Origin of the sequence: Psychrobacter cryohalolentis K5, assembly GCF_000013905.1 — a bacterium.
GTDB lineage: Bacteria > Pseudomonadota > Gammaproteobacteria > Pseudomonadales > Moraxellaceae > Psychrobacter > Psychrobacter cryohalolentis.
Genome location: NC_007969.1, coordinates 1,326,443 through 1,441,785, shown reverse-complemented (window position 1 = coordinate 1,441,785; position 115,343 = coordinate 1,326,443). Strand labels below are relative to the sequence as shown.

Below are 115,343 nucleotides of genomic sequence, written 5' to 3'. Positions count from 1 at the left end.
ATTATCGATGACGAGGGCAACCCTGTCGGTGCCAATCAAGCAGGCGAGATGTGTGTCAAAGGACCTAACGTCACCTCAGGTTATCTAAATAGAGACAGTAGTGATGACTTTACCAAAGATGGCTACTTTCGCACTGGCGATATCGTCAGCATGGACGAGAAAGGCTACTTTAGACTATTAGACCGTAAAAAAGACATGATTTTGGTGTCAGGATTTAATGTATTTCCAAATGAGATCGAGTCGGTCATGCTTGATTGTGACGGCATTATCGATTGTGCTGTCATCGGTATCCCTGATGAGAATCAAGGTGAAGCGGTTAAAATCTATGTTGTCCCTGCTGACAACAATGTCACCAAAAACTCTATTAAAGAGTTTGCTTTAGACAATATGACTGGTTATAAATGTCCACGACATATCGAGTTTGTTACTGAGCTACCAAAAAGTAACGTCGGTAAAGTATTACGTCAAAAACTTCGCGAGAAGCATATGATAGACAATCCTCAACTATAATTAAAGCGGTCTTTTAATTGTCAAGAGCTCCTTGCATTAGATGCAAGGCGCTTTTTTATTAACCATACCATCGATCAATTTTAAAATTTATTAGCATTTTTAATATGCTATCTTATCTCTGCAATCGCTTCACTATTCTTAGTTGCAACATATATTTTTCAATATATCAAGTATAACGACAAACTCTCAAGTTCTTTTATAGCAATAACTTACTCAATTACACTTATGTTAATGTATTGCCGAAATATGTTACGCTATTGTTTATAATATTGAATCAGTAATATATTTAACTGAGGTCAATTAATTGACCTTAAACAGCAGTACATTTTTCAAAAATAATTACAAACCAGCCATTTAATCTATTCAGATGAGTTTTCTGTATGGTTAAATGAATTTTTAGTTCAATCACCTTGTATAAAGGCCGCCGTATTTTAGCAGTTTGTGAATAAATGGGATAGCACTCGACAATCCACCGCTTAACTGGCGATGACTCGTATTGTTGACATGGATGTGACTACTTTTGTATAGAGCCTTAACTGATCGCAAATTTAAGGACGCTTAGTATGACAACAGATAAACCTTGGCTTGCTCAATATCCAGCAAACGTACCCAAGACTATTAATCCTGATCAGTATGAAAGTCTCATCGAGTTGTATGAAGAGTGTTTTGACCGCTTCCGTATGCATCCTATGACCATCTGTATGGGCGTTTCTCATACTTATGGAGACGTGGACAAAGCGTCTCTTGCTGTCGCTGCTTGGTTGCAAGCACAAGATATCCCCAAAGGTAGCGTAGTGGCAGTCATGATGCCAAACGTGCCGCAATACTTACCGACGATGATCGGTATATTGCGCGCCGGCTATGTTTGCACCCCTATCAACCCACTATATACTGGTCGTGAGCTACGTCATCAACTCAATGATTCAGGCGCTCAGGTTATTTTTGTCGTCGATAACTTTGCTCAAGCACTTGAGCAAGTCATTGAAGAGACGAACATCAAACGTATTGTCCTATCGAAAATGGGCGATATGATGGGACTAAAGGGTATTTTGGTCAACACTGTTATTCGTCAGGTCAAACGCTTAGTGCCTAAGTACAACCTGAATGACCCTAAGTATAATGTTACTAAATTCCCTGATGTGCTTAAAAAAGGCAAAAATCTGCCTTTTCAAACACCAAAAACCTCACTGCAACAAAAAGCTATTTTACAATATACCGGTGGTACAACAGGCCTATCTAAAGGCGCTATCTTAACTCAGCGTAACGTTGTCGCTGCTGCCATGCAATCAGAAGCATGGTATCGCCCTGTTACCTCTGAAATTAATGAGGTGTACATTAATATGGTGATGGCATTGCCGCTATATCATATATTTGCCTTTATGCTGAGCTTGCTAGGTATGCGTTCGGGTTATACTTTTATATTAATACCTAATCCACGAGACATGCCTGGATTTGTCAAAACCTTATCAAAACAGCCCTTCCATATTTTTCCTGCCGTCAATACCTTGTTTAAAGGGCTACTTGATCAACCAACCTTTAAAAACTTAGATTTTAGCGCATTACGTATCTCACAAGCAGGCGGTATGGCAGCGACTGAGCAGACGGCAGCGCGCTGGTTAGAAGTCACTGGTTGCCCGATGGTTGAGGGTTGGGGTATGACTGAAGGGGTTGCAGCAGGTACTGCTAACGTCATTACTGATCGCAAGTTCAATGGCACTATTGGCATTCCTGTACCTAGTGTCGATGTAATTGTGGTCGATGATAATGGCGAGACCGTAGGTTTTAATCAGTCTGGTGAAATGTGCATTAAGGGACCAAATATCACCTCAGGCTATTTTAATAAAGACAACACCAACGACTTTACTAAAGAGGGTTACTTCCGTACTGGTGATATCATTAGTATGGACGAAAAAGGCTATATCACTTTACTTGATCGCAAAAAAGACATGATTTTGGTATCAGGATTTAACGTCTTTCCGAATGAGATTGAGTCAGTTATGCTAGATTGCAAAGGTATTATTGATTGCGCAGTGATTGGCATTTCTGATGAGCATCAAGGCGAAGCGGTCAAAATTTATATCGTTCCTGCTGATAACAATGTTACCAAGAGTGATATTAAAGAATTTGCCTTGGACAATTTGACTGGCTACAAATGCCCGCGTCATATTGAATTTGTGAGTGAGTTGCCAAAGAGTAATGTGGGTAAAATATTGCGTCAAAAACTGCGTGAAAAACACATGGCAGATAACCCTCATATGTTATAACTTCTAAAATCTGTACACATTAAGACCAATAAAAGAATCCCTCTATATGCTGATATAGAGGGATTCTTTTATTGGTCTTGATATTATTAATGTCGCTTGTACTAACTGACTTTATTGACCACCTGCAATGGCAAGTGCTTCATTGCTTGACCGACGATAGACCATGGTAGACTGGGTACACAAGCTTCATCAACCTCAGCTTCAATCGCTGCAACGATGGATTTGGTGCCCGTATCTGCATCTACTTCAAACGGTAATGGCTTGGCATTTTCATTGATTTCAGTACGGATATAGCCTGGATAAATAGTAGAGACTTTGATCGGCAGTTTGGTCAATAGCATATCAGCACGGATGCCCTCTGCCAAATGTGCCAAACCTGCTTTACTCGCACCATAGGCAGTCAAGTGCTTAGGTAATCCACGCATCGCTGACATACTAGATATCACGACCAAATGGCCGCTATTTTGTGCGCGAAAGATACTCATCGCTGCTTCACACTGCGCGAGCGCTGAGATAAAGTTAACTTCAACCGTACGGCGGTTGGTATCAAAGCGTCCTTTACCAATACGGCGGCTCTCGCCAATGCCTGCATTGACCACAACACGATCAATATGACCAAAGTCAGCCGTGAAGGCATCAAACACTTCAAAAATCGCATCATAATCACTAACGTCTAGCACTCGATACTCGATACGAATATCAGGATATTGTGCCATCAGCTCTATTTGTAGACTCTCTAAACGATCCGTACGACGCGCACAAATAGCAAGGTTGTATCCAAGCTTAGCAAACAATCTCGCCATGCCCTCGCCCAACCCTGAGCTGGCACCCGTGATTAAAACCGTTTTGCCACGACCAATCTGCTGTTTATTTAAACCTTTTAAATAACGTGCTGGTTGAACCGCGCCAAATAATTGATTTTTACTTTTGGTGGCTTTTTTTGCCACTAGGCTCAGTAATTTATTTTGCATGGACATTCTCTTATGTATCAATGATAACTTCAAGATAACGTAAACCCTTCCAACTGTCTATGTGGCTTTGGTGTTATCTGCGCTAGTAGCCAGCCACTACAGACTTTCTATAACAAGGTTTTAGCAACCAATCATGAATTATCGCCATGTCACAAAACGCTTACCATCAGCGAATAAATGACTATACTCATTTAATGACAGTAAACGTGAATTCTGCTCTTTTAAAGTAATAGATGTCACGCCCGTATTAACCAAGCTTTTATTGATTTGATACGCAGTCTGACTGCCTTGTTGTAATAACTGCGCGGTAATAGCCGCAATAATGCCGCCTGAAGTAAATACCAATACCGTACTATCACGATTTAAATTTAGCGTTGTCATCTGTATACGTATTTGCTCAAGCGCTTGCTTAGCTCGCTCATTAAACTGCGACCAGCTTTCTATATAATCTTGATCATAATCACCACCATGCCAGCGCTGCATCGCGTTATCGAATAACTCAGCCAAACGTGTCATCGGTACATCCGCTTTAGCAATCTCAGCTGCAATTGATGCTCGAGTGCTGAATGCTGGATCTGATTTAACAAAAACATCTTTATGATTAAATTCATCAAATTGTGGCAGTACATAGCTATCCGGCGCACTCATATCGATTGCAGGCTTGTTAGAGCTATCGGTATCAGCAAATGACTGATAACGCTGCCAAAAATGATGTGCAGAATCTTGTTGCCTGACCAAACTCCCCGTAAAAATAGCATCGATTCGGCGCTGGGTCGTTGCATAATGCTGGCCGAGCATTTGCGCTTGGATACCACCTAGCTCTGACAGCTGATCGTAATTTTCTTGTCCAAAGGATGCCTGGCCATGACGTGCCAGAAGAATGGTTGTCATAAAATACTGCCTTTTATCATAGTTTCAATATGCTGATTTCAAACATTTTACTTGCTAAAAAATTACTCAGCTGTTGATTGCGGCGACTTAGCAAAATAGCCTTTTGGTAAAATACCTTTAATAACTTTTTGTACAGGCGCTGGTAATTGCTCAATGGTGGCAGCATCGACGCCCATATCTTGCAAATGCGGCTGCACATGAGTATTAAATAACGCCTCACCTTCATACTGTGCTATCAACTTCAGAGATTTTGCATGCAATACATGAACGATAAGCCAAAAATTCTTAAATGCCGGATTGGTTGTTTGTTTATGATAGTAGCGGTAATAAATTTGCTGGACAATACCTGCTAGACGGAATAAACCAAACACCTCATAAAACGTCCAATTATCTATCTCTAAACCTGATTGTTTAAGATAGTAATCCACCACTTCATCACGGGTCATCATGCCTTCTAAATGCGTGGGCTGACGGCGTGACTGCTGCATGATGATGTTGTCATCTTCTTCAATCCAGTAAGCCAAGGCGCTACCCAAATCCATCAAAGGATCACCCAAGGTGGCCATTTCCCAATCAAGTACACCGATAACCTTAGTTGGATCTGCGGCATCTAAAATGACGTTGTCAAAACGCCAATCATTGTGAATCAGGCAAGTCTTACTATCAGCAGGCGTATGCTTGCCAAGCCATTGACGTACCAATGCAAAACTTGGGACGTTAGGTGTTTTGGCTTTGACATAACGCTTATCCCAACCTGTTACTTGGCGCTCGCAATAACCTTCGCCACGCCCAAGATTCACTAAATCAGGATGCGCTTTATAATCTACTTGGTGCAGCTCAACTAAAGCATCGATAACATTGGTACATAATGCACGCGTTTGCTCTTCGTTTAAATCAATCCCTTTTGGCAAATTGGCACGAGGAATGATACCTTCCATACGCTCCATGACATAGAAATCGGCACCGATGACGGACTCATCCGTACATAGCGCGACCATTTTAGGTACGTAAGGATAAGCATCCTTTAAGGATTTTTGGACAGTGTATTCGCGCACCATATCATGTGCTGATTTGGCTTTAGTGCCTTTTGGCGGACGGCGTAAGATTAAATCTTGGCTTTTACTTTCAGCGTTACCTTCGCCTTCATATTGCAGACGATAAGTCCAGTTTGATGCTCCGCCTGAGAATTGGGTAACCGTTGGCTCGCCTGCTACATCGATTCCTTGGGCGCGTAGCCAGTTACTAACCGCTTTGGCGTCAAGCTCTTCGCCCTCACGAACCTCGCCACCTTTATCTAAGATTTTATTAGCTACTTCTTTATCCGTATTATTGCTCTGATTAGCAGTTGCCATAAGACAGTCCTTATCGTGTGGTCAGTTATTTTTATTGATTATTTAGGGGTGAAGAATCCACTATCAAATGATTGATAGTGGATTTATAGTTATGGTCGCCATTGAGCTTGTTTTGTATTAGTTATAAATACAAATCTAAGTTACCTTAAGATTTAGCAGGTTTCGACGAACGACTAAAACCTTGACGCTTTAGCTCAAGTTTCGCAATCATGGTTTTATGCACTTCATCAGGACCATCGGCTAAGCGCAGCGCTCGTGCTTGAGCAAAGAAACTCGGCAGCATCGTATCTTGGCAAACGCCCATGCCACCATGGATTTGAATCGCCATATCGACTACTTCTTGTAGCACGGTTGGCGCAACTACTTTAATAGCAGAAATTTCAGTGAGTGCCGCTTTGGTGCCTTGCGCGTCCATTTTTTGCGCTGCATATAATGTCAATAAACGCGCTTGATCAATTTTAATACGAGCCTCAGCAATACGCTCAAAGTTACCACCTAGTTGTAGTAATGGCTTACCAAAAGCCGTACGCTCCATACCGCGTTTTACAGCCAGCTCTAGCGACTTTTCAGCAGCGCCAATACAACGCATGCAATGATGAATGCGACCTGGCCCTAAGCGACCTTGCGCAATCTCAAAGCCCATACCTGGGCCACCGATAAAGTGGCTAACGGGTACACGTACATCATTAAAGCTGACTTCACCATGACCATGCGGCGCATCATAATCGCCAAATACTTTTAGCATGCGCTCGATATTGACGCCTGCAGTTTTTGCTGGAACCAATACCATCGAATGCTGATGATGACGGTCTTTAGTTTCATCAGGGGTGTATGCCATCACAATCAAAATATCAACTGCTGGGTCACCCAGACCTGATGACCACCATTTACTGCCATTGATAATAATCTCATCGCCATTGACAACCGCAGTCGCCTGCATGTTGGTCGCATCACTGGATGCCACCTCAGGCTCAGTCATACAAAATACCGAACGCGTTTTACCTTCCAAGATTGGCGTCAGCCATTTATCTTGCTGCTCTTGTGTACCATAACGCCACAACAGCTCCATATTGCCACTATCAGGGGCATTGCAGTTAAACACGTAAGGCGCTAATAAACTGCGGCCTGTCAACTCTGCAATCGGTGCATAATCGGTAACCGAAAGGCCAGCACCTAGGATGTCATCCGGCAAAAATAAATTCCACAGGTCAGCTTCACGTGCTTGCTTACGTAAGCTCTCATACTTTTCTGGCCACTGCCAATTTTTCCAATTACCATCAGGATTTTGCTGATGACAATCTGCCCAAAACTGCGCTTCAATGGGCTCAATATGGGTTTCGATAAATGCTTGTACTTGGGCATGCATGGCTTGACCATGTTCTGTCGCTGTAAACATCAAGGCATTGCTAGACATAATGATTTCCCTATCCTTATTAATTATCTCAATCACATTTTTATAAAAAACTTCATAGTGTACGTACGTAAACTCTGTATCGTATTTACCATTTATAACACAGCGATTATTTTTAAACAGCAAAAAGGCGCGACCCGTTAGGACACGCCTTTTACAAAATACAAACAATGCACGAATTCAGGTTAGAACTTTAAAGATCAGCTATGCACTAGTCTCTTAATACTTAAAACTACTTTAAGATATTTAAACGACTATTAAGGTCAAATCGTGCTAGTGCATCTGGCAGCTTATCAACCGCCATACTGATGGTCGCCTCTGCAGCTTGTGATAGCCCTAGTTTTTCTGCCAGTGTTGGCTTTTGACGTGAATGCAGCGCATATACTTCGTTGTTTTCCATACGCTCTAACAGATAGCTGTCTGATGTCTGTAATTTATCTACCAAGTTCAAATGCAGCGCATCTTCACCATACCAATGTTCGCCTGTTGCGACTTTATCTACATCAAGCATACCGCGGTAACGATTGACAAAGTGCTTAAACAACTCATGTGTTTGCTCTAGCTCTTCTTGATATTTGGCACGATCTTCATCATCATTTTCACCAAATACAGTCACGGTACGTTTGTAATCACCAGCCGTAAACATCTCATAATCGACATCATGGTTTTTGAGCCATTTATGAAAATTGGGCAGTTGTGATACCACACCGATAGAGCCAATAATTGCAAATGGTGCAGCTACAATATTGTCCGCTACGCAGGCCATCATATAGCCACCACTGGCTGCGACCTTATCGACGCAGACGGTGAGTTTCAAACCGGCATCTTTTAGACGAGCCAATTGTGCGGCGGCTAAACCATAACCGTGTACTACGCCGCCACCAGACTCTAGACGCACCACCACTTCATCGCCTTTATTCGCCGTGCTGATAAGTGTGCTAATCTCTTCACGCAGGTGTTTAACAGCAGTGGCTTTAATATCGCCATCAAAGTCGAGTACAAAAACTTGTTGCTTGCTATCACTATTTTTTTTCTTATTTTTGGTTTTCGCTTTTAGGGCTTGTTTTGCTTTTTTAGCCAGTGTTTTTTTGAATTGTTTGAGGGCAGCTTTACCTTGAGTCGCCTCCATCAGGTCTTCACGGCGTTGCTCTTGGTTTTTATTCAGATGGATAACTCTTAGCTCAACAGGGTTTTTAGAGGGATTAAAAAGCATGAGTACGATTCCTTAAATGATTAAGACGGTCTTAGTGTAATTTTATAAGTTAGGCTGATATGCGCACGCGCGCTTATCTTTTCAAGCAGAGGAACAATATTTAACCTAATGCAATTGTTACGGCACAAATACGGCTTATAGCCATCTTTACTGAGCTTTGATTGGGCTGATTCGGTTGTATAACAAAGGCAGATTAGGCATAATATACGTTTACACCAAATTTTCTGTAGCCAACGTGATGACTATTTGTCTTAATCGCGTTGTTTGCGCTTCTTTTAACTAAACTAGTTATTATCTAAAAGAAGCGCAACGATGGCTGCATTATTGTATTTCGAATTGGGCTGACAACTGGATAATTATATTATGACGCATAGCGAATACCGAGACGAATATTGCGGAGCCGTAACCGAAAGCTTAATTGAGCAAACCATTAGTGTCGTAGGCTGGGTACATCGTCGTCGCGATCACGGTGGCGTGATTTTCTTAGACATGCGTGACCGCGCTGGTATCTTGCAGGTCGTTGTCGATCCTGATACCCCAGAAGCGTTCGCTATTGCTGATGCGGTACGTCCTGAATATGTAATAAAAATCACAGGTCGTGTCCGTCAACGCTACGCGGGCACTGAAAACGCAAATATGACCAGTGGTCATATCGAGCTGTTGGCCAAAGAAATTGAAGTGCTGGCAAAATCTGAAACCCCGCCATTCCCATTGAATGATGAGAAAAGTACGGTATCAGAAGATCTACGTCTCAAATATCGCTATCTTGATATGCGCCGTCCACAAATGCAAGATCGTATGGTATTCCGTGCTAAAGCTACCTCAGCGATTCGTCGTTATTTAGATGACCATGGCTTTTTAGATGTAGAAACCCCTATCTTGACTCGTGCAACGCCAGAAGGTGCTCGTGATTATCTTGTGCCTTCACGTACGCGTCCGGGTAACTTCTTTGCCTTACCGCAGTCGCCACAGCTGTTTAAACAGTTATTGATGGTCGCAGGTTTTGACCGCTATTATCAAATCGCTAAGTGCTTCCGTGATGAAGATTTACGTGCGGATCGTCAGCCTGAATTTACCCAAGTCGATATTGAGACTTCTTTCTTAAATGAAGAAGAAATCATGAATATCAACGAAGGTCTGATTAAGCATGTCTTTAAGACGATGATGGACGTTGAATTTGAACAGTTCCCACGTATGACTTATGCTGAAGCCATGCGTGATTATGCCTCAGACAAGCCTGACCTACGTATTCCGCTTAAATTGATTGACGTTGCAGACTTAATGAAAGACGTTGATTTTAAAGTGTTTGCCGGTCCTGCTAACGATCCTAAAGGTCGTGTTGCTGCCCTACGTATACCAGGCGGTGCTTCATTAAGCCGTAAACAAATCGATGCGTATACCAAATTCGTTAGTATCTATGGTGCACGTGGTTTGGCTTATATTAAAGTCAACGATGCCAGCAACATCAATAACGGCGTGGATAAAGAATCTGGTCTACAGTCTCCTATCATTAAGAATATGACTGATGATGTATTGGTAAGCCTGATTGAGCGTACTGGTGCAGAAAGCAACGATATTATCTTCTTTGGTGCGGATAAAGCCAGTGTGGTCAATGATGCCATCGGCGCCCTACGTCAAAAGATTGGTTTAGATTTAGAAATGACCACTTGTGAGTGGGCACCACTTTGGGTAACTGACTTTCCGATGTTTGAAGAAACTGAAGATGGTCGCTGGACCTCAATGCATCATCCATTTACTAAGCCAAAAGGTTCGGTTGAAGAATTAAAAACCAATCCTGAATCTGCCCTTTCTATCGCTTATGATATGGTATTAAACGGTACTGAAGTGGGTGGTGGTAGTTTACGTATCAATACACTTGAGATGCAAACAGCCGTATTTGAAGCATTGGGTATTGATGATCAGGAAGCAGAAGACAAATTTGGCTTCTTGCTTGATGCGTTAAAATTTGGTGCGCCGCCACATGGTGGCTTGGCATTTGGTTTGGACCGCTTAATCATGCTTATGGTAGGCGCAAGCTCTATCCGTGACGTGATTGCCTTCCCAAAAACCAAAACTGCTGAATGTCCATTGACGCAAGCACCGGCTGAGGTGAATACTAAGCAGCTACGTGAGCTTGGTATCCGTGTCCGTGAAAAAGTACAAGCTGACACCAGTAAGTCTGCTGAATAAATAGTCTGATCATGCGAAGCTATTTTTTACAGTGCCTGTTATGTGATTCATTACTGTGTGAATGGTCATGAATCCGTATCATATTTTCAAAATCGTGCCACTGTCTGTCTTGCAGATGCTGGCACGTTTTGTGGCGTGGATAATCTTAAGGATGCCAAGCGCTAGTATCATGCGCACAGTTAAAATCAATATGGCACTGATTGCCCCTACGTTATCTCACCTGCAAAAACAAGCCTTAACCAAAGAGATTATCTATCATCAATGTTTAACCAGCATTGAGTCAATCAAAAGCTGGGCGATGCCACCTGATTGGAGTATCGCTCAAATTCGTGACGTTCATAATAAAGACATCTTACTTGATGGACTTGCTAGTCCTAACGGCATGCTCGCGATCGTACCGCATTTGGGTACGTGGGAGATGATGAATGCTTGGCTCAATCAATTTGGCTCGCCAACCATCATGTATAAGCCCGTAAAAGGTGACATTACCAACAATTTTATATTGCAAGGTCGTGCCCGCCTCAATGCGACATTAGTACCGACGGATGGTAGCGGTGTAAAAGCAGTATTTAAAACACTCAAACAAGGTGGTTTTAGTATTGTCTTACCTGACCACGTTCCTGACCCATCAGGCGGTGTCATCGTGCCTTTTTTTGGCATTGAAACGTTGACCAGTACACTCGCCTCCAAACTGGCTAGTAAAACCAAATGCGCACTGGTCGGATTGGCATGTATTCGCCGCGACGATGGGCATGGCTTTGATATTTATTGCTATAAACTCGATGACCCAGCATTATATGATCGCAATACTGAAACGGCAGCTTATGCACTCAATCTAGCAATGCAACGTATGATTGAAGACAATTACAGTCATTATATGTGGGGTTATCGACGCTTTAAGCATATCCCTATGATAGACAACCCTTACAACACTAATAAAGCCAATCTAGCCGCATTTATTCGCGCACATCATCCTAGTGTCGATAATAAATAAAATCGATACAGTGAAATCCGTACGCTACTGATAGACTCTCAATTTTAGTGTTGTTTATCAATTTTTTAAAAGTTAGCCCCTTATTTATATAAATATGAGTGCACTATGGCAACTGACATGAATCAAAATTTACCAACCAATCAAACGCCAACAGATAGTAAAAACTCTGATCAGCGTTATATCATTTGTATGAAATGGGGTGATAAATATGGTGCTGAATATGTTAACCGTCTTTATAACATGGTGCATCGTAACCTAACTTTAGATTTTCAGATGGTTTGCTTAACTGATGACAGTACTGGTATCGATCCTGCTGTTATCTGCCACCCTATCCCTGAGCTCAATCTACCTGCAGGACCTGAGCGTGGCTGGAAAAAGCTCACGACTTTTAAGCCCGAGCTTTACGATTTAAAAGGCGTTGCCTTATTTTTAGATATCGATATCGTTATCGTTGATAATATTGACGGCTTTTTCACTTATAAAGCTGAGCATGAAGATAGCGTCGTCATCATTCGTGACTGGAAAAAACCTTGGCGGATGATTGGCAATAGCTCGGTATACCGCTTCAATATCGGTATGGATACTTATCCTGATTTGCTCGCAAATTTTGAACGTAATTTTGAAACTATTCGTACTCAAGTTCGTCATGAGCAAGCATATCTGTCCAATTATTTACGTGAGCATCATCATTTAGAGTATTGGGACAAAGACTGGTGTGTTAGCTTTAAATATCAGTGTATTGCACCTATTCCTTTTAATCTAGTACGGGCACCTACTCTGCCAAATGATGCTAAAATCGTTATTTTCCATGGTGAGATTAATCCACCGGATGCCATCAATGGCGGTAGCGGTAAATGGTATCGTCATGTGAAGCCGAGCCCTTGGCTCAAAGAATATTGGATATAATTTAATCATCAAACCAACATTACTTTAAAATATCTGGAGTTGAAATTGGGATTACCTCCTATGATTGAGTTTGAGGTTGGTAATCAGCCGTTCCCTATTTACGCATTTAACGCAAAAGAAAATCAACAAAACCTTGACCGACAAGCTGTCAATATCATTGCTTCAGGTCCCTCTATTGCTGAGGTAGATTTTATACCTTTACTAGATACAGCCACGATTTTTATTAATGGTAGTATTAGTCTCACCGCTCAGTATAGCTTTACCAAAGTCGTCGGTTATGTCATTAGTGATGCACGTTTTATCCTCCATCAGCCCGATATATTAAACAAATACTACACCGGTCAGCCCTTATATGCCACCTTGGCAGTATTAGAAGCATTGGTCAGTGCCCATCCTGAAATCATAAAAAAATATCATCATAAGATGCGTATTATCTATCTTGTTGACAGACCGTGGGGTGTTAAAGGAAATGATTCAGAATTTAGTCTTTTACTGCTAGGTAAGGAGTCACGACACCAAGCGCTCAATAGAAAAACACCACTATCAGCATTTGCTAAGCATGCTAAATTTGTTATCGATAGCTATCATCAGCCATCACCTATCGGGCTGTCCTTAGACATCACTTACGGCTTTGTAGAAGCTGGAACAGTGGCTTATGTAGCAACGCAGCTGGCTTTCTCCCGTGGTGCAAACGCACTGCATTTATATGGTGTTGATCTACTTAATAGTAGCGAGCCGCGTTTTTATGAAGATAGAGAGCGTAGCGCGCCCACGACGCTAAATAATGTCATCAGCAATACTATTGTACCGTCATTTAATTTATTAGCCAAAACCTATCAACAATATGGCGTGCGTGTTACCAATCACTCTCCTATCTCTCAATCACTTTCCGACTTTAGTTAATATCATTTACTATTGATAGCGAAAAATCTAAATACTGCTGTGCAATGTGTTTTGGTAATAGCTGCTGATTTAACGGCGTTATAAATTGATTCGCATCATCTAATGCCTGACTTATTAGCGTTGCCAACCCTTCGATATCATCAATAGCAACTAGGTTTTTCTGTGTTAACAGCTCTCTTGGACCAAAGGGGCAATCCGTACTGATAACAGGTACATTTAAGGCTTGCGCTTCGACGATAACATAACCAAAGCCCTCATACTTAGAGGTCATGACGAGCAGTGCGGCTCCCGCAATCAACGGATAAGGATTGGTATAAAAGTCTAAAAAATATACTTTATTCTCAATTTTTAACTCAATCGCTAATTGTTTTATTTTATCTTCAAGTCGACCTTTACCTACCAAAACCAATGGTAGTCTGCGCTCTGTTTTGGCATAGGCCTGCAGTAAATCACGATGACCCTTCATAGCGTCAAACGAAGCGACATGAATAATATAACCTTTATCAGTCAAGCCAAACTCCTCAATATGAAAATGTTCACTGGCCAATTGCTGAATTTGACTGACATCGCATGGGTTATAAATTGTCGTGGTTCTATTTAAGTTACCTATTAATGTCAATAAATCTTGGCATGCGCCTTCACTGACACAACTGCACGGATGAGCACCGTAAACCACTTTTAAATGACTTATGGTTTGAGCAGGTATGATTGCTAGCTTCTCTTGAAATTGTTTGGACACTGCGGTGTGCAATACGTTTACTATATTTGGTAGCTTACTATATGCCATAATCCAATTAACCTTGTAAATATTGGCCAAGATTAATTTAGGTGTTCCGATATTTTTTAGTACATATTCATCAATGCGCGCTGCAACCTCTTTATAAGCGGTGGCTTGCTCAGTTTCTATATTAAAAAGCGGCTGATTATAAGGAACGATGTGGTAATGCACGCGAGAATCTAAGCACATATCTGTCGTATCTTCTAGGGAAAGCACATGGACATCATAATCCATATCTATATAGGCACGCGCCAATGTCGTGACCATACGTTCTGCACCGCGCCCTTCTAACGCTTTTAATATTAGTAAAATAGTTGGTTTATTGCTAGTTATCATAGTAACCCGTCTTTCATACTTGTGATGCCTATTTTGGTATAATAAATAGCCGTAAAATAATTGTTTAATATTGCAGCGCTCTACCTTTGTATGCTAGTCTCCTCTATTTTTATATTACGAACAAGCATCTATTAAAACATTTTTTTATTCATTCGCTAATACATTTGTTATTGTCTAATTAAACTGTAGGCTACCATTTTTTAGGGTATTAGCCCTTATTTTGATGCAAATCTAAATCACTATCTACAGGAGCATATGGTGTGAATCATGTAAAAAATATTAGGTCATACCGCTTATCAGTAGTAATGATAGTTAAAAATGAAGCCAAAAACCTTGCTATTACCTTACCTTCTCTGCAAGGATTGGCTGATGAAATCATCGTATTAGACTCAGGCAGCACCGATAATAGCCGTCAGCTCGTAGAGCAATATGGCGGAACATGGTATGTGAATACAGATTGGCAAGGATTTGGCAAACAACGTCAATTGGCACAGTCATGTGCGACCGGTGATTGGATTTTTGCATTAGATGCTGATGAAGAAGTTACTCCTCAGCTTAAAGAAAGTATACTAAAGATCATCACACAAAAACCTGATAGTACAGTCTATGGTATTAAGCGTATTGATTGTATTTTTGGGCACGAAATTGACCCTAGCTATTGGGCAATAAAAGCACACTGGCGTCTATATCCCTGTCACTTTTATTATAATGAAAATCTAGTCCATGAATCTGTCGTCTTACATAATGCTATTACCAAGACATTAGATGGGTTTATGCGCCATCATACAGCCGAAACGCCACTATTTTGGCTACAAAAACGTTTAGATTATGCTAAGGCGTGGGCTGAGGATCGCCATAAAAAAGGTAGAAAAATTAGCTTTTATAAAGTTATTTTCAATCCAATTTGGGCATTTATTAAGCAGTACCTAATAGATGGACGCTTCTTAAAAGGCAAATACGGACTCATATATTCGCTGCTATTTATGCAGTATACCTTTAATAAATACGCTATTTTATATGACCTAACATACAATAAAACAGAGCAAGCATTTATAAAATCGTTGGAAATAGCTGAAAACTTACAGCCAGTAGACGTATCGAAAAAACAAAGCAGCTTGTCTTTAGTAATGATTGTAAAAAATGAAGGCAAGCATTTAGAAGCATGTTTAAAAACGGTACAAGATATTGTAGATGAAATCATTATTTTGGATTCTGGTAGCACAGATGACACTAAAGCTATTGCCCTACAGTATGGTGCTAAATGGTACGTCAATGAGCAGTGGCAAGGCTTCGGCAAACAGCGACAGTTGGCACAATCTTATGCTACTTGTGATTATGTCTTAGTACTAGATGCAGACGAACGTCTAGAGAATGATTTAAGACATTCTATTGCTATGTTGTTAAATGAGCCGCTACAGACTGATAGAGTATTTAATGTGGCTCGAGTCAATCAGTTTTGCGGCGTCGAAGTACAGAAACGAATATGGTATACGGATAAACTGGCACGATTATATGCCAATAGCTTATTTAAATATTCTAATTTAGACGTTCATGAATCGTTAGATCAAAAAGGCGTTCCAAGTGAGGTATTGAAAGGTTATCTATTGCATATTACCAATGATAATTTACACCATTTTTTGATGAAAAATGTGCGCTACAGTCATGATTGGGCAAGAGAAAAACATCATAAAGGTAAAAAGGTAACGCTTTTAGGCATGTTATTACGTTCTTGGTTTTCTTTCTTTCGTGAATACATCATGCGTGCTGACATATTAGGCGGGGCTTATGGCTATATTTTGGCTTTCGCCTCATTAGGCTACACAATGGATAAATATATAATGCTTTGGCAGATGAATCAGGAGAAATAGTTCAATTAATTATAAACTGTTGAATTTACTAAACTAGCCAGATATTTTGTTTTTTAGCTTATGAAGCCAAGTAAGTGGTTCAGGGTTAGCCACGCTATTAAAACCTATATGCTCGCAGCTTCCCTGTTGCAAATAAACTAAATGGCAATTTAATCTACGATAACTTCGTGAAATATGTCGTTCTTTTTTATATTGGGAAAACGGTTTCAACTTTTTCCAATTATCTAAAGATGCAATGTGCGGATTAAACGAATAACCATACCATTGATCATGAATATGATGAACCTCCACAGTGTCTACAAATGAAGATTGACGGTTTATTATTAGGCTATTTTGAATCTCACTGAATTCCATATCAGATATTTTGCGTAAGCATACCATCGTAATCTTTTGATCACTTTGCAAAAAGTTAATGATACCTTCTAAATTGGGAGTACTATCGAACACCCAATCATCTTCACAATGTAAAACATAAGGAGTTTCAACTCTTTCATACATATAATCTATAGCTTTGTGGTGACCTAAGTTATATCCCAAATCAATTAATTTACCATGTGGACATAGCTCATGAAAAACATTGTTAGACTCCTCATCACCAAAATCATTGATAGCAATAATATTAGGAAATTGCAACTTAGATAACAAACTTTCTAAAGTCTGGCGAAGTTCATAAGGACGTTTACCAATGGTTAAACATAAAGTAATATTTTGTAGATGACTCATATTATTTGTTCCGGATGATAAGATAAAACTTGCCAATTAATCTCCACTATATTCTTACTAATATATTTATAATCAATGCTTTTTAATAAAAATAATTACAGATAAAAAATATTAATCTTTAATTTTTCTTAATAGAATCAGATTTTTTATTAGCTGTTAAGCATAAAGATTAGTAGAAAGATTGACATCTGATAGTTAAAAATTCAATGTAATATTGAATAGCACCACTGTGATATTTTTAATTTAAATATAATTTAAGTTTATAGAAAATATAAAAAGGAACTAAATGAGTATATTCAGCCCCTTTTTATTAATTCAAACAAACTTGATGTCAGTCAATAAAACTTAACCAATCCATATACTGCTCATTGCGACCATGGACCACATCAAAGTACAAGGTTTGCAGCTTTTCAGTCAAGGGTCCGCGACCACCATTACCGATAGTACGATCATCGTATTCACGAATAGGCGTGACTTCAGCAGCGGTACCTGTCATAAATATTTCATCCGCTAAGTAAAACTCATCACGAGTGATACGGCGCTCAACAACTTTAATGCCCAAATCTTCAGCAAATTGGACAATAGTTCGACGCGTGATACCGTCAAGTGCCCCGCCTGCTAAATCAGGGGTATGCAATACACCATCTTTAACTAAAAATAAGTTCTCGCCAGCGCCTTGGCAGACATAGCCTTGTGGATCCATCAAGATGGCTTCGTCATAGCCGTTACGGGTCACTTCTTGGTTTGCCATGATAGATACAGGATAGTTACTTGAGGCTTTTGCTTTACACATGGTCACGTTTGGCAAATGATGGGTATATGATGACGTTTTTACACGAATACCGTTTTTGATACCTTCTTCACCAAGGTACGCGCCCCAATGCCAAGCAGCTACCATGGCATTAACGCTATTATCACGTGATGATAGACCCAGTTTTTCGGCACCGAACCAAATCAGCGGGCGGATATAAGCTTCTGCTAGATTGTTCTGCTTGACCACATCTTTGTGTGCTTGCTCAAGTGTTGCTGCATCAAAAGGCACATCCATTTGGAAAATCTTTGCCGAACCTAGCAGACGCTCAGTATGTTCTTTTAAGCGGAAAATCGCGGTACGGTTATCAGCGGTTTGATAGGCACGGACGCCTTCAAAGACTGCGATACCATAATGCATGCTGTGCGTAAGCACATGAATTTTGGCATCTGGCTGTTCAATCATCGTGCCATTCATCCAAAGCTTGCCTTCCTTTGTTGCCATATTCATCTAATAATCCTTATGCTAGCGCTAACGTCTAACTTTTTTTGTTGAGTGTTAAGTAAATGTTTTAATTAAAATTTTATAATGACACTGAGTGTCTGTTTTAATGCACGAATATCATGTGCAAATTTAATGCGCAAATGATTATATCACCAGCACGCCAAGCAAATGAACTATTTTAGTTCATTACTGCAGTGCCTTTATTTATATGGCGTTAAATATCAGTGCCAAGACTGTCTTAACACTGTCCTTTCATTCAGCACAGCCGTTTTAATACCGCGATTCTGTCGATTCAACACCCATCAAATGCTGCCACTGCGCCTGCACGAGTGCACGGGTTTCAGTCCAAAGCGATTCATCGACCAGTAATGACTGCTCGGATAGTGCCAATTGATGCGTTGCAGCCCTTATGCGCAAATAAGCATCCGTCAAATCTTGACAGATCTCACTCTCCCAAATACCTAGTGTCGCCATCTCTTCAAAGATACGGACGTTATCGCTCCATTTGGTCAAGGTTGGATGCTCATGCGAATAGGCCAGTACGGCAAATTGTGCCAAAAACTCGATATCAATGACACCGCCTGCATCTTGTTTAAGATGAAACTTACCCGCTTGCTGTTGCCATTGGCTCGTACCCAGATGCTTTTGCATTTTGATACGCATACTTGTCACTTCGATACGTACTTCCTCAATTGTGCGCGGTAATGCTAAGACCGTACGGCGAATATCACAAAAACGGGCTGTGACGCGTTTATCACCGCAGATTGCACGCGCCCGTACCAGCGCTTGATGCTCCCATGACCAAGCTTTTTCAAGCTGATAGGTTTCAAACGCATGACAAGACACCACCATCATGCCAGCATTGCCGGAGGGACGCAGGCGCATATCCACCTCATAAGCACGGCCATCACGGGTTTGAGTATTAAGATAGGTCATGAGCTTTTGCGCCAAGCGTGCCGCAAACTTCATGCCACTGACCGAATTTTCACCCGTGGTCATACCCTGCTCTTTTATTTTATGCAAAAACACCAAATCTAAATCTGATGAATAAGACAACTCAAGACCACCAAGCTTACCGTAGCCTATAATCGCAAAGCCGCAATCTGCTTCGGTCACCGGATCGCCATCTTGACCGATAGGATAACCATAACGTTTCACAATTTCAGCAAAAGCGCGCTCAAGCGCCGCTTCTAATACCACCTCGGCAATGTATGTTAAAGAATCCGACACCTTCATGATTGGACGTTCAGCCAACACATCACTGGCGGCAACCGCTAATACTTGATTCTTTTTAAATAATCGTAATACGCTAAGCAGCTTTTCTTCGTCATTAGGCTCTACTCTCAATAACTGCTGACGCAAGATATCACGCAGCTCAAGTTTGTCTGGCAAATGCCGATAGCGTTGCTGTAAAAATGTATCTAATAACACTGGATACTGTGCCAGCTCTTTGGCAATCCAAGGGCTAGCAGACAGCATCGGGATCAACTCAACCGTGGCGTTTGGATTCTCTGCAATCATGACTAAGTAGATAGAACGACGACAAATCGCTTCAAGCAAGGCAATCAAGCGCGGCAATGCGGTATTCGCCAGTTGCTGCTGATCTTGATGAGCAAGTAGCGCATGCACAATGACTGGATACGCTCCGTCCAAGCGTTCGCGAGCCTCATCGCTTAAATTGGCAACCATTTTTGACTGCCAAAAATTTTGTAATTGGCTATGATTCTCTTCCGTCAACACGTCATTTAAACGAGCCACTTGCTCATCCAAGTTAGCAGGTTCTAGCTCATCATCGTGATCCGGCACTTGCCTTTCAGTAACCATACGCTCAAACGGCACATTGACATGATATCGATGATAATTAAGCGTATTTAATAATGCAGCCCAGTCTTCAAACCCAAGCGTGAGCGCAAGATTGTGCTGCCAATGCACATCATGAGGAAGACGCTGGGTTTGCTGGTCATTGATTGCTTGAATACCGTGCTCAAGCCGGCGTAAAAACCGATAAGCACTCTGCAGTTCTTGATAAGTAGTTTCTTCTAAATACTTAAGCTCATACAGCGCCTGCATTGCCTTCAAACAAGATTTGACCTGTAGCTGCGGATGCCGTCCGCCATAAATCAACTGGAAAGCTTGAACGATAAACTCGATATCTCGAATACCACCAGCACCGAGTTTGATATTATCCAAATCTTCACGCTGGGCGACTTGATTTTGGATCAGAGACTTCATCTCTCGTAATGCCGAAAAAGCACTATAATCGACGTAATATCGAAAGACAAACGGCTTAATAAGTGCTTGAATGTCGTCATAGAATGGTCGCTCTATGTGTCCAACCACACGGGCTTTTAACCAAGCAAATCGTTCCCATGCCCGCCCATGCTGAGAAAAGTACTTTTGCAACGCCGATAGATGAATCGCTAAATCACTACCATCGCCCCATGGGCGCAGGCGCATATCTACCCGAAACACAAAACCATCTGCTGTATTATTATCAAGCAGCTTAATAATACCTTGACCAAGGCGCGTCATAAAACGTTTATTGTCGATACTGCGTGTGCCTTTGGTTTTATCCCCATCAGTTTCACCGCGCGCTTGATGGATAAAAATCAGGTCAATATCACTCGATAAATTCAGCTCATGAGCGCCAAGCTTGCCCATTGCCATAATCGCCATATCATCGACTTGCGCATTGCCTTTCTCATTAATAAAGGTAGGCTGACCATATTGAGTCACCAACTGCTGATAGGTATAGTTTTTCGCAAATAAAATACAACCATCAGCGAATTCGGACAACTCGTCGGTCAATTGCTCAAGCTCAATCACTGCCAACGCGTCTTGCCATACCCAACGCATCATCAGTAGCATACGCAAATTGCGTAAACCACTCATCACTTTGGTTTCATGGCCAAGCTGATAGTTTTCGTCCAAGGTATAATCTTGTATCAGGTCATCAATCTGTTGGCGCGTTAAGGTCGTGTCTAAAGGATAACTGCGTAAAAACGTCTGGCAGGCGCCCGTGCGACTTTGCCAAATTTGATAAGCAAACTCACTGGCAGTTTGCAATACTTGTAGCTGTTCTGATGTGGGCTGATAGCCGTTACCATTTGGAGTGGTAGATAGCATAATGATGTTACCTCATTGCAGCATAGAGCCATAAGCCTACGTGAACTGGGCGAATAAGTTTATTGTTTTTTCTTACGGAACGGTCACAACTACTATAGATCAGTGAAACACCATGCTTTTATAGTAACATAAATAAAGTAATGCGCTGCCAAGAGCAAGCATATAGCGAATTCAGTATTAAAGCGCTACAGTAGGACTGGGATGAATTTTACGCAGCCTCTGTCGGCGTAGGCACAGCACGCCAGAAAAATTTATACCAGTACTACGTTGGAACATAACGTATCTGTTTTATTTAGAATTGACTATACTTGCAAAAAATGAAAAAGCACTGAATGATGATACAATATACAGCCACAAGGTCTCAGTTCTTTTTCAATACTCATTTATTCAATGCTTATTAATACTATGTGATACCGCCATTATGACACTCTCAACGCCTCTACTTTTGATTACCGCTGACCCAAGCCATCCACTTGCATATATGGCATTACGCTATGCGCGCGCTTATCTACAAAACGCCTCTTTAGCCGATAATGCGCCTAATAGCGCGGATCATGAAAACTCTGTATTAAACATCTTCTTTTATGCAGATGCAGCACATACTGCCAATCGTTTAAGGTGGCAATCAGCCGATCAATCAAATATTACCCAAGAGTGGCAGGCAATGGCAGCACAGTATAATCTTGTACTGCCAGTATGCGTCAGTACGGCACTCAGTCGCGGTATTAGTGATACGGACAACAGCAGCCGCCATCAGTTAGAGACAGAAAATCTAGCGACAGGTTTTAAGCTAGTAGGTCTGAGTGAGCTTGCTATGATGATGCAAGGCGACTGTCGCTTACTACAATTCTAATAAAAATGATGGAAATAAAAATTCAGTTTGATACTAATAGGTAGCGACAAACAAGATTAGGAAAACCTCATGAAATTACTCATTCGGCTGCATACGCCCACTGAAATGGCAAGCTATGAAGGCTGTGCGCTGGCCTTGACGTTGGCAACCTTTGGGCACGAAGTGCAGCTGTATTTGGATGCGCCCGTCTTTGGATTTTTAATGCAGCCAAACTCACGCTTGCAAGGTATGATTCAAGCGCTTGAGCTTTATGACATGCCGCCAGCGTGGCTACCTGACGATGTTTTTAGTGGCTGGATAGCTGGCATGCTACCGACGGACTTGGCAACGCAGTTAGTCTTGATTCCAGAAGAAGTAAATTTACAAGTATTTGAGCAAATTCTCACTTTTTAATCTTAAAGCTATAAATAGCAAAGCTGATGTAAAATTTTATTGTTTCAAACCTATAGCAAGCAATCGGACACGAGTATGGCAACTTTATATCAATTACATAGCAGTATGGATACGCTCAGACGCACTACGGAACAAATGGCGTTGTCATGGCAGGCAGGCGATAGCATCCTTTTATTTGGTACAACCGTCGCATTTATAGATTGGTTCAATGCGTATTTGGGCGATATCGAGAATATGGAAATAGAAACCATTGCTGGTATTTACGCGCTTGCCGACGATGTGGCAAAGTTGCATGAAAACACCGCAGCGAAGCTTAATCTAGCGGCAAAGCTCACTGGTATTTTAAGCGATGCAGAATGGGTAGCAATGACCCAAGACAGCCGCTTTGATAAAGTCGTGACGATTGCCTTATGAGTATGTCTATTAACTCGTCTACATCCTCTCTGACCTCAATAAATATGGCATTAGACGATGTAGCATTAGATCAGGATGGGCATTTACGTGACCACACTATCTGGACGCCCGATATTGCACAGCAGCTAGCTAATACCTTGGATATCGTCTTAGATACTGAGCGCTTGGCAGTGTTACAGCAAGTACGAGCTTTTTTTGTAAAATTCAATCACGCACCTGCCACGCGCCCACTAATAAAATGGCTACAGCAGACTTTACCTGATGATGACATCAGCAATCAAAAGCTACAGCAGCTATTTAACACAGGTCTGGTCGCCCGCCATGTCAATCGCCTCGCTGGGCTACCCAAACCGCCGAATTGCTTATAAATGCTCATAAAAAAGACAGATAAATTCTTTATTTATCTGCCTTTTTTATGAGCATTTTTATAATAAAAGTACTACTTTGGGTCGTAGACGATGAGTGTCTCATAGCCGATACTACGACCTTCATCACCGCCAAATCCTTGTTGTCGCCATACCTCATATAAACATATTGCCACGCTGTTCGACAGATTCAAACTGCGTGAATCTGCTAGCATCGGCAATCGTAGCCAGTTATCAGCGCCAATATCTTCACGTATATCATCTGCCAGTCCCGCTGTTTCTGAGCCAAAAACCATGGCCACATTATTTCCAGAAAAATCACTGCCCGACTCTGCAGTCTCTTGTCCACCAAAATCATAATCATAAAAAGGCTTACTTAACTTGGTGGTCAATGCCGTAATGGTATGACAGTCAGCATCCTGCAATGCTTGCTTTGCTATTGACCAATTGTCGTGTACTTGCAGATGGGCATACTCATGATAATCTAATCCTGCACGGCGCAATTTTTTATCATCCAGCTCAAACCCTAATGGTTTGACTAAATGCAGCTGCGCCCCACTATTGGCACACAGACGAATGATATTGCCCGTGTTACTGGGCATTTTTGGCGCTACCAGCACGATATGAATGGTCATACTCTCTCCGTCATTAGCATTAGGGTTATTTTTCTGACTTATATGGCAAAGGTAATTAAAAGTTACAGTTTACTGCCAATAATTACATTTTGATACTGGGCACGTATTTTAACTTTGATTATGATGGCTGTAACGGACAAGGGGATAATATAAAAATATTGTCATCGTCTGTTATCATCTTGCAGTGTAACTTAGGATCAACATCAAGTTTCACTGTTACTACACTACTTATCTGTATCTGTCTTTTTTGAGGAATATACCATGAAAAAATTAGTTATCGCATCTTTGGCTGCTATGTTTGTATTAACTGGTTGTAACACTTTTAAAGGTCTAGGCCAAGACGTATCAAGCGCTGGTAGTGCTGTAAGCGGTACTGCACAAGAAGTACAAAACAAAATCTAAGCTTTAAATATTTAGGTTGTTTAAAGGGCTTATCATCTATGTGATAAGCCCTTTTTTATTAAGCTTAAGTTCTGAACACTTAACGAGCATACTTCGCTATAAAAATGCTCTTAATATTTGATTGAGATACCTTTTACCAAGTTCTGTCGGTTGCAACTGTTCCGGATGATCTATCAATAGACCTTGCTCGATTAATGTAGCAACTTGTATTGCAATGCTGTCATAACTTAGCCCCGTACGTGCTTCAAATAACGACCATGCTACGCCACCATGCAAACGTAAGGCATTAAGCATAAACTCACTAACCAACTCCTCTTCATCAATCGCTTGCCAGCCAACCATTTTTGGCGCTGATATTGATGCCCCATCTTGGACATGAGCTTCTTCATATTCTATATAACTTTTTGGCATACGGGATTTACTAAAGCGATAGATACCTGATTGAGTATTTTCGCTATCAATACTCCATATGTCAGTCGCCATCTCATTGCCGATATCTTGTCCGATCATATCTTGTCCAATAGTGACTTTTCCATGAGCACCCGCCCCAATGGCCAAATAGTCACCAAACTGCCAGTAGTTGACGTTATGTTGACAAGGCTTATCCCCTGCCCCAGACCATGCTGATACCTCATAATTGCAATAGCCTAAATTCTGTAATAATGTCTGACCAGATTCTTCTATATCTGCCAAGCGATCCTCATTGGGTAAAATTGGCTGACTGCGATAGAATACGGTATTTGGCTCAATGGTCAGCTGATACCATGAGATATGGGTCGCACCAGCATCGTGTGCCATTTGAATATCGTCTAACGCCTCGCTCATGGTTTGCTCTGGTAGTCCATGCATCAAATCCACGTTTACGCGCTCAAATCCAGCTTCTCGAGCTGCTTTAATTGCAGATAGCGCTTGAGTAGGATTATGAATACGTCCAAGCGTGGTTAATTGTTCAGCAGAAAAGCTCTGCACACCTATCGATAGGCGATTAATACCCACCTCTAAATACTCAGCAAATGGCGCATGCTCAAGGGTGCCTGGATTTGCCTCCATAGTGATTTCGATGTCGCTAGAAAATTGATAATATTTCCGTAAACCATCAAACAAGCGCTGGTATTGAGCAATGGGCAACAACGACGGCGTACCACCGCCGATAAATATGGAGCTAATCTCACGTCCTTGGGTCAATACCTGCTGCATCGCAGCATCTTGCAATAATGCATCGACATATTCATCATACATGGACAGCTGACTATCAACTGGTAGCTCATGTGAATTAAAATCACAGTAAGGGCATTTTTTGACACACCACGGGATATGGATGTATAACGCCAATGGAATGTCTGTCACTTCTACTGCATTCGAATGACCATCATGAAAAGGCTTTGCTTGCTGAAACAGTTGATTAGGTTTGATATTTGACATAAGCGGACTTATCTATAAATAGGTAACTGCCATCAATAGCAGAAAATACCGCTAGGATAACGGCTAAGCACAGTAAAAAAAAGCCCAACTTCAAGAAAATTCTATCGATAACAAAAACAATGACAAAGGCTCATGTTAAAAATTCTTAGTTATAGGCAAAATAACTAAGAATCACCATTATTATATAAAATAATTATAAATAACCAACTATATAAAAAGGATAAAAACTATGGCATATTGGCTTATAAAATCTAATCCAAGCTGTTTTAGTATAAAAGACTTAGAAGGTGCAGGAACAGAGATGTGGGATGGCGTGCGTAACTACCGAGCCCGCAATTTTATGCGTGATGATATGCAAGTAGGTGACAAGGCGTTTTTTTACCACTCTAGTGCTAAACCCTCTGGCGTTGCTGGTATCGTGACTATTAGTCAAGCTGGCTATCCTGATATTACTCAATTTCATCCTGAACACCGGCATTACGACCCGAAAGCCACCGCAGAGAATCCGCGATGGTATATGGTTGATTTGACTTTCAATCAAGCTTTTAACAATATATTACCACTGTCAGAGCTAAAGTTTCTGCCCACGCTCGAGAACTCATTATTACTGAGAAAAGGCTGTGAACAATTGACCATCATACCGCTTGAGCCTAAACACTGGTATGCAATCATGGATATTGCAGGAAATCTTAATTTACTGTCAGAAGATACCGACTCTATTGAATGAATAATTCTGGCTTACAAGCACCAAAATTGATGTTTAATTCTTCTATTAGGGGCTTAATACACCTATAAATACGACCTTCATCAAACTTTTCTAAAATATTTACATTATAGCCTGACTTCTTTACCATTCTATTAACTTATGACCTGTTACTTCATCACTTGAATTGACGGGTTATTTTTATTTTAGCATCAGTGATTCTTTTTTCACTCTGCATGCCTAGTCTTATTAAAAATGGACTTGCTCATATTATTTATCGGAGTATTATCGTCGCACACCTCCTATTTTACTGTCTCGCTATTGATTTATTGATGGCTGTGTTTATTCATTAGTAAAATTTGTTTATCAAAAATAATTATTGTAAAGAATAAAAGTTGCTCATTATGGTTTTCCCGTTGTCTTTTGTAGATTTTAAAAGTTACAGTTTACGCTTAGGTATACTCGCGCTGCCCATCTTAATCACCCAGTTTTGTCAAGCAGCGCTTGGTGTTGTCGATGCCATTATGGCAGGTCAAGTTTCGGCACTTGATTTGGCTGCTGTCGCTGTCGGCTCAGGTATTTGGCTACCATTATTTTTATTAGCAACAGGTATTTTGATTGCGACTACGCCTCTGATCGGTGAAGCCATTGGTCAAAACCAACTCGATAAAGTACCACATATCACGCAGCAGTCATTATGGACGGCTGGTGTCATTGGTATCCTTGGTTTTATCATTGTTAACCTAGCACCCAATGTGCTTGCCCTCATGGGTGTTCCTGAAAATATACAACCGATAGCAACTCAGTATTTGCATGGCGTATCATTTGGCTTCCCTGCAATTGCCGTTTATGCGGTGCTGCGTAGTTACTGTGAAGCGCTTGGTCGACCAGAGCCTGTGACAGTTATTAGTATCATAGGGCTGCTTGCAGATATCCCGCTTAACTATATTTTTATCCATGGCTTATTTGGCATGCCTGAGATGGGTGGCGCTGGTTGCGGGGTAGCAACTGCTATCGTTTTGTGGATTAACGTCTTATTATTAGCCGCTTATACCAGCTTTACTAAGCGTCAGCAATTTGCCAGTACGCGCTTTTTTTATGCCTTTGCCAGCCCAAATCGGGCACAGATAAAAAAACTTCTCAAGCTTGGTATTCCGATTGGCGTCTCTATCTTTTTTGAAGCCAGTCTATTTAGCTTAGGCGCACTGGTGATTAGTCCATTGGGTGAGCTGGCAACCGCATCGCACCAAGTCGCCTTATCAGTGACCTCGCAGTTGTTTATGATCCCAATTTCGGTCGCGATGGCACTGACCATTATGGTATCCAACCGCTTTGGTGAAAAAAACCTAATGGCACTGCGTCAAGTACAAGCAACCGGTCTTATATGGACGGTACTTATTGCATTTGCCTGTATGATTGGTGTTTGGCTATTTAGACCACAATTGGCAGCGGCATTCACTGACAATCCTGTCGTACGAGCTCAAGCCATGCATTTGCTCATCTTTGCGCTTGCTTATCAGCTATTTGATGGCTGGCAAGTTAATGTCGCGGGTATATTACGGGGCATGCAAGATACTACAATACCGATGTGGGTTACCCTATTTTGCTACTGGATAGTGGCACTACCGCTTGGTATTTATCTAGTACGCTTTACTGATATTGGGGCGCAAGGTTTTTGGATGGCTTTAATTACAGGGTTATTTTTATCGTCTATTTTACTTACCATACGTTTGCGATACCAACAAAAGAGATTGCTGGCAATGTGGGGATAACAATAAGACTAGGTTTACACAAGTTTATCTAAATGTTATCTGTAATAATCATCACTGGCGCTCGCAAGTCACATAGACTATGATAAATTCTTGAGCATTTCTTACTCAAACGAGCGCTTACGTCATAATATGTAAAAAAACTCAGTTAACAACTGTACATCGATTGCTCATTGCCGTGAATATAGGTATCATTAGCAATTATCTACACAATATTTAGTTACACTATTTTTCTCGAATTTGTTACAAGGCAAAAATACAATTATGGATATTGAAAAAATACGCACCCTCATTGCACTCATGGAAGAAAGCGAACTGGTTAATTTGGAAATCAGCTCAGATGACGAGCATATCAGTTTGACTCGTCACTATGATGCACCGGCGCCAACGATGATGGCTGCACCTACTGCTGGTGCTGCTACACCTCATACTACTGAATCGCAGCCTGCGATGAAAGCAGGTAGTGTTGAGACGTCACCTATGGTTGGCGTTTATTACTCAGCCCCTAGTCCTAATGATCCACCATTTATAAAGGTTGGACAAAAAGTGCAAGCTGGTGATACGCTCGGCATCATTGAAGCGATGAAAATTATGAATCCTCTTGAGGCGACTCAAAGTGGTGTTATTGATGAGATCTTGGTCACTAATTCTGAAGTGGTACAGTTTGGTCAGCCTATCGTACGCTATAAAGCGTAATCAGATTTGCCAACCTTTACTTCGTTCTGATGGAGAGCGTGCTATTTATCAGGCAATATCAACTTATGCTTAGGCTATTTTAGTTTAATCATATCTAAGCTTAAAGATTTTAAAGTTAGATAATCACTAGGCTTAATAATAAGTTTTGATATTGCTGAATATAGTGACTCCATTAAAAAACGCCGCTTCAATAAGGATGATCCCATGATAAAAAAACTGCTCATCGCCAATAGAGGTGAGATTGCTCTACGTATCGTTCGCGCTTGTAAAGCCCTTGGTATTCAAACCGTTGGAGTTTACTCTACGGCTGATGCCAATTTGATGCACTTACGCTTTGTTGATGAAGCCATTTGTATCGGCAAGCCTAATGCCAATCAAAGCTATCTAAATATCAATACTATCTTGACTGCTGCTGAGATTACTGGCGCTGATGCCATTCACCCCGGTTATGGTTTTTTGGCTGAAAATGCTGAATTTGCTGAACGTATTGAAGAAGCTGGATTAACCTTTGTAGGCCCTACTGCAGATCATATTCGTCTGATGGGAAACAAGGTTTCCGCGATCAATGCCATGAAAAAAGCGGGTGTGCCGACAGTACCTGGTTCAGTAGGTGCTGTGACGCTACACAATGCTGAAGAGCAAGCACGCAATATCGGTTTTCCCTTGTTGATTAAAGCGGCAGCGGGTGGCGGTGGTCGTGGTATGCGTGTGGTTGAGCGCTTTGAAGAAATTATCGGTCAAGTGCAAGCGGCTAAGCAAGAAGCTGAGCTATGGTTTGGTGATGACACGGTTTATATGGAACGTTATCTCCAAAACCCGCGACATGTAGAGATACAAGTACTTGGCGATGGTAATGGTAATGCCATTCATTTATATGACAGAGATTGCTCATTGCAGCGTCGTCATCAAAAAGTTTTAGAAGAAGCCCCTGCCCCTGATATTCCTGATGATGTACGTCAGCCTATCTTAGATGCTTGTGTAAAAGCTTGTAAGCTGGTCAAATACCGCGGTGCTGGTACTTTTGAGTTTTTATTTGAAAATAATGAATATTTCTTTATTGAGATGAACACTCGCGTACAAGTTGAGCATACTATTACTGAGATGATTACAGGCATTGATGTGGTCGTTGAACAGTTAAAAATCGCAGCAGGCTACGGTCTATCGTATCGCCAAAGTGAGATTGAAATTCAAGGTCATGCGATTGAATGTCGCATCAATGCTGAAGATCCAGTGACCTTTATGCCATCACCTGGTACGGTTACTCAGCTGTATTCACCTAGTGGGGCTGGTATCCGCTTTGACTCACATCTATATCCTGGCTATGAGATTCCAAGTTACTATGACTCTTTGATTGGTAAGCTTATCTGTCATGGTCAAACCCGTCAGCAAGCGATTTCGAAAACGCTACAGGCACTTGATGAGTTGGTTATCGAAGGTATCAAAACAAATATCCCGATGCATCGTGATGTAATTTTATCAGATGATAATTTTGTTCATGAAGCACAGAATATTCATTATCTTGAAAGAGAGTTGTTAACTGCTAATAAAGAAAAATCTAACTTGTGAACTGATTAAATATTGATATCAAATATCTTTATTATCAAGATTTTTTCTCATTAAAAAAACCGCTATCCATGCAGATAGCGGTTTTTTTATTGATGATTGTAATTAAAGCTAAAGCAAAGTCACTGAAAAACCATTACTATGGCAGAATTCTATTAAAATTCATAAAGCACTCTTTGCCATCAGGATCAGCACACCACTGCATTTGATTGCCATCATGATTTAAAAAGGCAATCAACGCCTCATTGCTCTGATCTATCTGGCTACCGGAGCAATCTACTTCATTGTTATCGTAAACGGTTTTAATAGCAATGATAGGTAGCCCCTCCTCACGGTGCGTAATCAAATAACGTCCATAAGTCCACTCTTTGCCACTGACTGACCACATTTCATTATCAGCAGCAAAATTGTAAAGCTCACGGCACTGAGCAGATTTCTTTGCTGATGCAATGAGTTTTTTGCTGGTATCAGTTTGAATATTAATAAGACGTTTTTCGTTTTGTGTCAATAGTCCTGCACCGGCGTCGACTTTAGGTTCGTTACTTTTAATCTGACTCCTGTCTTTTGACGCTGCTTGCCGCGCCTCAGCTTCTTTGGTCATCGTGATACTACTATTTAAATCAATCTCCCACTGTCCAGCAATCGCAGGACTAATATGTGTGGTAATGGTCGGCTTACTAACTGCTTCGCCATTTACTGGCAATGATGCCAAAATAGCAGCTAATGAAAATGAAGCAAATGAGAGAGGTTCCATAATTAACCTTGTTATTTATACTATTATAATAATGAATGCTATGTACATTAGCGTAAGTCTTAGTCACCGAAAACACAAGTAACATTATGCTATTAGGCTTTAACCTCTCAGTGGTAAGCACTTCAATAAGATCTCTAATTACTGAGGTTCAGACATAGTTTCAAACATAAAAAATAACGCCATGGCTCTGATTTGCTTATCGCAATGAGCCATGACGTTATACTTATAGAAATGTAAACTTATATGCCTAAATATTTAAATTCTTAAGTACTTGGTTATTAAACAGCAGCGATACTAACTGCTTGAGCAAAGGCTGACAATGCGCCCTTTAGCATGGCTGATACCGTGCTGCTACAAGTGCCGATGCCTGAATAAACTTCACCATCTACATTTAGCTGTATATAAGCAGCAGCATTGGCATTTGTCTTATTGTCTCTGTTGTTATCATCATTGATACCATCACCGCTATTATGCTGCGGATTGATTGCATGCTCAGCGTAGTTAATGACATGGATTGATTTGCCTGTATGCTGCGCCAATCCATCGATAAACGAAGATAACGGCCCATTACCATCACCATCTATAGTGATGGTATCGCCATTCATCTGAACTTGACCGTTAAAGTAGACTTCGCCGCCTTTATTATTGACCGTATAATCTAACAGCTCAAAACTGCCTTGCTGTAAATAAGTGTCTTCAAAGGTCTGTAAGATTTCATCATTCTGCAATTCACGAGCCGTGGTTTCAGCTTGTTTTTGTACCACACCACTAAAGTCAATTTGCATCCAACGTGGTAAATTGAAGCCATAGTTGCGCTGCAAGATATAAGCCACACCGCCTTTACCAGATTGGCTATTGATGCGCACCACATCCTGATAGCTGCGACCAATATGTGCAGGATCAATTGGTAAATATGCCACATCCCAAACGTTTTCTGTCTTCTCCACATGCTTCTCATTATAGTCGAGGCATTTCTTGATCGCGTCTTGGTGCGAGCCGCTAAAGGCAGTAAATACAAGCTCACCTACATAGGGATGACGTGGATGCAGAGGCAAGTTATTGCATTCGCTAACGACTTGTACAATCTCACTCATGTTACTAAAATCAAGCTCAGGATCGATACCTTGGCTAAACAGATTCATCGCCATGACCATGATATCCATATTGCCGGTACGCTCGCCATTACCAAGTAAGGTGCCCTCGATACGATCTGCGCCAGCAAGCACACCAAGCTCAGCCGCCGCCACCGCACAGCCTCGGTCATTATGCGTATGCAAGCTAATAGTCACATGCTCACGCTTGGCAAGATTACGACAAAAATACTCGACTTGATCAGCGAATACATTGGGCATTGACGCCTCAACCGTCGCAGGTAAGTTTAAGATTACCTCTTGACCGTTCTCGGGTCGCCAAACATCACAAACGGCATCACAGACTTCAACTGCATATTCAGTCTCAGTTTGGCTAAAGCTCTCAGGTGAATACTGGAATACCCATTCTGTTTCTGGATATTTAGCAGCATATTCAACCAATAATTTAGCACCAGTGACAGCTATCTCTTTGATTTCAGCTTTATCTTTAGCATATACTTTTTCGCGCTGAATACGGCAAGTTGAGTTATAAACATGAACGATGGCACGCTTTGCGCCTTTTAAGGATTCAAAAGTTCGAGCAATCAAATGCTCACGTGCCTGCACCAATACCTGCAAAGTCACGTCATCAGGCACATGATTTTCTTCAATCAATTTACGAGCAAAATCAAACTCGACTTGTGCCGCTGAGGGAAAACCTATTTCAATTTCTTTAAAACCCACATCTATCAAGGTTTCAAAAAAACGCATTTTTTGTTCAATAGTCATCGGATCAATCAATGCCTGATTGCCATCACGCAGATCCACACTTGCCCATATCGGTGATTTCTCTAGCGTTTTGCTCGGCCATGTGCGATCTGGCAACAGTGGCGCAAATGCAAAAGGGCGATATTTACGGAAATCGAAAGCGGCTTTTTTTGGTGTGCTCTTTGCAGCGGCAGGCGCTACAGGGCGTGTTGCTTGGTCAGACATAATCAATCCTTAGATGGCATTAGGTTGGTATTTTTAGTGAGGCAATCAATGCCAAAATCCTGCTTTATCATACGAGATAATACGAACTTATGCCATTATAATAACAAAGTTTATAAGGTGAATATCGGCTTTATAATAAGTATATTTACCTTATATTAGTGAAATACGATAAATAAATCGCTATAATTGGCATAATCCACTAATAAAAATACTTATTATGCAACATGCTCATTCTAATCAGCTGTTAATTGCAGATATTGATGACACAGATAAACGCTTATTGCGCTTATTACAGACCGATGCACGTATGAGCATTACTGAGCTTGCTGAGCGCGTTAATCTCTCGGCAACCCCTTGTGCGCGCCGTATTAAGCGCTTAGAAGATAGTGACGTTATCACCGGTTATCATACTCAAACCGATGCCCAAAAACTTGGCTATCCCTTGGCAGTTTTCATTGCTATCAGTATGGACCGTCACACGGCCGACCGTTTTGAGCAGTTTGAGCGCAAGGTTAAAAGCTTCGATGAAGTCATCAGCTGTAGTATCGTCACTGGTCGCTCCGAGGACTACCTGATTAAAGTACGCGTACGGGATATGGCTCACTATGAGGAATTTTTATTGCATCGGTTAAATCGTATCGAAGGCGTGGCACAAGTCCATACCAGCTTTGAGCTGCGAGAAGTATTCAGCCGCAGTATGGTTTAATCATACTAAAGTGATTCGCTTACATGATTATTTTTTGCAGTCGGTTCGTTTGACGCCAGAAAAAGAATACCAAAACCAGTCCTATCAGCAGTCCTATAGCCGCTACCAACAACCCTGCATTAAAATTATCATTCTCTCCCGCCAGCGCTACCGTTACCAATGGTCCGATGAACTGCCCTATTGCATAGGCTAATGTCGCCAGTCCTATCAGCAGATTTGAATAGATGGGATTTATGTTTTTAATAATCGTCAAGGTCATAGAGACCATACCCACAAAGGTTAATCCTAAAATCATGGCATTAGCATATAAACCAATAGCGCCATCAAACCCTATGGGCAAATACATGCCAAACGCTTGCAATAACGTCAAGCCCATTAAGGTTTTGACTTCACCAATACGCTTGGCAAGAGCACCCCAAATCGGGTTTGAGAGCATGGCAAAAATACCTACCACCAGCCAAATAGACAGTCCAGCAGAATTTTGAGTGGTCAAGCGCTGAGCTGCCATTACCGGCAAAAAAGTCGCCGATGTAATATAACCAAAGCCTGCCAGCACATAACTGGTCAACAATAACGCAATGGGCTTGCTATGACCTGCTAGCGCCTCGTATAAAGACCGCTTAAAATTAATATAGGTTTGATATAGCGAGGAATAATGATTACTCTGGGGTTTTTCTGAGCTTACTGATGTTGGATTTGATGATGTTGAACCAGATAAAGTAACCATAGCAGATGGACGTATGCCATACAGCAACCATAAAACAGGTAAGCTAATCATTCCAGCGATCAGCCAAATCACGTCGAAATGGTAGCCAAGCGTCAGTAACCACCACGTCAGTATTGCGGAGGCACTGATACCGACGCCGATACCTGCATAGTGCACTGCCGATAGCACTGAACGGCGCTCAAGACTGAAGCTTTGAATGACCAAAGATGAGCTTAAAATCATCGCCACACCACTTGCGATACCTGATATCAGCCGAATGCCATACCATAGATTTAATGACATATTTGGCACAACCAACAGCATGGTAGTAATGACACTAACTATTGTCCATAATATTAACATGTGCCATGTTAAACGCTGCGGCACAAACATCGCGATAAGCGCGCCAATAAAATAGCCAATATAGTTGATTGAAGCGAGCCAACCTGCAATGGTCGTGGATAGCGACAATTGCAGCATAATATCAGGTAAAGTGGCTGTAAATAAAAAGCGTCCAAACCCCATCACCACCGCCATACAGTACATACCAATCAACGCAACAGCTGTTTCATTGGTGATAGTAATAACAGCACGGCTTTTGAGAGCAGTCATCATGACAGGGCCATTTTGTGGCAAAAAGCACACAATCCTTTGTGTTAAAGTAGTAAACAACAATTATGAACGAGTATTAGAACAGCATTGAATATAGTATTTAATCCCACGAAACATTGAGTGTTGGACGATTTTCTTGCTCATTTTTCTCTGCTTGCCCCAACATCTGCACGCGCTGATCACTAAACATATCCATATCAGGTGCAAGCGTACGCATAAAGCGGTCAAAATAGAGCATCTGCTTGGTCAATAAAGCAAAATCACGCGGAAAATGAATACCATGACGCTTACCGACCTCAACTATCTCCAGCATCATTGTATTCAGCTCATCCGCCTGCTCTTTCGTATTAAAAGGCACACCACTGGTAAAGGCTTTGTCCTCTGCCATGATGGTCTTCATCATACGCTGCAAATCATCACCCAATGCCACCACATCAACCTGATTACCACCATGTGTCATCTCCATATCTATCATATGGCGTGCCATCGCATAATAATCATTATCCTGCATGGCTTGCATCATTCCCATGCAAGCGCGCCAGCTTTCAGCCTTCAATTTACCGACAATACCAAAATCTAAAAATCCGATACGTCCATCAGTTAATAGCATTAAATTACCCGCATGCAAATCCGCATGGAAACTATTACACAGCATCAGGCTTGCAAACCAAGTATTGAGCGTATCTGCCATCACTTGGGCAGGATCAGTACAATATTGACGCATCAAAGTTTCATCTACCATAGAGACACCGTATAAGCGGCTCATGGTCAACACACGCTTGGTAGTGTACGCCTCATAGACTTTTGGTGCCACCACGCGTGTATTGCCTGATACTGCCAAAAACTGCTGAAAGTCACGAATATTTTGTGCCTCAGCGATAAAGTCTGTCTCCGCAAGCATACGCAAACGAATCTCATCAATAATCGGCGCAATGCTGGCAAATCTCATTGAAGGCATCAACAATTCAACCAGCTTTGTCACGCCATGCAATACACCCAAATCCGTCTGCATAATGGTTTCGACGCCAGGTTTTTGCACCTTTAATACAACTTCATCACCATTATGCAAACGCGCTGCGTGGACTTGAGCGATAGAAGCGGAAGCCAGTGGTTTTGAGTCAATATAGGCAAACGTCTCTTCAAGTGTGAGTCCATTAACAGCTAGCTCTTCTGTTAATACTTGCTCGATATAAGCATAAGACAATGGCGTGGTTTGATCCAAACAGCTTTGAAAGGCTTGCACATATTCGCGCGGAAATAATGACGGCGTACTGGCAATAAACTGCCCAATTTTGATATAAGTCGTACCCAGTTGTTCAAAAGTTTCTTTTAACAGCATGGCATCAGGCTTTTCGCCCTTCGCCACTCTAAGCGCTGATAAACCAGCGACACTTGCTGTTTGACGAACACGATTAACGACATTAAAGGTATGTTTTAATAAATGCGGACGATGAATTTTCATAAAAGACAACTGTGGTCATAAGAAGGATATTTGAGAATCGGCGATTATAATTGGTAAAAAATCATTAATTAAAATTAGGAAAGGCTATTACAGACAGGACATTCTGACTCTTTTCGATATCCCATCAAGCGTTGCTGCATCCGACTACCATCCCATATCAGCAGTTTGTTTGTCAGTGGATTTTTGGTTAATCCTAGATATTGCAAAGCAGCATTGGCTTGTAGATTACCCATGATAGCTGTAGTGCTGGCAAGCACCCCAGAATTGGCACACGTACGTTCATCCGCCTCGGCATCCAGTACTACCGAACCAAACACGCAGTGATAGCAGCCGGTATTTAGATCTGGCTCAAACAGTGCCAGTTGCCCTTGCATTGCAATAGCAGATGCCGATAATAATGGAATCTGATAGCGCACACTAATACGATTTATGATGTCACGGGTAGCAAAATTATCTGTACAGTCTAACAATAGGTCTGGCGTACCGCACGCCATATCAAGTAACTCATAAGCATTGTCTTCACTCAAACGCGCTATCGTACCGCGCGCTGTGATTAAAGGATTGATACGCATCAACATTTGCGCAGCAGTTATAGCTTTAGGTTTACCAATATCCTCCGGTAAAAACAATGTTTGACGCTGTAAATTACTGGCTTCAATGTCATCGTCATCAATTAGGTGAATATGCCCAAGTCCTGCACGCACTAAGGTTTCAGAAGCTGGGCAACCTAGCCCACCTGCGCCTATCATGACGACACGTGATGATTTTAGTCGTAGCTGAGCATCAATATCCCAGCCATCAAGTAATATTTGACGCGCATAACGCAGCAGCTCATCATCTAACAATATTTCTGTTTCTACATTACTCATATGGATTACCAGTACTCAATATTGCCGCTTATTTTTATTAAACTGCCCAAGCGTCACTCTATCGTTCCCACCAAAATCTTTAATCGTTTGTATATTATCGAAGTGATTGTCCGCAAATAACTGGCGTGCAGCATGCCCTTGATCAAAGCCATGCTCAATCGCTAGTAGCCCGCCTACTTTTAGATACTGCGGCGCATGATGGACAATATGTTCGATATCAGCCAAACCATGATTAGGGGCGCTCAAAGCACTAATTGGCTCTGCTAATAAACCTGCTAAATGCTCATCCGCCTCATCAATATAGGGCGGATTTGAGACAATCACATCGAATAAATGTTCATCCTGAGTAGAGAGTGCATCATACCAGCTACTATGGACAAACTCGATATCTACAGCATTACTAACCGCATTATGCTGAGCAATTTTTAGCGCCTCTAGCGAGAAATCAACAGCAACGACTTGCCAGCTTACTGGTTCCAATTTGCGAGCCAGCTTTAACTCGTGAGCAAGACTGATGGCAATGCAACCAGAACCCGTGCCCAGATCAAGCAGACGCTTATTGTTAGCAGCATTAGGCACAAACTCTTCATTGGCAGTATTTATCCAATGTAGTACTTGCTCAACCAAAACTTCAGTATCGGGTCTGGGAATTAAGGTATGTTCATTAACGGCAAAATCAAGCGACCAAAATGCCTGTATACCCGTTAAATAAGCCAATGGTGTACCTTGCTGCATTTTGGTCACACCAACATTAAATCGCTCAACCTCAACATCACTTAGCTGATAGCTATCATCCGTTATTAAAAATAGCGCAGGTTTATCAATGATATATAACAGCCAATCTGTTATCCAAAATGGCGAAACAGATAATTCTTCCGCCATTTGTATCGCTTGCTGCTTGATTTGCCATACTGTTACGTCTGCTGCTTTTTGCGCTGTCATAAATGACTCTTAATAATTATATCTGCTTTATTTTTATAACCTCTAACCTACTCTGATGCGCGCGGTGGCTCATTAGTATTGGTTAAATTAGGATTGGCTTTGGTTAACTCAACACCTTTATTACTGCCACTATTACTATCGTCACTGCCATCGCCGTAAATATCATCATTGTCACCAATGACGATATATTTATCAACATAATAAATCAGCGCTAAAATAGGAATACCAATTAGAAAAGTAAACATAAAGAAGAAGGGATAACTGGTGCTATCAACGATAGTGCCTGAATAACCACCCACCACTTTTGGTAATAATGTCATTAGTGATGAAAATATTGAATACTGGACGGCAGTAAATCGAATAGATGTTAATGCAGATAAAAAGGCAATAAATACGGCACTAGCAAGACCAGCTGCAAGGTTATCAAGGATTACTGCCAAATACATATACGGCAAGCTCCCAGGATGGTATGTCAGCAGAATAAATAACAAGTTGGTCACGCAGGCAAGGACTGCTCCAACCATCATTGCGCGCATGATACGCATCTTTTGTGCTAATAAACCACCTAAGAAACCACCAGCAATCGCCATGACAACGCCAACCAATTTAACGGCGTTGGCAATATCAACTTTAGTGAATGCCATGTCTTGATAGAAGACGTTAGAGATAACCCCGGCAACAATATCTGAGATACGATAAAGACCAATCAGCGCCAATAACAATAACGCCTTTTTACCGTAACGGCGGAAAAAGTCAGCAATAGGCTCAATCCATGTGGTCTTAGCAAACTCTTGCTCCACAAGATTGGCTTTTACTAAGCTGTAACCGATAATCAAAGCCGCTGCCAAACTCGATACCATACGCACTACTTCGATTAAGAAGCCTGCGAACACACTTTCTGTCTCAGGTAAGACCAAGCCCGCATTAGCAAATACCAGTACAAAACCTATGACTGATATAGCGAATACTAATACTAGACGGGTATATTCTGACGTTTTACGTTCAACGACCACTTGTTGTCTAATCGGCTCATGAATCACCAAGGTGGTAATAACCCCAATGCCCATAACCGCTGCCATAATCCAGTAGGTATTGCGCCACGCCTCATAGCTATAAAAGCTCTCGGTAGAACCAAAGTAATCGGCTAAATATAATGCCCCAGCACCAGCGACAATCATCCCGATACGGTAACCGGTCACATACATGGCAGACAAGACCGCTTGTAGGCTTGGTGGTGCCAATTCGATGCGATAGGCATCAATAACAATGTCTTGTGTCGCTGATGAAAAGCCAAGTAGTACTGCACCTACTGCCATCAGGACTAGACTGCCTTCATTCGCTGGATTGACACTCGCCATAATACAAATAGCGGCAATAATCATAATCTGCGAGACCAAAATCCAGCTGCGCCTGCGACCTAAGAGCTTGGTTAATATTGGCAATGGCACCGCATCAATTAGTGGTGCCCAGATAAACTTAAAGGCATAACCAAGCGCCGCCCAGCTAAACATCGTTACTACGCTACGATCAATCCCTGCTTCACGCAGCCATAATGATAAGCTAGAGAAAATTAGTAAGATAGGAATGCCAGCGACAAAGCCCAAGAACAGCATGATAAGTGAACGCCGATCAAGATAAGCTTGCAAAGATTCGCTAAGTGACTTCTTGGCAATAGTAGAATTGGGCGGAATAGGTTGGACAGCAGACATAACGACTCACCAAAAATTTAGACAAAAAATACGACAGTGCGCTACTTTTTATCCAAAAATTTTATCTACTGGCAGTGTGACATCGAGACTATCAGGATAAAAAAGGACAAAAAATTGCCTAGCTCTGTACAAAGAAAATGATATTTGCTGCAAAATTGAATAATGGTACTTGAGAATGCTTAAATTGACTAGATGTTTTTCCACTAACTACTTGATTGAGCATATCGGATATACTCTATAGCTTGCCTTAGTAAGTACATGTATCTTAATCTTTCTTAAATATAAATTAAGCTATAATTTTTTGGTTTACTACTACTATATTTCTATCTAGCGTACTATCCAAGCGATTTTCCTATATTCCATATATGTATAAATAGATACCTATTTATTATATACAAGAATAATAGCTTTGATTTACACTACACGCTTGTTATGTTTTTTGGGCGTTTTAACTTTTATAAAGACGACTGACTCTTTATATAATGGGATTAACTTATGGCAATCGACGTAGTGGTCAATCAGCGGCATCTGCAAATTCAACTCAAACAGTTGGAGACAGTGTGGCATACCGTAATCAATGGCTATAATTTAAGTCAGGCGGCGACGGTACTGCATACCAGCCAATCAAGTCTTTCAAAGCATATCGCAGCACTTGAGAATCAGCTCAAAACCGAAGTGTTCGTGCGCCAAGGCAAACGTTTAACGGGGCTTACGACAATGGGTACGGCGCTCATGCCGCATATTGAGTCTATCTTTACCGAAATCCGTACGATTGAAAACCTCAGCCTCGACTTTAACAATCCAAATGTCGGTACATTGACAATTGCCACGACTCATACTCAGGCACGTTATGTCTTACCAGAAGTCGTGAAAGAATTTAAAGAGCGTTTTCCTAAGGTTAATCTCATTCTACAACAGGCAGATCCTGAAACCATCGCACAGATGGTGATACGTGGGCAGGCCGATATTGGTATTGCAACCGAGTCCTTGCTACATAACAACTATCTGCGCTGCTATCGTTATTACGACTGGACGCATCGTGTCATCGTGCCAAGCGATCATGAATTGGCAGGACTAGAATCTATCGATTTACCAACTCTCGCCAGCTATCCAATCGTAACTTATCACGGTGGTTTTACGGGACGCGGCGCCATTGACAAGACTTTTAGCGATGCCGGTCTTGAGCCAGATATCGTATTGGCAGCACTTGATGCTGATGTGATTAGTACCTATGTTGGACTTGGCTTAGGGATTGGTATTATTGCAGAAATGGCATTTGAGCCAAGTCATTATCAGAATCTAACCGCCATTCCAGTCGACCATTTTGGACGTTTTACCAGTTGGATGGCAGTACGTGATGATGCAGAAATCCGCCAGTATGGACGGGCGTTTATGGAGCTGTGTCAAAAACAGTTCAGTCAGTAATGACTGCTGTTTTCACTAATACGTGTAGCTATAGTCAATCCACTATCAATCAAACACAGTGCTACTGGTATAAGTTTTGCGCCGCCTCTGTCTGCGCAGGCACAGCAAGCAAGAAAAATTTATACCAGTAGCGCGTTATAATATTTGTACTTATTTTATTTAGGAGTGACTATAGTATTTGATTATTAAGTCAGTTATATAAATAGAAGATCAAAGTACTCGTAATTAAAAATACTCATAAAAGCATCATTATTTTTAGATAATGATGCTTTTTCTTGTGAACTATTCTTTTCTAGTCGACGTCTGACTAAACCAACTGCCCTTATCCTCTATATCTCATATGATTAAGATTTGTTATTGACATGAATACTGACCTTTATATCTTATTTAACCGCCCCATTATATAGAAGGTAAAGCGTTCAGGACTTGCATAGTGATACTTATATGACTAGTTGAATAATAACTACGCAAGCTGAGGCTCTTATAAATGCATAATAAATAATACTGCCATTAATCATATGGCATCTAAAAACAGGTGATTTATGAGTAACTCTATTCCCTTATCCTTCTTAGATTTAGCCCCCGTTCCTGAAGGTAAAAGCATTGCTGAAGGTGTCGCCCAAACCGTTGAAACAGCGCAGCAAGCCGAAAAATCTGGCTTAAACCGCTATTGGATGGCAGAACATCATAATATGCCCGGTATCGCTAGTGCAGCGACGTCAGTGCTATTGTCGCATATTGGTGCTCAGACCAAGCGTATACGTATTGGCGCAGGTGGTGTGATGTTGCCCAATCATGCCCCGCTCGTCATTGCTGAGCAGTTTGGTACCCTGCAAGCATTATATGGCGACCGCGTAGATTTGGGTTTGGGTCGTGCGCCCGGTACAGACGGTGCAACTTTTCAGGCATTACGTCGCCAGATGCAAGATGCTGATCGCTTTCCACAAGATGTGCAAGAGTTGATGTACTTTTTGGGGAATGGCACAGATGATAGTCCCGTACAAGCATTTCCGGGTGCAAAATCCAATATTCCTATTTGGATACTAGGTTCTTCCCTTTTTGGTGCGACCTTAGCAGCGCACTTAGGATTGCCATATGTGTTTGCTTCACACTTTGCACCGCAAATGCTTGGGCAAGCTATCAATGCTTATCGCGAGCAATTTAGACCATCAGCTTACTTAGACAAGCCTTATGTCATGCTAGCGGCAAATTTATTGCTTGCGGACGATGATGCGACCGCCCATTATCACTTTACCTCAGCACAGCAGAGCTTTGTGCGTTTACGCCGTGGTGAAACAGGTCAAATGCCAAAGCCTACTCATGATATGGATAGTATCTGGAGCGCTGCTGAGAAAATGATGGTGGATAGTGCGTTGTCGGTATCGTTTATCGGTTCTGTTAAAACTGTCAAGCCAAAGCTTGCAGCATTTCTTGCTACTCATCAGCCCGATGAGCTGATTGTGACAGCAAACATCTATGACCAAGCAGCACGTTTGCGCTCACTTGAGCTTGTCTCTGAGCTTAATTTGTTTGATTTACAACCAACAAAAGCATTTGTATAACTAAAAAAACCTCCCCTTCTTAAACGATGAGGAGGTTTTTTAAACAGGGGTTGATAACTTCTTAATAACTGTCTTTTGATTTAACCACTGTTTTATAAATATGTAGTCATCCATTAAGCAGTGGTTAAATTAGCCCCATAGCGCGTAATATTGCTGCGCCAATCGCCATTCCAAACATACCAACTACTGTCGTAAATGCCAAAATATTGGCCGCTAAAATATCATTGCCACCCATCGCTTTTGCCATCACATAGCTTGCTGCTGCTGTTGGTGATGCGACCATCAAAAACAGTACGCCCATATGTACGCCCGTTAAGCCAAAAGCAAAACCAACCGCTATAGCAACCAACGGTGCAATAACAATGCGTCCAATGCTTGCCTGCATAGAAAGTCCAGAAGGATGCAACATCGATTTCAAATTAATACTGGCACCGGCACAAATCAGTGCAAGCGGTAAAGCAACTGCTGCTAATAACCCACCGGTGATATGAATCACACCCGCTATCGGTGGTAGTGGCAATGCTTTATAAGTAAAGGCTGCAACGAGTGCAATGATGAGCGGATTGGTAAATAGCTTTTTAATAATCATGGTACTACGACTGAGCCAAGTATCCTCTATACTCTTAGACACTCGGCTGAGCGTAATCACCGCTAAGATATTAAACAGTATTGTTACCACACCCATATATACCGCGCCAATACTTAAGCCAGTCGTCCCATAGGCGTTGGCAACGGTTGCCAGTCCAATAATCGCCATATTGCTGCGAAAGATACCTTGTACAAAAACCCCTTGATTGGCAGGGTCGCTGATAAAGCGCTTGGCATAGAGCTCAGAGCCGATAAACAATATAAAGGTCACCACAATACCAGCGCCTATCAATACCACTTGCTTCGCATAATCAACGTCACTATCGACCACACTAAAAAACAGCAGACATGGCAGACAATAATTAAAAACGAAACTGGAGGCCTGATCGATAAACACTTGATCCGCCTCACCGCGTCTTTTCATAAAAAAACCTAACCACATTAAGGCAAGGTTGGGCAAGACGATGGTCATAGCAAAAATAATGGCATCAATCATAAATAGGCTCAATTTAGTGACAAGCCCATCATAATGTGGACAATAGCGAGGTAAATTAATAAAAAAGATATAAGTAATAACAATAGAGTTGGTAATTCGTAGAGCCAGTATAAAGAGAAAGCAGCAACCAAGACAAGTGAGTACACCTCTTTCTTTTAACAACGGTAGTATTTTGGCAATAAAAAAAGCCCGTAACGACTTCTCGATATGGGCTTTTTGCTTTTCTATTTTTTAAGTCATTAATACATTATTATGACGCGTTTAATGCTGCTTTCACTTTTTTCTGTTTCTTGACCGTCATTGCTAGTAGCTGGATAGCAGCCGGTGTGACACCACTGATACGTCCCGCTTGAGCCAATGTTGACGGACGGACTTGCGCAAGTTTTTGGACAATCTCATTAGACAACCCAGATACCACACTATAATCAAAATCTATTGGTAGCGCTGTATTCTCCAATCTCTTCATCTGATCAATATCTTCTTGCTGACGATCAATATAGCCTGCATATTTAACAGAAATTTCAATCTGCTCTCCCACTTGGGCATCTACTTGCGAATCAGTGATGGCAGCGATATCAGCAAAATGAATCTGCGGACGCTTGAGCAAATCAAAAGCTGTTGCCTCTTTGGATAGCACCTCGCCCGTTTGCTCTGTGACTTTTTTGCCCAATGCATTGGCAGGGGTTGCCCACATATCTTTGAGGCGTGCGGTTTCTGAAGCAATGGCTTCCATTTTTTCTTCATATGCTTGCCAGCGCACATCATCTACTAAGCCAAGCTTACGACCAGTTTCAGTCAAACGTTGGTCAGCATTGTCTTCACGTAGCAATAAGCGATACTCTGCACGACTGGTAAACATGCGGTATGGTTCAGTGGTGCCATGCGTAATCAAATCATCGACAAGCACGCCAAGATAGGCTTCATCACGGCGTGGTGTCCAGACATCAAACTCATTGTTCTCACAGGTGACTAGAGCGGCATTGGTACCAGCTAATAAACCCTGTACGCCTGCTTCTTCGTAGCCAGTTGTACCATTGATTTGACCGGCAAAGTACAAGCGGTCAATCGATTTGGTTTCAAGCGTTGGTTTTAGGTTTTGCGGATCAAAATAATCGTATTCAATCGCATAGCCTGGACGGGTAATATGAGCGTTCTCTAAGCCTTTCATACTATGAATAAATTCTAACTGTACATCAAACGGCAAGCTGGTTGAGATACCGTTTGGATATAGCTCATGAGTGGTCAGACCTTCAGGCTCAATAAAGATTTGATGACTGTCTTTATCAGCGAAGCGATGAATTTTGTCTTCAATAGATGGACAATAACGTGGACCAACACCTTCGATTTTGCCAGAGAACATCGGTGAGCGATCTAAGTTTTCACGAATAATATCATGGGTACGCGCATTGGTATGAGTTATATAACAATTAACCTGCTCAGGATGCATGGACACATCGCCCATATAACTCATGACCGGTAGCGGTGTATCACCCGGCTGTACCGTCATCACACTAAAGTCAACACTACGCGCATCAATACGGGCGGGAGTACCTGTTTTTAGGCGACCAACAGGGAGTTTCAGCTCACGTAAACGATCAGCAAGCTTGATAGAAGGTTGATCGCCTGCGCGACCACCTTTTGAGCTCTCAAGACCAATATGAATCACCCCGCCTAAAAACGTACCTGATGTTAACACGACCGTTTGCGTATTAAAAATAATACCAGTAGCAGTCACAACCGCTGTGGCACGACCGTTTTCAACTAGAATATCATCGGCTGCTTGTTGGAAGATATCAAGGTTTGGCTGATTCTCTAACGTATGACGAATGGCGGCTTTATAAAGAATACGATCTGCTTGCGCTCGAGTGGCTCGTACAGCGGCACCCTTACGACTGTTAAGTACTCGAAACTGGATGCCAGATTTGTCCGTTGCCAGTGCCATTGCGCCGCCAAGTGCATCAATCTCACGCACCAAATGCGATTTACCAATACCACCAATCGCAGGGTTACAGCTCATCTGTCCCAGCGTTTCAATATTATGCGTCAACAGCAAGGTTTGCGCGCCCATACGTGCGGCCGCCAAAGCAGCTTCTGTGCCAGCATGACCGCCACCGATCACCACCACGTCGTAATTTTTTGGGTATTGCATGTAATGCCTCACTTGACTGATCACGCTATGCTTAGCGACAGGCTATTATTTAATAACAGGAACTGGGTAGATAAGTGTCAGTCGAATTTAAAAAAGAAATAGCGACTAGAATATAGAACAAGCCACTATTAGCTGAATAGATAACCATTAATTATAACAATTTTTTATCATTTAAAAAACGTTATACGAAAAACTATTGAGATTAACGATCAAGAAATTTTGATTAACGTTGACAGCATTTACCAATGCTCATTCCCAACGTTTATTTGTCAGGACTTATTTGCCAGGACTAAGCGGCACAATACGATCCGCCTGCCCACTCGCCAGCATATGTTGGCTGCCATAGCCTTCTGGATTAATCTGTAAATAAGCATTCATCTGCCCAATCGCATCTCCATCATCACTCGCTAATATATGCTGTTTTATTGTCTCAACAGGTGGTAGTGGCAAGTTTTTAAGTAATGCCAAACGCTGAGCGTTATCACCTTTATTAACGACCAGTTCAATAAGTTGACGCGCATCAATGGGTAAATCTGGCGTATTCTGTGCCAATAACGCCAAATGATAGGCACCGGCAGCATCTTGATCCGCGACGATACGCTGTTCAATCGCAATATAAGTGGCTTCTGTTGCGCCGCCTGCCACGCTAAGCTGATGAATACATTTAAGCGCTGAATGTGGCTCATTGCCGGCGATTTCAATGATGCGCGTGGATTCATTTTTTAAGTGCTCGCGACGTTTTTCAATCGCAGCTTGCTCGGCATCTTGTATTTGAGTGGTGTGGCTATTTAATTCGTTAGTCATAGAACTCTCTTATTATTGATTCAATGTTTCTTAATGTTTCGAGGTATTGAATATCGATATTAAGAGTTATATGGGGATAAAGCTGGCAAAAACAATTGAACTTGCTGACTGTCAATATTAAAAAATCCGAGCAACCTTTAATAAGGCGACTCGGATTTGGGTACTTAGGCTCGAATATCAATTATATTAACATCTTAATGCCATTTAGATATTTAAGCATTAAACGTCGATATAAAGTGCTTTCGATATTAAGCAGCTGGGCTATTTGCTTCAACCAAAGGCTTAAGCTCGCCTGATTGATACATTTGTAAAATAATGTCTGATCCGCCCATCAATTCACCATCAATCCATAGCTGCGGAAAAGTTGGCCAATTAGCAATTTGTGGTAACGTTGCGCGGATTTCTGGATTTTCTAAGATATTGACGAAAGCAAATGGGCGACCAATTTGTGTCAAGACTTCAATCGCTTTGGCAGAGAAACCACACTGTGGGAACTGCGGTGAGCCTTTCATATATAGAATGACTTTGTTGTCTTTGATTTGGTTACGAATCAGTTGTTCAATATCGTTGGCAGCAGTATTTGGGGTTTGCTCACTCATAAAAACTCCTATTAATTAAAACTATTTATAAAAAAGACAGGTAACATTAAATTTATCATGTGGCTGCTACATGGGGCAATCTTAACCATATTGCAAGCAGTTTTGAAAGCTGACAGCCATAATCATACGCACTGATATACTATTGAGAATTAAACACCAGACGCATTCGGCACCAATAATACCACGGCATTGGCCATAATACCCTCTTGCCGACCGGTAAAGCCCAATTTTTCAGTGGTGGTTGCCTTAACACTGATATTACTCACATCGGTCTGCAAATCACTAGCGATGTTAGCGCGCATGGCTAAATTATGTGGTGCCAGTTTTGGACGCTCACACATTACGGTAATATCAGCATTACCCAATATATAACCTGCCGCTAACACTTTGCCATACACATAACGAAGTAGTACGCGTGAATCTAAACCCGCATTTGCCGCATCAGTATCTGGAAAATGTTGCCCGATATCGCCAAGTGCCAAGGCGCCAAGCAAAGCGTCAGCAAGTGCATGCAGTACTACATCACCATCAGAATGCGCAAGTAAGCTGTGCGTATGATCAATAGGCACACCTGCCAGCACCACATATTGCTGCTGTTGACCATTATTATGAAACGCATGAACATCAATACCTTGACCAATTTTTATCATTATCATTCCAAGTAAATTAATGGTGATTAGGATAATTGAAAACCATTATCTAAATTTTTAAAGCGATTTTACCGCCAGTAAGATGCCTTAGCTCGCCACCAGTTTCAATTAACTGGTATAATATGACGCTTATTTTATCATAATACCCAATCCAAAAGATAAGCCGACGTCGTTCTGCTGAGACTACGCATGGTAGTCATTGCATAATTTTGGCGTCAATATGTATTTTGGAGAACGTATAAATAGTTGAGCCGCTTTATGTCAGCCATACCAAACGCTTCTAACACATCAGCTTCTACTTCTTTTGACGCCCATCGCCCTCTAACGCTTGCCGATATCAATGATCCTAGCACTAAGCATGTGATTGTTGGCATGTCAGGCGGAGTCGACTCTTCTGTGTCTGCCGTATTGCTTCAGCAGGCAGGCTTTATGGTCGAAGGTCTGTTTATGAAGAACTGGGAAGAAGATGACGGTACCGAATATTGTACAGCGATGGATGACTTAGCAGATGCGCAAGCGGTGTGCGACAAAATTGGCATAAAACTGCATACCGCCAACTTTGCCATGGAATATTGGGATCGCGTCTTTGAGCATTTTTTAGCGGAATATAAAGCGGGTCGCACGCCAAATCCCGATATTTTATGTAATAAAGAAATCAAGTTTAAAGCATTCTTAGACTATGCCTTAACGCTTGGTGCTGATTATATCGCCACTGGTCACTATACCCGCCGCAGTGTGAACTATAAGAATAATGACGGTATTGAAGTGGCTCAATTGCTACGTGGGCTCGATAATAATAAAGACCAAAGCTACTTCTTACATGCGGTTGGCGGTGACAAGCTTGCCAAAACCCTGTTCCCAGTTGGTGAGCTCAAAAAACCAGTCGTTCGTCAAATCGCTGAAGAGCATGACCTTATTACCGCCAATAAAAAGGATTCAACTGGTATTTGTTTTATTGGCGAGCGCCGTTTTAAAGACTTTTTACAGCAGTATTTGCCGGCACAAAAAGGCGATATCGTTACTGACGATGGTATTACTATCGGTACGCATGATGGTCTTATGTACTATACATTAGGGCAGCGCGGTGGTATTGGTATTGGCGGAGTGAAAGATCGTCCCGAAGAACCATGGTTTGTACTCGCAAAAGACTTAGATAACAACCGTTTGATCGTTGGACAAGGTCACGAGCATGCCATGATGCTGAGTAATGAGCTACAAGCTTATAAGCTCGATTGGGTCGATGTTTTACCGCCTGCAGATATATTTAGCGAAGATGGCTTACGTTGTATGGCAAAATCGCGCTATCGTCAGCCTGACCAAGCTTGTACCGTATTTGCTAACAATGAAAATGGTAGTGAGGTACGAGTGGTATTTGATGAGCCACAACGTGCCGTTACTCCCGGTCAATCAGCGGTATTTTATATCGATGAAGTTTGTCTAGGCGGCGGCGTGATTGCCTCTATTGATGCGCCTTGCGGAATTTGACATCTCATTTATCCTTAATTAATAAAATGATTTGCCTTTGTTTTTAGGATATTGAATGACCGCTCGCTTTTTTGTTTTACTTACTCTTCCAACTTCTTTTTCGTTATGGGCGAAGCGAGGTCTTACGCTTACTCTTATGGCGGCGTCATTTAATTTGCAGGCTGCACCAACAAATATGGGTAGTATGACAGTTACCAGCTCTAATGCTTCGGCTGGTACTGCTTCTGGCACATATGTAGCAGCAGGTTCTGGTGCTACCGGTAGTTTTACTTTAGTTCGCAATGAAAATATTGGTTATAACAATAGCGCTGAGATAACACCAGCTAGTGGTACGCGCACCAATGGTATTGAAATCAGGAATGATTCTAATACTAGTATTGATAGAGATAAGTTCAAGTACACCTTTACTATTACTCCTGATGACAATGCTTCTATACATACCATAAAAGTTGGTCAAGCTAGCTATTCACTGGGTGGTAACTCAGAGATTGCACGTCAAACATTAAGCTTTACCCAAAATAGTCAAATTAGTACGCCTGCGCAAGCTACCATCAGAAATAATCCAAACGTCCCCTATTTTTATAATGCCATGGGTGATTATTTTATGGGTAAAAAACTGGCTGGAAATAGCTTTAGCTCTAACAATACGGTTACCTTGCCACAGCTACGCTTCGATAGCTCAAATGGTGGGGATAGCGGCTTATATTATTACGGAATCACTGCGCTTAACGGTAGTGGTAATAGTAGCTCGTTTACGCCTACTACCAATAGTAGTGGACAAGTATCTTTTGCATCTGGTCAAAAAAGAGGTACCTTGCCCCCTATGCCCACCTTTACCAATATTCTAAAAGAAACCTCTACCAGTCCCAATAATCAGACGACTTATCGGGCATTGAACGTAAACGACATCATAGCTAATAATAGCAGCTACGTCAGCTATGGTATCGCTAATACGGACAGCAACTATGTTCTTGCGGTTAAGAATGCCAAGACTGTCACCTTAACTTACGAAGGCATCATGAGAGGTAATAGTGCTATTGAAGCGGATGTGGTTGGAGAAACCTATAATGAATGGCTCAGCTTCGGGGTAGAAAGCGAACCTCTCTATTATGTTTTTTCAGGAACAGTATTTAACGATAATGGTGGTAATACCAATCCACAAATCAATAACTCTGGCTACTTTAACGGTATTTTTGATGCCGTTTCCGAAAGCGGAATTTCTAACAGTACTATTAAACTAGTCGATTGCAACAACTCAGATATAGTTTACGCTAGTGAAAATTTACCTATGACTGGTGTTGGGCAATATCAACTTAGAACGCCCATTGCCAATCTGAGCGGCAAAAACACTGTCTGTTTGATAGAAGAAAACAGTACGAATACACACCCTATTCGCACTACTAATAGTAAAAAACAAGTGGATTTAGTGACGAACAAATATTTTTATGATACCAATAATTTTGGTAGAGTCGCTGCTGAAAATGCTGCTCTAGTACTTATAAAATACCAATATGTAAATAGCTGTCCGGCGACTATTGATTACCCTACTATTAGCAATACCGCTGCTGACAACCCTAATAGTGGTTTTAGTACTAAACCTATTGACAATATTGAGCCTGGAAACTGTATTGCCTATAAAATTACGGCAACCAATCGCGCCAACCTTTCTATTGATAACTTCATAATGCAAGATATGCTTCAAAAGAAGGGAGAAAAAGGGGCCGTAGTCGACTCAAAACTGATTGCACCACTTTATAAGCCAAATGACTATGCTTCTGATAGTGTGGCTATCGGTAATAATGGTTTAATTAAAACCAAAATATTTACTCTAGCGGCAAAATCATCTTACGACTTTTACTTCAATACTAAGTACGGTACAACGCAATCTAATTAATACATGATGATTTTTCAGATTAAATCATTTTTTACATTTTTTTAACCAGCTGTAATTTCAATAACTTTTTGAGGCAATGATATGAATCTACTTACCGCACTCTCCCCAATCGATGGTCGCTATGCATCCAAAGCCGATAGCTTGCGCCCTTATTTATCAGAATTTGGTCTGATTAAAGCGCGTGTGACCGTTGAGATTCGCTGGTTACAGTCATTGGCTGATAATAGCGCGATTGGTGAGTTGGCAGAATTTGATACCAATACCAATGCGTTTTTAAATGCTATCGTAGAGAACTTTAGCGAAGCTGACGCGCAAGCGATCAAAGACATCGAAGCAACGACCAACCATGATGTAAAAGCGGTTGAATACTTTATTAAAGATAAATTCCGTGGTCAGGCAGCACTTGAAGATTCATTAGAATTTATTCATTTTGCTTGTACCAGTGAAGATATTAATAACCTATCTTACGCACTCATGCTCAAAGACAGCCGCGAAATCGTCGTTGCTAAAATGCAAGAAGTAACGGATAGCATCGTTAATCTAGCAATTATCCATGCTGATCAACCGATGCTTTCACGTACTCATGGTCAAACGGCAAGCCCGACGACTCTAGGTAAAGAGATGGCAAACGTTGCTTATCGCCTTGCTCGTCAAATTAAGCAAGTCGGTCAGGTAGAGTTACTCGGTAAAATCAATGGTGCGGTCGGTAACTATAATGCTCACTACGCCTCATATCCTGACGTTGATTGGCAGAATCATGCTGAAAAATTCATTAATGAACGTTTAGAATTGACCTTTAATCCTTATACCACGCAAATTGAGCCGCATGATTATATCGCTGAATTGTTTGACGCAGTAAAACGCTTTAATACCATTCTAATCGACTTTAACCGTGATATTTGGCAGTATATTAGCTTAGGCTATTTTAAACAGCGCCTAAAAGATGGTGAAGTGGGTTCTTCTACCATGCCGCATAAAGTCAACCCGATTGACTTTGAAAACTCTGAAGGTAATTTGGGTGTAGCTAATGCCATGCTTGCTCATTTGGGTGAAAAGCTACCGATTTCACGTATGCAGCGCGATTTGTCTGACTCTACCGTGTTGCGTAATATCGGTGTTGGTCTAGCACAAAGCATGATTGCTTATGATGCGTGCCTCAAAGGCGTCAGCAAACTTGAATTAAATGCCCAACGTTTAAATGATGACCTAGATAATGCGCAAGAAGTGTTGGCAGAGCCGATTCAAACGGTCATGCGTCGCTACCGTGTTGAAAACCCATACGAGAAGCTGAAAGCTCTTACCCGTGGTAATGCCATGACTCGTGAAGCAATGCTTACTTTTGTTGATGGCGATGAATTATCGGCAGTCAGTGAAAGCGATAAAAACAGTTTGCGCGAAATGACGCCTGCTACTTATATTGGTAATGCGGCTGAACAAGCACGCACGATTAAAGAATGGATTGCTAAAATTTAACTGGCAATCAGCTCATCTCTATCAAATGCAAAAAAGATATAAATGAGCACTCATTTATATCTTAATAAGAACCTTACTCTAAACACTATTATTTTTTAAAATACATAGTTGATGGGTGAGGTTTTTATTCTTTATCGTCTTTATCACTGCTATCGCCCGGTATGATAGCTTTACCCACAGCGACCGTACCTTTAACCACACCTTTAGTGGTTTTATAAGCGATTTTAGCAGGTACAGTAACAATTTTATGTACACAAGCTTGCAGCAAAAACATACTGGCAATAATAACGATAAAATGTAATTTTTTCATAAATGTCCTAAGAATAATTATAGGCTCTGATGACAGTCATCAGATAAGCAATAATCATAAACTAATAAATCCTGCCTATAAAGCCATCATTTCTATTAATCTTATAACCAGTTAACCATACGGATTTATCCATGACTTCTATCTCCCTTTGTTTACCGAATACCATTACTCCTGAGCAATTCTTAAGCGATTATTGGCAAAAAAAACCCCTCTTGATTAAGCAAGGCTTACCGCAATTAATTGGTATGTTTGAGCCGGAAGATATCTTAGGCTTAGCTATAGATGAAGACGCTACTGCAAGGCTACTGACTCAAGCTGCGAGCAAACAAGAAGGTCAGCCGCAATGGCAACTTAAAAAGAACCCACTAACTGAAGCCGACTTTGATAACTTACCTGAGCAATGGTCAGTACTGGTACAAAATCTTGAGCAATGGTCGCCGGAACTTGGCGCATTATGGCAGGCGCTTGATTTTATACCGCAGTGGCAGCGCGATGATATTATGGTGTCTTATGCGCCAAAAGGCGGCTCGGTTGGCAAGCATTATGATGATTACGATGTATTTCTAGCGCAAGGGTTTGGCTCTAGGCGTTGGCAGTTAGGTAAGTTTTGTGATGAGCAGACGCAATTTGTTGCCGATGAGCCGATACGTCTATTTGATGATATGGGCGAGATTATCTTTGATGAAATCTTAGAAGCCGGTGATGTGCTATACGTGCCACCAAAATTAGCACATTTTGGCGTAGCGCAAGATGATTGCCTAACCTTTTCCTTTGGCTGCCGTCGTCCAAACTTGATGCAAATCATTGACAACCTTGCCGATGTCGCGACCAATGACAGCGCTTTATTTATACCGATGTTATTACCACAAGCTATGCAAGCGTCAGGGGAGTTAAAGACTGACAGCATTGAGGCGATTAAAACTCAATTATTACAACTCCTCCAATCTGAGCGCGGTGATACGATTATTCGCCAAGCCGTGTCTGAAGTGGTCAGCAAGCGTCAATATGATGTGCTTGTCCCTGAAGAGTCGCTGACGACTGATGAGATGATAGCAGCATTGGCAACTGGCGCGACGTTGGAAGCAGATTACAGCAATCGTTTGTTATACACTCAGGCGGATAATGACATCGTTTTATATGCCAATGGGCAACGCCTAGATGATTTGCATGAAACATCGATAGCACTACTGGTACGCTTATCTAATGGCGAGCATTTAAGCCTTGACGATATGGAAGGGATTGACCCTGATGAAGTGATGGAATGGTTAGAGAATGGTTGGATATGGATGAATCATCCAGAGTAATGCCATAGTTATTAGCCAGTTTTTATAGCACATTGGCTATTAAGCATTATTTAAAAACCATCAGCGCCTATTTACTAAGATTTAAATGTCTTAATAAATAGGCGCTGATTTTTATGTAAACATTCTAACTTAAGCAAAAAAATACCTTTAATACTTCCCTTTATGCAGCAACCGCTTTTTTATAACGACTCACGCCAGCGATAATTGTTTCTTCAATCACCCTATCATCACCTAACATCATCAGCACAAATAACTGCTCATCAAGTGACTTGGTCTGTGTCATACGGCGCTCCATTAAATCAGTGCCACCCATATCTATCACCACAAAATCTGCTTCTTTATTGGGCATAAAGTTACCGATTTTATCGTCTAATAACAATGACTGCGCGTTGCCTAACGTGATTTGATATAACCCTTGATGCGCTGATAACGGATTACTCTGTAATTGCTGAACTTTATAGGCTTCTGCTAAAGTGGTCAGCATCGATAAGCTAGTACCTGCGCCCACGTCGGTTGCGATACTAACGCCGGTATAGCTTAGAGTTTTGGACAAATCAAACAGTCCACTGCCTAAAAATAAATTGGACGTCGGGCAATGGGCTATTTGGGTGCCAGTATCACGTAGCACTTCATATTCTGATGTCGAGAGATGAATGCCATGCGCCAACGTCGTACGCCTGCCAAGTAAGCCCATATCATGATAAACGTCTAAATAACCTTTATGATTGGGATAAAGCTCACGTACAAAGGCGATTTCATCAAGGTTTTCAGCCAAATGTGTTTGCAGATAAACGCTGTCATAGCTACGATATAGCTCTCCCGTCATTTGTAATTGCTTCGGCGTTGAGGTAATGGCAAACCTCGGCGTAATCGCCACATGCTGACGTCCGCGCTCATGCCATTTATCGATGATATTCTGCGTATCGCGAATCCCTTGCTCTGTTGGTACACACAAGTGCTCAGGCGCGTTTTGATCCATCAATACATTACCCGTAATCATACGCGTATTCAAACGACTACTTTCGTTAAAGAACGACTCTACTGACTGTGGATGGCTAGTAGAGAACACCAAAGCGCTGGTTGTACCGTTAGCAAGCAGCTGATTCAAAAAGAATTTTGCCGTATCGTCAGCAATCTTTGCATCGCCAAAATTGGCTTCGGTCACAAAGGTATAATTATTCAACCAATCAAGCAATTGCTCGCCAAATGCAGCAATCATATCTATTTGCGGATAATGCACATGAGTATCGATAAAACCCGGCATAATGAGCTTATCTTGATAATCATGAATTTGTACTGGCGCTTGACCCTCTTGGCGACTGTCGTTGCCGTACTGTGACATCATTGACGCACAGCTGCCATAATCCACAACGCGACCAGTCGCATCATCGACCACCAAGGCACCATTGGCGATATATTCAGGATAAACCTTGACGCCTGTAACCACTGGCAGCAAATTGACGTTTTTTTCTACCACTGTGATGCTAGGACGCTCAGCATTGGTTAAATTATCATTGGTTAAATCGGCCGTATCTAAATGGGCACGCTTGGCTCTTTCAGCCAGATTATCTTCGGTTAAATAATGCAGCAACTGTGCTTGATAAATATGTATGGTCATAAAAAAATCTCACAATAATAGATAAGTATTTTGGTTAAAAATTCATCCATATTATATGTCCATCCTAATACAATCATAGAAGTATAAGCACAAAGTTACTGAACGCAGCCTATATCGTATGATGGCTGACGAAGCTAAGAACCATGCCTTACTTTCTTAATACCTTGAGGATAAACAGATAAATAGCGAATTAAAAAACTGTCAATTAGGGTTAATATTGGTTATAAATCATTATAAAGCTGCATAACTTGTGCCGCGATAGAAATAGCGACTGCCATTGGCTCTTTTCCGCCCGTATTAAGTCCGATTGGCATGGTCAATTTATCGACTATTTGCTCATTATAATCACGCTGCAGTAGACGATCTCTAAAACGCTTAGCTTTAGTCGCTGAGCTGATACAACCAAGATAAGGTAATGAGCTGCTATCGATGCCAATTTTTACATAAGCATCGAGCGCGGCACGTACCAAATCAAAATCAAGACTGTGATCATGTGTCATGACCAAAATAAAATACTGAGTGCCTTTTTTTGTTGACGCATTCATCAAGGCACTTTCAATGCTCTTGGCAACAAACGGTTGAACAAAATCGACTGGATCTTCATCAATATGCGGGCGAATGTGAGTAGGCAACTGATAAGTCACTCGCCCCTCTACAGTATCCGGATTATGGGTTAGATAACGCTCAAACATTTCAGCTCGGCTGTCCACCCAGTCAACCTGACAAGGCAGCTCAGTAAGAATGGTCATTAGCGCAGCTGCTACATGCCCTGCGCCAAACACCAGTAATGACATGGGCGGCGTTACATTAAAGCATTCAAACATGACCGTGACGCTACCGCCGCAGCATTGAGCCAATGTAGCGCCCAATGGATAATGCTTGGTGTAAACGGCATCGCGGCGTACTGCCTGCGCCTTTTCAGACTTACCTTCTTTTAACGGTTGCGTGCTTCTTGCTTCAGTCGTATCAAGCTCGCCATTTAGCAATTGCCTAGCGGTTATCGTCACGTCATGTTCAAGGCTACCGCCGCCTAAGGTGTCACAGCATGCATCAAGCGTCACGATCATTTTTGATTGAAGATCACGAGGTGCTGAGCCATTCACCGCAACGACCGTCGCCAAAACGTGCGCAATACCTTGCTGCTGATATTGCGCCAGTCCGTTATACCACTTTGTTGGTGGCATCGGTGTGATTAGTGACTTATTCACTATGTGCCGGTCCGCGAGCCGTTGATACATTTGGGTTTTGTATCGCTTCAGGCTGATCATCCGTTAGCTTACCTTCGACTTCTGTTGGATTAATATCCTTACCATGTGCGACTTGCTGCGGCTTGACTTTATCATCATCAATACCGCAATTATCATCGGTTACTGTTAGGCTAGTAATCGTATCTGTATCCGCTTTAGAAGCGATTTCCCATTCTTGACCTTGCATACGCATGACCGATTTTAATACCGCTTCTGGCGTTGCCGGCATGGTCAGCTCAGGGTTTTTCCGGTAATCACCTAAGCTTGCAATCGCGTTGTTAATCGCGCACCAAACACTAGCGGCTAGCATAAATGGCGGTTCGCCAACGGCTTTGGAGTTATAAATAGTTTGCTCTTCGTTTTTGCGATCGAACAGTTTGACGCTCCATTGTTTTGGTAAGTCATGCGCCATTGGAATTTTATAATTGGCGGCACTGTTTGACGCAAGGTTTCCTTTTTTATCCCAAACCAGCTCTTCAGCAGTAAGCCAGCCCATACCTTGAACAAAACCGCCTTCAATCTGACCGATATCAATTGCAGGATTAATCGACTGCCCAACATCGTGTAAGATATCGCAGCGCAATACCCTATATTCACCCGTTAAAATATCAATCTCAACCTCAGAACAAGAGGCACCCAAGGCAAAGTAAAAGAATGGGCGACCCCACGCTTTTGAGCGATCATAAAATATCTTTGGTGTTTTATAGTAGCCAGTAGACGATAAGCTAACGCGGTGCTGATATGCGAGTAACACCATTTCAGCAAAGGTTAGTGTTTCTTTATCACCGATATGAACATGATTGCGCTCAAATTTGACATCTTCTGCACTTACTTCAAAATGTTCAGTAGCAAATTCAACCAAGCGATCTCTAATAGTAATACAAGCGTTTTGTGCGGCTTTGCCATTCATATCAGTACCTGACGACGCCGCTGTTGGCGAAGTATTTGGCACTTTATCGGTACGAGTTGCGGTTACTTTTACGGTATCTAAATCTACATCGAATTCATTAGCAACGATTTGGGCAATCTTAATATATAGCCCTTGCCCCATTTCAGTACCACCATGATTGATTTGAATGGTACCGTCGGTATAGATATGAACCAAAGCACCCGCTTGGTTTAGCGTCTGTACCGTAAATGAGATACCAAATTTGACCGGCGTTAGAGCCAGACCAAAACGTTTGTCACTACCTTCGGCTTCAGCTTTTCGATTAGCGACTGTGATTTGTTCACGTCGCTTAGCATAATCGTTGTCATCAGCTAACGTCTGTATGATAGTCGCCAAATCAAAATGTTCAATCGGCTGCCCATAATGGGTGCTTTGACCATTTTGATATAGATTTGCCAAACGTACCTGCAAAGGATCTTTACCCAGACTGTAGGCGATATCATCCATCATGTATTCAGCAGTTAGCAAACCTTGTGGGCCACCAAAACCTCGATAAGCGGTATTTGATACTGTATGAGTCTTGCAGCGATGACCAGCGATCTGAGCCGCTGGATAATAATAGGCGTTGTCACAATGGAACATCGCCCGATCGACAATAGCATCGGACAAATCTGGTGAATAACCGCACAATCCTGATAGCTGCATATCAACGCCAAGCACTTGACCAGCATCATTGACACCGACATCGTAGCGATTGGCAAATTCATGACGTTTACCAGTGACAACCATATCATCTTGACGGTCTAAGCGCATACTCACTGGCACATTATGGCGTTTGGCAACGATACCGCACAGACACGCCCATGCGGCAGCTTGCGTTTCTTTACCACCAAAACCACCGCCCATTCGGCGCACAACTGTCGTCACGGCATGAAAAGGTAAATCGACCACTTCGGCGACCAGCTGCTGCACTTCACTCGGATGCTGTGAGGAAGTATAGACTTCAAGCCCACCATCATCGCAAGGAATAACATAAGATACTTGCCCTTCCAAATAAAAATGCTCTTGCCCCAACATATGAATATGCCCTGCAATACGAGTAGGTGCACTCTCAAGCTCAGCCTGAGCATCACCGCGCGTCATAAAGTGACTTGGACGTACAAACTGCTCTTGCTTTAGCGCCTCATCAATAGTGAGGATTGCGGGCAGCGGCTCATATTCCACAATGGCTTTGAGCACGGCTTTTTTTGCTGCACGGTGACTGGTGGCAACCACCGTAAATAGCGTTTGACCGACATATTCTGTGATCTGATCGACCATGAGTGGATCGCCATCAAACACTGCTCCGATATCAGTCTTGGCTGGTAAATCTTTAAAAGTGATGACATCGATTACCCCGTCCGCTGCTTGTACGGCGCTCAAATCCATATTCAATACACGAGCATGCGCGTGAGCACTTTTACCAATTGCTAAATGCAGGGTGTTTTGTGGTTTTAGCATATCGTCCACATAAGTGGCAGTGCCCATAACGTGACTAATAGCACTGTCATGCTTTGCTTGGGTGCCAATCTTGTCTTTTGGTGGACGCTGTCTGCGGGTACTATAGCTGTCAAATAATGAAGAATGGTGGCTCATAATGGCTCTCTCTCTTATATTTTTAGCAAAACCTATCTCTCTAACAATAGCGTTTTGACTGTATCTTTTAGCGATGCGAAAGTCAGGTGAGTTAGCATAATCAAGCAAGTTCAAACACTAATGCCGTCTATTTAGCTCTTGCCGAGCTTACTTGCTATATGTTTACTTACGCATCTACCGCTTGCACATCAGCAACCAATTGCTTGCCACACTTAATGATTAACCGCTGCATCACATGCATACGATACTCTCGGCTGGCTCTCACATCGGTCATCGGTGAGACATCATTAGGTAGCCTTTGTGCTGCCTGCTCGAAACTGGCAACATTTACTGCTTGTCCAATTAGTGCCTGCTGACATTCTGCTGCCAATAAAGGTATCGCCGCCATGCCGCCAAGTCCAAATTTTGCATCTTGGATAGTCATGCCATCCGCTGACAAATCAAGTCGCGCAGCAAGCAAGCACGCTGAGATATCATCTTCGTAACGCTTACTAATCTTATGAATATAGAGATACTGATTATCTTGCATTAGCGGAATATGAAGGGCTACCACGTAACTACCAGCACGTAGTTTGGTCTTTTTATAATCTAAAAAGAATTTAGATAAAGGAATGATTTCATCAATACTAGATACTTGATTTGAATGGACATTATTAACATTGATATTGTCAGTAGCGCTGTTAATAGAATTGTCAATAGCAGCACAATGACGCAGATGAATATGAGTATCTAATGCCAATAGAATGGGAGGCAAATCGCCAATCGGTGAAGCGTTAGCGACGTTACCGCCGATAGTGCCCATATTACGGATTTGCGGAGAAGCAATACGTTCAAACAAATTGGCAAACGCAGGGAAATGTTGTTCAAGCGCAGGCAGCATGCTCTTATAGCTCATGCCAGCACCCAATACTAAAAACTCTACTTCGCTATCGCTTTTAGACTGCTCATCGGTATTTAAGCTTAACGCTTGTAGTGACCAAGATTTTAGCTCGTCAATCGCTGACAGTTGTACGATAATATCGTGATCCACCAAGTGTTGCGTCACACTCAAACCTAAGTCCGTACCACCTGCCCAAATGGTCGCTTTTGGATGGGCAGCGAGCACTTGATTGAGCTCAGCAACAGACTTTGGAATGAATAACTTACGTGACCCTTGATTAAGCGCAGGCTCAATAGTACCCATTTCGCTTGAAACGGTTTGTCTGCTATTTGCCATCGCATCTGTCGCTAAACTGATGGTCAAGTCTTTGGCGATCGTCTGATCAGCATCGCGTTGTCTACCAATCTCACTCATTGCCAAGCCCGCCTCGATAATAGGACGATAGCCCGTACAGCGGCAAAGATTCCCACCAATTGCAGCCACAATATCATCGTAGCTCAAATCATCTTTGATGGTTCCCTTTGCGACTTGCAGACGATGATTCTCGTAGGTGCTGGCCAGTGTCATCACAAATCCAGGCGTACAAAACCCGCACTGCGAGCCATGGCATTCGACCATTGCTTGCTGCGCTGGGTGCAATAAAGCACGTTCTGGATGATGTTCAGGATTGTCCGCGATATAAGCTGACGTCATTATATGATGACCATCCATCAATGACAGTAGCGTGATACAGGCGTTAAGGGTATAAAAAGGCAAATCAGAAGAATCTTCATCACTGCTAGGTAAGCGCTGCGCCATCACCGTACAGGCTCCGCAGTCGCCACTGCCGCAGCCTTCTTTGGTATCAGTCTGGCGTTCGTGCAAGCGCAAATACTCAAGCACCGTGGTATTCGGATTGAGGTCAGTTAATTGCTTATATTGACCGTTCAAATAAAAATGAATCATAGCAATGCTCAGCTGTCAGAATAAAAGGAAGATAAAAAACTGCTTTATCTTTAATCGAATCATAAAATCTTAACAATCAGTATCTTAAAGGATAACTGCACACAAATGCGCTGCCCTTAAGTGAGTACTTAATTACCATGTTAATAAAATTTATACGATGATGATCATCATACCTACATCAATACTGAGAGTTATAACTGTATTGAATAAGCTGACTGCCTATCTGACTACTGACTTGCTCAGGCTTAATCTGTTTGCGGTTTGAACTTTTTAATTTACCTATGATGGATGAGCATCTTTAGTAAATACAAAAGCATTATCAAGGGTTTGGGTATCGTCTTAACGACGACTACTCTATTGGAAAATCGAGGAATATAAGCACCGTTAAAACATGCTTTCAAGGCTTAGCTTACGTCAACGTTCCGTGTTAAAGGGATTTATTAACCATTTAGTGAATAATTGCTGACTAAACGGTTAACTTATATTATCACCATCTTTGTTTAACTTACAACTCAAAAAATACCTTATTTTGGTTGAAAAGCCAAGAAACTTCATTACTAAAGTGAGTATTTACTAAAATACCTACCTATCCTACCTCTAAATTTAAGCATAAAAAAACGACCAGAAATTACTCACCAAATATTTGGGAATAATGACTGATCGTCATTTTTACTATTCGAGCTATTTCTTTATTGGCAATAAGCTAATCTTTTAACTTCTTATGAGATTATTGGTTGCCTGTACTAAATTGTTGCTGTTACTTCTATGTGCCAAGTTCTAACAAGCTTGCATTTCCGCCAATGGCAGTGGTATTAATGGTTTTTACACGCTCAGTGACGAAGCGGTATAGATAATCAGGCGTTAGCATCTCTGATAAGCCGTCCATATCAGTGACGCTAATGACTTGCGTCAACATACCATCAGTCTTGGCAAGCTCTTGACTGACCGCTTGCACCTCTTTCCGATTACCAGAAACAGCCACTTGCGCGAGGCGATCGATGTATAAAAGCGTGACGGTTTGCGAGTCATTGGCGACACTCAGCACATCATCACTGATACCACTTTCATAGAGGATTTTTGCCGCTTCAATGCACATCTCTTCTTGGCTTGGGCAATGCAATATCACCTCATTACCCGTTAATAATGCTGCTAGCAACTGCCCAAGTACTGCCATAGCGCGAGCAGACTCGCCGCCAACAACCATCGTCTTACCGCGACCTGTCACGTACAAGTCATTTGACTCGCCCGTAGCACCAGTCATACGGTGCTCTTCGTCAAGCATGGGTGCGGCGCTCAATAAATGATTGAACAGACGCTTTGCCTTATTGGCATCACCGGTCAATAATGCCAGTCTTGGTGCGGCTTCTTGCAGATAAGTGGCACGATTCACTGCGCCAAGCAAACGCCAAGTTTCACAAACTTGGCCATGATTTTTTTTGAATTCAGTCGCCATAGTGCTACTCCTTATGCGATTATTGTTTGAGTACTGGTTGCAGCGGTATTGTCTATCAGAGCCACTTGCTCATTAGCCAACTGCTCTGTCGTTAAGCTCATCAGACGGGCGACATAATGTGGACCACCTGCTTTGGGACCTGTGCCCGATAGACCGCAGCCACCGAACGGCTGTACGTTGACGACCGCGCCGATTTGGTTACGGTTGATATAAGTATTGCCGACAAAGGCTCGGCGCTCGATATGCTCTACTGTGTTTTCAATACGGCTATGGATGCCCAAGGTCAAACCAAAACCCGTCGCATTGATTGCATCAATCAGCTTATTTAGATCACGTGCTTCATAACGCAGTACATGCAAAATAGGACCAAAATGCTCTCCACCGATCACATCGATACTTTTTACTTCTATCGCCGTTGGCAATACAAACGTTGCTTGATCTTGACTGACCTCTGAGCTATCACTCATCGGTGTCTGCGCCAAAATCGTAGCCGTTGGCTCAGCGCGCATGCGTTCGATATGCGCTTCAAGTCCGCGCTTGGCATCAATATCAATCACAGGACCTACATCTGTAGTCGCATATAGCGGGTTGCCAACGATTAATTCAGCCATATTGCCTTGCAATAGCTCAATCAAATCATCTGCCATCTCTTCTTGTACACATAAGATACGACATGCTGAACAGCGCTGACCTGCTGAACCAAAGGCAGATAATACCGCATCTCTAACCACTTGCTCAGGCAATGCCGTTGAGTCCATAATCATGGCATTTTGTCCGCCAGTCTCGGCGATAAAGACAGGCAGCTCACCACTGACTTGAGCATGGGCATTTAGGCTTTGGTTGATGCGCTGCGCCGTTTGGGTCGAACCTGTAAAGATAACACCTGCGATATTGTCCGCAGCAGTCAATGCAGCACCAACGTCGCCCGCGCCAATCACGAGTTGCAATGCTTCTACTGGCACGCCAGCTTGATACATAAGCTGCGCACCGAAATGAGCGATTAAGCTCGTCTGTTCGGCAGGTTTTGCCACTACGGTATTACCTGCAGCCAGTGCTGCAACTACTTGACCGGTATAAATAGCCAATGGAAAGTTCCATGGGCTGATACAAATAAAGGTGCCACGTGCTTTATAAACTTGACGCGACGGCTTGCCTGCCAAATCGGTAAACTCATAAATAACATCATCTAAACGCTCAGCTTCATCAGCATAAAAACGGCAAAAATCAACCGCTTCTTTGATTTCATCAATGCTGTCTTGTAAGGTTTTACCTGCCTCAACTTGGCATAATGCCATCAGCTCTGCATAGTTTTCTTCATACAAGTCCGCGATTTTACGCAATATAGCCGCACGTTTAGTAGCAGCAACCGCTTGCCATTCGCCTTGTCCAGCAACTGCCGCCGCAATTGCTTGCTGTGCGATAGTAGCATTGGCATAGACGACTTCACCGGCAATGACTTCATGGTTCCAAGGCGCACATATAGCTTGCTTGTCAAGCTGATGAGTGTCGCCATCTACCGTATTGTCATTGACTGCGTTGCCATTAATAACAGAAGTCGCAGACCATGTTTTGTGTATATGCGTATCGATAGCTGCTTTAAACGGTATCCACTGCGATTCTACAAAGATATTGGGACCAAAGCTGGCACGGCGTGCGCCATAGATAGCTAACGGTAATGGAATATCTGGATTATGTAGCGTTGCATTGGTTAATAGCTTGTCATACGGATGTACAGTTAGCTTGTCAATTGGATAAGACTTGTCTAATAACTGATGGACAAACGAGCTATTGGCACCGTTTTCGAGCAATCGACGTACCAAATACGGCAGCAGATCTTTATGAGCGCCAACCGGTGCATAGATACGCACAGGAATTTGATAAGCTTGTAAGATATGGTCATAAAGCGCATCACCCATACCATGGAGACGCTGGAACTCAAAGTCTCTGTGCGAGCTCATGGTCATGATTGAAGCAAGCGTGTGCGCATTGTGCGTTGCAAACTGTGGCCAAATAAGACCACGCAAATGCTCTGATAATAAGAAACGTGCGCAGGCAAGATAAGCGGTATCCGTGCCTTCTTTACGCGTCCAAACCGGATAGCCTGATAGACCTTTTTGCTGCGCCAACTTGATTTCTGTATCCCAATAAGCGCCCTTTACTAGACGTACAGGAATACGGTCGCCAACCTCAGTTGCCAAGCGTGCCAGCCAAGACAAAATAGCAATTGCACGCTTTGAGTAACCTTGTACAACTAAACCAAGACCATCCCAATCCGCTGTTAGATTGTCGCGGTATAGAGATTCAAATAGTTTTAGCGATATCTCAAGACGATCGGCTTCTTCAGCATCGATACTGAGGTCGACATTGACTTCACGCGCCGCTTCAATCAGTAACAAGCAGCGTTGACGCAACAGCCCCATGACTTGTTCTTCTTGGGTGGCTTCATAACGCGGATGCAATGCGGACAGCTTGATAGAAACTGATGGCTTCGGCATGCCCTCTTTAACTTTCACACTTGCGGTGGCTTTGATAGCATGCAAATAATCATTAAAGTATTTTTCAGCATCTTTATGAGTAATTGCCGCTTCACCCAACATATCAAATGAGTAGGTATAGCCTTTATTGCGATATGGCTGGCTATTTTTATTAGCGCCTTCAATCGTTTCGCCAAGTACAAACTGATGTCCCATGATACGCATGGCTTTTTGCATAGCACTACGAATAACAGGCTCACCCATCTTTTTGGTCATACGATCCAAAAATCCAGATGCCGTGGTATCACTATCGATGCTCACCACACGACCTGTCATCATCATGCCCCACGTTGAGGCATTGACCATAAAACCATTGTCATTTTTTAAATGTTTTTTCCAGTCAGCGACGCTCATCTTGTCATGAATCAGCGCATCAGCTGTATAATTGTCCGGCACACGAATCAAGGCTTCCGCCAAGCTCATGAGCAAAACACCTTCTTGGGTATCCAAGCTGTACTCAAGCAATAATGAGTCGACCATTTTTACCGCTTTACCATCATTGCGCACATGCTCAACCAGCTGACGCGTCTGCGTAGCTGCACTGTCACGCTCGGCATCTGTCGGTTTGGCAAGTGGCAATAACTGCGTCAACCAGCGCTCTTCATCCACGCTATACAAAGGCGATATACGCGTATGTAGCTCTGTTGATGACTGAGCAATATATTCTGGTGATAACAAATCAATAGGATTAAATAAAATCGGCTCTTGCGGGGTAAATTGCTCTACTGGGTTCATAACAACTCCATAACTTGAAAATCCATCATAAGTGATGCGCTGAGGCTTTTTAACATTGAAACTTTTTGATATTGTGACTTTTTGATATTGTGACTTTTAAATATTGTGGCGCTAAAACAACGTCGTAAGGCTAAAGTATTGAAACGTTTTATCATCTACCCTATCGAAAACAGCAATCAATCACAATCAGCTATTAAGCAGTGTGAGTGATTCGGCTTTGATAACATACATAACAATGAACAGAACACACGACAATATTAAAAAACGAGAAAATCCAGCATAAGCTGGAAAAGGTCAAGTAGATCGTTTGACTGTGCAACGGACTACGTCAACAATACAAAGGCAACAACATAAAACTAAGCGGCATTAGTGCCTTCTTCTTGTTAGTAGTGAAAGGAGAGTGTTTGCAATATAAAGTGGCAATATGCAATGCTGATTCACTGATAAGAAAAACCTCTACGGCGTTGATTGAGGTGATGCGCTTAATATCCGCATATTACCATGAAATAAATTTTCAAACTAACAATATTACGCATTTTAGCCAATTATAATAGTGTTAAAAAACAAACAGTTATTAACGCATTCACAAACGTGACGCTTTGGTTATAATTTCTGATTTACTATTTATGATTAATTGTTTTAGGAATCAAACAGTTGGCACGACTATCTTAAAACAATAGGAAAATTAAGCATAAAAAACCCTTCTTATCATTTAATAATAAGAAGGGCTTAAACTATATTTCTACAGCAATATCAACCTTGCTTAATATTGAGCGTTAATCAATGTAAAAAGCTAGATAAAAACGATCTTGGCCAGTAATACTACTGTCAATATCCAAACCGGAATACTGATGTCAGAGAATTTACCAGCGACTATCTTGATGGCAGTAAAGGTGATAAAGCCAAGTGCAATACCGTCAGCGACAGAATAGGTCAAAGGCGTAAACAATAGTACGACCACCACTGGCGCCGCTTCTGTTAAGTCATTCCATTTGACGTCTTTTAATGTTTCCATCATGAGTACTGCTACATAAAAGATAGCGCCCGCAGTCGCATATCCTGGAATCATACCAGCAAGTGGTGAAAAGAACACACTGAGTAAAAATAACACGCCAACTGTCACTGCCATCAGTCCAGTACGACCACCTGATGCGATACCCGACACACTTTCGATGTAACTTGTCGTCGATGACGTGCCCAAGAAAGTACCAGCTACCGTTGCCGTTGAATCTGCTAGTAGCGCTTTACCCATATTCGGGATTTTACCATCTTTACCAATCAAACCTGCCTGAGTAGTGGTTGCAATCAGCGTACCCGCCGTATCAAATAAATCGACGAATAAGAAGGCAAAAATAACACTGATCATCGCCACATCAAACGCGCCAGCAATATCAAGCTGCATCAGGGTTGGTGCAATAGGCGGCGGCGCTGAGATAATACCTGTAAACTGCGTATTTCCTGTGACAAGGCTAATAAGCGCGACTAGTAAAATACCAATAGTGACCGCACCTGGTACTTTTTTGTGTGACAAACCTACGATGACAATAAAACCAAGAGCTGCCATCGCAGGTGAAAACGAGGTCATATCACCAAGTCCCACTAGCGTCGCATCATTATTCACGATAACGCCTGCGGTTTGGAGCGCAATAAAGGCCAAAAACGCACCAATACCAGCGACAACCCCTTGTTTGATACTGGTCGGAATAGAATTAATAATGATTTCACGGATTTTAAACAAACTTAATAGGATAAAGATACAACCTGACAAAAATACTGCGCCAAGCGCCGTTTGCCAAGCATAGCCCATTCCTAAAACCACGCCATAAGTAAAGAAGGCGTTGAGTCCCATTCCAGGCGCTAGGGCCACTGGCAGGCGGGCATAAATACCCATAATGAAACAACCAATAGCCGCGGCAAGACAGGTAGCTACGAATACTGCGCCTTTATCCATACCGGCATCAGCAAGTACATTAGGGTTGACAAATATGATGTAAGCCATCGTTAAAAACGTGGTTACACCCGCTAAAATCTCTGTTTTGATCGTGGTGTTCTGACCATCGATTCCAAAATATCGTTCAATTGCGTTCATAGGAGTCGCTTCCAAATTGCAGTGAGTAAATTATCATTATCAAATGGTATTGATAAATGTCGCTTCCAAATTGCGACGATAAATGCCGCTTTTAACTCAAACATAAAAAATACACCTAAATTGCGACGATAAATGACGCTTCCAAATTGCGACTGTAAATGACGCTATAAACTACGGTTGGAGATGATGTTTTTAATCCTTTAGCCACACAAGATTTGCTAAAAATAAAACCACTGTGAAAAATTACAGCAACAAATCATAACATTCTATGGAAATAAATAGATAATTTCAATGAATGCCATGAACTTGTCAGTAAAAGAGCAAAAAATAGTTGACCATATGGACAATATTATAAAATGATAGTGCTGTCACCATAAATTTTAGGAAAAAACTGCTCATTATGTAATTAACACATTATTAATGATATTTACCAAGATTAGCAGTACACTAGGGGGTTAATATGAGCACCCTATTTTTAATGACTATTATTAATTATCCATGAGTCCTTTACATGCCTGAATCCTTAAATATTATCGACCTTATTACTCAAGCGAGCCTGCTGGTTCAGATCGTGATGGCTCTATTGTTATTAGCATCGTTACTCAGTTGGGTGATTATTTTTCGTATGAGTGCGCGGCTTGGCACTGCCAGAAACTTTGACCAACAGTTCGAGGCTTGGTTTTGGTCGGGTGAAGATTTGGCGAAATTGTATCAAGGTATTCAGGGCTCACCTGAGCGCCAAGGTCTTGAGCAGATTTTCTATGTTGGCTTCTCTGAATACTTAAGAATGCACAAAAAACGTCAACCAAAAGATGACATTATCGATGGCGTTGAGCGTAAGCTTAGGGTTGGTCTTGGTCGTCAGCAGCTACTTTTGGAGTCAGGACTTACAACGCTTGCCAGTATCGGCTCCGTTGCACCTTACGTCGGTTTGTTCGGCACCGTTTGGGGTATCATGAATGCCTTTTTGGGGTTGTCACAAAATGAACAAGCTACCCTAGCCGCTGTGGCACCAGGTATTGCAGAAGCATTAATTGCCACCGCTATGGGTTTGTTTGCCGCTATTCCTGCAGTATTGGCTTATAACCATTTTACCGCTAAATCTAGTCGATTATATGATTCACGTGCCTTATTCTGTGATGAGATGACGGGTATGCTGCAGCGCGAAACCAGTAATGAAAGCCCGCAGCCTAGCACTCAAGTAAGCCAAGCCAACCAAGCCAACCAAAGCACTCAGGTGGCTGGTCTATGAAACAAAGTCCCTATCGCCGTGAGAAAAAAGCACTGAATGCGGAGATGAACGTTGTTCCTTATATCGACGTAATGCTCGTTCTGCTCGTGATATTTATGGTGACCGCGCCGATGCTGATTACTGGCGTCGATGTTGATTTGCCAAAAGAGCAAACCAACACCATGAGTCAAAGCCAGCTACCAGTCATTGTATCTCTGACCGGTAACGGCGAGATTTTTATCAGTTATGAGAGCAATGTTGACTTACCTGTTAGTGAGCCTGAGCTGATTGATACCCTCTCGACTTTGCAAAGTCAAAGCAGTGATGCCGGTGCGCAACCAGTACAAGTGATGATTAATGCCGACCAAAACAATCAATATGGCGCTATCATGACTTTGATGGCAACGTTGCAACAAGCTGGTATTCAGAAGGTTGGACTATTAACTGGCGCTCCATTGCCTATACCAGCGGTTTAATCATTTTATAATATTAAAAAACAGCCGTTTTGGTGTAGCCGGTTATAATAAAGCAGATAATCTGATGTAGCTTATCTTTTAGTATCACGTTTTTGAGTATCACTACCATGCACAAGGCTCCAACCGTTTATGTACCAACTGAACCCGAAGGCAATGGGCTAACCTTACCCACGCTGCTCAGTTTGCTGGCACATGGTCTTGTCATTGGTATACTTATCTATACCTACCAAAATATGGACGTTGAGACCGCAGGTAGTATTGAAACGACCATGGTATCTCCTGAACAGTTAGCCGAGATGCAAGGTCAAATCCTTGCCAATCGCGCCGCCGCAGCCAGTGCTATGCAAGCGGAAAGCGGTGCAAGTAGTGCAGCTACGCCAACAGAAGCCTTTGATGGCAGCGTCAGCACTCCAAATCCTGCTCAACCAAACTCTCAGCAAGTGCCTGTCTTCACACGCTCGGATGAATCTGCTACTAGCCCGATGCTAATGAGTGAAGAGCAGCATCAACGCCTGCTTGAGCAAAACCAAGAGTATGAGCGCAGTATGGCTGAGTGGGCCGCGCGCTTAGACGAATCCGTCTTAGAAGAACATGACCAAATTGAAAAAGAAAGACGACAGCAGCTGATTGAAGAGCAAAAAAGGCTTGGGGATTTCCGCAATAAACAAAACAATCCTCCCAAGATTAAGCGCCCAACTGCTACCGACCGAAATATAGAAATCAATACGGGCGGCTCTAGTAGTTCAGGTCAAACCCTTAGTCTATCGAACGATGGGCAGTCGACTTTATCCGGTGATAGCACAACCTCAAGCCCTTCAAAAGGCAACAGCCGCTCAGCATCAGGTGGCAGTCGCGGTGCTAGTAATAGTGAAATCATTAATCTTATCAGACGCAACTATAATCCACCAACTGCAGCAAAGGGCTCAACCCAGCGTGCGACCCTCACAATTACAGTCAATGCCAGCGGTAATATTACCAATGTTACTGCTTCAGGACCGGATGAAGCTGTCAATGAAGCCGCCAAACAAGCCGTACTAAATACCGGCAGCTTACCAATCGATGCTGACGATCCAAAATACCCGACCTTTACCGTTCAATTTAAGGGCAGTAATTAATCAGTTGCTCATGCTTTATATTATTGATAACGTTACCTTAAACAGCTTGTACTGTAGAAGGCACTACCTTATCTTTATGACGGACTAATAACCTATAAAAATGACACTCATACTGTTTTAGGAGCTTAACTTACTCATGCGCACTCATAAAAAACTACTCATATCATTACTTGCTAGCGCCTCAAGCTTACTTATCGCGCCAAGTGTGCTGGCAGCGCCTGTCGTTTTAGAATTGGATTACGAGATTCCTGTGCAACAGAATCAAGTGGCTTTTGTGCCTTTTGCTGGTGATAGTGTGTTATCGCCTATTATTGTCAATGACTTGAGCAAAACTGAGCTCAAAGTTACCAGTCAGAATCTACCGCAGCAGCCACGCAGTAGCAGCGAGCTGGCAGGGACATTACCGGTATGGCAAAGTATGGGGATTCCTTATCTTGTCGTAGGTAGCACGCGCAGTAGCCGCGGTAAAGTGGTGACCGATTATGAAGTGATTGAGGTTAAAACAGGACGCGTGATCGAAGGCAAGCAGACTTTAACCGCTGATAACAATAAAGACAGCATGCGCTATGCCGGTCACGTCATCGCAGATAAAGTGTACGAGCTCATTACCGGCATTCCAGGGGACTTCTCAGGGCGTATTGCCTATATTGAAGAAATTGGTACTGGCAAAGCAAAAGTCTCGCGCTTAAAAGTCATGGATGCTGATGGCGAAAACGCCAAAACCATTACTGAGGTTTCAGGCTCTATCTTCTCTCCAGCATGGTCGCCCGATGGCAATCGTATCGCTTATTCAGTACAGCGAGATAAATCTTATCCTGTTATTTATGTGCAAAGCGTGAGCGGCGGCGGTGCAACGCCATTGACGCCTTTCCCTGGTAGCAACTTAAGTCCTTCGTTCTCGCCAGATGGCAGCAAAATACTGTTTTCGAGTAGTTTTGAAGGCAGTGCTGATATTTATGAGATGAGTGCCAGCGGCGGTCAACCAAGACGACTGACCAATTGGCCAAGCAGTGAAGTACAGCCAAGCTACGCCCCTGATGGCAGATCTTTTGTCTTTGTATCTGATAAGACTGGATTTAATAAGCCGCAGATTTATCGTTATGAATTTGGTTCAGGGCGCACAACCAAAGTATCTAATAGTGGTTATGCGACCAGCCCACAATTTAGTAGTGATGGTACGCAAATTGCCTTTTTAAATGGGCGCTCAGCGGCTGTTATGAACAGCGGCGGCGCGGTCACTGCTAATTTGGGCAATACCGGTATCGATGAAGCACCGAGCTTTTCACCAAATGGTAAGCGTGTCGTTTATGCATCAAAGCAAGGTGGTAAGGGCGTACTGACTATCAAATCACTAAACGGCGGCGAAGCCTTTGGTAAATCTGGGCAAGGTACGATTCGCTCACCTGTCTGGTCAGCCAGTCCTAGATAGAGCTAGAAATTCGTAATGTCTTAACCAAGAAAAGCGCCCAATCATCGATTGGGCGCTTTTTTATATGAGAGTAAATCGATTAGCTTTTATTCTAAGGAAACATTGTTCACAGCAACACTATTCACTTGGATCATAACCGGGCGGATTGGCATGTCTCAGCTTGGCCACGTCTTCAGCGGTCACTGTATCCGTATAACTATTTAAGTCACTGACGACGTATTGAGTCACTGCCGCCATTTGCTCATCATTCATCATCATATGAAACGATGGCATTCCGCGGAAACCATTGATGAGTATATTAATGATGTAATATTTTGACTGCATTTTGCTATTGTTAGCCAGTGGCGGATAATAGCCTGCACCATAAGCGCCTTCGCCTTTATGCATATGACAGCCAGCACAGGAGTCATGATAGAGCTTTTTGCCATCGGTCGTAATAAAGGCATTGGATCCTTCAAATTTTGCTTCCCACTCGCTAATAATAGGGTCATTTTCCATATTGGGTAATGAGCTGTCATCAACGACATTGATAGGCTGCGCTTTTAGCTCGTCACGGCTCATATAGACAGCGCCCCAGCTGCCTGTATTGCGACTTGCTTGATAGTCAACCGTTTGCTCAGCATCGTGCTTACTGGCTATCGTCTCTACATCGCCTGCTTTTTGACTACAGCCTAATAATGCGCTGCTGCTTAACAGCATGATCATCAGCATCTTAGGTGTCATGCTTTTCATGATAGTTATTTTCATGATGATAGTGTTCATGATAGCCTCTGAATTTATAATAATTGTCTCTATTTTTGGCGCAATTAACCCAGCATTTTTGCTTTTTTATGCAAGCGTTTAGCGGCATCTATGCCAGATAATATAGCCCCTTCCTGCCACGCAGGAATATGAGAGCAATGCTCACCTGTCAGCACAATACGGTTGTCTATACTGCATAGGTTATCGTAATGCTGCTCACGACTCGACTCACTCCAAATACCGTAGCAGCCGAGTGTCCATGGGATACGGTGCCAGACGACAGATGTTCCGGCGCGGAATTCCTTTGGGTACTGCGGATGGATATATTTACCGTAGGCAAGCGCCACATTGATACGCTCTTGCGGTGTTAGAGTATTAAACTTATAAGAAGTCGCGCCAAAACCATAGGCACCAAGCAATACACCTGAGCCATCTTTAAACATATTTTCTGACGGATAAGCAATTTGGGTAATAGGCATATTGGTATAGGTTAAACCGCCATAAATCCACTCGTCTTCTTCCCAGAATCGGCGATTAAATTCCAAACCTACTTTATAGGAAGTGTCATAAGGAACCGCTGCCATCGCCTGTTTCATTGGTTTTGAGACATTGATATCGAGCTGGGTTAATACGGTTAAAGGTATGTTGCAGACACACCAGTCTGCCCGGATGGTTTTGGTTGCACCATCGGGACTATTGCTGTCCACATAGTCGACTGTAACGCCAGTATCATCTTGATGAATCTTAGTGACTTTGGCATTAAACTCAATCATATCGCGACATTCGCGGGTGAAAGCATCACCGATTTTACCCATACCACCAACTGGCTGAAACATGGTCGGCTGATGTCCATAGGTCATGTGATTGCTATAAATATCTCCCCACATGCCTGAATCTAGTATCTCACTGATTGGTAATGGCTTTGACGGCTTTTCATTTGGCATCAAACCGCCACCTGGGAACACACTAAAGCCACGATGTTTGGTAGTCTCATTACTGGCGCGGTAGCGATAGTCTTTATCGAGCACGCCCCAGCCTTTTAGCCCTTCTAGAAGCTTCTCTTTGTCCTCAGTATTGACTGAGCGATCCAGACCACCCACGTTTACTGACTTCGATAGCAGCTCCGCCACATGACCTTGAATGTCATTTTTGATGTCACCCAAACGCTGCGGTACGCCATTGAAATGATTAGTACGATGCAAATAAGCACGGTCATTGGTTTGGATAAAGGGTTGCATCTCAACACCGAACTGTTTGCAATAATGAAAGACGGCATAGTGGTGGCTTGGCAAACGCCATGGTCCACCATTGAAATAATTGCCTTCTTCAAAATCACAAGTGACCTCTTCGCCGCCAAGCTCAGTATATTTATCACCGCTGTTCAGTGTCCAACTACGACCGCCACCACGATTTTGAAACTCAAGCACTTTGACATCGTAGCCCGCTTTTCGCAGCTCATAAGCCGCTGTCAACCCACCAAGACCAGCACCAAGAATAACAATGCTCGCGCCAGCAGGTGCGCCCTTAAGATCCATTGCTTCCTTAAAACTGGATTCTGAAGCAAACCCCAAGGTCGTCATTGCTTGATACATGGCGGTCGCGCCCGCTGTTTTACCAATCATCGAAAGCAATTGACGGCGCGTAGGTGATTGAAGCATGTCTTTCATAATAATATCCTTAAAGTAGACAATGGTGCAGGATAGTAGACGCATCGTTATCAATGTACTTGGCGTGTTGTTGTCTATAATTGCCAAACGATAGCGCTCTATCTAATTGCCATAATCCTTGTCTTATAATCAGTATCTAACATAGCTTTATAGTATTTATTACTACGCTGTTTGATGAAAGGTGAAATGAAACCCAAATCAGTGACGGTGCTTAGAGCGTATGATGGCTCGAATAATAAATATAATGACAGCAATGGCGACGATAATACCCAATATCGCCAGCAAGCCTGCGTATTTAATTAAAAATGGCTTTTCGGCGCTAGTGGCAGCGATGCGCTCGATATCGGCTGCACTCACATCGCTGCTGGCAAGACCGCCAAAGCTGATGCGTACGTAATTGGCGATACTGGCAATTTGCTCGCTGCTCAGCTCATCAGAGAAGGCCGGCATAATCGGTGAGGTATTGGTGCTGCCAACGACCCCATGCAAAATCATATTGACGAGCACATCAGGCTTATCACGGCGCAGACTGCTTAATCCTACGATGGGTGAATACTGTGCATCAGGTTGACCATAGCCGTCCACACCATGACAGCTACCGCATGTCGCCAAATACAAGGCTTCTGGTGAATTACTGCCCTTACTAACAGCAGTTTTGGCTTGAGCCAAATAATCTTTTTGGGCAAGTAAATCATGGGTGATAGATTCGTTTACACGGGTTGGCAAACGTGAGACATCGATGGCAGATACCTTATCATCGGTTTGAATGGCAGGTACTGCTTTTAGATAAGAGGCAATCGCGCTTAGGTCTTCTTGCTTTAGATATTGAGTACTATGCGCGACTGCCTCACCCATTGGACCACCAGCATAAGCGCGCTGATCAAGCTCGCCGGTGCGTAGATAAGTAATGATATCTTGCTCACTCCAGCTGCCAATACCACTTGACTCGTCAGGGGTGATATTAGGTGCATACCAATGCCCTAACTGCGCTCCAGATAAATACATTTTTTTATCGAAGCCCATAGTGCTGTTGCGTGGCGTATGGCAAGTACCACAGTGTTCTAGATTATTGACCAGATACTCACCGCGCTTCTGCGTCTCATTGAGGCCATCACGTCCTTGGGTAGAAGGAACATTTAAAAAGTTCCAACCGAGCATTAGCGCACGAATATTGAAAGGAAATGGTAGGTCAGTTTTATGCTTTGGCGCTTCATCTACTACTGGAACGGTTTGCAGATAGGCAAACAGCGCGTTGATATCCTCTTCTTTCATACCACTATAAGAAGGATATGGCATAGCAGGATATAGCATATGGCTAGGCGCACGACCTTTTTGTAGTACATTTTTTAGATCGTTTTCAGTATAATTGCCGATACCATAGCGTTTGGAGGGGGTGATATTCGTAGAATAAATCTCCCCCATAGGGGTCTCTATTGCTGTACCGCCAGTATAGTCTTCGCCATGACACGCCATACAGTCCGCTGCACGAGCAATATAGGCACCTCGATTGACGAGCACGCTATTGGCAGGACTGATATTAGGTAGGGTCGCATTAGGTAAGCTTGTATTAGTAAGGCTCGTATCCTCAGCCATCGCAGCGCTGGAGGCCATACCAATGGCAAGCATCGATAACATCATAGAAAATCGCTTCATAATTCCCTCATTTCGCTAACATCTCATATATTTTTATGATTGTTGCGCATAACATCCACTGTTAAGCTGAATTTTTATCATTATTTTTTGCTATTATCAGTGCAAGATAAAACTGTAAGAAAATATCCATTTATAGATCATTGCTAAAAAATGTCTGTTCACCTCACTACTGTAAGACTATTTCACTTCTATTACCTGGATAGTAACGCATTGCTATCATTTTTTTACAAAACTTAAAAAGATAAATAATTGGATATATTTTTTAATAGACGGTTATACCTTTTTATATTATAAATTTAGGTAAAATAATTAATTCTTTATAAAACAATTAGTAAAGTTATAAAAGCTTGTTTCTATATATTTATAAACATGAATTACTGGTAAATTATGGCTAGATAATGAAGCCAACATTTCTTCTTATCCTATTTTGGCTGTACATAATGGATACATAACGCCCATCCTAAACGTTTCTTACAGAGCGTACTACTTCCGTTTATAATGAGATAATATCTTGCACAATTCCGTGCATTGGTTATGATGAGCGCTATTTCACCGTCGCCGATTGCCTTTTGAGATATCATTATGAAGTCATTAACCTTGACCTATATATTCACAGCTGCCTTATTTATGACAGGTTGTCAGTCGTTTCAATTTGTCGAAAGCCCGATTCCTGTCAAAAACGCTCCGAGCAAAAATCTGTTGGTTAAAACTGTCCCAGTTGCAGATATTGCCGTTGAAAATAACGAGCACTAAGATAGATATAAAAAGCTGACAATAAAAAAAGCAGATATTAGTTTGATATCTGCTTTTTGGTATTTACTACTTAATAAATAGCTTTTGAATTTTTATGAGGCAGGCTGATGTTTTATGATGGTTTTTGCCAGATGATCACCAAACCAAATCGCCGTATCTATATCACCCGCGCCTGGTGTTTCTTCAGGTGGACCATCAAGCGACTGGGTCATCAAACCCAAATTACTCGATAAACGGTTTAGATCATGGGGCTCATGTCCGGTCGGTCTAAGTGGCAACCCTATCCAATTCATCCCATGCTGCATGCTATAAAGACAAATCTGCTGTAGTACAGCAAGCTTATCGCCGCTAAGCCCACCTGAGTTGGCAAAACCTGCTGCCCACTTGCCTTGCCATTTGCCATGATACCAACGCTTCGATGTCGCATCCATAAAAGTCTTAAAGCCTGCTGTCACACTGCCCATATATACCGCACTACCAAAAACCAACAGATCTGCTTGATCTAAAAACTCCCAATCGACGTCATTGACATCGACAGCCTTGGCTTGCGCTTCAGATAGTTGCTGACGAGCACCCGTCACGATTGCTTCCGCGACACGTTGAGTATGACCGTAGTTACTATGGTAAATAACGGCCATCGATATATTAGATACGCTAAGAGAATTCTCGTCAGGAGGTAGTACAATAGACGGTGTAACAGATGTATTCATATAAACTCTAATAATGGCTATAAGTAATGAAATAAAAAATAAAAAGGTAAATTAGGCTTATGATTGTTAACGATAAGAAGACGCACTTATTATGTGCCAGTTACTCTTTTAAATAATCATGCTTTAGTTACTATAATCGGTCCTAAATAAAAGAAATCCAAATGTTATAAGGTACTACTGGGGTTACTTTTTCTTGCTTGCTGTGTCTACGCAGACAGAGGCTGCGAATAATTAACCCCAGTAGTTCTGTATCCTTTTAAAAGTGGATTAGCTATATATAGAAGCACTGCGCGTAATAATCAAGGCCATGCGTCCCGTTGCAGCTTGCTGCAAATGGGTCTGACGTCGATAAGAATAGTAATGCCCGTCAGCATAACTACAAGGGATAGAGGACTCATTGCATACGACAATCCCTGCTGCCTGCAACTGATCCGCGGCAATTTTTGGCAAATCTATCTTAATTTTTTCTGCATAGACTGGCGTATTGTCTGATAACTTGTCCGCTGTACTCGCTGCGTCTAACTCGCTAGTACCTGACGCCATCACGTAGCGCTCATCAAAATTACTTATTGCATCTGTCGTCAAAGCGTTATTCGCGATGCAACCTGCCAATAACTTATCTCGGACTTGGCTACCCACTTCATAGCTATCTTGACTGATACAAACGCCTATCCATGCCATAATCTCGCCGCTGTCGCTAAAGCGTTCAGCCGTTGCTTTGATTACGCCGCATGCCAGCCCTTGCCAGCCCGCGTGAATCGCCGCTATCTGCCCAGTTGCTGGCTGATAAAGAACGATCGGTACACAATCAGCCGTCATTATGGCAAGCCCAGTACCATCTTGTTTGCTAACCATAGCATCAGCTGCCATAGGCGCCATACTCAGTACCGTAGCATCGGTATCATGTATATGATTACCATGGACTTGATTAACCCAATGTAGCGCTTTGACAGGCACGCTATGAACAGGTAGGTTTTGCTGCGCGATCATCTGCTCATTGATTGTAGCAAGCACACGCATCCGATTACTTAATACTACGCTTGCATCATCATTGACATGCAGCCCCAAGTTCAGCTCGCCATAACTTGCTTGCTGTCGTTGAGGTGGCTGCTGATTGATTTTAGACCGAGATATATCAATATTTGCATAGTCTATATCAGAAAAACCAGCCGTTTGAAACACAGCCACATCATCAAGCTGTGCTAGCAATGTCATGGGAAGCGTATTTTTCATGGCATATTTACCGTTTTAATAAAACGTCTTTGTATTACTTATTCGTTATCGCTTATTCTTCATCATAGCCGTCACTTAATACTGCCATTAGCTGCTGCATATCTTCAGGCATTGGTGTAGTGACCTCAACGTCTTCACCAGTCGTTGGATGGACGAAACCCAACGTATAAGCATGGAGTGCTTGACGCGGGAAGTTATTAATCGCTTGACGCTGCGCTTCTGTTAGACCAGCACGTAGCTGACGACGACCGCCATAGACTCTATCACCAACAATAGGATAAGTAATATGGCTCAGATGCACACGAATCTGATGCGTACGCCCTGTCTCAAGCCCTATATCCAACAAACAATAGTTACCATTAAGCGCGGTTACATTCAACAGGTGAGTCACAGCTTCGCGTCCTGCCGTCATCACCGTCATTTTGGTACGCTGATTACGATGGCGTCCAATGGGCGCGTCAATACGGCGATGACGAGATAGACTCGCTGCATCCCCTGCGACCACACATTGGTAATGACGATACACTGACTTGTCCTTTAGCTGCTCCATCAGTGCCAGCTGTGCGGGTTTGGTTTTACCAATCAATAATAGCCCTGAAGTATCTTTATCAATACGGTGTACCAAACCTGCACGCGGCAAATGGTGCTGCTGCGGATAGTGATACAATAGCGCGTTTACCAAAGTGCCTGTTTGATTACCGGCACCTGGATGTACCACCATGCCGACTGGCTTATTGATGACCAATACGTCATCATCTTCATAAACCACGTCGATTGCGATATCTTCTGGCTGATCTTCGCTATGCTGCTCTAAAGTCGTCGACAGATGCAAGATATCGCCAGCTTTAACACGGATCTTAGGTTTTTGTATGCTACCGTTATAGAGCAAGCTGCCATCACTTACCCAGCCTTGTAACTGGACACGTGAAAAATCGGTAAATATTTTTGATGCCAGTTTATCAATACGCAAACCTGCTTCGTCTTCTATGACCGTATGCTTCACGTCAACCACAACAGGCACAGATTGCCCTGCGACCGAGACTTCATTATCGCCATGCTCGTCTTCGTCATTAAGCAACTCATCATCTGACACGTTATCATCGTCCATATGCTCGTCAAATTGCTCATTGATGGTTAATAATTCATTGGGTATCGTGGATTCTGGCACAGGTGAACCTTGCGTTGATAAGTCTGTCATTGATGAATCTTCAGTGGATTGGTTCGCGGGTAAATTGGTAGTCATAGCATCATGTATTCATAGCAGATTTATATATAGTAAAGCCTCTGACTATGTTCAGTCGGAGCACTTCATAAGAAAACAGATTGGCACTTATAGACCATAAATAATAATCGTGGTCAAAAATGGCAATAATATCGCTCTAGTGTAACATGCTGAACGTTTAAGCCCTATAGAAGCTGCATGTTATCTGGCAATTTATAACACTCATTAGCTCTCTAAAATATAACATGGCTGTAATTTACTGTATATTTGTCACTGTCAGCACTATTGAATATCGCCCGTTGCAACCGCTCATGCTAAACTAGCGGGCGCAATCCTGATAAGCGTGGCGATTCAGACGTTGTACTATATTATTGGAATGTACTTAAGGTATCGCTGAATAAAAATGCATTATAGAATAAGCCAGCGGTACGCCTAACTACAAAATAGCTCATGAAAAAATAGACGCAGCAAATGTTATTCTATAAAGTAAGCCATGTTTTGCTGTATGCTATGGCACTGTGTTGTTATTGCAGCTCTTTTATAAAAGCTTTACATGTGATGCACGCCTTATTGCGTAACATGTTTACAGAGTAAATTTTTAATAAATTAATAACTATGTTTTTTAATGAGCATGTTTTTATAATAATACGCATGCTTAGTGATTGGCATGTAAAATGATAGACCATTATTGATGCACCAAGCATCGTTTTTTATCATCAATCTACTAAATAGTATGATAGCGTCGCTGCTATTATACGTCTTGTGTCGGAGAAGAAGTATGCAAGCTGTTGGCAATACGTTTATCAAACTGTCCTCAATCACTTTACTTGCCCTAAGTGTCAACTTAGTGGGTTGTCAAACCTTTAAAAACCTCACCGGCGGTAAAGACGTGGATGCAGTGGTCACTGCTGAGAAGTCAGAGCAAGCGTACTATAATGACGCGATTGCTCAGATTGATAAAGGTCGCTATACCCAAGCGATCGAAGATTTAACCAACTTGCGCACTTTTTATCCGACTGGACAATATGCCGAGCAATCTTTGCTCGATATGATGTATGCACAATATGCCAGTGGTAAATATGAAACTGCGGCTGCCAGTGCTGAGCAGTTCATTCGTCTTTATCCGTCTAACCCGCAAGTGAGCTACGCTTACTATGTGCGCGGCGTTGCCAATATGCAAGGCTCGTCTGAGGGTTTAAAACTGTTTAAGCTCAACCAAGCGGAGCGCGATACTGCTTACTACCGTATTGCTTTCGCCAATTTCCAAGAGCTGTTGAACAAATATCCAAACAGTCCTTACGCACCTGATGCCGCTCAGCGCATGACGTTTATTTATAATCAGTTTGCCGAAAGTGAGATGAGCGCTGCTAATTGGTATATTGAGCGTGAAGCTTATGTAGCTGCTGTCAATCGTGCCAAATGGGTCTTTCAATATTATCCACTCAGCGAATCTGTGCCAGATGCGATTGCCGTCCTTGCTTATAGCCATGAAAAATTAGGTCTAACTGATTTAGCAAACGAGTATAAAACTTTATTGCAAATTAACTATCCGAACATGCTAAGCGCTGATGGACGTGTCAAGCTCAATACCAAACGTGAGCGTTCTCTAGTGAACAAACTAACTTTTGGACAGCTGAGTCGTTTTGATAAAGACACCACAGTTTCGACTGGCAATTATAGCGGTGCGACCAAAACTCAAGTCATTCGCAATGCCACTCAACTGAGATTGCCAAGCGACAATGCGGCAAATACAGCAGCGCCAAGCAGCACTTCTCCGCTGCGTCTGACTGATGACAATCGCCGTGTACGCTTAGGGGCGGTTGAAAATGACAGCATCGATATGACCGATAGCAATTAATCGTATTTTGGTATGATTGATTAACAGCGTTTATGCGCTGTAATCAATAACGCTGTCATGGCGTCAGACGTCAACTAAAAATAAGGTCAACGATACGGTTGGCCTTATTTTTTCTGTTTTGGTTTTTGCATTATTTTGAGCATCAACAATATTGCACCTATGGTAAACTGTTTTTCGCATGAGTATCCCAAATCACATTCTTGAACAATTAAATAGCCAAGCTGATTTAGTCAGTATCATTGGGCGTCATACTACGCTTAAACGTGCTGGTAGTGAGTTTAAAGGCTGCTGTCCTTTTCATGGTGAAAAGTCGCCGTCTTTTTATGTCAATCCACAAAAAAACATCTACCACTGCTTTGGCTGTAGTGTCGGTGGTAACGCCATCAGTTTTTTACGTGATTATGAAAATCTCACCTTTATCGAAGCGGTCAATGAGCTGTCCAAGCAGACGGGCATTGAAGTCCCAAAAGAAGAACAGCAAAACGTCAGCTATCAGCGTGCCCCAGTTAAACCAAAATCCAAGCCAAAATCTGCTGTTAAGCCAGCAACATCGGCAACGCATCTGCGAAAAAATGATAGTCAGCCAGTAAGCAATAATCAGTCATCCATAATCATGCCAGCTGATGATACCCAGCCGCCCATTTATGATGACCACCATAGTTATGACAATTACCCACCGTTAGATGCTTACGATGCCGTTCCTTATGTAATGGATGGCTATGATGCTCATTATCAAGATGACAATGGCTATCCGCCTGCATGGTTAACCGGTGATGATAATACTGCTCTCTACAATGATAATAGTATCTCTGATAAAGATGGCAACTTATATGAGCTGCTAGAGCAGATACAGCAGTTTTATCAACATAATCTCAGCATTCACCCTCATGCTAAGCATTACTTCTTATCGCGCGGTATTAGCGATGAAATCTTCGAAACTTTTGGCTTGGGCTACGCGCCTTTTGGTTGGCAACATCTTGAGCATCAGTTCCCACAAGATATCGAAGGTCTAAAGGCGCTTGGTTTAGTACGCCAATCAGAATCTGGACGCGATTATGACCTGCTCCGTGATCGGGTTATTTTCCCAATTCGAGACAATCAAGGACGCACGATTGGTTTTGGTGGTCGTGCGCTTGATGATGAAGTGAAACCCAAATATATCAACTCCTCCGACTCGCCCGTCTTTCATAAGCAGCACGTATTATATGGCTATTATGAGTCACGCCAAAAGCGTGCTGACAACTGGCTGGTAGTCGAAGGCTATATGGATGTGATTGCTCTTTATCAAGCAGGTATCTATGGTGCCATTGCGTCGATGGGTACGGCGATTAATGAGAGCCAAATCTCACGGCTATTAACGCTAAATCCAACATTAACCTTAAGCTTTGATGGTGATAGCGCCGGACAAAAAGCCGCTTGGCGCACGCTTGAAGTGGCTTTGCCAGTGCTCAGTGATGATAAAGAGCTAAGATTTTTAACACTGCCCAATAATCATGACCCTGATACCTTTATCAAAAGTCAGGGCGGTGATGCCATGCGTGAGCAAATAGCTAATGCCATGCCGCTATCACAGTATATTTTTGCCTATTTGAGTGAACGTCATGATTTGACTTTGGTAGAAGGTAAAGCCAAGCTCATGTCCCAAGTACGCGCATTAACCATGGCATTACCCAAAGGCAGTAGTTTTAAGTATTTGCTTAACAATGACATTTATCAAAAGCTAGGCGGTAAACGCAGTCAGAATGTCGAGGCAAAAGACGCGCTGCTAGATTTTGATGGCGACATGACCATCAGCCAGCAGTTGCAGCTGTGCTTTTTATTCCAGCCGCGCGCACTACTTGAAGACCCTGTTGAGTGGATCTGGCAACAATCAGGGCTTATTAACTTAAAATTACCGGCTCATATCCAGAAAAAATCTGCTAACGATGCATTACGTGCAATTACATGGGAAGATTTGCAAGATACGGCGCTATTAGACATAGTCACTGCCATCAAGCGCTGCATGAAGCATCTGCCAATAGATGCTAATGCGGCAGCCCATTTTGTATTATCAAATCTTAGTCCAATGAACCAAGCTACTTTGAGTAATAGCTGGGGTGGGTTTTATAAAGCATTAACTACAAGGAATGTACTAAGTCTTGATGATTTGATTGAAGAGCTGGTCAGTCAGCTACTCGAACGTAATATAAAAAAGAAGATGCAAGAGCTGATAAAAAACCCTGACCATATCAAACAAGCGATAGTTAATATGCAAGCACAGCATCTAAGTAACTGGATACGCGCACAACGTGCCGAACGCTCATCGCAAATGGCGACGGTCAAATCTTAATATGGTCATTAGATTTTATTTATAAAACAGCTGCCCTTTAAAAGGGTCGACATTGTCCCCACTATTAATGATTATGCACTGTTGTCTTAGCTTATTAAAACAGCCTGTTATTAAAACTATGTTTAACATGGAATAGCTGGTAAATAATCAGTAAAAAACAGTTGGTAGATATCACTACCTCGTGCTTGATTACACTGGTCTGTGTTAAACTATGTCGCTAACTATTTATAGCATGGCTTAATGAATAACGACAAAATGATGATACGCCCGTATGATTGAGCACAGTTTTAGGTATAAATTTTTAAATGTTATCGTTAAAGCGTATTTTAAAATATTTATTTTTAGGTATTAGCCTTTTGAAAATTTTTGAGCGTTAGCGGTTTTATAACATTGTAATTGTAGTATTTTGAGCCTTTATTCATATCCACTCATTTTTGATATTATTGACTACCTTTACGCCATATTTTGATCAATCGATTGATAAGATCAACGCACCCAGCGAGCGATAGCCAGTCACAATATAAAAATGTCCGATGCAAGTAAGCGAGTATTTATGAACGATAAGTCAGTTTCTAAGTCCACATCTCAACTGGCCACCTTAATCCAAATGGGTAAAGAGCAAGGGTATTTAACCTATGCTGAGGTGAATGACCAACTGCCCGACTCTATTACCGAAAGCGATCAGATCGAAGATATTGTACAAATGCTAACCGACGTTGGCATCAAAATCTTTGAATCTGCGCCTGATGCCGATGACATCTTGATGAACGATGATTCAAGTGATGATGACATGGCAGCGGATGAGGCAGCAGCGGTACTAGCTTCTGTTGAGACCGAACCTGGTCGCACCACTGACCCTGTGCGTATGTATATGCGTGAGATGGGTACGGTTGATCTATTAACGCGCGAAGGCGAGATTGCCATTGCCAAGCGTATCGAAGAAGGCATTCGTGACGTACAGCATGCCATGTCTTACTGGCCGGGTACGGTACAATTCGTCCTTGACGAGTACCAAAAAGTCCAAGATGGCGAAAAAAAGCTTTCTGACGTTATCACTGGTTTCTTAGACCCTGAAACCGAAGAAGACAAAATCGCTGCTCAAGAAGCCAAAGAAGCGGCGAAGGAAGAACGCGAGCGCATCAAAGAAGAAAAAGAAAACCCGCCGATCATCAAAGAAAAAGCCAAAGTAAAATCTGGGCTTGATGATGACGAGGAGGACGACGAGGAAGTGGAAGAGGACGCTGAAGAAGAAACCAGCGGTATCGATCCAGAAGAAGTGCGCTTGCGTCTAGAAGAGATCGAGCATCTATTTATTAAAGCCAAGCAAGCCTTACTTGATTATGGTCGTGGTAGTGCACAAGCCAATGAAGCTTATGAGCAGCTGGCTAGCCGCTTTATGATGCTAAAGCTGAATAACCGTCTATCTGATCAAGTCATGGCTATTATGCATGATGTCTATGATGACGTGCGTAAGCATGAGCGTCAAATCATGCGCTTGGTGATTCGCCGTGGTCGTATGCCGCGCGAAGAGTTCCGTAAGACTTTTCCAAGTAATGAAACCAACGTTGATTGGTTGATTGAGCGTATTAAAGGTAAGCCTGCTTTTGCTGCCACGTTAGAGAAAGTCGCCGACGATGTTATCTTGTTACAACGTGCTATCCGTGATTACGAGCATAAGCTCGAGATGGAAATCCACGACATGAAAGATGTGGCGCGCCGTATGGCTATTGGTGAAGCCAAAGCCCGCCGTGCCAAAAAAGAGATGGTCGAGGCTAACTTACGTCTCGTTATCTCAATTGCCAAAAAATATACAAACCGTGGTCTACAGTTCTTGGATCTGATCCAAGAAGGTAATATCGGTCTGATGAAAGCCGTCGATAAATTTGAATATCGCCGTGGTTATAAGTTCTCGACTTATGCCACATGGTGGATTCGTCAGGCAATCACCCGCTCTATCGCTGACCAAGCACGTACCATCCGTATCCCTGTGCATATGATTGAGACGATTAATAAGATCAATCGTGTCTCTCGTCAATTGCTACAAGAAATGGGACGCGAGCCAACGCCTGAGGAATTAGGCGAACGCTTAGAGATGGACGAAGCCAAAGTCCGTAAAGTACTAAAAATCGCCAAAGAGCCTATCTCAATGGAAACCCCTATCGGTGATGATGAAGACTCACACCTAGGTGATTTTATCGAAGATGGTACGATCTCAAGCCCTGTTGACGATGCGACGGCTGCGGGTCTACGTGAAGCGACGCGTGATGTATTGGGCAACTTGACTGAGCGTGAAGCACGCGTGCTCAAAATGCGTTTTGGTATCGATATGCCGACCGACCATACTTTGGAAGAAGTTGGTAAGCAGTTTGATGTGACGCGTGAGCGTATTCGTCAGATTGAAGCAAAAGCCTTGCGTAAATTGCGTCATCCATCACGCTCTGAGCATCTGCGCTCTTTCCTTGAAAATGACTGATAAGCCCCCTATAAAGACAGTAGCTTTTTAGCATACTGTCTTTATATATCGCAGAGTATATGAGCCTAAAAGCTGAGCGCGTCTCAGCTTTTTTGTGGTTAATCGATAGTCGTTTGTTAAAATACTAGCCAATTTTAAGACTCAAGCCCCATTATAAAATAGCACTAAGGACTCACCCATGAGCGATAATCAACAAAATCCTAAAAAAGATGTCAACGTCTCTCAAATATCGTTGGGCAATGACAAAATTAAAGGCAAAAAAACCGACATTCAAAATCCTGAGCTATGGGATTTTCCGATGAATTACCCGATGAGCATTATCGGTAATGAAGGTGAACATGAGACTTTGTTGAACGAAGTCAAACTCATTTTAGGTAGCCAGTTTCCGGATTTTGACTTAGCCTCTATGCAGGTCAAACCTTCAAAAACAGGACGCTTTCATTCTATACGGGTGAACTTATACTTAACGACTGCTGAGCAAGTCAATACCCTATATGCGTCTCTTGATGCGGCTAAGACGGTACGCATTGTGATGTAACTTATGATAGGGTTGACAGTCTCTTGCTGCCCTCTATCAAATCCTACTATCATGGGCGTAAATTCACTGAAGATAATGACAATCGTCACTCATTTGGGTGGCGATTTTTTGTGGTTTGATGTACAATCTGCGCCCGCATTATTATTGTCATGACTGCTTTTATTAGTCAACAATTTACGAGAAAATAAAAAGCAAAGAGTGATTAGATTTTTACAAAAAATTTATTATCAAGCTCATTTGCGTCTAACCCTTATGCCATCGTCCTTTGCCCAAAATCGGACAACCCATAAGCCCTCAGCAACATAGTTTGCCGCTAAAATCAATATAGCATTTTCAAAATTTTCCCGCTATATTGTGTCCACCTATTAACAAACACGCTATATGTAGTGCTCAGTGATTTTAGCTATCACCATGAGCCGTGGCAAGATTTTGCCTCAAAAAAATACTCTATCATGAGCATATATATCGCGTTATAAAGCATGATTGGCGTCCTTACACCGCGCGGCATCACTAATAAGTCATTCAGTAAATAACTATTAAGCAATCAACTTACGAGGTCAGCATGACACATATCGATAAAATCCAAGTAACCAAACGTGATGGACGTTTAGAGCCTATCGAGTTAGATAAAATTCACAAGGTTATCGAGTGGGCAGCTCACGGTTTAGATAATGTGTCGGTGTCACAAGTGGAGCTAAAATCGCACATTCAGTTTTATGAAGGTATCAAAACTCGTGATATTCACGAAACCATCATCAAATCTGCCGCTGACCTTATCTCTGAAGATACGCCTGACTATCAGTATTTAGCTGCGCGTTTGGCTATCTTCCATTTACGTAAAATTGCTTATAATAAATTTACCCCGCCGCACCTGTATGATCACGTTAAAAAACTCACTGATGCTGGAAAATACGATCAGCATATCCTAGCGGACTATAGCCGTGCTGAATTTGACGAGTTAGAAGAGTATCTCGATCACTGGCGCGATATGAACCTTGCTTATGCTGCTGTTGAGCAAATGGCAGGTAAATACCTCGTTCAAGATCGCGTGAGCAAAACCGTCTTTGAAAGCCCGCAGTTCTTGTACATGCTGGTTGGTATGTGCTTGTTCAGCCGTTACGAAAAATCAGAGCGTATGAACTATGTGAAGCGTTTCTATGATGCGACTTCAGAATTCAAAATCTCACTACCAACCCCTATCATGTCAGGCGTACGTACGCCATCGCGCCAGTTTAGCTCGTGCGTCCTTATCGAATGTGGTGATAGCCTAGACTCTATCAACGCGACCACCAGCGCCATCGTACGCTACGTGTCACAGCGTGCTGGTATCGGCATCAACGCTGGTCGCATCCGTGCCCTCGGTAGCCCTATCCGTGGCGGCGAAGCACAGCATACGGGTTGTATCCCATTCTACAAATTGTTTCAGACAGCCGTTAAATGCTGCTCACAAGGTGGCGTCCGTGGCGGTGCTGCGACATTATTCTACCCATTATGGCATTTAGAAGTTGAGTCGCTCTTAGTATTGAAAAACAACCGTGGCGTCGAAGACAACCGTGTCCGTCATATGGATTATGGCGTACAGTTAAACAAAACGATGTACACTCGCCTAATAAAAGGTCAAGACATCTCGCTATTCTCTCCAGGTGATACCCCTGGCTTGTATGATGCTTTCTTTGAAGATCAAGACAAGTTCGAAGAGCTATACACCAAGTACGAAAATGACCCTGCTATTCGTAGCCGTCAAATCCCAGCAGCAGACTTGTTCAGTCTAATGATGCAAGAGCGCGCCAGTACGGGTCGTATCTATATCCAAAACGTCGATCATTGCAATACGCATAGCCCATTTGACGCGACGGTTGCGCCGATTCGCCAGTCAAACCTATGTATGGAAATCGCCCTACCGACGAAGCCACTGGATAATATCAATGACGAAGAAGGCGAAATCGCGCTTTGCACGCTATCAGCGGTCAACTTGGGTAAAGTCGAAAACGTCAGCGATATCGAAGAACCAGCTGAGCTAATTGTCCGTGCGCTTGATGCCCTGCTTGACTATCAAGACTATCCAGTAAAAGCCGCTCAAAACGGCAGCATGCGTCGCCGTACGCTCGGTGTGGGCGTGATTAACTATGCTTATTACCTTGCCAAGAATGGCGTACGCTATTCAGACGACAGCGCCATTGGTCTGACGCATCAAACCTTTGAAGCATTGCAATTTTATCTCTTGAAAGCGTCAAACAAATTGGCAAAAGAGCAAGGCGCTTGCCCTGCGTTCAATGAGACGACGTACTCACAAGGTATCTTGCCGATTGATACGTACAAAAAAGACTTGGATAAAATCTGCCAAGAGCCGCTACATCTCGATTGGGAAACGCTACGTGGCGAGATCACTGAGCACGGTCTACGCAACTCTACCCTAACCGCCTTGATGCCGTCTGAGACCTCGAGTCAGATCGCCAACGCCACTAATGGTATCGAGCCACCACGCGGTCTGGTCTCTATCAAAGCGTCAAAAGATGGCATCTTGAAGCAAGTCGTGCCTGAGATTAATAAGCTAAAAAATCAGTATGAGCTACTATGGCAAATGCCAAACAATGATGGTTACCTAAAGCTGGTCGCTGTCATGCAAAAATTCGTTGATCAAAGTATCTCTGCCAATACCAACTACGATCCTGTTCGTTATGAAGGCGGCCGTGTACCAATGAAGATATTACTAAAAGACTTGTTAAACGCGTATAAGCTTGGCGTGAAAACTTTGTACTATCATAACACTCGTGATGGTGCGAACGATGCCCAAGCGGATATGGAAGATGATTGTGCGGGCGGGGCTTGTAAGATCTAGGTTTGCAAAAGAAGCTCTTTAAATAGAATTTCTGACGGATGGCGGGTTTTGCTTATTTAGTTAAGCTCGCTATGTTCCAATATTGAGACTAGCAGTGAAACCTCTGTGCCAAGTAAGACTATTGTATCATTGGCTTAAAAAATAGCATGGTAATTTATGACTATATAAATAATTATAGACTTACTACATGAGACCATATTTCATGATTGACAAAGAACTTCTAACTTCCTACTTCACAACAAACCAAAATACTTATTGGCCTTGTTCTAATGGCTATTTAGTGATTAATGAGGATACGTTTTTTAGTAAAGAAACTTCTGTTTCTCAAAAAGTGCACCCTCTCTATGAATCGGATCCTGAATCGGTTCGTTTCGTATATAGTTGCATCTTTAGATGTTCAAACAACAATTGTAATGAACAGTTTGCAAGCTCAGGTCATGGTTGTTTGGATTGGGACATAGAAGAAGATGACTACGGTATGCAACAGCAGGTTTATTCACCATGTTTCGAGCCTTATTATTTTTATCCATCATTAAAAATCATCGACATACCTGAAAATGTTCCAGATGATATTACTAATCAACTTAATAAGTCTTTTGAATTATTTTTTAGCTCTCCTTCTGCTGCAATAAATCATGCACGCTCCGCCTTGGAGCTAATATTGAATCATTTCAAAATACCAAAGACTACTATAAACAATAAAAATAAGAGAGTTAAAATAAACTTACACAATAGAATTGATAAACTAGCTAAGCAAAATTCTGAACTTAAAGAATTACTTTTGGCAATTAAATGGATTGGTAATGAAGGTAGTCACCCAGAAAAGAGATTAACCAAAAATGATGTCATTGACTTGTATGAAATTTTAGAACATGTTCTATCTGAATTATTCGAAAACAAATCTAAAACCATTCTAGCAAAAGCTAAAAAAATCAATAAGGCAAAAGGCATTAAATAATATGGCTCAGATTAGCCAAAGTTGTAGGGTGCGCCCAGCGCACCGATGATATAGAAATCGTATTTAAAGGTGCGCGAGGCGCACCCTACAAATTATGCATAAATAGATTAACAAATAAGACCTAATTTTCGTGCTAAAATTAGCGCTATATTTAGAGCGTAATATTAGCGGAGAATGAATCATGAAACCAATATTTGCGACACAGACAGCCAGTATCTCAGAACTAAAATCCAACCCGTCGGCACTGATTAAACAGTCAGACGGTGAGTCTATTGCTATTTTAAACCACAATAAACCCGTGGCTTACCTAGTTTCGACAGACGTATTCGAGCGCATGATGGAAGCCATGGACGACATGGCATTAAGCCAAACCGTTAGCGCACGGTTAAATGACGGGCAGATACCGATAAAGGTAACGTTGGATGACTTATAATCTTGAGTTTCATCCTTTAGCGTTAAAAGAGTGGAAAAAGATAGCGCCAAATATTCAGCAGCAGTTCAAGAAAAAATTACAGCAGCGATTGTCAAACCCTCATGTGCCTGCGTCAAAACTATCGGGACATACGGATACTTATAAAATCAAATTACGCACCGTAGGCTATCGTCTGGTATATACCGTAAAAGATGATGTGGTGGTAGTTTATGTATTAGCAGTAGGCAAAAGAGAAAACAACAAAGTATATGACAATCTTGCGACACGCCAGCCATGATGAAAGTCATTATAAGAGGCATTAAGTGCTATAACTGAAACACACAAACAATGAAAACGACGGAGGTCATGTGCAATATACCGCAATCATCAAAGACGGTGGTTTGTTTATCCCAAACGTATTTTCAGACCTAAACGATGGTGGCTCGCATATCGTACAAGTAGAAGTCGACATCGCAGACGTCCGTGAGCAATTAGGCGAAGGCACAGCAGCAAAACCAGAAGCATTAAAGAAAGTCGCCACAAAAGTATTGAAAAAACCAGTAAAGAGAGTGACTAAAAAAGACGTACAGAAAGAAATGCAGCAACTATCAGATGATGATGGCTTGAGTGCGCTGCGTAAGAGTGCGATCGATGAATTGGAAGGTTTGGACGATAGCGAGCTGAGTGAGATGTTTAAAGCGTATATGAATGACGGACAGACGCCAGAACAAATATCTTTAGAGCACTTGTAATATAATCCAATCAAACCAAATCTAGTCAAAACCCTATAACTTAATAACCATATCAATGATAAAGGCAGTCCCATGACTTATTCGATTTTTTCCCAAACGCCAAACAATGCGCTAACAGAGCCGATGTTTTTTGGTAATCCGGTCAACGTGGCGCGTTACGACCAACAAAAGCACCCTATCTTTGAGCAGCTGATTGAAAAGCAGTTGTCGTTCTTTTGGCGTCCAGAAGAAGTTGATGTATCAAAAGATCGTATGGACTTTGGCAACCTGTCTTCGCATGAGCAGCATATATTTTTGAGTAACCTCAAATACCAGACCCTACTCGACTCTATCCAAGGCCGTAGCCCAAACGTGGTGCTATTGCCGCTCGTGTCTATCCCTGAACTTGAGACTTGGATTGAGACGTGGACGTTTTCTGAAACCATTCACTCGCGCAGCTATACCCATATCATTCGTAATATTATCAATGACCCTGCTATCGTCTTTGATGACATCATGCAAAACGAGCACATCCTAGGGCGCGCGGCGGACATCGCTAAGTATTATGATGATTTGTATTACAGCTCATCGCTATATAACCTATACGGTGCAGGCACGCATACGATCAATGGTAAGCAAATTACCATCGATTTAAAATCACTGAAAAAGCAGCTTTATTTGTGCTTGATGGCAGTCAATGTCCTAGAAGCCATTCGCTTTTATGTATCATTTGCTTGCTCATTTGCCTTTGCTGAGCGTAAGCTAATGGAAGGTAATGCCAAGATTATTAAATTGATCGCTCGTGATGAGGCGCTACATTTAACAGGTACTCAGCATATCCTTAACCTCATGCGCATCGGTCGTGATGATCCGGAGATGGTCGATATCGCTAAAGAATGCTACGAAGAAAGCATCGAGATATTCCGTAAAGCAGCTGAGCAAGAAAAAGAATGGGCAGGCTATCTGTTCAAAGACGGTTCGATGATTGGGCTGAATAAAGACATTCTTTGCCAATATATCGAATACATCACCAATTTACGTATGGAAGCGGTTGGCTTACCAGTCGCATTCCCGAACTCTAAATCAAATCCGATTCCATGGATTAACACGTGGTTGTCGTCTGACAACGTACAAGTTGCCCCGCAAGAAACAGAGATTAGCTCGTACTTGGTCGGTCAGATTGATTCAGACTTATCAGACAGCGATTTTGATGATTTTGAGTTGTAGAAGATAGTTTTTCAAGATTGAGCTTTTAATATAGTCGATTCATCATAGAATAAGTGTAGTGCTGCTGGGATAAGTTTTGCGCAGCCTCTGTCTGCGTAGGCACAGCAAGCAAGTAAAATTTATCCCAGTAGCACGTTATAATAATTGTACTTATTTTATTTAGGATTGACCATATTATAAAAAGATAGGATAAAACTATGACTTGGGTAATGACGAGTAAGAAGCAATTTTACTTGCATGATGACGAAAGCTTGCTTGATGGATTGCTACGCACCGGACATGATATCAATTATCAATGTAAGGAAGGTTATTGTGGCAGCTGCCGCATCAAGCGTATCGCCAGCTCACACGTTATTGATTATCCTTTTGAGCCCTTAGCCATGATTGAAAAAGATGAAATCCTACCTTGCTGCTGTAGAGTACAAGGCGTGATTTATGTCAATCATGAGCTGATAGAAAAGTAGCTGCTAAATCAATAAATTATTAACTATTCGATCAATCAAAACTTATTAAAAAAGCGCGCTATCTTATAGATAGTGCGCTTTTTGTTATTGCTCTTAGAGATCAGAGAATCGGTAAACACTCTCTTTACAAAGGTGCACCATCTCTTTCGAACAGTAATAAAAGCTCTTCACGCATACGGTCACGTTCAGCCTCTGACATCATAGGGGTGTCTTGTTCTGGCGCTTGTAGCGTTGGTGGCTGCGCACCGCCAAGCGTTTCATCTTGAATCACAACAGGAACGGTGACTGGCTCTTCAACTGGACGCTCCTCTAGCAATATCTTCACTTGCGCATTTTTACCTTGACGTAAGATTTGAGCATGCAGCGTGGTATTAGGTGCTTTACGAGCGACATACTGAATCAAGGTATTGGCATCAGTCATCTCAACCCCATCAATGGTCAAAACAATATCGCCAACTTTTAGACCGCTCTTAGCAGCTGGGCTCTTAGGAACCACGTTAAGTACCTCTACGCCTGTTGATGATTCGAGCTGTGTCGGATCTCTCAGCTGCGATTGTATCTCAATACCCAGCCAACCACGACTGACCTTGCCATCTTTGATCAGAGCATTCATCACTTGCTCAACGATAGCGGTGGGAATAGCAAATCCAATACCCATAGAGCCACCAGAGCGTGAGTAGATGGCAGTATTGATACCAATCAGCTCACCACGTGCATCAACCAATGCGCCGCCCGAGTTACCCGGATTGATAGCCGCATCAGTTTGAATAAAGTCTTCAAACTTATTAACGCCAAGCCCTGTACGTCCAGTCGCTGAAATAATACCTTGGGTAACGGTTTGACCGACACCAAATGGATTACCAATCGCTAGTGCTACATCGCCGACAAGCGTTGGTTTTTCACGAAAGCCTAATGGTGTAAGCCCAGTCATATCGACTTTAATCACTGCCAAATCACTATCTGGGTCTGTGCCAATTAATTTTGCACGGCTTTTACGACCATCATTAAACGCAACGGTAATTTCATCGGCTTTTTCAATCACATGGGCATTGGTGACGATATAACCATCATCCGACACGATAACGCCTGAACCTAGGTTGGTATTGCCTTGCTCTTCTGACGGCGCGCCATGATATTCAAAAAACCGGCGCAACACCGGATCGTTCATATAAGGATGTTCTGCCATCGTCTGCGTGGTATAGATATTGACCACAGACTGGGAGGCTCGAGCCACACCATTATGATAAGAGGCGATAGGCGTTGGTGAGTCCGATACCGGCTCGGAAGCTTGCTGCTCAGCAGGTGTGGTCTTTGGCGGCTCCCATTTTGCCTCCGATGCTGTCTTCATACTCACAAATAACCAAATAAAGGCAGCTGTGACCAATAGCAGTAAAACCCAAGGTAACCACTTTAAGAGACCAGCCTTGTTCTCGGCATTCGGGGATGACGACATATAAAAACCTCTATAATTTCACATGGACAATCGGTATTAAGCCATATCAGGCGTACGCCTTGATATAAGGCACTTTCACATGTGTAAATTATAGCTGTCCTCATAATACAATGGTAGCGCATCGTGTACCGTTTCAGTTATTGGGCTTGTCTATTCTTTTGCCACATCATGTTAAAATGGTGATTACGAGAAATAATTCATTATTTATAAATACTTGAGCTACTGCAATTATTAATTGAAACATTGATAAGGGAATACTATGAGTACGCACGATGTCTTAATCACATCATCAAATACTATCATTACTGCACACTCCTTAACTGAATTTTGCGATGATTACTTATCAGCGAATGCCTTTAAAGATTATGCACCGAATGGTCTACAAGTAGATGGCGGTCGGCCTATTAAGCGTATTGTCACTGGTGTGACTGCCTGTGAAGCATTGATTGATGCCGCCATTGCAGATAATGCTGATGCAATCATGGTACATCACGGCTATTTTTGGAAAGGTGAACCTGCTCCATTGACTGGTATGAAAGGTCAGCGTATTCGCAAGCTTATGCAACATGGTATCTCCTTGATCGGCTATCACCTACCACTCGATGCCCATCCCATCATTGGTAACAATGCCACATTGGCGGCGGCGTTAGACATGACCATCATCGAGGCACTGTATCCTGCTGAGACTCATCCGGTTGGTAATATTGCCATTTGCACCGTACAGAGTGCTCAAAGCCTTATCGCTCAAATTACTCAAGCATTGGGGCGCATGCCATTACATATTGCCGCTGAGTATAACGTCGATACTCATACCAGTAATAGGTTAATTGAACGGATTGGTATCTGTACGGGCGGCGCACAAGATATGATTGAGCAAGCATCATTAATGGGCTGTGATGCGTTTATTTCTGGTGAAATATCAGAACGTACGACTCATATTGCCCGTGAGCTTGGCATTGATTATTTTGCTTGCGGACATCATGCAACAGAACGCGGCGGCATTGAAGCTTTAGGTAGGATTGTTGCTCAACAGTTTGACTTACCAGTGACATTTATCGATATCGATAATCCTGCTTAAGCAGCAGAAACTTATTTTTCTCCTAAAAAAGACAGGTAAGCAGATTTTTGCTTACCTGCCTTTTTTATTTTGGCCAGTAACAGAACGAACTTATATTCACTAAATCGAAATTATGCGACAGAAAACAGGCTAAATTATTACCGTCTATAGTGCTATTGTTAAGTTTTATCGCAATTTTCTTAACCACACTTGAATAATCAGATGAATATCTGCATATTACTATCTGTAGAAAGAATGTCTTGTCATGAGACTCCCCATTATTACAGCTTCCGGTTATGGCACTAAAATGATGATTGAGGTCTAAAATCCTATTATTTTTACTTTTTTAATAGGGATATAAACAGCGATCAATACAATATCACCTCGGCTTATATATTCTTGAGTAAGATGATATTTTCTATTTTAATGTCGCAATAGCGGTACAGCAAACTACCTGATGGTTTTTTAACCATTGGCTTTTATTGATCAGTCTTATTTATCAGACAGATTAACTTGCTTGTCTTTATTGCTGGATAAACGGTATGAGTGACCATTTACTCTTAACATAGTCAGAGTATTTAATTATTCATACCAGCGTAACAACTCTGAGCATATCCTGCTCACGCCACGTTTTTCCAATAATTTATTCATGACCTTACCGATGTTTTAAAGTGTCTTTTAAATAATGTCTTTTAAATAGTTCCAATCATAGCCAAGTCTATCATTGATGAAGGAATCATCTGATTTAGCGCCTTTGCGGTGTTTTGCAGCCTTTTTTTAGCAATCAGGTATTAAAGTGCTTTTTTATGCTCTTACACCCCTTGCTATAAGGTTGCCAGCTGAGACTGTACGGCTATATTTAAACGAGATGTTATGAGATTTATATGCTCAATAAGTATGTAAATTTTATAGTATTTAAAATGCACTGCTATTTATGCTGCTGATATTGGCATAAATGAGCACGTATTTTTATGGTAAGTAGGATGGCTAAAATTAGGAGACATCCATGCAGCGAATTACTTATCGTGCGAAAGCATCTGCGCGAGGGGCTAAACGCCGTATCTCATATATATTGCGTCCATCTAAACGCTTGCTAAACACCGAAAGTAACATCGTTCCAGCTATTGCATCTATCAAAGTCACTCGTTTCGCCAAAACCAAGAAATTGGCGCAAATCTCAAGCATCGCCCTACTTTCACTCCCTGCTGAGAGTTTGACGACCATGAATAACCAAGTACCAGCTTATGACCATGTTATGCTGGAGAAGACCTTGACCATCGCTGCTGTTCCAGGCGATAGCACTTATTTTGCGACCGATGGCTTCCAACATGGCTTTGGTTACGACTTAGTGCGTAACTATGCTGATGAGCTTGGGGTAAAAGTCACTCTCAAAGCTTATGCTGATGAGGAAGCTGCGCTAAGAGCGTTACAGTCAGGCGATGCGGATATGGCATTGACCACGGCCAGCACCCAATTAAAAAGCCAGCTGAATTTGTCTTCTATTAATGTCAGCTGTGGTTATGATGCCAGTTTGACCAAAAATGGCTTGCATCCTAAAGTAAGCTGGACGTTTAATTCTGCCAATGATCCATTGTCACAAAAAGCCAGCTATTTTTTATGTGATAGCATCAAGCTTGATAACACTCAAAAGCTAGCCGCCTTTTATAATCAAGACTTATTAAAAGATGCCTATAGTCAAGACCATTTCAAGACCACACTGACAGAAAAGCTGCCTGATTATCAGTCTTCGTTTGAAGAACAAGCGCGCAACTACAATCATGATTGGGAGCTTTTGGTTGCCATGGGTTATCAAGAGTCGCACTTGGATGCCAATGCAGTCTCTCCGACCGGGGTACGCGGCATTATGATGCTGACTAATAATACGGCAAAGGCAATGGGCGTCTCAGACCGTGTTGACCCTTACCAAAGTATCGGCGGCGGTGCTCGTTACTTAGAGCAAATGAAAACTGATTTTGCCGATGTGCCAAAAACGGATCGTATTTGGTTTGCGCTTGCGGCTTATAATATGGGACCAAACGCTGTTAAAGGTATTCAGCGTAAATTGAGTGCCAAAGGTATCGATGACAAAAGCTGGGCAAACATATATGCCTATCTGTCTGATAATAAAGCGTCAAATAGCCGCTATGGTCAAGCCATGCATTATGTGAGCAATATCAGAAGCTATCTTGAAACAATAAAAACCGCCACGGTTTAATCAGATATTGATAATTGATACTGCCATAAAAAAAGCTGCTCTTTTATAAGAGCAGCTTTTTTATTAACAACATTTATTCAAACATGCACACATTAGCGATTAGGCACCGTTAAGCGTTGACCACGTTGCAGCATGGTATCGACTGCAATGTCATTCATATCCGCAAGCTCTTTGGTTGAAACGTCGTATTTACGTGCCAAACCAATTAAGCTGTCTCCTGAGCCAACCGTATAGCTGACCGTTAATTTCGGCACTTTGATGGTCTGACCACGTTGTAACTGAGCTTTAGTCGAAATATCATTGGTAGCAGCCAAGTCTTCAACTGAAACACCGAAGCGGCGTGCTAAAGCGATGAGTCCATCGCCAGACTGCACCTTATAGCTTTCTGTGTTGCCGAGCTTTTTGCCGCTATTACTGGTAGCTGGCGCGCTATCAGACTTACTATTTGTCTCTGTGCTCACCGAACTACTGCTCTTGCTACTGGCCGCAGCATTGGCACTAGTACTCACGCTACCTTTAGCAGGAATGGTAATCGTGCGACCTAAGATCAAGTTAGAATTGGTCTTGAGATTGTTAGCTGCTGCCAAATCACCCAAGCCAATATTGTAACGCTGAGCAACACCCGTCAAAGTATCGCCTGATTTTACCTTGTAGCTGACTGCCTCATCATTTAGCTGACGATCAACCAATTCTTTTGATACAGGAACTTTAATCGTTTGTCCACGTTGCAAACGCGCCTTAGCATCAAAGTTACTGTTTACGGCAGCAATATCTTCTGCGCTGACCCCAACACTATTAGCAATGCCAATCAAGGTATCCCCTGATTTGACTTTATAATTGCTAGTCGGCACTGAACTTGAACTGCTGGCTTTGGTTGTGGTGTTATTGCTATTAGCAGTGCTCTGTGTAGCAGTAGGCGCACTGTTAGAAGTAAAGTCTACACTGGCAGGTACTTTTAAGGTTTGACCGACGTATAATGAATCTGTCGTACCAATATCATTAAGACTGGCCAATGTCTCAGTCGTTATATTAAATTGGCGTGCAAGTGCAATCAAGCCATCACCTGCTTTTACTTTATAGTTTTTGGTCGCAGTCGATGACTTCTTGGGTTTAGTAGATGGCGCGGCAGGAGTGCTGACTGGTGCTGTTACTTTGCCTGGGATAAGCCATAGTTTCTGACCTCTTAATAAGTCTGCACGGCTGCTCAAATTATTATAACTTGCTAACTGCGTCACTGATAAACCAAAGCGATTGGCAGTACCTATAAGCGTATCGCCACCTTGTACCACATAACTTTCAGGCTGGCTCGCGACAGTGCTGCTGGTAGCGCTCAATGGCTCGATAGTTTTGGCATTATATAGATACAAAGTACTACCAGAGAGTAGCTTGGCACTGGCATCCATCTGATTCCATTCGGCAATATCACGCCAGCTCACACCAGAGCGACTGGCAATATTAACCAAAGTATCACCGCGTTTGACCGTATAAGTGGTACGTGTGCCTTGTGGTTTTGGCTTACTAACTGAGGTTTTTGGGAAGCTCAGTTTCTTCTCTTGTCCCGTGGCTTCTAAGACGGACTGCTGCGTCTGCACGGCAGATAAATTAATATTACCATCGGCGTTAATGACATTGGTTTCAGGCGTATTAATACGAATTTGATTGGCAATAAAATCACGCTCCGCTTTACTTAGCGGCGGCTCTTGAATGATGGTATTGTTTTGAGTGATTTGCGCTGATGTGGTCGGTAAGCTGTTACTACTTTTCAGCTCAGCATTGATTTTTTTGGTCTCTGCTGAGGTTAAAGGTGGCTCTGTACGCACTGAGGCACTGCTGCTATAAACTGAGCTGCTGGTCGTTGATGACGATGGCGGAATATAGCTGGTGGTTTGCTGCGGGACGCTCGCACTGGCAGCATAGTCAGCAAGACCTTTGCCAGTACCGGGTAATGATGAGCTGGTAGTATATGGCCTATTATTATAGCTTGGCGTTGTTGACCCAGAGTAGCTTGGCGTAGTCGTCGTAACAGCATTGCTAGAGGCGAGAATATTACTACTGCCATTACCCCTCAAAGCGCTCAGCTTCACATCAGTGGTCAGACTGACATCATTAGGAATAATAATACGCTGCGGACCTGATGAATCGATACGTGCTGAGGTTAACGCCGTATTTAATCTTTCTAATTCATCGTAGCTAACACCCGTGACTTGCGATACTTCGGCTAAGCTTACGCCATAGTTGACAGGCACACTACGGAAATGCTGACGGTTAGCGATAGCCGGCAAATAGACACCGTATTTTTCAGGTTTGGCAACGATTTCGGCAACTGCCAAAAAGCGTGGTACATAGTTCATGGTTTCAGTCGGTAATCTGAGTGACCAATAGTCGGTAGGTAAACCTTGAGCTCTATTGGCATCAATGGCTTTTTGCACACGACCAGGACCGGCATTATAAGCGGCTAATGCCAGCTCCCAACTACCAAACTGATTGTGCAATGCCGTCAAAAAGTCATAAGCGGCACGTGTTGACTCAATCACATCACGGCGACCATCATATGTACTGCTTTGATTTAGACCATAAATACGTCCCGTACTCGGAATAAACTGCCATAAACCTGCCGCTGCCGCACTACTGGTACCACTTGGATCGTAGGAGCTCTCAATCACAGGCAGCAAAGCCAGCTCGGTTGGGATATTGCGACGCTCTGCCTCTCTTACTGTGTGATAAATATAGCGACTGGCACGCGCTGTTAAACGGTTTAGATAGTCCTGTCTACTGGTAAACCAGCCTTTTTGTGCTTCAATACGCTGATTATAAACCGGCTGTCCACCGTTCATCCGATACCCAGCACGCAGGCGATTCCACAAGTCACCATATTGTTGAATAGCAAGTTTGTTGCCCTCAACCATAGTCATATCAGTGGCTTCCAATAAATCAGCAAGCTCATCTAAGCTTTCAGCATCCAAAAATGCAGTCGAATAATCTGCATTTCCCGTTGGCTGAACTTGCGTGGTAGGACGCTTAACCACAGCTGTGCTGCCAGTCGCCCCCGTCTTTTTCACCGCTGATGTATTACTACACGCACTGATAAGAAGAGTTGACACCGCAAGCGTCAATGGTAAAGCTATAAATGAGCGATAGTTTGATGACACAGTAGACATGATAATGGAAGTTTCCTAACAACGAGAAGTGATGAAATAAAGTTGATCGACAGTATAGTACGCAATATCAAATAAAGACCAGCTCAATATAAAAGATAATGCACAAAAATTAATGTGCCCTATCATTGATGGCTAAAGGTTCTGCTCATTAGCTGACTTTATTATTGAACGAAGACTAATTAATCGTAACTTGGGATACAGCACGCAGAAGTATGGCGTCACCAGTAGACAAAGCCAGTGTCACTCTTGAAGTAGTAACAAAGGAGACCTTTTGACCATCTTTGACCCAGCTTTCATTGGTCGTTACATTGGCTTTTGCTTGTTCACCTGAAATTACAATGTTATCAACATTGATGTCATAGCGATAGTTTGAGGTATTGCCCCAGCTATTTTGCAGCAATTTTAAATAAGCCTCTTTATCCAAACTGGTAGACTTGCCTTTTCTTGACAACGAAATCAATGCCTCATCAGAAACCAAACGCGCCACCTGATTAATATTTCGATTATTAGCGGCAGACTTCATAGCAGTCGCGTAGTTTTGTACCAAGGCTTCAGTCATGGTTGCTGCTTGCGCAGTGATAGTTATGGTGCTGACAGCAGCAACGATTGCCGCCAAGCTGGCACCTTTTATCAATAGAGCCAATAACCCTTTTCCCCATAGTTGTTTCATGATATTCCTTAATGGTGGCTTTATAATCATTACTATTGAACGACAATGAAATAGCTACGATTTAATTATAGAGTGCTATTTATATCTAATAAATCTTATACCCTAAACTTTTAACTACTGACGAACTAGTATCTTCAATCGATGCAGTAATTAACGAGTATTTCTATTGATAGGCATTTCTAACAAGTGCTTTTATATTAGATTTCTAGCAGCCTCTTATTAGGATACTTTTAGCCTATCACTCAATTCTCACAGCCATGTGACACCCTGTGTAATTATTGCGACTACTTCAGTAAAGTATGCTTTTTGAATAAATGAGCTATTTTATAAAAAGCATACGATAAATTATCAGTAGTTTACGCAATAAAAACTGATTAAGTTTTTACTGCTTACTGTCAGCCGTATAGTCTTCGTAATGCTCATCATCACTTAGCTTCATACCCAAGCGCTCGACACGTCTGTCCATCATTTGCCGTGCCAATGCTTGCATGTCTTCAACGCGATCTATCTCATCGACAATCTCAAGACCTAAGAGAGTTTCGAACACATCTTCTAGAGTAACTAAACCTTTGACTTCGCCATACTCACCAACCGTAATAGCAATATGGATACGGTTTTTGAGCATCAGCTCTAGTAGATCAAATAACTTCATTTTTGAGAATACAAAAGTGATATCTCGTTTAAACTGCGTCAATGGTCTATCGACAGCATGATTCACCTTTGCTAATAGCATGTCCGTCTTCAACACAAAACCTGTAATATTGTCCAAATCGCCATCATAAATTGGCAATCTTGAGAATGTCAGCTTTGGGCGATCAACCAATAATTCTGCAACGGTTTTATTTTCTTCAAACGCCAGCATCACTGAACGCGGTGTCATTATATCTTCGACTTTAATAGCGCCAAATGCCAATAGGTTACGGATGATACGTGACTCTAATGGGTCGATCTGTCCTGCTTCTTCACCAATACTGGCAAGCGCGGCAAACTCACGACGGCTAAACGCCTGCGGCTCTTTACCGCGTACAAGCAGCTTGGTGAACTTCTCTGATATCCAAATAAGTGGATACAGCAGCAATATAATACCGCGGACAAAATAAGCAACAACGCCACCTAGTTGTCGCCAGTATATTGTTCCGAGCGTTTTTGGCATGATTTCCGACAAAAACAAAATCGCCAATGTCATGATTGCAGAAAACAGACCAAACCAGGCACTACCAAATACAATCGTTGCCTGCGCACCAGCACCGATAGAGCCTAAGGTATGCGCCACTGTATTTAGCGTCAAGATAGCTGCCAAAGACTGATCGATATTATCAACCTTTAAGCTTTTTAGCATATTTGCTTTTTTTGGATTGGTTTCTTGAATGTCAGCAATATATGACGGGGTCATACTGAGCAATGCAGCCTCTGCCAACGAACAGATAAATGAGATACCAATCGCTACTACCACAAATAAGATGAGCAGTAGTATGCTACTGGCACTTGGGTCTGCCAAAGCTTCAGCCGCCCAAACCGTTTGCGGCAGTAACGTTATCCCGAATAATACCAACAATGATTTGATACTCAAGCGAGTATCGCCGCGCATCGTCGGGGGAGGTTTGGCAGAGGCGTCTTTACGACAAGCACGCGAACGATGTAAACGAGGTACAGACATAAAAGAGGTGAACAAGTTAGGTAACCTAAACAAAGAAGTAAAAGGAAGTCACAATATATCATGAGCAGAGGCAAGCAGATAGAAAATATTATCTGATATGGTCTGGATCTTTGATATATAAATGAGCACATATCGCTCAGCACAATGGCTTAAATCTTACTGTAAAAACTGGCGACTATTTGCTTTCGATAGTAGCATTGATGCGCTTATTTCACAATAAATCGCTATATATTTCAATAATCACGATACATTTGCGAATGAGAGAAATACGGGTTTCGCTTGATGGCATGTTAACTATTTACTATTGGGCTTGTTTTATAAGTCAATGGATTCTATATAATGTAGACAGTTTAAAAAGTAAGATAGACAAAATAATGCGCTATCAACATGCCTTTAGCTTAAGAAAAACATATCCAGCTTATGATTAACAGTTACCAAGTCTGGTATTTTTTGCTACTATGCGTCTAAATTAATTGTTATCTATAACTTGTCGAGAGAAACTATGTTGTTATTTATCCAAGCCGCTCATGCTGCTGAAACTGCCGGTGCGGCATCACTGTTCGGTCAAATCTTATTACCAGTTGCTTTTTTTGCTATTTTTTACTTTTTGGTGATTCGTCCACAATCAAAACGTACTAAAGAGCATCGCGCTATGGTAAGTGCTTTGACAGTCGGCAGTGAAATCATATTTGCTGGTGGTTTGATGGGTCGTATCAAACATTTGGAAGGCGATTATGCAGTGGTAAGCTTAAATAATAATACAGATATCAAAGTACAACGTGCTTCTGTTATTTCAGTATTGCCAGCTGGTACTATCGAAAGCGTTTAAACGTCATTGACATCTTTGATAATTGATATATGTGATCGTTAAAATTAGTCAGCACGATAATGACTGGCTATTACTGTATCAGTATCAATTAACAGTTGTAATGATTATAAAATGACCGTACATTATTTACGGTCATTTTTGGCTTTACCGTTTTATGCTTTATTATCATCGCGGATGATCACAGTGGTGCACTATTCATGGCTTCTATGACAGCTAAATAAGCACCTCACCATTGTTATCGCTAACTTCCCATCTGCTAACTTGTGGCCTGCGTCGCCAGTAGTTTATCAACCTAAAGAAGTGATTATGCAATATCCCGCTTGGAAATACCTACTCATCACCGTCGTACTTATCATTGCCGGTCTATACGCTGCTCCTAACTTATATCCTGACGAACCTGCCGTACAGATTACCAGTGCTGCAGCAGGCACACAGTTGTCTGATGGCATTTTAACGCAGTCACAAGACTTGTTAAAAGAAGCTGGCTTGAACTACCATGATGGTACGTTCAAAGGTAACAGTGCATTGGTACGTCTTGACAATCCAGTCGATCAGCTCAAAGCTCAGGAAGTATTGAGAAAAAACTTGGGTGAGAACTATGTAGTCGCACTGAACTTAGCGCAGACAACGCCGCAGTGGTTGCGTGATATCGGCGCAAAGCCCATGAAACTTGGTCTTGATTTGCGTGGCGGCGTTCGTTTCGTCTTAGAAGTTGATATGGACAAGGCGCTCGAACAACGTCTGACCAGTGCCAGTCGCGATATTCGACGAGATCTAAGAGCTGAGCGCATTGCTGTCAAAGGTATCAAAAACGACAAGCGTAGCGTGGTATTGCATTTTTCCGATACAGACACTCGTAACCGTGCCCAAAACGTTTTGCAAAGCTCAATGGGTAATACCTTTGCCCTGCAATCTTCTATTGATGAGCAAGGCCCTGCCCTGATTTTGGCGTATAACGATGCAACGCTTGATGAAATCAACAGCTATGCGGTCAATCAAAACTTGACTACCCTACGCAATCGTATTGCTGAACTTGGGGTAACAGAAGCCTTGGTACAATCACAAGGTGCTAGCCGTATCGTCGTTGAGCTACCAGGTGTACAAGATACCGCTGAGGCAAAACGCGTCCTTGGTCGTACGGCCAATCTTGAATTCCGTATGGTCGCTGAAGGTGCCGAAAACTATACAGGCGGTATTCCACCTGCCGGTACTGAAGCGTTCCCATTTGAAACCCTTGATGGTCCGCCAGTATTATTAGAGCGCCAAGCGATTGTCACTGGTGATAAAGTTACCAATGCTCAAACCGGTATTGATGAAAGTGGCTCACCTGAGGTTAGTATCACCTTAGACAGTGCTGGTGGTAAGCTGATGCAGAATGCTACCCGTACAGCGGTTGGCAAACAAATGGCAGTATTGTTTATTGAAAATAAACAGCGCATCGCTTATGAAGAAGACCCAGTTACTGGCGAAACGACTGAAGTTCGGACGCCATATGCTGAAACAAAAGTCATTAACCGTGCCAATATCCAAGCAGTACTAGGCTCATCTTTCCGTATCACTGGTCTGGATAGTAGTGCTGAAGCCGCTGAGCTTGCATTGTTACTACGCTCAGGCGCGTTAGCGGCACCGATGTATTTTGTTGAAGAGCGCACCATTGGTCCATCACTGGGTCAGGAAAATATCGATAAAGGCTTATTCTCTACGCAGGTTGGTTACTTACTAGTCTTTGCATTTATGATTATCTTCTATCGTCTGTTTGGTGTGATTGCCAATATTGCTCTAGCATTCAACGTTATTATTATTATCTCTATTATGTCCATCTTAGGCTCATCACTGACGCTACCGGGTATCGCTGGTATTGTATTGACCATTGGTATGGCGGTCGATGCCAACGTGCTGATTTTTGAGCGTATTCGCGAGGAAATAGCTAATGGAGTCAGACCGAAATCGGCTATCGTGGCAGGTTTTGATCGTGCTTATAGTAGTATTTTCGATGCCAATATCACAACCTTACTGGTCGCCTTTATCTTATTTGCGATTGGTACAGGTCCGATTAAAGGCTTTGCGATTACTTTAGCCATTGGTATTGTCAGCTCGCTGTTTACGGCAATTTTAGTAACCCGTGCACTGATACAAATTGCTTATGGTAAGCGTAAATCTATCAAACGTCTGAGCATCGGTTAGGAGAAAACTATGGCAATCGATAATAACAATCCTCTAGAAAAACAGAACAATCCAGAACCCAACGGCTCAAATAGTGAAGCAAGTGGGCGTGGGCGTAAAAAACCGCGCCGTGATGGCAAAGGTAGCAATACCCAAACCAATAACGCCACTGCTAAGAAATCAGCCAGTAAAACTCAGCGTACTGGCAAAGGCGCTAATAAAGACAGTCAAGTATTCGCGACTACTGCTCTTGATCCTAGCTTAGCATTAGGTGATGCCGCTGAAGATGCTGCTGCCTATGCCGAAGGGGGTATCAAAGCCGTCGGTGATCAGCGTATCATCCCTTTTATGAAGCTAGAAAAGCCAATGGGCATTTTATCAATCATTTTGGTGATTGGTAGTATCATTGCAATTGCGGTCAATGGCTTGAACCTTGGTCTTGATTTTACCGGTGGCGTGTCAGCAGATGTGCGCTATGAGCAATCCGTTGAGCAAGGTGATGTGGTTACTGCGTTGGCAGATAATGGCTTTGATGATGCAGTCGTGCAGTACCTAGGCACCTCGCAAGAGCTGCTAATACGTTTGCCGCCTCAATCTGATAACATTGATGGTCTTAACAACAGCTTGAGCGAAGCGTTAGCGCTACCTAATAACGATGTTGAAATCAGCAACGTGAATATTATCGGTAGTCAAGTTGGTAACGAGATCTATTTAAGCTCAGTCATGTCAATTGTGCTTGCACTAGCGTGTATGCTGGGATATGTCGCCCTGCGCTTTCAGTTCAAACTGGCACTTGGCGCGGTATTGTCCTTGTTCCATGATGCTATCGTGACCATCGGTGTCTTTGCCTTATTTGGCTTCCCATTCGATTTAACAGTACTAGCAGCCATCTTGGCATTGATTGGTTATTCATTGAACGATACCATCGTTGTCTATGACCGTATCCGTGAAAATTTCCGCCGTGTCCGCGGGATCAGTCCGCGTCAAACCATTGATTTGTCATTAACAGAGACACTACGCCGTACGATTATGACTATCTCAACCGTGCTATTAGTGGTATTAGCAATGCTGTTCTTGGGCGGTGATGGCTTATTCTGGTTCTCAGCGGCACTGTTTATTGGTTTACTTGCTGGTACTTATTCCTCTACCTATATTGCAAGCTCGATTCCTCTAGCGATGGGTCTGTCACGTGATGACTTTATCGTCAAAGTAAAACCTGAGTTTGAAGAAGAAATCGTGACTTTCAATGATCCAAAGATGTTTGAACAAGATTGATAATGGCACCCCTGCTCACTTGGTAAATTCTCTATTAAGTGAGTAGATAAGCGTGATCATGAAAAAAGCACCTAGACTCTAGGTGCTTTTGTTTATGTATAATGGTCAAAATCAAATCAATACCTAAAAATTTTAGCGCTGCTATAAGTTATTATCCTTAGCACTACCTATGAGCATTCTTAATCTGCCTATCTAAGCGATTGCCTTATGTCATCTATGCTACCGCCACGTCCTATGCCGTCTATTGATACTCGCTATGCACGTATTATCGCTATTGCATTGCCAGTATTATTGGCAAATCTTGCAATGCCACTCCAAAGCGTCATTGATACGGCGATTATTGGCAATATGAATGATACGGCAAAACTTGCTGGTATCGGGCTTGCAGTACAACTGCTATCACTATTGCTCGTCAGTTTTAACTTTTTGCAATATGCTTCATCTGGACTTTCGGCACAGGCGCTAGGACAGCTGGCTAATAAAAATACCGCTCATAACGATACTCTAAAGAATAATCCTAGTCAGCAATCACCGCTGTTGTCCATCTTGCAACGCGCTTTGGTTTTGGCATTTATGATTGGTGCCGTTTTACTACTGGTAAAACCTTGGCTCATTGATTTTGGTCTACAAGCGCTTGCCGCCAATCCTGATAGCGGCGATGCAGCAAAGACCTATTTAAATGTGCGCTTTTGGGGTGTGATTGCTGAGCTAATGAACTTTGCTTTTATTGGCTGGTTTGCAGGTCAAGGCAAGACCCGTTATATGCTATATCAACAAGGTTTTATCGCTATACTCAATATCATTCTGACACTATTTTTTGTTTTTGCAATGGATATGGGCTTGGTCGGTGTTGCATTGGGTACAGCGATTGCGTTTTGGTTGGGCGTAGTATTGGCATTATGGTTAAGTCGTCTACATTTGAAAATCTCTTGGCAGGCGTTATTTACTGCTGATCCGCAGCATTTTAATAAAGATAAGATGCTTAGGCTATTTTCATTAAATAAAGATATTTTTATTCGTACGCTTATTTTAACATTAAGCTTTGCTTGGATTACTCGACTCTCTGCTCAAAGCGGTGACGTCATACTCGCTGCCAATGCTATTTTATTACAAGTATTGAGCATCTCAGCCTTTGCCCTTGACGGGGTGGCAGTCTCTGCTGAGACGTTAAGTGGACAAGCAGCAGGTCGACGAGATTGGTCACGCTTTCGCATTATCGTGAAACGTACCGGCATCGTCAGCTACGGTCTTGCTATTCTGCTAAGTGCAATATGGTGGCTTGCCATGCCCACATATTTACAGTTTATGACCAATATCGAACCTGTTTTTACGCTTGCTTATGACTATCATTTATATGCTGTCCTGTTACCACTTGTCGGGGTTGGTGCTTACTGGTTAGATGGGATATTTTTTGGTTTAACAGCAGGTAGCATTATTCGCAATGCAGCCCTTATATTAGCGGCTATCTTTTTCCCATTGAGTTGGTTGCTTTATCAGCAGTGGGCTATGACGGGCATCTGGCTCAGCGTATGGTGTTTATTGTTGCTAAGAATGCTGATACTTGCTGGATTTTTATACCATGCTCATCAAACTAGCAGCTATGAAAAACTCCAACTTGACCATTGACCGATTGCCATTACACTATTAAGCTCCCTTTAAAATTTAATAATAAACAAGAATGGTAAAAACTAGGATGTGACGTGAATACTCAATCAAATGAGATCAATCAAACTCAGATACAGGGCTATGACTGGGGAGAAGGCTTTAAAAAAAGCTTACCAGTCGCCATGGGTTATTTGCCAGCGGGCATCGCCTTTGGTGTGCTTGCGCAAGTTGCTGGTATACCAGTATGGGCAACGATTATGCTCAGCGTGGTGTTGTATGCGGGTGCCGCTCAATATGCCTGCCTACCAATGTTAAGTGCTGGATTACCGATTGGCAATATCGCAACCAATATTGCTGCTATTAACTTGCGTCATGTTTTTTATGGCATGCCGTTATTACAATATCTGCCAAAGAACAAAATAGCCAAGACTTATTGCTTGTTTGCTCTAACTGACGAAACTTTTTCGGTGATGACCAGTTTGCCGAATGAATCACGACAAGCATTGATAGTGCCCATAAGCTTATTCAATCAAAGCTGGTGGGTATTAGCAGGTGCGATTGGTGTAATGATCGGTAGTGCACTCAGTGATTTGGTGCCACATTTAGACTTTGCCTTGGTCTGTCTGTTTGCGATTTTAGCTTATGAGCAATTCCAAAGTATCAAACGTTATTTCCCTATTATTATTGCTGTCATTGCTTTAGTCATCGCCTCTTTTTTTACCAGTAACTGGTTATTATTGGTAGCGATTACGATTTGTATGCTTATGATTTTAGTCCGTGGAGTTTGGGTGCAGCGCAGTGTGCAAGGAGGCAATAATGAGCAGTAGTTATCTGATTTTTGCAACGTTCGCGATGGCCGCAGTGACTTTTATTACCCGCGCTCTACCCGCTTTAATACCCAAAAAGCTACTGGATACGCCTTGGCTGCATCGATTAAATGAAAGTTTACCGCTATCGGTCATGGTACTGCTTATTTTGACCAGCTTGTCTTATCAAGGTTTGTCACAAAATATCGATATCAGTAGCGCAGAAGTACATTTATTAATGGCACAAATAGGCGCTTTATTATTGGTATTGTTTGTCTATCATATTAGCCGTCAATTACTGGTCAGCATGGTGGTCGGTATCACTGCAATTAATGGCTTTTTATGGTTGTTCAAGGCTTTTTTAATTTAAAGAATCACTCTTAAAACTATATATTTTGACAATAAATTTAATAGCAAAAAGGCTGAATTCATTGAGAATCCAGCCTTTTTTAATTACTTTATTTTAAGATATAAAGAGGCTTAAAGTTCTTCTACACCCATCATATCTACTGGCGTATCAGCGACTATTTGTAGCCCTTTTTTACCCTTTTTAGCAGTGTCGTTACGCTGCTCTTGCAGATGCTCAAGATACGCTTCATTGATTTGACCAGTGATGTAGCAGCCATTAAATACGGCACAATCAAAACCTTCAACTTTACTATGCTTAGTGTCTTTGACCGCTTCAATCAAATCGTCCAAATCTTGGAAAATTAAGCGGTCAGCACCGATGATATCACGCACTTCTTCAACGCTATGTCCTGACGCAATAAGTTCGCTACGCACTGGCATATCAATACCATAGACATTTGGATACTTAACCGGTGGCGCTGCACTGGCAAAGAATACCTTGCGCGCGCCTGCATCGCGTGCCATTTGGATAATCTCATGGCAGGTTGTACCGCGGACGATTGAATCGTCAACCAAGAGTACGTTTTTACCTTTAAACTCTAATGGTACCGCACTAAGCTTTTGACGCACTGACTTTTTGCGCTGCTGCTGACCTGGCATGATAAAGGTGCGACCGATATAGCGGTTTTTCATAAACCCTTCACGGTACTTGATATTCATCTTTAGCGCTAGCTCCATCGCTGAGGTACGCGAGGTATCAGGAATAGGAATGACCACATCGATATCATGATCTTCACCCCATTCAGCAAGGATTTTATCGGCCAGTTTTTCACCCATACGTAGGCGTGATTTATAAACGGAGATATTGTCCATAATAGAATCTGGACGGGCAAAATACACATATTCAAAGATACAAGGTGTATATTCTTTTTGCTCAACGCACTGATGCGTATGTAATTTATGGTCTAAATCAATAAATATAGCTTCGCCGGGCTTAACATCACGAACAATACTAAAACCTGAACCGGTCAAAGCAACCGATTCTGATGCTACCATGTACTCTGTGCCGCCATTGGCAGCCATGCGCTTACCAAAGATGAGCGGACGAATACCGTTTGGATCACGAAATGCTAGCAAACCATGACCAGTAATCAAAGCGACTACGCCATAAGCGCCTTCAACACGACCATAAACCGCTGTCACTGCTTCAAAGATGTCAGCAGGCGTTGGATGGGTTTTGCCTAGATTTTGCATTTCATGTGCCAGCACATTGAGCAAAACCTCAGAATCTGAGTCGGTATTTAGATGACGACGATCTTCTTGATAAAGCGACTTCGCCAAGCTCTCAGCATTGGTCAAGTTACCATTATGTGCCAGCGTGATACCGTAAGGCGAGTTGACATAAAAAGGCTGCGCTTCAGCACTGCTTGACGTGCCAGCAGTCGGATAACGCACATGACCGATACCGAATTTACCGACCAGCTTTAACATATGGCGATTCATAAAAACGTCACGTACCATGCCGTTTTCTTTGCGTAAATATAAACGTCCATCCTGTAAAGTCACAATACCTGCCGCATCTTGCCCACGGTGCTGCAACATGGTTAAGGCATCATACAAAATTTGGTTGACCGGCTCATGAGCTGCGACCCCAACGACTCCACACATAGTTGTATCCTATTTTGAATTTGAACCACACATTAAAAACACAATAACGGCATTACTACTGATAAAATCGCTTTAGTTTGTGACCTATCATATGCCGCCAAGCTGATGATGTTTGCTAAGATTAAAATCTTTTTAAGAAGAGAATGATCTATGACACAAACGGTTGATGATTAAGCTAATAATTAAGCAGTGATAATTGATGGATGGTATTTTACGAATATTAGATGCGGTTGAATAGCTTTTTATTCAACCCTTATGATTGATTGACCTGATCCCAAGCCATCCCAAACATATCTGAGACGAGCGCTTTACCGACAGGTGCATAAGGTAACAGCTCAGGTGCCAGTACGGATGTCTGCCACTGCGGCATTTGTACCAATAGTGGCGCACTAATGCTAAGAATCACTAAAACCATCAGCACATTTTTAGCAGCACCTAATAGGCCACCTGCCATCTTATCAAGTACACCCAAACGTAAGGTTTTTAAGACACCTGAAAAGACAAAAGCAACCAAGTGCATGATAGCCAATATCGCAATCACTACCAATAAAAAAGCAGCAGCCATCTGTAAAACAGGGTTCTGGATGATACTCGATAACTGCGGTGCTACGGAAGCGGCCAATCGACTTGCTGCAATAAGAGCGATAAACCAACCAACCAAACCAACTGCCGTCTTAATCAGACCCACTTGAAAGCCGCGCCATAAGCCTATTAGCACCACAACAGCAATCACAATGTCTAAACCACTCATGTATACTGCCTCGTTACTTTATATCTTTTGTATCAGGTGTTGAATTAAGTATTAGATAACAAGCCTTCATACTTTTAATCTAATCCATATAGCTACAATTAATTTTCCATTGCGTCGTAATAACCACCGATAGACT

General features: G+C 42.3%; 91 protein-coding genes (2 of these 91 running past the window's edge). 47 read left to right on the top strand and 44 right to left on the bottom strand.

Annotated features, from left to right (window positions below):
- Together PCRYO_RS06110 and PCRYO_RS06105 are read left to right on the top strand one after the other, a co-directional pair.
- Positions 1 to 510, top strand: the 3' end of a protein-coding gene (locus PCRYO_RS06110; protein WP_011513524.1) for a long-chain-fatty-acid--CoA ligase. It extends 1,188 nt beyond the left edge of the window; 510 of the gene's 1,698 nt are visible here — the last part of the coding sequence; its start codon lies beyond the left edge, outside the window; the stop codon is at positions 508 to 510.
- A gap of 563 nt (positions 511 to 1,073) precedes the next feature.
- A complete protein-coding gene (locus tag PCRYO_RS06105; protein ID WP_011513523.1) occupies positions 1,074 to 2,774 on the top strand; it encodes a long-chain-fatty-acid--CoA ligase in 1,701 nt (566 codons plus the stop codon).
- A 101-nt stretch (positions 2,775 to 2,875) separates the two neighbouring features.
- Here the strand turns inward: PCRYO_RS06105 and PCRYO_RS06100 are convergent, their stop codons facing one another.
- The 5 genes from PCRYO_RS06100 to sohB all read right to left on the bottom strand — a co-directional run bounded on the left by PCRYO_RS06100 (position 2,876) and on the right by sohB (position 8,612).
- On the bottom strand, positions 2,876 to 3,745 hold the full coding sequence (locus tag PCRYO_RS06100) for an SDR family oxidoreductase (protein ID WP_020443390.1): 870 nt from the start codon (positions 3,743 to 3,745) through the stop codon (positions 2,876 to 2,878).
- Positions 3,746 to 3,883: 138 nt separating this feature from the next.
- Entirely contained in the window at positions 3,884 to 4,636 is a 753-nt protein-coding gene (locus PCRYO_RS06095) for a histidine phosphatase family protein (RefSeq protein WP_011513521.1), read from the bottom strand.
- Positions 4,637 to 4,698: 62 nt separating this feature from the next.
- Positions 4,699 to 5,988 (bottom strand): phosphotransferase family protein, encoded by a 1,290-nt coding sequence (locus PCRYO_RS06090; RefSeq protein WP_011513520.1) that lies wholly within the window; start codon positions 5,986 to 5,988, stop codon positions 4,699 to 4,701.
- Positions 5,989 to 6,133: 145 nt separating this feature from the next.
- The gene (locus tag PCRYO_RS06085; protein WP_041753479.1) at positions 6,134 to 7,384 is read right to left on the bottom strand and encodes an acyl-CoA dehydrogenase family protein; all 1,251 of its coding nucleotides are present in this window, start codon (positions 7,382 to 7,384) and stop codon (positions 6,134 to 6,136) included.
- A gap of 247 nt (positions 7,385 to 7,631) precedes the next feature.
- Positions 7,632 to 8,612: a protease SohB gene (gene sohB, locus PCRYO_RS06080; protein ID WP_011513518.1), complete on the bottom strand. Its 981-nt coding sequence runs from the start codon at positions 8,610 to 8,612 to the stop codon at positions 7,632 to 7,634.
- A 363-nt stretch (positions 8,613 to 8,975) separates the two neighbouring features.
- Here sohB and aspS point away from each other — a divergent pair, with 363 nt between their 5' ends.
- From aspS to PCRYO_RS06060, 4 genes are all read left to right on the top strand, one after another.
- Positions 8,976 to 10,802 carry an aspartate--tRNA ligase gene (gene aspS / locus PCRYO_RS06075; RefSeq protein WP_011513517.1) on the top strand — a complete coding sequence of 609 codons (1,827 nt, stop codon included), beginning with the start codon at positions 8,976 to 8,978 and terminating at the stop codon, positions 10,800 to 10,802.
- A gap of 67 nt (positions 10,803 to 10,869) precedes the next feature.
- Positions 10,870 to 11,796 (top strand): lysophospholipid acyltransferase family protein, encoded by a 927-nt coding sequence (locus PCRYO_RS06070; protein ID WP_011513516.1) that lies wholly within the window; start codon positions 10,870 to 10,872, stop codon positions 11,794 to 11,796.
- Positions 11,797 to 11,901: 105 nt separating this feature from the next.
- Positions 11,902 to 12,702 (top strand): hypothetical protein, encoded by an 801-nt coding sequence (locus PCRYO_RS06065; RefSeq protein WP_011513515.1) that lies wholly within the window; start codon positions 11,902 to 11,904, stop codon positions 12,700 to 12,702.
- Between the two features lie 60 nt (positions 12,703 to 12,762).
- Positions 12,763 to 13,605: a hypothetical protein gene (locus PCRYO_RS06060; RefSeq protein ID WP_011513514.1), complete on the top strand. Its 843-nt coding sequence runs from the start codon at positions 12,763 to 12,765 to the stop codon at positions 13,603 to 13,605.
- Here PCRYO_RS06060 and PCRYO_RS06055 read toward each other — a convergent pair.
- Positions 13,598 to 14,719 (bottom strand): glycosyltransferase, encoded by a 1,122-nt coding sequence (locus tag PCRYO_RS06055; protein WP_011513513.1) that lies wholly within the window; start codon positions 14,717 to 14,719, stop codon positions 13,598 to 13,600. The genes PCRYO_RS06060 and PCRYO_RS06055 overlap by 8 nt on opposite strands.
- A 305-nt stretch (positions 14,720 to 15,024) precedes the next feature.
- On the opposite strand from PCRYO_RS06055, the gene PCRYO_RS06050 reads away from it, so the two are divergent.
- Positions 15,025 to 16,587, top strand: coding sequence for a glycosyltransferase family 2 protein (locus PCRYO_RS06050; RefSeq protein ID WP_041753081.1), 1,563 nt, complete (start codon positions 15,025 to 15,027; stop codon positions 16,585 to 16,587).
- A 33-nt stretch (positions 16,588 to 16,620) separates the two neighbouring features.
- On the opposite strand, the gene PCRYO_RS06045 is transcribed toward PCRYO_RS06050, so the two are convergent.
- The 3 genes from PCRYO_RS06045 to glnE form a co-directional block, all read right to left on the bottom strand.
- Positions 16,621 to 17,346: a glycosyltransferase gene (locus PCRYO_RS06045; RefSeq protein WP_226939339.1), complete on the bottom strand. Its 726-nt coding sequence runs from the start codon at positions 17,344 to 17,346 to the stop codon at positions 16,621 to 16,623.
- Positions 17,347 to 17,641: 295 nt separating this feature from the next.
- Positions 17,642 to 18,571, bottom strand: coding sequence for a branched-chain amino acid transaminase (locus PCRYO_RS06040; protein ID WP_011513510.1), 930 nt, complete (start codon positions 18,569 to 18,571; stop codon positions 17,642 to 17,644).
- A gap of 264 nt (positions 18,572 to 18,835) precedes the next feature.
- Positions 18,836 to 21,691 (bottom strand): bifunctional [glutamate--ammonia ligase]-adenylyl-L-tyrosine phosphorylase/[glutamate--ammonia-ligase] adenylyltransferase, encoded by a 2,856-nt coding sequence (glnE, locus tag PCRYO_RS06035; protein WP_011513509.1) that lies wholly within the window; start codon positions 21,689 to 21,691, stop codon positions 18,836 to 18,838.
- Positions 21,692 to 22,112: 421 nt separating this feature from the next.
- Between glnE and tusD the strand changes: the two genes are divergently transcribed.
- The 4 genes from tusD (at position 22,113) to PCRYO_RS06015 (ending at position 23,719) form a co-directional block, all read left to right on the top strand.
- Positions 22,113 to 22,544 carry a sulfurtransferase complex subunit TusD gene (tusD, locus tag PCRYO_RS06030; protein ID WP_011513508.1) on the top strand — a complete coding sequence of 144 codons (432 nt, stop codon included), beginning with the start codon at positions 22,113 to 22,115 and terminating at the stop codon, positions 22,542 to 22,544.
- Positions 22,545 to 22,613: 69 nt separating this feature from the next.
- Positions 22,614 to 22,937, top strand: coding sequence for a hypothetical protein (locus tag PCRYO_RS06025; protein WP_011513507.1), 324 nt, complete (start codon positions 22,614 to 22,616; stop codon positions 22,935 to 22,937).
- Positions 22,938 to 23,012: 75 nt separating this feature from the next.
- Positions 23,013 to 23,351, top strand: coding sequence for a hypothetical protein (locus PCRYO_RS06020; protein ID WP_011513506.1), 339 nt, complete (start codon positions 23,013 to 23,015; stop codon positions 23,349 to 23,351).
- A 44-nt stretch (positions 23,352 to 23,395) separates the two neighbouring features.
- Positions 23,396 to 23,719, top strand: coding sequence for a TusE/DsrC/DsvC family sulfur relay protein (locus PCRYO_RS06015; protein ID WP_041753477.1), 324 nt, complete (start codon positions 23,396 to 23,398; stop codon positions 23,717 to 23,719).
- Positions 23,720 to 23,790: 71 nt separating this feature from the next.
- Here the strand turns inward: PCRYO_RS06015 and PCRYO_RS06010 are convergent, their stop codons facing one another.
- A complete protein-coding gene (locus PCRYO_RS06010; protein WP_011513504.1) occupies positions 23,791 to 24,351 on the bottom strand; it encodes a tRNA (cytidine(34)-2'-O)-methyltransferase in 561 nt (186 codons plus the stop codon).
- Between the two features lie 261 nt (positions 24,352 to 24,612).
- Here PCRYO_RS06010 and PCRYO_RS06005 point away from each other — a divergent pair, with 261 nt between their 5' ends.
- On the top strand, positions 24,613 to 24,753 hold the full coding sequence (locus PCRYO_RS06005; protein ID WP_011280495.1) for an entericidin A/B family lipoprotein: 141 nt from the start codon (positions 24,613 to 24,615) through the stop codon (positions 24,751 to 24,753).
- Between the two features lie 96 nt (positions 24,754 to 24,849).
- On the opposite strand, the gene hemW is transcribed toward PCRYO_RS06005, so the two are convergent.
- The gene (gene hemW / locus PCRYO_RS06000) at positions 24,850 to 26,175 is read right to left on the bottom strand and encodes a radical SAM family heme chaperone HemW (RefSeq protein ID WP_011513503.1); all 1,326 of its coding nucleotides are present in this window, start codon (positions 26,173 to 26,175) and stop codon (positions 24,850 to 24,852) included.
- A gap of 229 nt (positions 26,176 to 26,404) precedes the next feature.
- On the opposite strand from hemW, the gene PCRYO_RS05995 reads away from it, so the two are divergent.
- From PCRYO_RS05995 to accC, 4 genes are all read left to right on the top strand, one after another.
- Complete coding sequence (locus tag PCRYO_RS05995; protein ID WP_011513502.1) at positions 26,405 to 26,902, top strand: EVE domain-containing protein; 498 nt, start codon at positions 26,405 to 26,407, stop codon at positions 26,900 to 26,902.
- Between the two features lie 380 nt (positions 26,903 to 27,282).
- Positions 27,283 to 28,650, top strand: a complete 1,368-nt coding sequence (locus tag PCRYO_RS05990) for an MATE family efflux transporter (protein WP_011513501.1) — start codon at positions 27,283 to 27,285, stop codon at positions 28,648 to 28,650.
- A 261-nt stretch (positions 28,651 to 28,911) separates the two neighbouring features.
- On the top strand, positions 28,912 to 29,343 hold the full coding sequence (gene accB / locus PCRYO_RS05985) for an acetyl-CoA carboxylase biotin carboxyl carrier protein (RefSeq protein WP_011513500.1): 432 nt from the start codon (positions 28,912 to 28,914) through the stop codon (positions 29,341 to 29,343).
- Positions 29,344 to 29,547: 204 nt separating this feature from the next.
- Complete coding sequence (gene accC / locus PCRYO_RS05980) at positions 29,548 to 30,909, top strand: acetyl-CoA carboxylase biotin carboxylase subunit (RefSeq protein WP_011513499.1); 1,362 nt, start codon at positions 29,548 to 29,550, stop codon at positions 30,907 to 30,909.
- A gap of 136 nt (positions 30,910 to 31,045) precedes the next feature.
- On the opposite strand, the gene PCRYO_RS05975 is transcribed toward accC, so the two are convergent.
- Positions 31,046 to 31,660: a hypothetical protein gene (locus PCRYO_RS05975; RefSeq protein WP_011513498.1), complete on the bottom strand. Its 615-nt coding sequence runs from the start codon at positions 31,658 to 31,660 to the stop codon at positions 31,046 to 31,048.
- Positions 31,661 to 31,938: 278 nt separating this feature from the next.
- Complete coding sequence (gene leuA, locus PCRYO_RS05970; RefSeq protein WP_011513497.1) at positions 31,939 to 33,723, bottom strand: 2-isopropylmalate synthase; 1,785 nt, start codon at positions 33,721 to 33,723, stop codon at positions 31,939 to 31,941.
- Between the two features lie 217 nt (positions 33,724 to 33,940).
- Between leuA and PCRYO_RS05965 the strand changes: the two genes are divergently transcribed.
- Positions 33,941 to 34,429 carry an Lrp/AsnC family transcriptional regulator gene (locus PCRYO_RS05965; protein WP_011513496.1) on the top strand — a complete coding sequence of 163 codons (489 nt, stop codon included), beginning with the start codon at positions 33,941 to 33,943 and terminating at the stop codon, positions 34,427 to 34,429.
- Between the two features lie 19 nt (positions 34,430 to 34,448).
- Here the strand turns inward: PCRYO_RS05965 and PCRYO_RS05960 are convergent, their stop codons facing one another.
- From PCRYO_RS05960 to PCRYO_RS05940, 5 genes are all read right to left on the bottom strand, one after another.
- Positions 34,449 to 35,750 (bottom strand): YbfB/YjiJ family MFS transporter, encoded by a 1,302-nt coding sequence (locus PCRYO_RS05960; RefSeq protein WP_011513495.1) that lies wholly within the window; start codon positions 35,748 to 35,750, stop codon positions 34,449 to 34,451.
- 97 nt (positions 35,751 to 35,847) lie between these two features.
- Entirely contained in the window at positions 35,848 to 37,209 is a 1,362-nt protein-coding gene (locus PCRYO_RS05955; RefSeq protein WP_011513494.1) for an ABC1 kinase family protein, read from the bottom strand.
- Between the two features lie 74 nt (positions 37,210 to 37,283).
- Positions 37,284 to 38,078, bottom strand: coding sequence for a HesA/MoeB/ThiF family protein (locus tag PCRYO_RS05950; RefSeq protein ID WP_011513493.1), 795 nt, complete (start codon positions 38,076 to 38,078; stop codon positions 37,284 to 37,286).
- Positions 38,079 to 38,093: 15 nt separating this feature from the next.
- The gene (prmC, locus tag PCRYO_RS05945) at positions 38,094 to 39,020 is read right to left on the bottom strand and encodes a peptide chain release factor N(5)-glutamine methyltransferase (RefSeq protein ID WP_011513492.1); all 927 of its coding nucleotides are present in this window, start codon (positions 39,018 to 39,020) and stop codon (positions 38,094 to 38,096) included.
- A 47-nt stretch (positions 39,021 to 39,067) separates the two neighbouring features.
- A complete protein-coding gene (locus PCRYO_RS05940; RefSeq protein ID WP_011513491.1) occupies positions 39,068 to 40,729 on the bottom strand; it encodes an AmpG family muropeptide MFS transporter in 1,662 nt (553 codons plus the stop codon).
- Positions 40,730 to 41,224: 495 nt separating this feature from the next.
- Between PCRYO_RS05940 and PCRYO_RS05935 the strand changes: the two genes are divergently transcribed.
- On the top strand, positions 41,225 to 42,154 hold the full coding sequence (locus PCRYO_RS05935) for a LysR substrate-binding domain-containing protein (RefSeq protein ID WP_011513490.1): 930 nt from the start codon (positions 41,225 to 41,227) through the stop codon (positions 42,152 to 42,154).
- Between the two features lie 542 nt (positions 42,155 to 42,696).
- A complete protein-coding gene (locus tag PCRYO_RS05930) occupies positions 42,697 to 43,716 on the top strand; it encodes an LLM class flavin-dependent oxidoreductase (protein ID WP_011513489.1) in 1,020 nt (339 codons plus the stop codon).
- A 124-nt stretch (positions 43,717 to 43,840) separates the two neighbouring features.
- Here PCRYO_RS05930 and PCRYO_RS05925 read toward each other — a convergent pair whose 3' ends face one another.
- The 5 genes from PCRYO_RS05925 to ispF form a co-directional block, all read right to left on the bottom strand.
- Positions 43,841 to 44,800, bottom strand: a complete 960-nt coding sequence (locus PCRYO_RS05925) for an AEC family transporter (protein WP_011513488.1) — start codon at positions 44,798 to 44,800, stop codon at positions 43,841 to 43,843.
- A gap of 250 nt (positions 44,801 to 45,050) precedes the next feature.
- Entirely contained in the window at positions 45,051 to 46,949 is a 1,899-nt protein-coding gene (gene mnmG / locus PCRYO_RS05920) for a tRNA uridine-5-carboxymethylaminomethyl(34) synthesis enzyme MnmG (RefSeq protein WP_011513487.1), read from the bottom strand.
- 276 nt (positions 46,950 to 47,225) lie between these two features.
- Complete coding sequence (locus PCRYO_RS05915) at positions 47,226 to 47,753, bottom strand: hypothetical protein (protein ID WP_011513486.1); 528 nt, start codon at positions 47,751 to 47,753, stop codon at positions 47,226 to 47,228.
- A gap of 248 nt (positions 47,754 to 48,001) precedes the next feature.
- A complete protein-coding gene (gene grxD, locus PCRYO_RS05910; RefSeq protein WP_011280514.1) occupies positions 48,002 to 48,352 on the bottom strand; it encodes a Grx4 family monothiol glutaredoxin in 351 nt (116 codons plus the stop codon).
- A 149-nt stretch (positions 48,353 to 48,501) separates the two neighbouring features.
- Positions 48,502 to 49,008 carry a 2-C-methyl-D-erythritol 2,4-cyclodiphosphate synthase gene (gene ispF / locus PCRYO_RS05905; RefSeq protein WP_011513485.1) on the bottom strand — a complete coding sequence of 169 codons (507 nt, stop codon included), beginning with the start codon at positions 49,006 to 49,008 and terminating at the stop codon, positions 48,502 to 48,504.
- 252 nt (positions 49,009 to 49,260) lie between these two features.
- Here ispF and mnmA point away from each other — a divergent pair, with 252 nt between their 5' ends.
- The 3 genes from mnmA (at position 49,261) to purB (ending at position 53,854) form a co-directional block, all read left to right on the top strand.
- On the top strand, positions 49,261 to 50,487 hold the full coding sequence (gene mnmA / locus PCRYO_RS05900; RefSeq protein ID WP_011513484.1) for a tRNA 2-thiouridine(34) synthase MnmA: 1,227 nt from the start codon (positions 49,261 to 49,263) through the stop codon (positions 50,485 to 50,487).
- Between the two features lie 55 nt (positions 50,488 to 50,542).
- Positions 50,543 to 52,381: a hypothetical protein gene (locus tag PCRYO_RS05895; protein WP_011513483.1), complete on the top strand. Its 1,839-nt coding sequence runs from the start codon at positions 50,543 to 50,545 to the stop codon at positions 52,379 to 52,381.
- 81 nt (positions 52,382 to 52,462) lie between these two features.
- Positions 52,463 to 53,854: an adenylosuccinate lyase gene (gene purB / locus PCRYO_RS05890; protein ID WP_011513482.1), complete on the top strand. Its 1,392-nt coding sequence runs from the start codon at positions 52,463 to 52,465 to the stop codon at positions 53,852 to 53,854.
- Positions 53,855 to 53,978: 124 nt separating this feature from the next.
- Here purB and PCRYO_RS05885 read toward each other — a convergent pair whose 3' ends face one another.
- Positions 53,979 to 54,164 (bottom strand): NF038104 family lipoprotein, encoded by a 186-nt coding sequence (locus PCRYO_RS05885; protein WP_011513481.1) that lies wholly within the window; start codon positions 54,162 to 54,164, stop codon positions 53,979 to 53,981.
- 131 nt (positions 54,165 to 54,295) lie between these two features.
- On the opposite strand from PCRYO_RS05885, the gene PCRYO_RS05880 reads away from it, so the two are divergent.
- On the top strand, positions 54,296 to 55,468 hold the full coding sequence (locus PCRYO_RS05880) for a cupin domain-containing protein (protein WP_011513480.1): 1,173 nt from the start codon (positions 54,296 to 54,298) through the stop codon (positions 55,466 to 55,468).
- A gap of 160 nt (positions 55,469 to 55,628) precedes the next feature.
- On the opposite strand, the gene guaD is transcribed toward PCRYO_RS05880, so the two are convergent.
- The 7 genes from guaD to PCRYO_RS05845 form a co-directional block, all read right to left on the bottom strand.
- The gene (gene guaD / locus PCRYO_RS05875; RefSeq protein WP_105575661.1) at positions 55,629 to 57,086 is read right to left on the bottom strand and encodes a guanine deaminase; all 1,458 of its coding nucleotides are present in this window, start codon (positions 57,084 to 57,086) and stop codon (positions 55,629 to 55,631) included.
- 221 nt (positions 57,087 to 57,307) lie between these two features.
- Complete coding sequence (locus tag PCRYO_RS05870) at positions 57,308 to 58,294, bottom strand: XdhC family protein (RefSeq protein ID WP_011513478.1); 987 nt, start codon at positions 58,292 to 58,294, stop codon at positions 57,308 to 57,310.
- The gene (xdhB, locus tag PCRYO_RS05865) at positions 58,287 to 60,857 is read right to left on the bottom strand and encodes a xanthine dehydrogenase molybdopterin binding subunit (protein ID WP_011513477.1); all 2,571 of its coding nucleotides are present in this window, start codon (positions 60,855 to 60,857) and stop codon (positions 58,287 to 58,289) included. The genes PCRYO_RS05870 and xdhB overlap by 8 nt, the downstream gene beginning before the upstream one ends.
- 166 nt (positions 60,858 to 61,023) lie before the next feature.
- Entirely contained in the window at positions 61,024 to 62,682 is a 1,659-nt protein-coding gene (locus PCRYO_RS05860; RefSeq protein WP_011513476.1) for a xanthine dehydrogenase small subunit, read from the bottom strand.
- A 763-nt stretch (positions 62,683 to 63,445) separates the two neighbouring features.
- Positions 63,446 to 64,135: a 1-pyrroline-5-carboxylate dehydrogenase gene (locus PCRYO_RS05855; RefSeq protein WP_011513475.1), complete on the bottom strand. Its 690-nt coding sequence runs from the start codon at positions 64,133 to 64,135 to the stop codon at positions 63,446 to 63,448.
- Positions 64,136 to 64,146: 11 nt separating this feature from the next.
- Positions 64,147 to 67,404 carry a bifunctional proline dehydrogenase/L-glutamate gamma-semialdehyde dehydrogenase PutA gene (gene putA, locus PCRYO_RS05850; protein WP_011513474.1) on the bottom strand — a complete coding sequence of 1,086 codons (3,258 nt, stop codon included), beginning with the start codon at positions 67,402 to 67,404 and terminating at the stop codon, positions 64,147 to 64,149.
- Between the two features lie 793 nt (positions 67,405 to 68,197).
- The gene (locus PCRYO_RS05845; protein WP_011513473.1) at positions 68,198 to 69,493 is read right to left on the bottom strand and encodes an NCS2 family permease; all 1,296 of its coding nucleotides are present in this window, start codon (positions 69,491 to 69,493) and stop codon (positions 68,198 to 68,200) included.
- 511 nt (positions 69,494 to 70,004) lie between these two features.
- On the opposite strand from PCRYO_RS05845, the gene tolQ reads away from it, so the two are divergent.
- The 4 genes from tolQ (at position 70,005) to PCRYO_RS05825 (ending at position 73,744) form a co-directional block, all read left to right on the top strand.
- Positions 70,005 to 70,745, top strand: coding sequence for a protein TolQ (gene tolQ / locus PCRYO_RS05840; protein ID WP_011513472.1), 741 nt, complete (start codon positions 70,005 to 70,007; stop codon positions 70,743 to 70,745).
- On the top strand, positions 70,742 to 71,200 hold the full coding sequence (tolR, locus tag PCRYO_RS05835) for a protein TolR (RefSeq protein ID WP_011513471.1): 459 nt from the start codon (positions 70,742 to 70,744) through the stop codon (positions 71,198 to 71,200). Before tolQ ends, tolR begins: the two co-directional genes overlap by 4 nt.
- 107 nt (positions 71,201 to 71,307) lie before the next feature.
- Positions 71,308 to 72,315: a cell envelope integrity protein TolA gene (locus PCRYO_RS05830; protein WP_011513470.1), complete on the top strand. Its 1,008-nt coding sequence runs from the start codon at positions 71,308 to 71,310 to the stop codon at positions 72,313 to 72,315.
- Positions 72,316 to 72,451: 136 nt separating this feature from the next.
- A complete protein-coding gene (locus PCRYO_RS05825; protein ID WP_011513469.1) occupies positions 72,452 to 73,744 on the top strand; it encodes a PD40 domain-containing protein in 1,293 nt (430 codons plus the stop codon).
- 117 nt (positions 73,745 to 73,861) lie between these two features.
- On the opposite strand, the gene PCRYO_RS05820 is transcribed toward PCRYO_RS05825, so the two are convergent.
- The 3 genes from PCRYO_RS05820 to PCRYO_RS05810 form a co-directional block, all read right to left on the bottom strand.
- Positions 73,862 to 74,506 (bottom strand): c-type cytochrome, encoded by a 645-nt coding sequence (locus tag PCRYO_RS05820; RefSeq protein WP_011513468.1) that lies wholly within the window; start codon positions 74,504 to 74,506, stop codon positions 73,862 to 73,864.
- Between the two features lie 44 nt (positions 74,507 to 74,550).
- Positions 74,551 to 76,152, bottom strand: a complete 1,602-nt coding sequence (locus tag PCRYO_RS05815; protein ID WP_011513467.1) for a flavin monoamine oxidase family protein — start codon at positions 76,150 to 76,152, stop codon at positions 74,551 to 74,553.
- Between the two features lie 198 nt (positions 76,153 to 76,350).
- Complete coding sequence (locus tag PCRYO_RS05810; RefSeq protein ID WP_011513466.1) at positions 76,351 to 77,805, bottom strand: cytochrome c; 1,455 nt, start codon at positions 77,803 to 77,805, stop codon at positions 76,351 to 76,353.
- A 582-nt stretch (positions 77,806 to 78,387) separates the two neighbouring features.
- On the opposite strand from PCRYO_RS05810, the gene PCRYO_RS13155 reads away from it, so the two are divergent.
- Entirely contained in the window at positions 78,388 to 78,558 is a 171-nt protein-coding gene (locus PCRYO_RS13155) for a hypothetical protein (protein WP_156772645.1), read from the top strand.
- 92 nt (positions 78,559 to 78,650) lie between these two features.
- On the opposite strand, the gene PCRYO_RS05805 is transcribed toward PCRYO_RS13155, so the two are convergent.
- The 3 genes from PCRYO_RS05805 to PCRYO_RS05795 all read right to left on the bottom strand — a co-directional run bounded on the left by PCRYO_RS05805 (position 78,651) and on the right by PCRYO_RS05795 (position 81,699).
- Positions 78,651 to 79,268 (bottom strand): flavodoxin family protein, encoded by a 618-nt coding sequence (locus PCRYO_RS05805; RefSeq protein WP_011513465.1) that lies wholly within the window; start codon positions 79,266 to 79,268, stop codon positions 78,651 to 78,653.
- A gap of 267 nt (positions 79,269 to 79,535) precedes the next feature.
- On the bottom strand, positions 79,536 to 80,501 hold the full coding sequence (locus PCRYO_RS05800; RefSeq protein ID WP_011513464.1) for a polyphenol oxidase family protein: 966 nt from the start codon (positions 80,499 to 80,501) through the stop codon (positions 79,536 to 79,538).
- 52 nt (positions 80,502 to 80,553) lie between these two features.
- A complete protein-coding gene (locus tag PCRYO_RS05795) occupies positions 80,554 to 81,699 on the bottom strand; it encodes an RluA family pseudouridine synthase (protein WP_406626811.1) in 1,146 nt (381 codons plus the stop codon).
- An 802-nt stretch (positions 81,700 to 82,501) separates the two neighbouring features.
- Between PCRYO_RS05795 and PCRYO_RS05790 the strand changes: the two genes are divergently transcribed.
- The 11 genes from PCRYO_RS05790 (at position 82,502) to yfaE (ending at position 95,552) form a co-directional block, all read left to right on the top strand.
- On the top strand, positions 82,502 to 83,581 hold the full coding sequence (locus PCRYO_RS05790) for an outer membrane protein assembly factor BamD (protein ID WP_011513462.1): 1,080 nt from the start codon (positions 82,502 to 82,504) through the stop codon (positions 83,579 to 83,581).
- Positions 83,582 to 83,759: 178 nt separating this feature from the next.
- A complete protein-coding gene (locus tag PCRYO_RS05785) occupies positions 83,760 to 85,910 on the top strand; it encodes a DNA primase (RefSeq protein WP_011513461.1) in 2,151 nt (716 codons plus the stop codon).
- A gap of 553 nt (positions 85,911 to 86,463) precedes the next feature.
- Positions 86,464 to 88,383, top strand: a complete 1,920-nt coding sequence (gene rpoD / locus PCRYO_RS05780; RefSeq protein ID WP_041753074.1) for an RNA polymerase sigma factor RpoD — start codon at positions 86,464 to 86,466, stop codon at positions 88,381 to 88,383.
- Between the two features lie 178 nt (positions 88,384 to 88,561).
- Positions 88,562 to 88,921 carry a YbeD family protein gene (locus PCRYO_RS05775; RefSeq protein ID WP_011513459.1) on the top strand — a complete coding sequence of 120 codons (360 nt, stop codon included), beginning with the start codon at positions 88,562 to 88,564 and terminating at the stop codon, positions 88,919 to 88,921.
- 562 nt (positions 88,922 to 89,483) lie between these two features.
- Positions 89,484 to 91,760: a class 1a ribonucleoside-diphosphate reductase subunit alpha gene (gene nrdA / locus PCRYO_RS05770; protein WP_011513458.1), complete on the top strand. Its 2,277-nt coding sequence runs from the start codon at positions 89,484 to 89,486 to the stop codon at positions 91,758 to 91,760.
- 202 nt (positions 91,761 to 91,962) lie between these two features.
- Entirely contained in the window at positions 91,963 to 92,718 is a 756-nt protein-coding gene (locus PCRYO_RS05765) for a DUF4145 domain-containing protein (RefSeq protein WP_192941317.1), read from the top strand.
- 181 nt (positions 92,719 to 92,899) lie between these two features.
- Positions 92,900 to 93,151 carry a type II toxin-antitoxin system Phd/YefM family antitoxin gene (locus PCRYO_RS05760; protein WP_011513456.1) on the top strand — a complete coding sequence of 84 codons (252 nt, stop codon included), beginning with the start codon at positions 92,900 to 92,902 and terminating at the stop codon, positions 93,149 to 93,151.
- Complete coding sequence (locus tag PCRYO_RS05755) at positions 93,141 to 93,428, top strand: type II toxin-antitoxin system RelE family toxin (protein ID WP_010198775.1); 288 nt, start codon at positions 93,141 to 93,143, stop codon at positions 93,426 to 93,428. Before PCRYO_RS05760 ends, PCRYO_RS05755 begins: the two co-directional genes overlap by 11 nt.
- Before the next feature lie 70 nt (positions 93,429 to 93,498).
- Positions 93,499 to 93,882: a hypothetical protein gene (locus PCRYO_RS05750; protein WP_011513455.1), complete on the top strand. Its 384-nt coding sequence runs from the start codon at positions 93,499 to 93,501 to the stop codon at positions 93,880 to 93,882.
- 72 nt (positions 93,883 to 93,954) lie between these two features.
- The gene (gene nrdB, locus PCRYO_RS05745; RefSeq protein ID WP_011513454.1) at positions 93,955 to 95,088 is read left to right on the top strand and encodes a class Ia ribonucleoside-diphosphate reductase subunit beta; all 1,134 of its coding nucleotides are present in this window, start codon (positions 93,955 to 93,957) and stop codon (positions 95,086 to 95,088) included.
- Between the two features lie 197 nt (positions 95,089 to 95,285).
- Positions 95,286 to 95,552, top strand: coding sequence for a class I ribonucleotide reductase maintenance protein YfaE (yfaE, locus tag PCRYO_RS05740; RefSeq protein ID WP_011513453.1), 267 nt, complete (start codon positions 95,286 to 95,288; stop codon positions 95,550 to 95,552).
- A gap of 124 nt (positions 95,553 to 95,676) precedes the next feature.
- Here yfaE and PCRYO_RS05735 read toward each other — a convergent pair whose 3' ends face one another.
- A complete protein-coding gene (locus tag PCRYO_RS05735) occupies positions 95,677 to 97,005 on the bottom strand; it encodes a S1C family serine protease (RefSeq protein ID WP_011513452.1) in 1,329 nt (442 codons plus the stop codon).
- Positions 97,006 to 97,264: 259 nt separating this feature from the next.
- On the opposite strand from PCRYO_RS05735, the gene PCRYO_RS05730 reads away from it, so the two are divergent.
- Together PCRYO_RS05730 and PCRYO_RS05725 are read left to right on the top strand one after the other, a co-directional pair.
- Positions 97,265 to 98,083, top strand: a complete 819-nt coding sequence (locus tag PCRYO_RS05730; RefSeq protein ID WP_011513451.1) for a Nif3-like dinuclear metal center hexameric protein — start codon at positions 97,265 to 97,267, stop codon at positions 98,081 to 98,083.
- Between the two features lie 985 nt (positions 98,084 to 99,068).
- Positions 99,069 to 100,277 (top strand): transglycosylase SLT domain-containing protein, encoded by a 1,209-nt coding sequence (locus PCRYO_RS05725; RefSeq protein WP_011513450.1) that lies wholly within the window; start codon positions 99,069 to 99,071, stop codon positions 100,275 to 100,277.
- Between the two features lie 92 nt (positions 100,278 to 100,369).
- Here the strand turns inward: PCRYO_RS05725 and PCRYO_RS05720 are convergent, their stop codons facing one another.
- From PCRYO_RS05720 to PCRYO_RS05710, 3 genes are all read right to left on the bottom strand, one after another.
- On the bottom strand, positions 100,370 to 103,435 hold the full coding sequence (locus PCRYO_RS05720; protein ID WP_011513449.1) for a LysM peptidoglycan-binding domain-containing protein: 3,066 nt from the start codon (positions 103,433 to 103,435) through the stop codon (positions 100,370 to 100,372).
- 175 nt (positions 103,436 to 103,610) lie between these two features.
- A complete protein-coding gene (locus PCRYO_RS05715; protein WP_011513448.1) occupies positions 103,611 to 104,105 on the bottom strand; it encodes a hypothetical protein in 495 nt (164 codons plus the stop codon).
- Positions 104,106 to 104,487: 382 nt separating this feature from the next.
- Entirely contained in the window at positions 104,488 to 105,762 is a 1,275-nt protein-coding gene (locus PCRYO_RS05710) for a hemolysin family protein (RefSeq protein ID WP_011513447.1), read from the bottom strand.
- A 502-nt stretch (positions 105,763 to 106,264) separates the two neighbouring features.
- Between PCRYO_RS05710 and yajC the strand changes: the two genes are divergently transcribed.
- The 6 genes from yajC (at position 106,265) to PCRYO_RS05680 (ending at position 112,810) form a co-directional block, all read left to right on the top strand.
- Positions 106,265 to 106,591, top strand: a complete 327-nt coding sequence (gene yajC, locus PCRYO_RS05705; protein WP_011513446.1) for a preprotein translocase subunit YajC — start codon at positions 106,265 to 106,267, stop codon at positions 106,589 to 106,591.
- A gap of 306 nt (positions 106,592 to 106,897) precedes the next feature.
- On the top strand, positions 106,898 to 108,775 hold the full coding sequence (gene secD / locus PCRYO_RS05700; RefSeq protein ID WP_011513445.1) for a protein translocase subunit SecD: 1,878 nt from the start codon (positions 106,898 to 106,900) through the stop codon (positions 108,773 to 108,775).
- A 9-nt stretch (positions 108,776 to 108,784) separates the two neighbouring features.
- Entirely contained in the window at positions 108,785 to 110,029 is a 1,245-nt protein-coding gene (gene secF / locus PCRYO_RS05695; protein ID WP_011513444.1) for a protein translocase subunit SecF, read from the top strand.
- Between the two features lie 207 nt (positions 110,030 to 110,236).
- On the top strand, positions 110,237 to 111,655 hold the full coding sequence (locus PCRYO_RS05690) for an MATE family efflux transporter (protein ID WP_011513443.1): 1,419 nt from the start codon (positions 110,237 to 110,239) through the stop codon (positions 111,653 to 111,655).
- A gap of 74 nt (positions 111,656 to 111,729) precedes the next feature.
- On the top strand, positions 111,730 to 112,461 hold the full coding sequence (locus PCRYO_RS05685; RefSeq protein ID WP_011513442.1) for an AzlC family ABC transporter permease: 732 nt from the start codon (positions 111,730 to 111,732) through the stop codon (positions 112,459 to 112,461).
- The gene (locus tag PCRYO_RS05680; protein WP_011513441.1) at positions 112,451 to 112,810 is read left to right on the top strand and encodes an AzlD domain-containing protein; all 360 of its coding nucleotides are present in this window, start codon (positions 112,451 to 112,453) and stop codon (positions 112,808 to 112,810) included. Before PCRYO_RS05685 ends, PCRYO_RS05680 begins: the two co-directional genes overlap by 11 nt.
- A 110-nt stretch (positions 112,811 to 112,920) precedes the next feature.
- Here the strand turns inward: PCRYO_RS05680 and purF are convergent, their stop codons facing one another.
- The 3 genes from purF to PCRYO_RS05665 form a co-directional block, all read right to left on the bottom strand.
- Positions 112,921 to 114,456: an amidophosphoribosyltransferase gene (purF, locus tag PCRYO_RS05675; RefSeq protein WP_011513440.1), complete on the bottom strand. Its 1,536-nt coding sequence runs from the start codon at positions 114,454 to 114,456 to the stop codon at positions 112,921 to 112,923.
- Between the two features lie 253 nt (positions 114,457 to 114,709).
- Positions 114,710 to 115,207, bottom strand: coding sequence for a CvpA family protein (locus tag PCRYO_RS05670; protein ID WP_011513439.1), 498 nt, complete (start codon positions 115,205 to 115,207; stop codon positions 114,710 to 114,712).
- Positions 115,208 to 115,305: 98 nt separating this feature from the next.
- Positions 115,306 to 115,343, bottom strand: partial view of a quinone-dependent dihydroorotate dehydrogenase gene (locus tag PCRYO_RS05665; RefSeq protein ID WP_011513438.1) — the final stretch only. 997 nt of this gene lie beyond the right edge of the window; 38 of the gene's 1,035 nt are visible here — the last part of the coding sequence; its start codon lies beyond the right edge, outside the window; the stop codon is at positions 115,306 to 115,308.

What these genes read in the sequence shown, in the direction of transcription:
- secF (WP_011513444.1), top strand. Translation starts at nt 108,785, where the DNA reads ATGGCAATCGATAATAACAATCCTCTAGAAAAACAGAACAATCCAGAA.
- PCRYO_RS05765 (WP_192941317.1), top strand. Translation starts at nt 91,963, where the DNA reads ATGATTGACAAAGAACTTCTAACTTCCTACTTCACAACAAACCAAAAT.
- PCRYO_RS05885 (WP_011513481.1), bottom strand. Translation starts at nt 54,164, where the DNA reads ATGAAAAAATTACATTTTATCGTTATTATTGCCAGTATGTTTTTGCTG.
- guaD (WP_105575661.1), bottom strand. Translation starts at nt 57,086, where the DNA reads ATGACCATACATATTTATCAAGCACAGTTGCTGCATTATTTAACCGAA.
- PCRYO_RS05775 (WP_011513459.1), top strand. Translation starts at nt 88,562, where the DNA reads ATGAGCGATAATCAACAAAATCCTAAAAAAGATGTCAACGTCTCTCAA.
- PCRYO_RS06070 (WP_011513516.1), top strand. Translation starts at nt 10,870, where the DNA reads ATGAATCCGTATCATATTTTCAAAATCGTGCCACTGTCTGTCTTGCAG.
- secD (WP_011513445.1), top strand. Translation starts at nt 106,898, where the DNA reads ATGCAATATCCCGCTTGGAAATACCTACTCATCACCGTCGTACTTATC.
- PCRYO_RS06095 (WP_011513521.1), bottom strand. Translation starts at nt 4,636, where the DNA reads ATGACAACCATTCTTCTGGCACGTCATGGCCAGGCATCCTTTGGACAA.
- hemW (WP_011513503.1), bottom strand. Translation starts at nt 26,175, where the DNA reads ATGTCAAATATCAAACCTAATCAACTGTTTCAGCAAGCAAAGCCTTTT.
- PCRYO_RS06040 (WP_011513510.1), bottom strand. Translation starts at nt 18,571, where the DNA reads ATGAATATGGCAACAAAGGAAGGCAAGCTTTGGATGAATGGCACGATG.
- grxD (WP_011280514.1), bottom strand. Translation starts at nt 48,352, where the DNA reads ATGAGTGAGCAAACCCCAAATACTGCTGCCAACGATATTGAACAACTG.
- rpoD (WP_041753074.1), top strand. Translation starts at nt 86,464, where the DNA reads ATGAACGATAAGTCAGTTTCTAAGTCCACATCTCAACTGGCCACCTTA.
- PCRYO_RS05930 (WP_011513489.1), top strand. Translation starts at nt 42,697, where the DNA reads ATGAGTAACTCTATTCCCTTATCCTTCTTAGATTTAGCCCCCGTTCCT.
- yfaE (WP_011513453.1), top strand. Translation starts at nt 95,286, where the DNA reads ATGACTTGGGTAATGACGAGTAAGAAGCAATTTTACTTGCATGATGAC.
- PCRYO_RS06015 (WP_041753477.1), top strand. Translation starts at nt 23,396, where the DNA reads ATGGCATTAGACGATGTAGCATTAGATCAGGATGGGCATTTACGTGAC.
- PCRYO_RS05800 (WP_011513464.1), bottom strand. Translation starts at nt 80,501, where the DNA reads ATGAAAAATACGCTTCCCATGACATTGCTAGCACAGCTTGATGATGTG.
- PCRYO_RS05845 (WP_011513473.1), bottom strand. Translation starts at nt 69,493, where the DNA reads ATGAACGCAATTGAACGATATTTTGGAATCGATGGTCAGAACACCACG.
- PCRYO_RS05820 (WP_011513468.1), bottom strand. Translation starts at nt 74,506, where the DNA reads ATGAACACTATCATCATGAAAATAACTATCATGAAAAGCATGACACCT.
- accB (WP_011513500.1), top strand. Translation starts at nt 28,912, where the DNA reads ATGGATATTGAAAAAATACGCACCCTCATTGCACTCATGGAAGAAAGC.
- PCRYO_RS05690 (WP_011513443.1), top strand. Translation starts at nt 110,237, where the DNA reads ATGTCATCTATGCTACCGCCACGTCCTATGCCGTCTATTGATACTCGC.
- accC (WP_011513499.1), top strand. Translation starts at nt 29,548, where the DNA reads ATGATAAAAAAACTGCTCATCGCCAATAGAGGTGAGATTGCTCTACGT.
- ispF (WP_011513485.1), bottom strand. Translation starts at nt 49,008, where the DNA reads ATGATAATGATAAAAATTGGTCAAGGTATTGATGTTCATGCGTTTCAT.
- PCRYO_RS05895 (WP_011513483.1), top strand. Translation starts at nt 50,543, where the DNA reads ATGACCGCTCGCTTTTTTGTTTTACTTACTCTTCCAACTTCTTTTTCG.
- PCRYO_RS05935 (WP_011513490.1), top strand. Translation starts at nt 41,225, where the DNA reads ATGGCAATCGACGTAGTGGTCAATCAGCGGCATCTGCAAATTCAACTC.
- sohB (WP_011513518.1), bottom strand. Translation starts at nt 8,612, where the DNA reads ATGCTTTTTAATCCCTCTAAAAACCCTGTTGAGCTAAGAGTTATCCAT.
- PCRYO_RS05730 (WP_011513451.1), top strand. Translation starts at nt 97,265, where the DNA reads ATGAGTACGCACGATGTCTTAATCACATCATCAAATACTATCATTACT.
- PCRYO_RS05940 (WP_011513491.1), bottom strand. Translation starts at nt 40,729, where the DNA reads ATGTCTGCTGTCCAACCTATTCCGCCCAATTCTACTATTGCCAAGAAG.
- putA (WP_011513474.1), bottom strand. Translation starts at nt 67,404, where the DNA reads ATGAACCCAGTAGAGCAATTTACCCCGCAAGAGCCGATTTTATTTAAT.
- PCRYO_RS05725 (WP_011513450.1), top strand. Translation starts at nt 99,069, where the DNA reads ATGCAGCGAATTACTTATCGTGCGAAAGCATCTGCGCGAGGGGCTAAA.
- PCRYO_RS06025 (WP_011513507.1), top strand. Translation starts at nt 22,614, where the DNA reads ATGAAATTACTCATTCGGCTGCATACGCCCACTGAAATGGCAAGCTAT.
- PCRYO_RS05670 (WP_011513439.1), bottom strand. Translation starts at nt 115,207, where the DNA reads ATGAGTGGTTTAGACATTGTGATTGCTGTTGTGGTGCTAATAGGCTTA.
- PCRYO_RS05860 (WP_011513476.1), bottom strand. Translation starts at nt 62,682, where the DNA reads ATGATTCATTTTTATTTGAACGGTCAATATAAGCAATTAACTGACCTC.
- prmC (WP_011513492.1), bottom strand. Translation starts at nt 39,020, where the DNA reads ATGACAGCGCAAAAAGCAGCAGACGTAACAGTATGGCAAATCAAGCAG.
- nrdB (WP_011513454.1), top strand. Translation starts at nt 93,955, where the DNA reads ATGACTTATTCGATTTTTTCCCAAACGCCAAACAATGCGCTAACAGAG.
- PCRYO_RS05880 (WP_011513480.1), top strand. Translation starts at nt 54,296, where the DNA reads ATGACTTCTATCTCCCTTTGTTTACCGAATACCATTACTCCTGAGCAA.
- PCRYO_RS05760 (WP_011513456.1), top strand. Translation starts at nt 92,900, where the DNA reads ATGAAACCAATATTTGCGACACAGACAGCCAGTATCTCAGAACTAAAA.
- purB (WP_011513482.1), top strand. Translation starts at nt 52,463, where the DNA reads ATGAATCTACTTACCGCACTCTCCCCAATCGATGGTCGCTATGCATCC.
- PCRYO_RS05975 (WP_011513498.1), bottom strand. Translation starts at nt 31,660, where the DNA reads ATGGAACCTCTCTCATTTGCTTCATTTTCATTAGCTGCTATTTTGGCA.
- PCRYO_RS06100 (WP_020443390.1), bottom strand. Translation starts at nt 3,745, where the DNA reads ATGCAAAATAAATTACTGAGCCTAGTGGCAAAAAAAGCCACCAAAAGT.
- PCRYO_RS05960 (WP_011513495.1), bottom strand. Translation starts at nt 35,750, where the DNA reads ATGATGACTGCTCTCAAAAGCCGTGCTGTTATTACTATCACCAATGAA.
- PCRYO_RS06090 (WP_011513520.1), bottom strand. Translation starts at nt 5,988, where the DNA reads ATGGCAACTGCTAATCAGAGCAATAATACGGATAAAGAAGTAGCTAAT.
- purF (WP_011513440.1), bottom strand. Translation starts at nt 114,456, where the DNA reads ATGTGTGGAGTCGTTGGGGTCGCAGCTCATGAGCCGGTCAACCAAATT.
- PCRYO_RS06005 (WP_011280495.1), top strand. Translation starts at nt 24,613, where the DNA reads ATGAAAAAATTAGTTATCGCATCTTTGGCTGCTATGTTTGTATTAACT.
- aspS (WP_011513517.1), top strand. Translation starts at nt 8,976, where the DNA reads ATGACGCATAGCGAATACCGAGACGAATATTGCGGAGCCGTAACCGAA.
- mnmA (WP_011513484.1), top strand. Translation starts at nt 49,261, where the DNA reads ATGTCAGCCATACCAAACGCTTCTAACACATCAGCTTCTACTTCTTTT.
- PCRYO_RS13155 (WP_156772645.1), top strand. Translation starts at nt 78,388, where the DNA reads ATGAAGTCATTAACCTTGACCTATATATTCACAGCTGCCTTATTTATG.
- tolQ (WP_011513472.1), top strand. Translation starts at nt 70,005, where the DNA reads ATGCCTGAATCCTTAAATATTATCGACCTTATTACTCAAGCGAGCCTG.
- mnmG (WP_011513487.1), bottom strand. Translation starts at nt 46,949, where the DNA reads ATGCAATACCCAAAAAATTACGACGTGGTGGTGATCGGTGGCGGTCAT.
- PCRYO_RS05950 (WP_011513493.1), bottom strand. Translation starts at nt 38,078, where the DNA reads ATGAGTAATGTAGAAACAGAAATATTGTTAGATGATGAGCTGCTGCGT.
- PCRYO_RS06020 (WP_011513506.1), top strand. Translation starts at nt 23,013, where the DNA reads ATGGCAACTTTATATCAATTACATAGCAGTATGGATACGCTCAGACGC.
- PCRYO_RS05785 (WP_011513461.1), top strand. Translation starts at nt 83,760, where the DNA reads ATGAGTATCCCAAATCACATTCTTGAACAATTAAATAGCCAAGCTGAT.
- PCRYO_RS05720 (WP_011513449.1), bottom strand. Translation starts at nt 103,435, where the DNA reads ATGTCTACTGTGTCATCAAACTATCGCTCATTTATAGCTTTACCATTG.
- PCRYO_RS06010 (WP_011513504.1), bottom strand. Translation starts at nt 24,351, where the DNA reads ATGACCATTCATATCGTGCTGGTAGCGCCAAAAATGCCCAGTAACACG.
- PCRYO_RS05815 (WP_011513467.1), bottom strand. Translation starts at nt 76,152, where the DNA reads ATGAAAGACATGCTTCAATCACCTACGCGCCGTCAATTGCTTTCGATG.
- PCRYO_RS05810 (WP_011513466.1), bottom strand. Translation starts at nt 77,805, where the DNA reads ATGAAGCGATTTTCTATGATGTTATCGATGCTTGCCATTGGTATGGCC.
- PCRYO_RS05955 (WP_011513494.1), bottom strand. Translation starts at nt 37,209, where the DNA reads ATGAAAATTCATCGTCCGCATTTATTAAAACATACCTTTAATGTCGTT.
- PCRYO_RS05925 (WP_011513488.1), bottom strand. Translation starts at nt 44,800, where the DNA reads ATGATTGATGCCATTATTTTTGCTATGACCATCGTCTTGCCCAACCTT.
- PCRYO_RS05790 (WP_011513462.1), top strand. Translation starts at nt 82,502, where the DNA reads ATGCAAGCTGTTGGCAATACGTTTATCAAACTGTCCTCAATCACTTTA.
- tolR (WP_011513471.1), top strand. Translation starts at nt 70,742, where the DNA reads ATGAAACAAAGTCCCTATCGCCGTGAGAAAAAAGCACTGAATGCGGAG.
- xdhB (WP_011513477.1), bottom strand. Translation starts at nt 60,857, where the DNA reads ATGAGCCACCATTCTTCATTATTTGACAGCTATAGTACCCGCAGACAG.
- PCRYO_RS05855 (WP_011513475.1), bottom strand. Translation starts at nt 64,135, where the DNA reads ATGGCGACTGAATTCAAAAAAAATCATGGCCAAGTTTGTGAAACTTGG.
- PCRYO_RS05805 (WP_011513465.1), bottom strand. Translation starts at nt 79,268, where the DNA reads ATGAATACATCTGTTACACCGTCTATTGTACTACCTCCTGACGAGAAT.
- PCRYO_RS05915 (WP_011513486.1), bottom strand. Translation starts at nt 47,753, where the DNA reads ATGACTAACGAATTAAATAGCCACACCACTCAAATACAAGATGCCGAG.
- PCRYO_RS05795 (WP_406626811.1), bottom strand. Translation starts at nt 81,699, where the DNA reads ATGACAGACTTATCAACGCAAGGTTCACCTGTGCCAGAATCCACGATA.
- PCRYO_RS06105 (WP_011513523.1), top strand. Translation starts at nt 1,074, where the DNA reads ATGACAACAGATAAACCTTGGCTTGCTCAATATCCAGCAAACGTACCC.
- PCRYO_RS05965 (WP_011513496.1), top strand. Translation starts at nt 33,941, where the DNA reads ATGCAACATGCTCATTCTAATCAGCTGTTAATTGCAGATATTGATGAC.
- PCRYO_RS05990 (WP_011513501.1), top strand. Translation starts at nt 27,283, where the DNA reads ATGGTTTTCCCGTTGTCTTTTGTAGATTTTAAAAGTTACAGTTTACGC.
- PCRYO_RS05825 (WP_011513469.1), top strand. Translation starts at nt 72,452, where the DNA reads ATGCGCACTCATAAAAAACTACTCATATCATTACTTGCTAGCGCCTCA.
- PCRYO_RS05755 (WP_010198775.1), top strand. Translation starts at nt 93,141, where the DNA reads ATGACTTATAATCTTGAGTTTCATCCTTTAGCGTTAAAAGAGTGGAAA.
- nrdA (WP_011513458.1), top strand. Translation starts at nt 89,484, where the DNA reads ATGACACATATCGATAAAATCCAAGTAACCAAACGTGATGGACGTTTA.
- glnE (WP_011513509.1), bottom strand. Translation starts at nt 21,691, where the DNA reads ATGCTATCTACCACTCCAAATGGTAACGGCTATCAGCCCACATCAGAA.
- tusD (WP_011513508.1), top strand. Translation starts at nt 22,113, where the DNA reads ATGACACTCTCAACGCCTCTACTTTTGATTACCGCTGACCCAAGCCAT.
- PCRYO_RS06085 (WP_041753479.1), bottom strand. Translation starts at nt 7,384, where the DNA reads ATGTTTACAGCGACAGAACATGGTCAAGCCATGCATGCCCAAGTACAA.
- PCRYO_RS06050 (WP_041753081.1), top strand. Translation starts at nt 15,025, where the DNA reads ATGATAGTTAAAAATGAAGCCAAAAACCTTGCTATTACCTTACCTTCT.
- PCRYO_RS05715 (WP_011513448.1), bottom strand. Translation starts at nt 104,105, where the DNA reads ATGAAACAACTATGGGGAAAAGGGTTATTGGCTCTATTGATAAAAGGT.
- PCRYO_RS05680 (WP_011513441.1), top strand. Translation starts at nt 112,451, where the DNA reads ATGAGCAGTAGTTATCTGATTTTTGCAACGTTCGCGATGGCCGCAGTG.
- PCRYO_RS05830 (WP_011513470.1), top strand. Translation starts at nt 71,308, where the DNA reads ATGCACAAGGCTCCAACCGTTTATGTACCAACTGAACCCGAAGGCAAT.
- leuA (WP_011513497.1), bottom strand. Translation starts at nt 33,723, where the DNA reads ATGTCTGACCAAGCAACACGCCCTGTAGCGCCTGCCGCTGCAAAGAGC.
- PCRYO_RS06060 (WP_011513514.1), top strand. Translation starts at nt 12,763, where the DNA reads ATGATTGAGTTTGAGGTTGGTAATCAGCCGTTCCCTATTTACGCATTT.
- PCRYO_RS06065 (WP_011513515.1), top strand. Translation starts at nt 11,902, where the DNA reads ATGGCAACTGACATGAATCAAAATTTACCAACCAATCAAACGCCAACA.
- PCRYO_RS05710 (WP_011513447.1), bottom strand. Translation starts at nt 105,762, where the DNA reads ATGTCTGTACCTCGTTTACATCGTTCGCGTGCTTGTCGTAAAGACGCC.
- PCRYO_RS05735 (WP_011513452.1), bottom strand. Translation starts at nt 97,005, where the DNA reads ATGTCGTCATCCCCGAATGCCGAGAACAAGGCTGGTCTCTTAAAGTGG.
- PCRYO_RS06055 (WP_011513513.1), bottom strand. Translation starts at nt 14,719, where the DNA reads ATGATAACTAGCAATAAACCAACTATTTTACTAATATTAAAAGCGTTA.
- PCRYO_RS05995 (WP_011513502.1), top strand. Translation starts at nt 26,405, where the DNA reads ATGGCATATTGGCTTATAAAATCTAATCCAAGCTGTTTTAGTATAAAA.
- yajC (WP_011513446.1), top strand. Translation starts at nt 106,265, where the DNA reads ATGTTGTTATTTATCCAAGCCGCTCATGCTGCTGAAACTGCCGGTGCG.